Raw genomic sequence first — 115,343 nt, 5'->3', positions numbered from 1 at the left:
CTGCATTGGTGTTTTACACAATAGGAGTGTGGGGAGAGCGGTTGCAGAAGAAACTGAAATTTTGGCATCTGGTCTTTTTCTTATTGGGGCTGTTGGCTGATTCTGTGGGAACAGCTTTAATGGAGAATATTGCGCGACTCACACACCTGCATGATGAAATACATACTGTGACCGGCATTATCGCTATTTTGTTGATGTTTGTTCACGCTATGTGGGCTATCTGGACGTATGTAAAAGGGAGTGAAAAGGCTAAAGAACATTTCAATCGTTTCAGTATTGTGGTGTGGTGCATTTGGTTGATACCCTACTGTATAGGCGTATATCTTGGTATGTCGTTGCATCATTGAAAATAACCTTATTTGAGAAAGTAATAAAGCTTCATCTCAGCCGCTAAGATAAAGAATTATCCCGTAAGAGAACCATTGAAGAACTCAGGGGATATATCCCAAAGCGATTGGGGAATTTTTAATTATGGGCTTTAAAAATAGGACAGTTTCTAAAAAACTCTTCAAAAAGCCTTTCTGAACCATATATTTCCGTATTTTTGTTTCCTGATATTTATAAATGTAGAATTAACCTTATTATATATAATGGAAATGATAGAAGTTACGGATGCCTCCTTGCAAAAAGCTGCGGGCGAGGGAATGGATGAATTTATCCAGGTGTTTACAGATAAGTATAAAGAAGTGATTGGCGGGGAGCTTACTGCCGAAACAATGCCACTGTTGACAGGAGAGCAGCACTCTTTGTTGGCTTATCAGATTTTTCGGGATGAAGTCATGTTTGGTGGTTTTTGTCAATTGATTCAGAATGGGTATGGAGGTTATATCTTTGATAATCCTTTTGCAAAAGTGATGCGTTTGTGGGGAGCCGAGGATTTTTCGAAGTTGGTTTATAAAGCTAAGAAGATTTATGATGCGCACCGTGTCGATCTGGAAAAAGAGCGTACCGAGGATGAGTTTATGGCGATGTACGAGCAATATGAGGCCTTTGATGATCTTGAAGAAGAATATCTGGATATTGAGGAGGAGGTTACAGCACTGGTAGCAAGCTATGTAGACGATCATTTGGAGTTGTTTGCAAAAATAGTTAAGTGATGGATGCAGTATTTTTTAAGTCTCTGCATTTACTTATTGTGAATTAGAATTTATATCTTTGCAAACTCTAAAAAATAGATTTATGAAACAATTGAAATTAATGGTGTTGGCCTTAACCCTGTTGATGGGTACTATGTTTACTTCATGTATGGATTCCGGAGAAAATGGTCCTCAGCAATGGTCTGGTGTGGTGAAAGTTAATGATAGAATGGGTTATGTTACGTTTACAGATGCCGCCGGTACGGAACTCATCCCTACTAACACGATTCCTGTTACTTTAGATGCAAGAATGGCTTGGATTTATTGCCAGGTTGATGAAGGTCAGGATCTCTCGACAAATCCGAAGCAGATTAAGATTACACTTTTACAAGATCCGACAGGAATCGATGCTCCTGCAGTTACTACTACGGCTGTCGGTGGTTCGGGAGATGTGACTACTAATGCACCAATTGGTTCATTGAGTTTTGCATCAGGATATTCAACGGTAGCCCCATTCCAGTTTAGTGAAAATACAATTGTATTGCCGGTACTTTACCGTGTGAAAAATGTAAGTACTCCGGAAGATATTAAGAATGAACTCGCTAAACATTCTTTTACTCTGGTTTGCTATACAGATGATATTACTTCAGGTGCTACAGACTTGAAACTCTATTTGCGTTATGTTGTTAAAGATGAAGCTGCTGCGATAGTTGAGCGTGCGTCACGCACTTCCAGTTTTAAGGCTTATGATATTAGCGAAATTTTAAGAGAATATACTTCGAAGAGTGGACAAGCTAAACCTGCCAAAATTATTGTAGTGGCGCAGCAGAATGAATACAACAATAAAATAGAAGATTCATCTACTACAGAGAAGGCGTATGAAATAGAATATAAAACCGCTAAATAATTTGAATTACAAAGCATTATTTCAAATAGCAATGTCATTGATTTCCTCTCCGGCCAAGGCCTGGGAGGAAATTCGTTTAGAGGATAGACGGGCAGTTCTTACTGTTTTTGTCTATCCTATGATTGGTTTATGCGGTTTATCCGTATTCATTGGTGCTTTGTGGACCAATGGATGGGGAGGACCGCAAAGTTTCCAATTGGCCATGACGCAGTGTTGTGCAGTGGCGGTAGCTTTGTTCGGAGGCTATTTTCTGGCAGCTTATGCCATCAATCAGATGGGGATAAAAATGTTTGGCATGTCCAATGATATCCCTTTGGCACAGCAGTTTGCAGGCTATGCATTAGTTGTCACCTTTTTGTTGCATATAGTGACCGGATTGCTTCCGGATTTCAGTATTATCGGTTGGTTGCTCCAGTTTTATATCGTTTATGTGGTATGGGAAGGAGCAAGAGTCGTGATGCTGGTGGAAGAAAAGAATCGGTTGCGTTACACCATTTTCTCGTCGATTTTGTTAATACTATGCCCGGCGGTAATACAAGTTGTGTTCAACAAGCTAACAGCTATATTAAATTAAGAAAATAAAATGAAACTGGCTCCTATAAATATAAAGAATAAACGTGCTACTTTCGACTATGAGTTGATCGATACTTATACAGCAGGTATTGTGCTGACAGGAACGGAGATTAAGTCCATCCGTTTGGGGAAAGCAAGTCTTGTAGATACGTTTTGTTATTTTGTGAAAGGTGAATTGTGGGTGAAGAACATGCACATTGCCGAATATTTTTATGGTTCGTATAATAACCATGCGGCCCGACGTGACCGTAAATTGTTACTGAGCAAAAAGGAGCTGAATAAGTTGGAACGAGGGACGAAAGACGCCGGATTTACCATTGTTCCGGTTCGTTTGTTTATTAATGAAAGAGGTTTGGCCAAAGTGGTTGTAGCTTTGGCAAAAGGTAAAAAGCAATATGACAAGCGGGAGGCTTTGAAAGAAAAAGACGACCGCCGCGATATGGACAGGATGTTTAAACGATGATAGGTTTGTACCTTTAGCAATGAAAAGAACTATTCAACAGCTGGTACCCGAACGTATCCTTATATTGGATGGCGCTATGGGTACTATGATTCAACAATATAATCTTAGAGAAGAGGATTTCCGCAGTGAGCGCTTTGCGCATATTCCCGGTCAACTGAAAGGGAATAATGATTTACTTTGTCTCACACGCCCTGACGTGGTTCAGGATATACACCGTAAATATTTGGAAGCCGGTGCCGATATTATTGAGACGAATACATTTAGTTCCACCACAATTTCCATGGCCGATTATCATGTACAGGAGTATGTGCATGAAATCAATCAGACGGCCGTGAAGCTGGCACGAGAAGTTGCCGATGAATATACGGCACTCAATCCCGATAAACCTCGTTTTGTGGCCGGTTCGGTTGGTCCTACCAATAAAACATGTTCCATGTCTCCGGATGTGAATAATCCGGCCTATCGTGCCGTGACTTATGATGAAATGGCCGATGCTTATCAACAGCAAATGGAAGCGATGCTTGAAAGTGGGGTAGATGCTTTGTTGATAGAAACTATTTTTGATACGCTGAATGCAAAAGCCGCTATTCTGGCAGCGGAGCGTGCTATGCAGGCAACCGGGCTTAAAGTACCGGTTATGTTGTCGGTGACGGTTTCTGATACAGGGGGGCGTACCCTTTCCGGTCAGACACTGGAAGCTTTTTTGGCTTCGGTACAACATGCCGATATTTTTTCTGTCGGTCTGAACTGTTCATTTGGTGCAAGGCAACTGAAGCCGTTTTTGGAGCAACTGGCCGCACGTGCTCCTTACTATATCAGTGCATATCCGAATGCAGGTTTGCCTAACAGTCTGGGAAAATATGACCAGACCCCGGCGGATATGGCACATGAAGTAGAAGAATATATCCATGAAGGTTTGATTAATATCATCGGCGGATGCTGTGGTACTACCGATGCTTATATTGCCGAATATCCCGCGTTGATTGCCGGTGCCAAACCGCATGTTCCGGCTCGTAGGCCGGATTGTATGTGGCTTTCGGGATTGGAACTGCTGGAAGTAAAGCCTGAAATTAATTTTGTCAACGTTGGTGAACGTTGCAATGTAGCGGGTTCCCGTAAGTTCCTCCGTCTTATAAATGAAAAGAAATACGATGAAGCATTGTCTATAGCCCGGCAGCAGGTGGAAGACGGGGCGCTGATTATCGATGTCAATATGGATGACGGACTGCTGGATGCGAAAGAAGAGATGACAACTTTCCTGAATCTGGTGGCTTCGGAACCTGAAATAGCTCGTGTCCCTGTGATGATCGATTCTTCAAAATGGGAGGTTATCGAGGCCGGCTTGAAGTGTCTCCAGGGAAAATCAATTGTGAATTCCATTTCGTTGAAAGAAGGAGAGGAAAAATTCCTTGAACATGCTCAAACAGTTCGTCAGTATGGCGCGGCTGTAGTAGTGATGGCTTTTGACGAAAAAGGACAGGCTGATACGGCTGCCCGTAAAATAGAAGTTTGTGAACGTGCTTATCGTTTACTTGTAGATAAGATTGGGTTTAACCCGCACGATATCATTTTCGATCCGAACGTACTGGCTGTAGCAACAGGTATTGAGGAACATAATAATTATGCGGTAGACTTTATAGAAGCAACTGCCTGGATTAAAAAGAATCTTCCCGGAGCACATATCAGCGGAGGAGTAAGTAACTTATCGTTCTCATTCCGTGGAAATAATTATATTCGTGAAGCTATGCATGCCGTATTCCTTTACCATGCCATTCAGAAAGGTATGGATATGGGGATTGTAAACCCTGGTACTTCTGTGCTGTATACGGATATTCCGGCGGATGTGCTTGAGAGAATAGAGGATGTGGTATTGAACCGGTGTCCTGATGCTGCCGAACGATTGATTGAACTGGCTGATAAATTGAAGGAGGCTTCGGCAGGTAATGCTTCAGCAGGACAACCGGTGAAGCATGATGCCTGGCGGGACGGTACGGTAGAAGAACGGTTGCAATATGCTTTGGTAAAGGGGATCGGAGATTTTCTGGAAGAAGATCTTGCAGAAGCCTTGCCTCAATATGATAAGGCGGTAGATGTGATTGAGGGACCGTTGATGGATGGAATGAATCATGTAGGCGAGTTGTTCGGTGAAGGTAAAATGTTCCTTCCGCAAGTGGTGAAAACAGCCCGTACGATGAAGAAAGCCGTTGCAATCTTACAACCGGTCATAGAGTCGGAAAAGGTGGAAGGAACCTCTTCTGCCGGAAAGGTTCTGTTGGCTACAGTGAAGGGAGATGTGCATGATATCGGTAAAAATATTGTTTCGGTTGTGATGGCTTGTAACGGTTATGATATCATTGACCTGGGAGTGATGGTGCCGGCTGAATCGATTGTTCAAAAAGCCATAGAGGAAAAGGTAGATATGATAGGCCTTAGTGGATTGATTACTCCTTCGTTGGAGGAGATGGTGCATGTGGCTATGGAGTTGGAGAAAGCCGGACTGGATATTCCATTATTAATAGGTGGAGCAACCACATCCAAACTACATACTGCACTGAAAATTGCTCCGGTATATCATGCACCGGTGGTTCATCTGAAAGATGCTTCACAGAATGCCGGTGTCGCTGCCCGGTTGATGAGTCCGAAATTGAAAGAAGAACTGGCGCAGGAGCTGTCTGGTGAATATCAGGTACTCCGTGATAAGAGTGGTCTGATGAAGCGGGAAACTGTTTCATTGAAAGAAGCTCAAGAAAAAAGGTTGAAACTATTTTGATAAAAAAGAATCTATGGGAACAAAGAAAGTGATTTATGCATGGGCGATTGGATTGCTTTGGATGATTTCATTCACTGCTTGTTCATCTTCTTCCCCAAAAGAAGCCCCGTCAACATCCAATGCTGCTTTGGATAATATTTTTGCGCGTAAGAGTGTACGTGCTTATCTGGATAAGGAAGTAGAGAAAGAGAAAATAGACTTGATGTTACGTGCCGGTATGGCTGCTCCGTCAGGAAAAGACCTTCGTCCCTGGGAGTTTGTACTGGTCACTGATCGGGTTGCTCTCGATTCTATGGCTTCTGCATTGCCTTATGCAAAGATGTTGACTCAGGCTCGTTATGCCATTGTTGTATGTGGTGATGTAGCCCGTTCTTCTTATTGGTATCTGGATTGTTCGGCTGCTGCGCAGAATATTCTGTTAGCTGCTGAGGCTCAGGGATTGGGTGCAGTATGGACAGCTGCTTATCCTTATGAAGACCGCATCCGGGTTGTCCGCAAGTATACGGAGCTTCCGGGAAACATAGTGCCCTTATGTGTGATTCCTTTCGGGTATCCGGCTGCTCTGCAGGAACCTAAGCAGAAATACGATGAGAAGAAAGTTCATTACGAGAAATATTAAACCGTAAATTGATTTTTCTGAAAGCTGCCCTGATAAAAAGAGGCGGCTTTTTTATTTTTGTTCCTTTTCTTTTTTTATAAATTCTGCATTTTGTTTTTCCATTTCAATATATTCCTTACATTTGCACCAATATTAATCGAAATCTAATACAAGAATGTTTGGAATAAGCGACTCTCTTATCATTTTGCCATATCTGCTTTCGGTAGTATGTGTGCTTTTTGCTGCCTGGTTTGGTCTTAAATATTGGAATAAAGACGACGAAAAAGATAAAACACGATGAATACATTTACACTTGGACTGATTGTGATAGCTTATCTGCTATCATTGGCTTATCTTGGTTTTTTAGGTTATAAAAAGACAACTTCCGCCAGTGATTATCTGGTAGGGGGGCGACAGATGAATCCATTTGTCATGGCACTTTCTTATGGTGCTACTTTCATATCTGCTTCTGCCATTGTCGGTTTTGGTGGGGTGGCTGCTGCCTTCGGTATGGGTATTCAGTGGCTTTGTTTTCTGAATATGTTTATCGGGGTGGTGATTGCGTTTATCTTTTTCGGCCTCCGGACACGCAGGATGGGAGCCAGACTGAATGTCAGTACATTTCCACAATTGTTGGGCAGGCATTATCGTTCACGGGGGATACAGGTGTTTGTGGCGGCAGTTATTTTTCTTGGAATGCCTTTGTATGCGGCAGTGGTAATGAAGGGGGGAGCAGTTTTTATCGAACAGATTTTTCAGATTGATTTTAATGTCTCGCTTTTGATATTCACCCTGGTAATAGCGGCCTATGTGATAGCTGGAGGTATGAAGGGGGTGATGTATACGGATGCTTTGCAGGCGGTTATTATGTTTGGCTGTATGCTGTTCTTGCTTTTTTCATTGTATCGGGTACTGGATATGGGCTTTACGGAAGCTAATCAGGCGCTGACAGATATTGCCCCTTTGGTTCCGGAGAAATTCAAGGCGTTAGGACATCAGGGATGGACTGCCATGCCTGTTACCGGTTCACCTCAATGGTATACATTGGTCACTTCTTTGATTCTGGGAGTTGGGATCGGTTGTCTTGCTCAACCTCAACTGGTGGTTCGTTTTATGACTGTAGAGAGTAGTAAACAACTGAACCGGGGAGTCTTTATCGGATGTTTTTTCCTGATTATCACCGTAGGTGCTATTTATCATGCAGGGGCACTAAGTAATCTTTTCTTTCTTAAAACCGAAGGTGTAGTGGCTACAGAAGCAGTCAAAGATATGGATAAAATTATTCCATACTTTATAAATAAAGCAATGCCGGACTGGTTTGCCGCACTTTTCATGCTTTGCATTCTTTCTGCCAGTATGTCTACACTGAGTTCACAGTTCCATACGATGGGTGCCTCGGTCGGTTCTGATATTTATGGTACTTACAAGCCTCGTTCACGTGGCAAACTGACTAATGTAATTCGTCTGGGAGTGCTGTTCTCAATATTAGTGAGTTATATCATTTGTTATATGTTGCCCAATGATATTATTGCCCGTGGAACTTCTATTTTTATGGGTATCTGTGCAGCAGCTTTCCTTCCCGCATATTTTTGTGCCTTATATTGGAAACGCGCTACCCGGCAGGGAGTGATGGCAAGCCTTTGGATAGGAACTATAGGAAGCTTATTTGCTTTAGCCTTTCTTCATCAGAAAGAAGCGGCAGCTATGGGGGTATGCAGATGGCTTTTCGGTAAGGATGTGTTGATTGAAACCTATCCTTTTCCGATGATAGATCCTATATTGTTTGCATTACCATTGTCAGTGGCAGCTGTTATTATTATAAGTTTGCTGACAGGAAAAGGAAAAAAATAAAAATGCGTTGTCAAGAGTCTGCAATTTTTTTGATTGCAGACTTTAGAAGCATTTCAGCTTTTTATTTTTTTCTTGTACGATTCGTACCTCGAATTGATATCTCTCACAAAATTATATGTTTCTATTCCACGAAAATATCCGTTTTTACACACCGGATCGGTGAAGTACTCTTCATTGCTTTTCAGTAGGATGTAATTTTCTACATTATCAGTCCATACCGTTTTATTTTTGCCATATTTATCTGCCAGTGCAATAGCGTCAAAAATATGTCCCAATCCGGCATTATATGAAGCGAGGATAAATTTAATCCGCTCCTGTTTATCTGGAACCATACTCAGACTGCGATCTGTTGATGCAATATATTTTACGGCAGCTTTGATACTTTCTTCCGGATTTTGCTCTTTTCCCGGTGGGACTCCCATTGCACGTGCGGTAGCGGGCATTAATTGCATCAATCCCTTTGCTCCTGCCCATGATACGGCAGTTGTATCGAAGTTGGATTCTGTATAAGCTAAAGATGCCAGCAGGCGCCAGTCCCAGCCTATCTCTTTGGCGTATTTTTTGAATAAGTTATCGTAGTGAGAGATTTTGCCTTCTTTTAAGGATAAGATGGGAGAGTGGGGCATTGCCTTGCTGATTTCGAAATATCTTTTCATACTGGCTGTATACGCAGGTGAGGTCATATTTTCTTTATGCCATTTGTTTGCCGCTTCTGCCAGTTGCGGGCAATCTTTGCGTACTGCCCATGCAGCCCGTTGGTCAAAACTGATAGAAAGGCTGGTATTCAGATTGGGATAATAAGTGCCATTCAGTTTGGCTACGTCATTGTCTGCAACCGTATAGGGGATTTTACCTTGTGCAACCTGAGTTATCAGATCTTCAGCAGTAATGCTGTCATTAGTTACTTTATGAATATGAATACCTCCGCCAAGTTCTTTATCCAGATTGACCAACCGCTCGTAATATTTGCCCGGTTTTACGTATATATCTTTGCCGATCAATTCGGTTACATCCTTCAGTGGCTTTGTTTTTCCGGTGTTTCGCTGAACAATCACCTGGTGGGTGATTACTTCTTCACCGCAATAAATCAGACTGTCTTTTAATTCTTTGGTAATTGGAATATTATATGCGATAAGATCTCCTTCACCATTCAGCAATTTCCGAATTAATTCCGGTACATCCTTGGCAACCTCTATGCGCAATTTTACGCCTAAACTTTTAGCGAATTGTTCACTGAGTTCATACTGGAAACCCATGTCTTGCCCACGGTAAATGAAATAAGATGTCGAACTGTAAAGGGTGAGAACGACGAGCTCGCCACTATCTTTGATTTGCTCCAAGTCGTGTGCATAAGTATCTTCTGTAACGATTACCTGCTTATTACGGCAGGACAGTATACAGAAGAGCAGGAAAAAGAGAGAGTAAACTACGAGGTGCCGTTTCATGACTAACCGATGTGTTTTTTGATGTACATGGTCAATATATCGATGGCTACTTGATTGCTTCCCCCTTCAGGGACAATCAGGTCGGCATAACGTTTACAAGGTTCGATGAACTGCAAATGCATGGGTTTCAGAACGCGTGTGTATCGTTCCATTACAGCTTCTGCCGTACGGCCCCGTTCCACTACATCACGTTGGATGACGCGTATTAGCCGTTCATCAGGATCGGCATCGACGAATATTTTCAGATCCATCATATTACGCAGTTTTTTGTCGCATAGGGCCAGGATACCTTCGATAATGACAACTTCACGTGGCTCAATATGTATCGTTTCGGGCTGACGGGTACAGGTCAGATAGGAATAGGTGGGCTGCTCAATGCACTTGCCTTCTCTCAGCATGGAAACATGTTTAGACAAAAGGCTCCACTCAAAAGCGTCCGGATGATCAAAATTGATGTTCTGCCGTTCCTCCACCGGCACATGACTGCTGTCTTTATAGTATGAATCCTGTGGCAGTAATACTACTTCGCCAGCCGGCAGACTCTCAATGATTTTCCGTACGACGGTGGTCTTTCCTGAGCCTGTTCCGCCTGCTATTCCTATTATTAACATCCTTTTATAGTGTATATTTGAAACAAATAAAGTAATTTTGCAATTGTAAAAAACAACTTCGGCTGACAAATATAAAAACAAATAATTAAAATAACAACGTAATGGTAAAACACATTGTATTATTTAAGTTAAGAGACGATGTTTCTGTAGAAAAGAAACTCGTTGTGATGAATAGTTTTAAAGAAGCTATCGAAGCATTGCCTGCTAAAATCTCTGTGATCCGTAAGATTGAGGTCGGGCTGAATATGAATCCGGGGGAAACCTGGAATATTGCGTTGTATAGTGAATTTGATAATCTGGATGATGTAAAGTTCTACGCTACCCATCCCGAACATGTGGCTGCCGGTAAAATTCTGGCGGAAACGAAAGAGAGCCGGGCGTGTGTAGATTATGAATTTTAGTTATAAAAAATGATAGCTATTTAAGATTTGCCGAAAACTCAAACCTGGAAATTTCGATAGCTGTTATATTTTTAGAAACATCATAAAAAATTAAAGAATGAAGAAATTATCCTCTTTTCTGCTTTTACTGTTGGTTGTGTTTACGACACAGGCGCAGATACAAGAACCTGTAAAGTTTAAAACAGAGCTGAAAACCCGATCGGGTGCTGAAGCCGAAATCGTTTTTACTGGTACGATTGAAGCCGGTTGGCATGTATATTCTACCGATCTGGGTGATGGTGGTCCTATTTCTGCTACTTTTAATGTGGATAAGATATCAGGTGCCGAAGTGGTTGGTAAATTGACCCCGAGGGGAAAAGAAGTTTCGAGCTTTGATAAGCTATTCGAAATGAAGGTGCGTTATTTTGAAAAGACAGCCCAGTTCGTACAAAAGATAAAGTTTACCGGCAATGATTATTCAATTGAAGGTTATATGGAGTATGGAGCTTGTAACGATGAAAACTGTTTACCTCCTACACAAGTCCCTTTCAAGCTTTCGGGTAAGGCGGCTGTAACTGCTGCAACTTCGGTAAAAGAGACTCCTGCAGCATCGGTTGAAGAGCCTGTCGCATCAGTTTCTGATAGTATTATAGAACCGGCAGCTACTGCTGTTACTCCTGCTGTAGGCAGCATTGATTTATGGAAGCCGGTTATTAATGATTTGAAGAAGTTCGGAGAAGCAAATTCTCAGGAAGATATGTCCTGGATCTATATCTTTATTACAGGATTCCTGGGAGGTTTGCTGGCCTTGTTTACTCCTTGTGTATGGCCTATTATACCGATGACGGTAAGCTTCTTTTTAAAAAGGAGCAAAGATAAAAAGAAAGGTATCCGTGATGCATGGACTTATGGTGCATCTATCGTTGTGATCTATGTGGCATTGGGACTTGCCATTACTTTGATATTCGGTGCCAGTGCGCTAAATGCTCTTTCCACCAATGCGGTCTTCAATATTCTGTTCTGTCTGATGTTGATCGTATTTGCCGCCTCTTTCTTTGGAGCTTTCGAACTGACACTTCCTGCAAAATGGAGTACGGCTGTAGATAGTAAAGCAGAAGCTACCAGCGGATTACTGAGTATTTTCTTGATGGCATTTACATTATCGCTTGTATCTTTCTCTTGTACAGGCCCTATTATCGGATTCCTGTTAGTACAGGTTTCTACTACCGGCAGCGTAGTTGCTCCTGCGATTGGTATGCTCGGTTTTGCCATTGCGCTGGCTCTGCCGTTCACTTTATTCGCCTTATTCCCGTCTTGGCTGAAATCAATGCCTAAGTCAGGAGGCTGGATGAATGTGATTAAAGTAACATTGGGCTTTTTGGAATTGGCTTTTGCTCTAAAATTCCTGTCTGTTGCCGATTTGGCATATGGATGGAGAATTCTGGATCGTGAAACTTTCCTTGCTTTGTGGATTGTGATTTTTGCTTTGCTTGGTTTCTATCTGTTAGGCAAGATCAAGTTTCCACACGATGACGATGATACGAAAGTGAGCGTTCCTCGTTTTTTCATGGCACTGATCTCTTTGGCTTTTGCCATTTATATGATTCCGGGCCTGTGGGGAGCACCTTTGAAGGCTGTCAGTGCGTTTGCACCACCTATGAAGACTCAGGACTTTAATCTTTATACCAATGAGGTACATGCTAAGTTCGACGATTATGACTTGGGTATGGAATATGCCCGCCAGCATAACAAACCGGTGATGCTCGATTTTACAGGATATGGTTGTGTGAACTGTCGTAAGATGGAGCTTGCCGTATGGACTGATCCGAAGGTAAGTAGCATTATCAATAATGATTATGTATTGATTACCCTTTATGTTGATAACAAGACTCCACTTACCGAACCGGTGAAGATTACAGAGAATGGAACAGAACGTACTCTGCGTACGGTAGGTGATAAATGGAGTTATCTGCAGCGTGTGAAATTTGGTGCCAATGCCCAGCCTTTTTATGTTTTGATTGATAATGAAGGTAAGCCGCTGAACAAGTCATATGCTTATGATGAAGATATATCCAAGTATATAGACTTCTTGCAGACCGGACTTGAGAACTACCGGAAAGAAAAATAAATAGTGTGTTCAATAAATGAAAAGAAAGGCTGCCTTCGCATAAAGCGGGGCAGCCTTTCTTATGTTTTATTATTGCTTTATCGCATTGGTACTTCCATTAACAATAAAGTTGCTTCCTGGATTACCTCCACTTTAAAGTTCTTCGTATCCCAGAGTCCGATACCGTCACGCTTTGATAACAGATTATCTGCAACCTTCACATCCCCTTCGATGATGAAGATATAAACTCCGTTGCCTTCTTGGTGCAATTTGTATTCAAAGCTTTTTCCGGCATCAAATGTTCCCATGGAAAACCAGGCATCTTGTTTGATGGAAGCAGGTACCTTACCGTCAGGCGAGATAATCAAGATCGGTTCGTTTCTTTTCAGTAAGGGGCGGATATCGTAGTTGTTATATTCCGGTTCTGTATTCTCGATTCTCGGAAATATCCATATTTGTAGGAATTCTAACTGTTCTTTATCGCTGCCATTATATTCGCTGTGAAAGATACCTTTACCCGTACTCATTACTTGGATATCGCCGGGAGTGATGGTTTGGGTGTTTTTTACACTGTCACCATGTCTCAGATAACCTTTCAAGGGAATAGAAATCACTTCCATATTCTGGTGAGGATGTGTATCAAATCCCATTGATGGAGCTACACTGTCATCATTCAGCACCCTCAATGCGCCAAAATGCATTCTCGATGGGTTGTAATAGTTTGCAAAGCTAAATGTATGGTAGGTTTTAAGCCAGCCATGATTGAAATAACCTCTGGAGGAGGCTTTGTCTACTACTGTTTTCATATTTTTCCTTTCTTCAATAGAATATTCGTATAACAAATGAATGATAGATAAAGTTCTGGTAGCGAGAATTGTGCATTTTACAAAAAGATTTATATCTTTGAGCAATTTAAAATAGGAAAGTATGAAAAAGATTATTAATCCTTGGAAGGGAATGGAAGGATATAATTGCTTTGGTTGTGCTCCCAACAATGAAGCCGGTGTGAAAATGGAATTTTATGAAGAGGATGATGAAGTGATAAGTATCTGGCGTCCGCGTCCCGAATACCAAGGATGGATTGATACGTTGCATGGAGGCATTCAGGCGGTACTTCTCGATGAAATCTGTGCCTGGGTGGTTCTCCGGAAGTTACAGACGACAGGAGTGACATCGAAAATGGAAACTCGCTATCGTAAGTCGATCAATACTAATGATTCGCATGTAGTACTCAAGGCACATATTAAAGAGGTGAAACGCAATATTGTACTGATAGAGGCACGTCTTTATAACAAAAATGGAGAATTGTGTACGGAAGCGATCTGCACTTATTTCACTTTTCCAAAGGAAAAAGCTAAAGAAGAGATGCACTTTTTATCATGTGGAGTAGAAGATGAAGAGATACTCCCTTTGATTTGAAAGAAAAACGGAAGTTTTTCTGATAATTGTTTGGTGATTCGGAACTAATAGTTTATTTTTGTCGCATAAAGAATGAAGATATGAACATTACTATTACACATCGCCATCATCATTACTCGATCGAATAACTCGGTGGGCAGGATGATATTGTGTATATATATGATAGAATACGAGGCTTACCGATAAGGTGGGCCTTTTTTATTTTCCGGATATTGAATTTAAATTGTAAATTAAGATATTGTAATTATGTTAAGAATCGCAGTACAAGCCAAGGGGCGCCTTTTTGAAGAAACTATGGCCCTTCTTGAAGAATCAGACATCAAACTGAGCACAACTAAACGTACTTTACTCGTACAGTCGTCCAATTTTCCAATTGAGGTGCTTTTCCTCCGTGATGACGATATTCCACAATCTGTGGCTACGGGAGTTGCTGATCTTGGTATAGTGGGAGAAAATGAATTCGTAGAAAAACAAGAAGACGCAGAAATTATTAAGCGTCTTGGATTCAGCAAATGTCGTTTATCTCTGGCTATGCCCAAAGATATTGAATATCCCGGTCTAAGTTGGTTTAATGGAAAAAAAATTGCTACTTCATATCCGGGAATTCTGGATAATTTCATGAAAAGTAATGGAGTTAAAGCCGAGGTTCATGTCATTACCGGATCTGTAGAGGTTGCTCCAGGCATCGGACTGGCGGATGCCATTTTTGATATTGTCAGTTCCGGTTCTACGTTGGTCAGCAATCGTCTGAAAGAAGTGGAGGTCGTGATGAAGTCGGAAGCTCTGCTGATAGGCAATAAGAATATGAGTAAAGAGAAGAAAGAGGTATTGGACGAATTGCTTTTCCGTATGGATGCCGTGAAAACAGCCGAAGATAAAAAATATGTACTGATGAATGCACCTAAAGATAAGTTGGACGATATTATTGCCGTATTGCCGGGGATGAAGAGTCCTACCGTAATGCCGTTGGCACAGGAAGGTTGGTGCTCTGTGCATACAGTACTTGATGAAAAACGATTTTGGGAGATTATAGGTAAACTGAAAGCACTGGGAGCGGAGGGAATTTTAGTATTGCCTATTGAAAAGATGATTATTTAGGCGAGTCTGTTTGTTGAACTTTTAATTAAAAAAATAATGAAACTGATTAAATACCCCGATAGATCGCAGTGGGATGAAATTCTGAAGCGCCCCGTACTCAACACAGAAAGCCTTTTTGATACTGTACGTGATATTATTAATCGTGTAAGAGTTGGTGGAGACCGGACGGTGATGGAGTATGAAGCTATGTTTGATAAAGCCGAACTTACTTCACTGGGCGTTACACTCGAAGAGATTGAAGAAGCAGAAAAAGAGGTTCCTATAGAATTGAAAGCTGCCATTTATCTGGCTAAACGTAATATTGAAGCTTTCCATGCTGCACAGCGTTTTGAGGGGAAAAAGGTAGATACTATGGAAGGGGTTACTTGTTGGCAGAAGGCAGTAGCCATTGAAAAGGTCGGCTTATATATTCCCGGAGGAACGGCCCCTTTATTCTCTACCGTGCTTATGCTTGCAATTCCTGCCAAGATTGCCGGCTGCAAAGAGATTGTACTTTGCACACCACCTGACAAAAATGGGAAAGTGCACCCGGCAATCCTTTTTGCTGCCCATCTGGCCGGAGTCAGCAAAATATTTAAGGCGGGTGGAGTACAGGCCATTGCTTCCATGGCATACGGAACAGAGAGTATTCCTAAGGTTTATAAGATATTTGGTCCGGGAAACCAGTATGTTACAGCAGCCAAACAACTTGTTAGCTTGAGGGATGTAGCCATTGATATGCCGGCCGGACCTTCAGAAGTAGAAGTGCTGGCTGACGAATCTGCTAATCCAGTGTTTGTTGCCGCTGATCTTCTGTCTCAGGCGGAACATGGAGTGGATAGCCAGGCTGTGTTGATTACTACGTCTGAAAAATTGCAAACGGAAGTCGTATACGAAGTTGAGCGACAGTTGGGCTATCTAACCCGTCGCGATATTGCCGAAAAATCTTTGGCCAACAGTAAGTTGATATTGGTGAAGGATATGGAGGAAGCTTTGGAACTTACCAATGCTTACGCTCCTGAACACCTGATTATTGAGACGAAGGACTATATGGAAGTAGCCGGACAGATAGTCAATGCCGGTTCGGTCTTTTTGGGTGCCTTCTCTCCCGAAAGCGCAGGTGATTATGCTTCGGGAACTAACCATACTTTACCTACCAACGGCTATGCTAAAGCCTATAGCGGAGTGAGTCTGGACAGTTTCATCCGTAAGATCACTTTTCAAGAGATACTTCCCAATGGAATGTCGGCTATTGGCCCGGCTATTGAGGTGATGGCTGCCAATGAACACCTGGATGCGCACAAAAATGCGGTAACTGTTAGATTGGAGGAGATAAGAAAATGAAAACATTGCAAGAATTAACCCGTCCGAATATTTGGAGACTAAAACCCTATTCTTCGGCCCGTGATGAATATAGTGGGGCATCAGCATCTGTTTTTCTGGATGCTAACGAAAATCCGTATAACCTGCCGCACAATCGCTATCCGGATCCGATGCAACGGGATCTGAAGTTGGAATTGTCCAAGATAAAAAAAGTAACTCCTGCCCATATCTTTCTGGGAAATGGCAGTGATGAGGCTATTGATTTGGTGTTTCGTGCTTTCTGTGAGCCGGGCAGAGACAATGTGGTTGCTATCGATCCTACGTACGGCATGTATCAGGTTTGTGCCGATGTCAATGATGTGGAATACCGCAAAGTGCTGCTTCACGATGATTTTCAGTTTTCTGCCGATGAGTTGTTGGCAGTTGCGGATGAACGGACTAAGATGATTTTCCTTTGTTCACCCAATAATCCGACGGGAAATGATCTGCTTCGGTCTGAGATAATAAAGGTGATCAATGATTTCGAAGGATTGGTCATTCTGGACGAGGCTTATAATGATTTTTCCGATGAACCCTCATTTTTGTCAGAGTTGGGTAAGTATCCGAATCTGATTATCTTGCAGACTTTCTCAAAAGCGTTTGGTTGTGCGGCTATTCGTTTGGGTATGGCTTTTGCCTCCGAGGGGATTATCGGTGTTTTGAGTAAAATCAAGTATCCGTATAATGTGAATCAGTTGACTCAGCAACAAGCTATAGAAATGCTTCACAAATACTACGAGATAGAACGCTGGGTAAAAATATTGAAGGAGGAGAGGGGATATCTGGAAGAAGCTTTCGTTGAGTTGCCTTGCGTATTACAGGTATTTCCATCGAATGCCAATTTTTTTCTGGCACGTGTGACCGATGCCGTGAAGATTTATAATTATCTGGTGGGAGAGGGTATTATTGTACGTAATCGAAATTCCATATCATTGTGTGGCAACTGCCTTCGTGTGACTGTAGGTACACGGACGGAGAATGCCAAACTGATTGGAGCACTGAAAAAATATCAATAGGAAAAATGAAAAAGAAAGTACTGTTTATAGACCGTGATGGCACGCTTGTCATTGAGCCGCCTGTCGACTATCAGCTCGATTCACTGGAGAAGCTTGAATTCTATCCTAAAGTTTTCCGCAACTTGGGCTTTATTCGCAGTAAACTTGATTTTGAATTTGTCATGGTGACCAATCAGGATGGTTTGGGCACCTCTTCTTTCCTAGAAGAAACTTTTTGGCCGGCGCACAACCTGATGTTGAAAACTCTGGCCGGAGAAGGCATTACGTTCGATGATATCCTGATAGATCGCAGTATGCCCGAAGATTGTGCTCCTACGAGGAAGCCGCGTACAGGAATGTTGACTAAGTATATTTCCAATCCGGAATATGATCTGGAGGGCAGCTTTGTCATTGGAGATCGTCCGACAGATGTAGAATTGGCTAAAAATATAGGTTGCCGTGCCATTTACCTTCAGGAATCCATTGATTTGCTGAAAGAAAAGGGACTGGAAACTTATTGTGCTCTTGCCACTACTGATTGGGATCGGGTGGCTGAGTTCCTTTTTGCAGGAGAGCGGAAAGCAGAAATACGCAGGACAACGAAAGAAACCGATATCCTGGTAGCCCTCAATCTGGATGGTAAGGGTACTTGTGACATTTCTACCGGGTTAGGTTTCTTTGACCATATGCTTGAGCAGATTGGTAAACATTCCGGTATGGATTTAACGATCCGGGTGAAGGGGGACCTCGAGGTAGACGAACATCATACCATCGAAGATACGGCTATCGCATTGGGTGAGTGTATCTATCAGGCGCTGGGTAGTAAAAGAGGAATTGAACGTTACGGTTATGCTTTGCCCATGGATGATTGCCTTTGCCGGGTATGCCTGGATTTCGGAGGACGTCCGTGGTTGGTATGGGATGCCGAGTTTAAGCGTGAAAAGATAGGAGAGATGCCTACCGAGATGTTTTTACACTTTTTTAAGTCTCTGAGTGATGCAGCCAAGATGAACCTCAATATTAAGGCTGAGGGGCAGAATGAGCATCACAAGATAGAGGGAATATTCAAAGCGCTGGCCCGTGCGTTGAAGATGGCGTTGAAGAGGGATATCTATCATTTCGAATTGCCGTCCAGTAAAGGAGTTTTGTGACAATTAACTTTTTACCTTATAAATTTATCCCTCCAACTATAATTCGACAAACGTTTATTATAGGTTGGAGGGATAATCTGTAAATCACCTAAAAAGTTTTTATAGCCCTTTCTATTTGAATATTTATAAAAGTGATTTCTATTTCTCTTTTACAAAAGAGCCGGGATATGTACATACGTTCAGTTTTGCCGTATTTCCTTTTTCCCGAAGCCAAGTATCGAATTCACGTTTACCTTCTTTCAATACGATGATACGACTGCCTGGTGTTTTATCTCCGTAAGTGTTTTTTCCGCCCGAAGCTCGTCCATATCCTAAAGCGATGTTATAGAGAGTAGCGATGTAATCGTTTACGTGGTCGTGTCCGGCAAAAACACCCATAACATCACCGCATTCCAGCATATTGGCAAACATACCGCTGTTTATATTGGGACTGCATTCTTTTTCGTTACGGTCTCCGTAACGTTTGGTTTCGAACGATTCCCATGCTTGGGTGTACTCCGGTAGCGGAATATGGAGGAAGGTCAATGCAGGTAATGGTTGTCCCTCATTCCGTTCTGTGTACTTCCGGCTTTCGCGGGAGTACCAGTCTATTTGGGATCGTCCGATCCAGTCATATCCTTTTACAGCTTTTATCTTCGAATAAGCATTTGTGTCCAGGCAATAAAGCAATGCGGCTGTTTTATTTCCGTCTTTCGAACTGTAAATAGGGAGAATATGGTTACCTTCTCCTTTTATTCCTTCTGCCACTTGTTTCATCATACAATACGGTTGTTCTCGGATGATACGAATGATTTCATTACGCTTTACGGCATATTCGTCATCATGATTTCCCAATACGGCTGTCCAGGGGATCCGGCGGGCCGACAGTTCGGCAGATATGGCTTCCCAAGCTTGCCGGACTTCATCCATAGTAGTATTGTCTCCTGTAAATATCACGAGGTCAGGCTTTTCAGAATCAAGTACTTCTTTGATCATATCTCCCACTATTCGGTCTTTCTCCTGATCATGTCCCAAGTGCATATCGGTAAATTGCGCTATCTTAAATTCACCATTGGAATTAAAGCTGATTTTTTCGGGAGCTTGCTGCGCTTGGATAAAGAAGCCGGATAGCAATAATACGCTGCTTAAAATAATCTTTTTCATTATAAATATGGATTAAGAGTATATATTTTATTCTATGATTTTTTTTGCCACCAGGTAGCTTGGTTTATTTTGTCATTTCCTGCACCGAATTGGCGTGTAATAGCCGTTTCTACGTTAGTACCGTTGTTATCATATTCTCCTTGCGGATACATCCATCGTTTGGGGATTTCTGTTCCGGCTGGGCGACGGAAGTCCGGATAGCCGGTACGTAGTTGTTCGTAAAAGGAATCCCAGTTGCCTTGGTAGAATGTAACCAGGTATTTCTGCATGATAATGCGTTCTATCTGCTCTTCAGTACCGGATGCTTGGGTGAAGTCGACCAATGGTTCTTTCAGATATTGGGCCACTGCGTTCTCGTTCAGATAGTCGGCATAATCTTTTGCATGGGTTTCATAGAAAGAGAACGAGGCGCGGATACCTTTCTCGTAATACGTTTGTGCATTGCCACTGATCCATCCCCGTACAACAGCTTCAGCAAGAATTTGTTGTAATTCGGCATACCCCATCAGCATGGTGGGCTCTACAATCGGATCTGTACGGAAACGGTCGTTAATGGGAGATATGGTACCCTCACTAACTTTGATAATCGCATCGCTATAAGGAGCCGCAGGGTCTCCTCCTTCGTAAGAACTGAAGTCGTCGATAGGTTTTCCTTCAGTCTTTCCTTTGTTGGTCTGTGTGCTGAAGATGAACAGGCGTGGGTCCCGACGTTCGCGCATACGTTGGATAAATGTATCATCCATATAATAGCCGGACCATTGGGCATTGAATTGAGGATATCGGTTGCCCTGCTGATCCAGGTAAACCAACTGTCCATTGTCTGCCAGGCTATTCATCAACGGGCTGTTTGTCGCAATGTTTTTAAATTCAGAAGCGATGTTTATATTCCCGACTGTTGTATGATTGGAGAGGGTCATCAGAACTTTCAGACGAAAAGAGTTGATCAGTTTCCTCCACTGGGTGCTATTTCCGTTATAGATGATGTCTCCGTCAATGACAGATGCGTCATTTGCCAGTATTTCGTCTGCTTCTCTCAATTCTTGGAGGATCCCTGCAAAAACATCCTCTTGTGCATCATATTCGGGAGTGTATATTTCTTCTTTTTCTCCTTTCAAGGCCTGACTGTAGGGGATGTCTCCGAAACGGAGAGTCAGTTCATAGAAGTAGTAGGCGCGGAAGAATTTAGTGAGTGCCGTATACACCGGAGCATTTACACGTTCTGCCTCTTCACCCATCTTTTGTACATTGCGGAGATTGTCATAGTAGCCAAAACTTCCGCGGGTCCATTTGTAATATTGATCTGCACTCTCTCCGTCGGCTTGAATTACTTTTTTGGTAGCATACATTCCGTCAGTCCCTCTTTTAAAAGCATTCATGCAGATTTGGGTCAGCAGGAGTTTGGGGTGGGTCTGAGTGGCATTGTCCGGGTCAATGTTCATCTCTTCCAGGTTTCCACAGGAAACGCACATCCATACAGATACGATGAGTAATATTATCTTTTTCATTTTATAATTTCTTATTAGTTTCTTATTCGTTTAGAATTTTATGTTGACACCCATGCCGATATAGCGTGCGGTTGGATCGTTGGCACCTCCGTCGTTGCTGTCTCCGGTGTAGTCCGGATCGACAAAGGGGACTTTTTTCCAGACAGCTAGGTTGTTGCCAAAAACTGTAGCTGTAAGTCCTTTCACGGGGCTTTGTTTTGGAAGTAGTTTGGTGAAGTTGTAAGTCAGTGCCACTCGGCGGAGCTTAATGTAGCTACGGTCGAATACATTGGCAAATTTGGCATTTTCTTTCGAAGATACATAAGCTTGATAAGGATAGTTCTGGCACCATTGTTGCCAATCGACCGCTGTCGTGTTACGTTTGTAGGTGCGTGTGTCAGAGATTACATTACCGTCAATGTCACGTTTCAACTCTCCTCCGGTTACGACTACCCCATTGGGTACATATATCGGGTGTCCGACGGCATATTGTGCGTCCCTGTACTCCACTGATTCCGGATGCTTTCCTCCCCACCACAACTTTTCGCTTAATACAGAATAGATTACTCCTTTATAAGCGCCGTCCAGATCGACAGACAGTGTGAAGTCTTTGTAGCGGAAAGTATTTTGCATACCCATTCGGAAGTTCGGATCCAGATGTCCCAGATATTGTTTATATGCGTCTTTAGTAGGCATACCGTTTTCATCCAGGATCAATTCTCCATCAGCACTTTTCTGCCATTGTGAACCGTAAAATGCATCGGCACGGTCACCCACTTTCAGGTCACCGAACTTTTTCTGTCCGCCATATATTTCCGTCAGTTTTTTTACACTCTTACTCCAGTTCAAGGAGAAATCCCATTGAAAATCTTTATTTTTGATAGCCTGTACATTGGCCATGATTTCCCATCCGTTGGTGGTATATTGGTTACCGTTCACTTTACGGCTGGTGAAACCCGATGCATTCGAAATATTCAGGTCGATAATCTGGTTCTCATCGATCGTATGATAATAAGTCAGGTCGAAAGACAACCGGTTACGGAAGAATGCTGTTGACAATCCGGCTTCCCAGGATGTCGTTTTCTGGGGTTTAATGTAATAGTTGACCAGAGAAGAAGGGTAGGAAATAGATGGATTCGAACCGTAATTGGAATCTTTTGTATAAGTGGACATGATCTGGTAGGGAGACAGGTCGGTAGAGACAACCGCCCATGAACCATACATTTTGAGATAGTCCATAAATGTTGGCAATTTGATGTATTCGGATACCATAGTACTCAGTGCGACAGAAGGATAGAAGTAAGAGTTGCTGCCTTTTGCCAGAGTAGATGACCAGTCATTACGTCCGGTCAACGTCAGATAAGCATATTTGTAAAGATCAAGGTTGATTGATCCATAAATACTGCGGATTGATTTTTCATTTCGGTTGGCATCGGTAATGGAAGGACCTTGTGTGTTTTTGATGCTGTATACGAATGGAACAATCAAACCGTCGGTAGACTGGTATTCCTGACGGTAATTACGGTAGAATACCGAAGTTCCGGCATTCAGGGTGAAGAGGATATCCGGAGTCAGATCTTGAGTGTAGGTAGCCAGTACATCAGCGTCTACATTAGTTTGACGGTCATTCCATACTTTGTAGTCACCTTCCCGGGAGTCACCGTAGTTCATGTAAGTTTTGGGTACTTTCATTTCCTGAAGAATTGTTTTCTGGCGTAAGGCGGCACGTCCCTGTATGTTCAGATTGGGGAGGATTTGATAATTCAGGCGGAGTTGTCCGTTCACCACATCCCGACTTTCGGATTGCTGGAGTTCTTCGGCTGCAAAGTAAGGATTATTATACCATGCATAATTGTAACTTGCCTGACGATACCCTTCCTGCCCGGGAACGTATTTATGTTTTTGGAGTTCTTTACCGTTCACATCGTCTCCCATCCATACAACGATGGTGTACATGTGGTTTTTAGGTCCGTATCCGTAGCGCGGATAACTCGGGGCAACTATTTTGTTGTAGGCCAGATTGGCATCCAATTGCAAGTTTTTAGCCAGATCAAAGGTAGAGTTGAAGTTGATACCTCCACTGTGCATTTCAGTAGAAGGCACCTGTCCCTTCTGGTAAGCATATTGTCCGGTGACGAAGTAGCGTGCTTTCTCTCCTTTATAAGCTATCGAGATATTGTTGTTGGTTACCAGTCCGGTTTGCAGAAAGTCTTTCAGGTTGTCATGGGATACCCAGTCGATAGGTACACGTTCATAGCGCGATTTGTCATCATACTGAGTACCTTTTACATCTCCCCACCAGGGAATTTCTTTTCCAGTCACTTTATCCCGGATCGGGCTGTTCCACTGAGCTACTTTGGTTCCTACATTTAATTTGGGTCCCCAAGTCATGTCACCATCCGAAATGCCACCGTCGGCACCGTCCCAGAATTCATATTTACCATTTGATCCGCTACCGTACTGATGTTGTGTCTCGGGAAGCACTGCAAAGCCGGCTGTGATCATGTTGTTGGTAGAGAAGTTGATTTCCAACCCTTCTTTTTTAGCTGTTTTACTGGTGATCAGGATAGCACCGTTTTTCCCGCGTGAGCCATATAAGGCTGAGGCTGCCGTACCTTTTAGTACATTGACACTTTCAATATTCTCACTTGAGATATCGAAAAAGTCGGTTTCTACCGGAACTCCGTCCAGTACAACCAATGGTGCGTTGCCGCGAAGTTTGAAACTCGGTGCCTGAAAAATACCGGTAGGGTTGGCTACCAGCAGTCCGGCTACTTGTCCCGAAAGAGCTGAGCCCACATTCAGGCTGGGAGTGGCATTCAACACTTCACTGTTGATTTGTTGGGTTGTGTAACCGATCTTCTTCTTTTGCTGCTTGATACCGATTGCAGTGACCACTACCTCATCGATGGCCTGAATATCGTCAGACAGTTCGACATTGATTACAGTGTTGTTACCTACCTCTTTCTCTACTGTGCTGTAACCAACGAAAGAGAATAGTAGTGTTGCGCCTTTGGGAACTTCGATGCTGTAGCGACCGTCTATATCGGTGACAGTTCCGTTTGATGAGTTTTTCACCATAATAGTGGCACCGATTACTGCCCCTATTTTGTCTGTGACTGTACCTGTTACTTTGACCGATTGTGCGAATACAAGTGATGTGCACAATAACATACTACAGAGTAGCAGGAGAAATTTACTGTTCATAAGTACTAATCATTGAGTGTTTAGTCATGGCGAGTGCTTGGGCAAAAGTTTTCTTTTGCCCAAGACTTGCCATTAATATTAATTTACCTATTGAAAAAAAAGAATTTTAGATTTCTGTCAGTTTTACATTTTGAAATACGGAGAGAAGGTCGGTTGCATTTTTGCGATTTATCTGTAAAGCGTCTTCAAATGATTCGCTTTCGGAATCATAGGCGGAAATAGCTACTTTCAGTACATTTGTGAATTCTGCAGCTACTTGCTCTCTGGTCATTTTATTGCTTTTGAGCTCTTTATTCAGCTGTTTCTCGATGGAGCGTACTGCGTTGTAGATGGTGGGTTTGCGAATTACGGTACGGCGGGTAGGGTCTCCGGGAACCACTTCTTCCCTGACTACATAGATCTTCATGAATTGGTTATAGAGATAGCCGGCTTCTTGCCCGAATTTGTAGTTACCCGCATTAGTCAGCGCATCGGCAGAAGGTTGTTTGATGGCGGAGTAGAACTCCCATGTTTTTTTGACGACAGAATTGACTTCTGTTTTGTTCTTATTGTCGGATTTATCATCGTCCGGCAATGAATTGGCTGCATTTAAGGCAATACTGGATGCCAATAAAACAAATGCTAAAATAAAATGTCTTTTCATAACTTTACCTCTTTTTAATATGACGCTGCAAAGATCGCAGTGTTATGTTAAAAAGAGGTATCGTCTCTGTTACAATTCGGCTATTTCTTTCAGCCATGCAGCCGAACTGGCATCACTTGGCATGCGCCAGTCCCCTCTGGGGCTGATGGATATACTTCCTACTTTCGGTCCGTCCGGCAGGCAAGAGCGTTTAAACTGCTGGTTGAAGAAGCGGCGGAAGAAAGTTTGCAGCCATTTTTTGATTGTTTCATCATCATAAACTCCACTAAATGCAGTTTGTGCCAGGAAGTAGATTTTTGACGGGCGGAAGCCGAACCGTAAGAAATAATATAGGAAGAAGTCGTGTAGTTCGTAAGGACCAACGAGATCTTCCGTTTTTTGTTTGATTTCTCCGTTCTCGTCTGCCGGTATCAGTTCCGGACTGATAGGAGTGTCCACAATATCCAGCAGAGTTGCTTTGGATGCTTCATCCATACCGTTTTCGGCTACCCACTGTACTAAGTGTTTCACCAGTGTCTTGGGAATACCTGCGTTGACACCATACATCGACATATGATCTCCGTTGTACGTTGCCCATCCCAATGCGAGTTCCGACAGGTCTCCGGTTCCGATTACCATACCCCATGTTTGGTTGGCTATATCCATTAAGATTTGGGTACGTTCGCGTGCCTGTGAATTCTCGTATGTTACATCGTGTATATTGAGATCGTGTCCGATATCTTTAAAGTGTTGGATACATGCTTCCCTGATACTGATTTCCCGTATTGAAACTCCCAAGGAATTCATCAGGTCGATGGCATTGTGATAAGTACGGTCGGTTGTTCCGAATCCTGGCATGGTTATACCCAGAATATCTTTGCGAGATAATCCCAATTTATCAAAAGTCTTGACGCATACCAATAAGGCGAGTGTTGAGTCAAGCCCTCCGGAAATACCTATTACGGCTGTTTTGGCTCCGGTATGTAGCAGGCGTTGTGCCAGTCCGGCTATTTGAATCGAGAAGATCTCCTCACAGCGGCTGTTGAGTTCGGTTCCTTGCGGAACAAAAGGATGTGGATTGAATGTACGGGTCAGGTTCAGATCTTTGTTGTTGACAAACTCTGTAGAGATCCTGACAGCCTCTTTACCCGGACAATTAGCCTTATTGGCAGCAAAAGTTGTATTGACACGACGTTCCGCACGGATACATTCCACATCAATTTCATTGATAACCAACTGTTCCTCCATGCAAAAACGTTCACTCCGTGCCAGTAGATATCCGTTTTCATAAATAAGCCCGTTTCCGGCAAAAATAACATCCGTTGTCGATTCACCGAAGCCACTGGACGAAAAAACATAACCGGAAATGCAGCGTGCAGATTGCTGGCTGATTAGAGAGCAAAGATAATTGTGTTTACCAATACCTTCATCATCGGCGGAAAGGTTAAATATGATTTCCGCCCCTTGTAGCGCGAGTGAGGAACTGGGAGGAACAGTAGCCCAAAGGTCTTCACATATTTCTATGCCGAAAGTCGTTTCCGCTGTTTCAAACAACAGATTGTTACCCATCGGAACAGTTTGTCCGCAAAGCCGTATACTGTTTTCCGAAACTTGTAGGGCAGATGTAAACCAACGTTGCTCATAGAACTCTTTATAATTAGGCAGGTAGGTTTTGGGCACTACCCCCAGTATTTTACCTTTTTGTATGACCACTGCGGCATTAATTACTGTGGAGTTTACCACTATCGGCATGCCCAGTATAGAAATGATGTCCAGTTGGCGGGTACTGTTTAGAATCTGTATCAAAGCCATTTCTGCTTGTTCAAGCAAAAGTTGCTGGGCGAACAAGTCTCCACAAGTATATCCGGTAATGCACATTTCGGGGAAAGTGAGAATCTGTACTCCTTTACCTTCGGCTATGGTAATAAGACTCTCCAATCTTTCAGAGTTAAATTTGCAATCTGCTACTTTTACGCGGGGAACGGCCGCCGCAACTTTTACGAATCCGTAGTTCATTTTCTATTAGAGTTTATCATTTCTTGTTGCAAAAGTAGACATTTTAATCGAATCTTTGTATTTTTGTCAAAATTGAATTGATACATTATATTATTAAATCGCGCAAAAACATGAAGAAGATGCTTATGGCTGCCGGAGTGGCTGCCGTGATGACTGCTTGCGGCACAGCCGGACAGAAAGTAGCCACCGATGCCGGAAACCCTTTACTGACAGAGTATTCAACTCCTTTCGGTGTTCCACCGTTCGACCTGATTAAAGTAGAGCATTACAAAGAAGCTTTCCTGAAAGGAATGGAAGAACAGAAAAAAGAAATCGATGCCATTGTTAATCAACGTTCAGTTCCTGATTTCTATAATACCATCGCTGCATTCGATCAGAGCGGAGAGTTATTAAATAGGGTGAGTACTGTGTTTAGTGGTTTGAACAGTTGTAATACGAACGACGAAATGCAGGCCTTTAATAAAGAGATCACTCCGTTGCTTTCGGCACATCGGGATGATATTAGTTTGAATCCGACTCTTTTTGCCCGTGTGAAAGAAGTTTATGAACGTCGGGAGAAATTGGGACTGGATAAGGAACAGAATAAATTATTGGAAGAAACTTACAAGAAATTTGTTCGTGGAGGTGCCAATTTGGATTCTGTGGATCAGGCAAAGTTGCGTCAACTCAACAGTGAGATTTCGATGTTGCAGTTGACTTTTGGGCAGAACCTGCTGAAAGAAACCAACGCTTTTGAGTTGGTGATAGATAAGAAGGAAGATCTGGCCGGATTACCCGAAGGTCTTGTAGCGTCCGCAGCCGAAGCGGCTAAAGGGGCAGGTATGCAAGAAAAGTGGCTTTTTACTTTGCACAATCCGAGCGTAATGCCCTTCCTGCAATATGCCGATAATCGCGAGTTGCGTGAGAAAATCTTTAAAGGATACATCAATCGTGGCAATAATGGCAATGAGACCGATAATAATGAAATCGTGAAGAAATTGGTTGCTCTGCGTTTGGAGAAAGCTAAATTGATGGGATATGCCGATTATGCTTCTTACGTTTTGGAAGACCGTATGGCGAAGAACGAAGAAAATGTATATCGTTTGCTGAACCAGATCTGGACTCCGGCTGTTGCAAAAGCAAAGGAAGAGCTGGCCGACATTCAGGCTGAAATAAAGAAGGAGGGCGGTAACTTTACTCCTGAGGGATGGGACTGGCGCTATTATTTTGAGAAAGCTAAGAAAGCAAAGTTCAGTTTAGACGAAAATGAAGTGCGTCCTTATCTTGAATTAAATAATGTGCGTGAAGGTGCCTTCTATGTAGCCAACAGGCTTTACGGCATTACTTTCACCGAAATCAAAGATATTCCGAAACCGCATGAAGAAGCACAGGCTTTTGAGTGCAAAGATAAAGACGGAACCCATCTTGGCGTATTGTATATGGATTTTTTCCCTCGTAATAGTAAGCGGGGAGGCGCATGGTGCGGAACCTATCGTTCTCAAACCTATCGTGACGGTAAACGTCTGGCGCCGGTAGTTACGATTGTGTGTAACTTTACTAAGCCTTCTTCAGGACAGCCTGCTCTGCTTAGTGCTGATGAAGCCGGCACTTTATTCCATGAGTTTGGTCATGCGCTGCACAACCTGTTTAAAGATGTACACTTTCATGCCGTATCCGGTGTGCCGCGTGATTTTGTGGAATTACCTTCTCAGGTTATGGAGCATTGGGTATTCGAACCGGAGGTGCTGAAAATATATGCCAAACATTATCGGACCGGTGAAGTGATTCCTGCTGCATTGATTGAGAAACTTGATAAGAGTGGAAAGTATGGTCAGGGGTTTGCTACAACCGAATATCTTGCCGCTTCTCTGCTTGATATGGATTATCATGTACTGAAAGAGATTCCCCGGAATATGGATGTCACTGAATTTGAGGCTGCCGTGCTGAAAGAGCGTGGCTTGTTGAGTCAAATACCTCCTCGTTATCGCACTACATACTTCAATCACATCATGAACAGCGGCTATACGGCTGGTTATTACAGTTATATTTGGGCTGAAGTGTTAGATAGCGATGCTTTTGAAGCATATAAGGAAACCGGTGATCTGTTTAATCAGGAAGTGGCTTCCCGTTTCCGTCGTTATATTCTCACTCCTGGAGGCATTGACGATGCGATGGATATGTATAAGAACTTTCGGGGTAAAGAACCCGGCATAGCACCTTTGTTGCGTAACAGGGGACTGTAGGTAGGCTCGTATAGGGCTTTTACGGTGTGGTGCTGAGTAAGAGGTTATCTCCCTTTTTGACTTTTGCTAAAAATAAACGCAGAAAATATAAAAAATACAAATATTAATTGTTATATTTGCAGCAGTTTATTGAAATAAACACAAAATACCAACAATTATTAACTATTAAAAGAATTAAAGATGAAAGAGTACATTGATGTTTTAAAGAAGTGGAAAGATTTCGACGGTAGAGCCAGAAGACGTGAATACTGGATGTTTGTTTTGTTCATGGCTATTTTTGCTATTGTCGCAAGTATTATTGATGCTATTTTGGGTACGATTTGCGTATTTGTAGGTATTTATTATTTGGCTATGCTTCTGCCTATGATTGCTGTCAGTATACGTCGTATGCATGATATCGGCAAAAGCGGATGGTGGCTATTTATCACTTTCGTGCCGGTGATTGGTAGTCTTTGGTATCTTTTCCTGACTATTCAGGACGGACAGCCGGGTAGCAATCAATATGGTGAAAACCCTAAAGGAATTTAATACGTACATATTATAGTCATAAAAAACGGCATACAAAAGCAATTTTGTATGCCGTTTTTCTGTTTAATCAAAAAAAAAATCGTATTTTGTTTGCGAAAATAAAAGAACTCTTTATCTTTGCATCAGATTTAAAATTGTAATGAATACAATTTGGGAAAGGAGGAAGAAAATGGAATCATACAACCGATTATTAGAGCACAACATCAAACCGTCCATGCAGCGAATTGCTATCATGAACTATTTGATGGAACATAAGACACATCCATCGGCTGATGAAATATATACGGAGTTATCTCCCTCTATGCCAACACTTTCAAAGACTACAGTCTATAATACCTTGAGGCTGTTTTCTGAACAGGGGGCGGCACAAATGCTTACTATTGACGAGCGGAACACGAATTTTGATGCGGACACTTCACAACATGCTCATTTTCTGTGCAAGCGTTGCGGGCGTATTTATGATTTGAAATATCAGGTTGAAATGAAACAAGTGGAAGGCCTTCAAATGGATGGACATGAAGTAAGCGAAGTGCACTACTATTATAAAGGTGTTTGTAAGAAATGTTTAAATGATATACGTATTGACTAATTAATTAAAAATTAAGACGAAATGAAAAAGTTTAGATGTACTGTCTGCGGTTATGTTTATGAAGGTGACGCAGCGCCAGAGAAATGTCCTTTGTGTAAAGCTCCTGCAAGCAAATTCGTAGAAGTTGTTGAAGAAGAAGGTGGTGCACTCACTTTTGTTGACGAACACGTAATTGGTGTAGCTAAAGGTTGTGACGAAGAAATGATTAAAGACCTGAACAATCACTTCATGGGCGAATGTACTGAAGTTGGTATGTATTTGGCTATGAGCCGTCAGGCCGATCGAGAAGGCTATCCTGAAGTAGCTGAGGCTTTCAAACGTTATGCTTGGGAAGAAGCAGAACATGCTTCTAAGTTTGCTGAACTGTTGGGCGATTGCGTATGGGATACTAAAACAAACCTTGAAAAGAGAATGAATGCTGAAGCCGGTGCTTGCGAAGATAAAAAACGTATCGCTACACGTGCTAAAGCTTTGAATCTGGATGCTATCCACGATACCGTACACGAGATGTGTAAAGATGAAGCTCGTCACGGTAAAGGTTTCGAAGGACTTTATAACCGCTATTTCGGTAAGAAATAATCTACATAAATGATTTATAGAGAAAGGCTTGTGCCCGGTTTGGGATACAGGCCTTTTTTGTTAAATTTTCTTTTGAAATAAAGATGTTGACTGATGATTCTTTTATATTTGTGCTTTACTTAAAAAGATACATGATTATGAAAAAGTTACAGTTTTTAGTGTGTTTCCTGCTTTTGTCGGTGGCAACCTATGCTGCCGACCGGACGATTCAGTTGCCCAAGCCCGACATGAATCGTACCGGACTGCTGATGAAGGCGTTATCCGAACGCCATTCTACTCGTGAATATGCTTCGAAGGCTTTGAGTAATGCCGATTTATCCGATTTACTTTGGGCCGCCAATGGTATTAATCGGTCATCTGAAGGCAAACGTACAGCTCCGTCAGCCATGAATCGTCAGGATATCGACATATATGTGGTGCTTCCGCAAGGAACTTACCTGTATGATGCTAAAGGGCATAAGCTAAATTTGATTTCTGAGGGAGATCATCGTTCTGCGGTTGCCGGCGGTCAGGCCTTTGTCAACAATGCGCCGGTATCGTTGGTGCTGGTCAGTGATCTGTCTAAGCTGGGTGATGCGAAGAGTAATCATGTTCAATTGATGGGAGCTATGGATGCAGGGATTGTTTCGCAAAACATCTCGTTGTTCTGTTCGGCTGCACGTTTGGCCACAGTCCCGCGTGCATCGATGGATCTGGCACGGCTCAAAATTGCTTTGAAATTAAAGGATACTCAAATGCCGATGATGAATCATCCGGTTGGATATTTTAAATAATGTGTTTTTGACAGATGTTTTGCCAATCTCGTTAACAGTGTTAATTTATCAGGAGATACTTTATTTTCTTAGTGCCAAAAGGCTTGTTCTTTGCTATCAAATAACTAATGTTTTGCAGTTAAAAGACTAACTTTAACACTGTGTTAATTCCAGGCTTTTAATAGCAAAATATAAAAGAAACAAACTGTTGAATATTAGATGGTTGGGTAGACACATCAGATAAGTAGGGCTTTTATGTCCTGATCTTAGGTGTAGGGAATAATTGTTTCCTTGATAACTCGATATTCGTTTTTGGGGAAGATAGTAAAGACGGCAGTATATAAAAAAGGCATGGTTTTCTCAACGGAACCATGCCTTTTTTATTATTGAATTTATTCAGTCCTATTTCTGTTTCAACAAGAACTCGTCAATTGCTTTTTTATAAGTGGCTTTATCTGCTGCTCCACGGAACAATTGAGGTTCGCCTTCCATGGGGATAAATACAAAGAGGGGAATACTTGTTGCATTGAATAGTGCAGCCAGTTCCTTTTCTTTATCCACGTTCACCTTATATATTACGATTTTTCCGTCATATTCTTTAGCAAGCGCTTTCATAATCGGGGCTGTCATGCGGCAGGGACCACACCAATCTGCATACAGGTCGATAATGGCAGGTTTATCACCTTTATATTTCCACTCTTTTGAATTCTGGTAATCAAAGACATCGTTGATAAACATCTCTTTATTCATCACGATAACCTCACCGCTCTTTGCCTCTTTTTTGTTTTGATCTGCTTTGGCTCCATCGTTTACAGCAAACATAATGGTGCTGATCATGGCCAAAGCTACTAATGATAATACTTTCTTCATTCTTTGTTTTTATGTGTATTGTTCAATAACTCCTTTCAGTTCGCTGGCTTGAATCATACCGGAATGGCGCCAGACAGCTGCTCCCTCTTTGAAAAGGATAAAAGTCGGCACAGCCTGAATTCTGTATTTTACAGCTAGCTCTTCGTGTGTGTCCACATCGATTTTTACAATACGGGCTTTCTCGCCTACCTGCTGTTTCAGATCTTCAAGAATCGGCTTCATTGCTTTGCAAGGTCCACACCATTCTGCAAAAAAATCTACTAAAACGGGACTTTGTGACTGTATTAAATCTTCGAATTTTTCCATAATTTTTTCCTTTCTTTTGATAAATATAGAGCCCTCGTTTACAGGGGGCAAATATAGTTATTTGTTTTATTATAATAACAGAGAAGTCCCGATTTTGTTCATCATATAGTAACCTTGCATTCATCCTCCTGTAATCCGGAAACGGGATCTTTGCGTAACGAAAAAAACAAAAGTTATGCATTTACGGACGTATTATCCCACAGTAGTTCTCTCGGATATTCATCTGGGAACTCAACACTCCAAGACAGAGGAAGTCACTCACTTCCTGAAATCAATAAATTGTGATCGCTTAATCCTGAATGGTGATATCATTGACGGATGGCATTTGCAGAAAAGTGGTTTGGGTAAATGGAAAGCTAAACATACGGATTTCTTCAAAGTAATAATGAAGATGATGGAGAATTTCGGGACACAAGTGATTTATGTTCGTGGTAATCATGATGATTTTCTGGATAATCTGGCACCTCTGAATTTTTATAATATCCGGATTGTGAAAGACTGTATCTACGAAAGCCACGGCAGACGTTATTATGTGACGCATGGAGATATTTTTGATACGGTGACTACTCAAATGAAATGGCTGGCTAAGTTGGGCGACACAGGATATACTTTTCTGTTATGGCTGAATAAGGTATACAATGTCCGCAGAATGAAGCAGGGAAAACCTTATTATTCCCTTTCCCAGTCCATTAAGAATAGGGTAAAGACCGCCGTTTCTTATATTTCTGATTTTGAAAAAGAGCTTGTTGGCCTGGCAAGGGCTAAAAAGTGTGATGGCGTGATATGCGGTCATATTCACCATCCTGCCAATACTTTTTATGAAGATATCCATTATCTGAATTCAGGCGACTGGGTAGAAACACTTTCGGCTCTTACTGAAGATGAAGATGGTAACTGGACTATCCGCTATTTTGATAGTGGATTACTGAAGGAAGATAATCATAAGGAAAAACAAACTATATCCATAACAATAGCATCATGAAATTTCTGTTTATTGTGCAAGGAGAGGGGAGAGGGCATTTCACTCAGGCCATTACCCTTGAAGACATATTATTACGTAACGGGCACCAGGTAGTGGAAGTTCTTGTCGGTAAAAGTTCGTCACGCACCTTGCCCGGCTTTTTCAACCGGAGTATCCAGGCACCGGTAAGGCGTTTCACCAGTCCGAATTTTTTGCCTACAGCCGAAAATAAACGGGCTGATCTGAAAAAGAGTTTTGCATACAATCTGATACATGTACCGGAATATTTTCGCAGTATGTGTTATATCAATCAGCGCATTAAGGAAACAGGGGCGGAAGTTGTGATCAACTTCTACGAACTTCTGACCGGACTTACCTACGCACTCTTCCGTCCCTCTGTTCCTTATGTTTGCATCGGACACCAATATCTGTTTTTGCACAACCACTTTGAGTTTCCTCGAAAAAGTGTGATTCAACTCTCCATGTTGCGCTTTTTTACACGGATGACGAGTCTGCGCGCCAGCAGGCGGTTGGCGCTCTCTTTTCGTAAAATGGAATCGGACCGGACTGAAGGGATAACCGTTGTTCCTCCTCTGCTTCGCAGGGAAGTGACCGCTACTCAGCCGGAACAGGGTAACTACATCCACGGATATATGGTTAACTCAGGTTTTGCAGATAGTGTAGAGACTTTCCATGCCTTGCATCCTGAAATTCCTATGCACTTTTTCTGGGATAAACAGGATGCTGACGAGGTGACCAAAGTGGATGCTACACTGAGTTTTCATCAGATTGATGATGTGAAATTCCTTAATAGAATGGCCGGTTGCAGAGCATATGCCAGTACGGCCGGTTTTGAGTCTATTTGTGAGGCGATGTATCTGGGCAAACCTGTACTGATGGTTCCTGCTCATATTGAGCAGGATTGCAATGCTTATGACGCCTGCCAGGCCGGTGCCGGAATTATTGGCGAATCTTTCGATTTGGAGTCGTTGCTTCGTTTTGCCGGAACGTATGTTCCCAACCGGGAATTTATTCGTTGGGTTCGTAGCAGCGAACGTCAGATTATTGGAGAACTTGAACGACTTGCTGATCAGCACTCGGCTGTCACTGTACCTACATTAACTAATTATTTTCCGATATGAAATTGAATAAGACTGATTATATGCTTGAGCGCACATCCGATGGCGGTTATTATGCTTGGCTTACTGTGAATATGCAGTGTAATGCGTATGGGGATTCACCCGAAGAAGCGGTAATAAACCTGGAACAGACCATGGAAGACCTAATTGAAGAAATGTATTTGGTAGAAGATTTTATATAGAACAAGAGTTTGTATGAGGTTTTAGCATGTCAGATGCTGAAACTGAGAAAAAACTTCATTGATAATAAAAAAGACAGGGTACACCGTTTGAAAATAAGTGTACCCTGTCTTTTTATTATTCTTCTACAATATCCAGCTCCTTGATGATGTGTGAGGCACCTGCATACTTATCAATAATAAATAGAGTATAGCGGATGTCTACTACTGCGGCACGTTGTGAAGAAGGCCGGAAAGCAATGTCTCCTGTCAGACCTTCATAGTTACGATCGAATCCGGTCCCGATCAATTGCCCTTTTCCATTGAATACCGGGCTTCCGGAATTTCCTCCTGTATTGTCTGTATTGACAATGAAACAAACAGGCATTTCTCCGTTTTTCATCGCGTAATGTCCGAAGTCTTTTGCATGATACAGTTGTTTTAGCTTTTGAGGTACTACGAACTCCCAATTATCCGGATCTTCTTTTTGCATTACCCCTTTCAGCGTTGTATAGTAGTTGTATACTGTCCCGTCGGCGGGCTCGTAGGGCAATACCTGTCCATAAGTTAACCTCAGGGTTGAATTTGCATCCGGGTAGATGGGCGTACCAGCAGCTTGACGCATATCCATCATACCCTTCACCCATACTTTATGAGCTGCATCATAGTTCTTATTGGCATCCTTCATGGCGAGTGCCGTTTTCAACAGTCCGTCTGTGATGGAATATTTAAAGAGAACCATCCAGTCTTTATCCAGTTTGTTAAGAGTGGGGTGAGCGATAAACTTGTTGAAGTTCTCTTTCGAACCGAAGATCGAGTACTTGAAGCAAGCATTGATAAAGGCATCCTTGTTTCCTTTAAAACGGCTGTCTATTACTTTGAAAATACCGATTTGCTGATCTTTCGGAATATATCCGGCATAGGTTTCCAGCATTTTCTTTCCTACGAGTCGTTCTACTTCCGGAAATGGAACAGATGCGAAATATTTATCCGCTTCTGCTTTCAGCTTATCGGTTTCTTCTTTAATCTTTGTTGCATTTTTGCTCTCAAGTGCTTTTTTCAATCCGTCAGTTGAAGGGATTTTCATGAAATCGAGTGCCGTTACCAATGCTTCGCTGATGGCTTGCTGATGATACATGGCATCATGACGGTGCGCTACAATCGAGCGTATCTCATCGAAAGCCTTTTGATATGAGTCATCGCCTTTCTCACGTCCCATTGTCAACAATTGTTCTTGTTGCTTTTCTTTGGTATCCAATACTTTCAGCCGGATCAGACCTTCGTTCATGCCGATGGCATTTTTCCAGTAATTAGCGGAGGAAGCATATTTGCTTGCATAATGTATGCGTACTGCCGGATCTTTCAGCATTTGTTCCATCAGTACAGCCTGCCGTGCTTCACGTACGTGGTGGCGCATGAAGTTGGTTGTTTGCATTCGTTCTTTTACTTCGTCGGCAATCATGTAGCGCCAGTTGCGTCCGGGAAATCCCATAACGAATGTAAAATCACCCTCTTTAACTCCTGCCAGGCTGATTGTCAAATGTTTTTTTACTTGCAAAGGAACATTGTCTTTAGAATATTCAGCCGGCTGACCGTTCTTGTCTGCATAAATACGGAACAAAGAAAAGTCTCCTGTGTGGCGTGGCCACATCCAGTTGTCGGTATCAGCTCCAAATTTGCCGATCGAAGAAGGAGGGGCACCTACCATGCGAATGTCACTGTAGACTGTCTTTACAAATAGATAGTATTTGTTACCTCCGTAAAATGGTTTCAGTTCCAGACGCGTTGCCGGAGTGATTTGGATATTTTCTGCTTTTGCAAACCGGTCGGCAACTGTTGCCAGATATTTGGGAGACAAATAATTGATGCCGTTGGGATCGTCATCCTTTTTAAGTTGTTCGTTTACATAAGTTGTCACGTCCAAGATACGGTCGATGAAGGTTACTGTCAGCCCTTTGCAGGGTAACTCTTCGTTTCGGTTCATTGCCCAGAATCCGTTTGTCAGATAGTCGTGATCTACACTACTATGCTGTTGAATTGCTCCGTATCCACAGTGGTGATTGGTCAGTACCAATCCTTCCGCCGAGATGATTTCACCGGTGCATCCGCCTCCAAAATGTACAACAGCATCTTTTAAAGCTATTCCATCAGGATTGTAGACTTCCTCTATGGGGATTTGTAACCCAAGATCCATCATGGCAGCTTCATTCTGCGCTTTCAGGTCAGTCAGCATCCACATTCCCTCGTCAGCACTGACGGCCAATGCCATCAGTGCAAACGCAGTAGATAATAAGTTTCTTTTCATCATTATTCAACAATCGTCATTTCGTTAATCAAATGTCCGCATCCTCCCAGCTTCTCAAGAATAAAGAGTACATAACGGATGTCCAGGTTGATACAACGTTGCAGGTTATTATCGAAATTGATGTCACCGCTCAGTGATTCCCAGTTACCATCGAATGCACAACCGATCAATTCGCCGTTCTCGTTCAGTACCGGACTTCCGGAGTTACCGCCTGTGATGTCATTGGTAGACAGGAAGCAAACCGGCATTTCACCATTGGGGAGTGCATAGCGTCCGAAGTCTTTTTTCTCAATCAATTCTTTCAGTTTGGCGGGTACTACGAATTCACGGTCTTCCGGATTCTCTTTTTCAAGGATTCCGTCGGTTGTTGTGTAGTATTTATAATATACACCGTCTTTCGGGCTATATGGCTTCACGTTGCCATAAGTCAGGCGGATAGTGAAATTGGCATCCGGATAAGATGGTACAGGCAATTTCATTTCACCCAGTCCGCGGATATATGTTTTGTGCAATAAAGCCAGTTCTTCCGGCAATTTTCCCATTTGTTCGGCCAGATTGGTGTATTTGTCATACTTGGCACGTGAATATTGAGTGGCTATATCTTTTTCGATTGCTTTTACAGTCGGTTTTTTGATGAATTTATCAAAGTTTGTCTGATTGGCCAAAATTGAAGTATCGTACATTGCATCTACGTATGCATTGTAGTCGCCTTTATACTCTTTCTCAATCACATCGTAGATGGCAGGGCGCTGTTCGGCAGGAATCATTTCTGCGTATAGTGGCAACAGGGCTTTGGCTACTTTACGGTCTACTTCGTGATCATAGTCTTTATTATGGATGTCGTTGAATACCTCTTTCAGCACTTTGATGTTAGCTTCAATACTTGAATCGTTTTTCTGTTCCAATGCTTCTTTCAGTTTGTCCATTACCATAAATGGGCTACCGAATTCAATACCGCCGAAAAATGTTTCCGTCAGACAGGTCTGTTGATATTTGATTGGAGAAGTTTTAGCTACAGCCTCGTCGATCTTTGCCACTACATTCATGTAGTCGGTATTATTTTTTTCTTTGGCAAACTTAGCGAATTTAGCTTCCTGTTCTGCTTTTGTTCCCAAAACATTGTTATCGATGATAGCTTTGTTCATGCCGATGGAGTTCTTCCAATAGTTGCTTGAACCTGCATATTTATTGGCATATTGAATACGTACTTTATCGCTGGCGTTCATCGCTTCTTTCAACACGTCCTGACGGGTTCCGCGGATACGGATACGGGGGGCATTGCTTGCCTCCATGCGTTCTTTCACTTCCGAAACGGTGAGATAACGGCTGGTGCTTCCCGGGAATCCCATGATCATGGCATAATCTCCCTCTTTCAGCCCTTTGATAGAGATGTTCAGGTGTTTCTTGGTTTTCAGGGGGACATTGGAAGCATTGTATTCTGCAGGTTCTCCATTAGCGTCAGCATAGATACGGAACATTGAAAAGTCACCGGTATGGCGTGGCCACATCCAGTTGTCGGTTTCACCACCGAACTTACCGATTGATGAAGGGGGAGCGGCTACCATACGTACGTCCGGATATACCTTCTTATAGAACATATAGAATTTATTTCCGGCGTAAAAAGGCAAAGCTTGCGGAACGATTCCTTTTTTCTCTTTCAAGTCGCTCTTTTCAAACAACTCCTTAGCCAGTTTATTAAGAAATGTACTGCTGAATGATTCTGATTCAGTGATTTCTTTAGCAGCTATTTTAGCATTTACGATATCTGTAATGTCTTCTATACGTTCGATAAATGTAAATTTCAGCCCTGGAGTCGGCAATTCTTTGTCTCTTGAGGTTGCCCAAAAACCATCTGTCAGATAATCATGTTCTACAGAACTATGTTGTTGGATGGAAGCGTATCCACAGTGGTGGTTTGTTAATATTAACCCCTCCGGTGAAATAATTTCGCCTGTACATCCTCCGCCGAAAATGCCTACGGCATCTTTCAGTGAGACTCCGTTGGGATTATACAAGTCTTGTGCTTCAAGTTTCAGTCCTTGTTTTTTCATCATATCAATAGAGTGTTGTTGCTGCATCAATTGCAGTAACCACATACCCTCGTCCGCCTTTGCGGAACAAACGGCCAGCGCAGTCAGCGCCAGTAAGTAAAGTTTGAGTCTGTTCATTAGTTTATAAAAAAATTAGAATGATTCGTTGTTTTACTATTTTAATCTATGATCAATTTGTTTTCTTTGATAGCGTCCATCACATTGGCCGGCGGCCGTTGGTTCATCAATTCGTTTTTCATGAAATCCATATAAGGAGCCACATGCCTGAAGAATTGATGATATCCTTTGCACAGATAGTTTAGCCCCGGTTCACCATTTGCTGTGCGACAAAAACGATTTTTGGGGCATTCACCATTGCAGGCAAATAGAAATTCGCACTCTTTACACTGGGTGGGAAGTGACTTTTGTTTCATTTGTCCGAAAGAGGTCTGGCGTTCACTATACATCATCTCTACCAGAGTTTGATTGTAGATGTTGCCCAGTTTGAATTCCGGAAACACGAAATGGTCACATGAGTAGACATCTCCGTTGAATTCCATTACGCCGGCGTGTCCGCATGTTTTTGCCATGGAGCATACTCCCGGTTGTTCACCTACCCAGTTGGCAAGGGTAGAATCGAAAAGTTGGATATAATAATTGCCTACATCTTTCTTTACCCATTCATCAAAAAGTGTACAGAGGAAGGTTCCCCATTGTTCCGGTGTGACGGAAAATTCGGCCAATTTTCCCCCTTCGCGTTGTGCCAGTGAGGCCAGATGACGTCCATCCTGATGTGGCAAAATGCGTTCCACAATGGGAGCGAACTGAATATAATGGCAACCTAATTCTTTGAAAAAGTGATAAAAGTCCAACGGATAGTCTGCATTAAAATCATTCACTACCGCCATGGCATTCCATTCTACTCCATGCTTTTTTAAAAGGTTGATGCCATTCATGACTTTTACAAACGAGGGTTTGCCAAGTTTGTTTTTTCGGTATTCATCATGAAACTCTTGAGGACCGTCTATCGAAACTCCTACCAGCCAGTTGTTTTCACGAAAAAACTCACACCACTCGTCGGTCAGCATGGTTCCGTTGGTCTGTATGCAGTTGTCTATGCTTCTTCCGCGAGCATATTTTTTTTGCAGTTCCATCGCTTTCTTATAGAAAGAGAGTGGACGCATCAATGTCTCTCCTCCGTGCCAGGTGAAGAGTACTTGTGGCATAGTTTGCGAGTTGATGTATTGTTCGATGAATTTTTCAAGCAGTTCGTCACTCATCACATGTTTGGGATTTTCTTGATAAAGCCGGGACTTTTCCAGATAATAACAATAATCACATGCAAGGTTGCATATAGCCCCTACGGGCTTGAGCATTACGTATAGCGGCTTGGCAAAGGGTGCGTAGGTAGTAGACATTTTCTATATTATACGATTACAATTTTACGAGTTAGCGGGCTGACCAATTCAATAACTCATTGACTATTTGTCAACTCTGAAAGTGCAAATTTAGATAAAGTAAATGAAAAATCCGTCCTTATATAGATGTTTATAAGGATTATTAAAGAAAAGAGTCTTACAAGTTTTAAATATTGATAAAATGTTTCATTTGCTTACGAATCCGTTGTACCTTTGTCACCGAAAAAGTTGTGTATCCTATGAATAAAGTATTGCCTTTTTTACTTTTGCTTTTTGTTTTCACTTCTTGTAGTCGTAAGTATAAGATTGAGGGCGCCTCTTCTGTAACCAGTCTGGATGGTAAGATGCTTTTTATTAAAGTGCTTCAGAACGGAGAGTGGCTCAATATTGATTCTGCAGAAGTGGTGCATGGATTGTTTTCAATGAAAGGCAAAGTGGATTCGGTAGTAATGGCCACACTTTATATTGGTGACGAAAGCATCATGCCTTTGGTGATTGAAAAAGGTAATATTCAGGTTTCAATTACAAATACTGAATTGGTTGCGAAAGGTACCTCTTTGAACAATGCCCTCTACGCTTTTATTGATAAAAAGAATTCATTGGATGTTCAGATAGAAGAATTGCAACGTAAAGAAGCCCGCATGGTGATGGATGGTGCCGACTTGGCTGATATTCATGAGCAATTGACTCACGAGGGCGATTCGTTAATGCAAGATATGAATGGCTTTATCAAAAAATTTATCTCAGATAATTACGAAACGGTTTTAGGTCCGAGTGTATTTATGATGCTTTGCAGCACACTACCTTATCCTGTTATGACTCCCCAAATAGAGGACATCATGAAAGATGCCCCTTATTCTTTTAAAAATAATAAATTAGTAAAAGATTTTATTACAAAAGCGAAATCAAACATGGAGCTGATTGAAGAGCATCAGCGCATGGAACAAAATGCAACTTTAAATCGTTAAACTTTAAGTTTTTTCCGTATTTTTGCGAAAAACTTAATGAAAATGAACACGCACTTACGATTTGGTTATCTTTTTGTTGTTTTATTTGGTCTTTTGGTTGTATCATGTCATTCGACACCGGATACAGTTGTATTATCATTGTCTCAAGCTGAGAGAATAATGGAATCTGATCCGGATAGTGCTATGACTATTTTAAAGCACATTCCAACTCCTGAAAGCCTTCATGGCAAAGCTCAAGCAGATTATAGCCTGCTAATGACTCAGGCTATGGACAAGAATTACATGAAATTTACTTCGGATTCCCTCATTAAATTTGCGGTTGGTTATTATGGATCTTATACTGAAGATATTGTATCCAAAGGAAAAGCTTTCTATTATTATGGAAGAGTGATGGAAAGTCTTGATAAAGTGGAAGACGCTATGAAATTTTATTTAAAGGCGAAAGATGTACTTCAAAATACTAAGCAGTTTAAATTGTTAGGGTTAGTGTCAGAAGGAATAGGAGATTTGAACAGAAGGCAAAAATTATTTGATGCAGCATTGAATGACTATAGATTATCTTTGGTTTACTATTCTGGTATTTCAGATTCACTTTGTATGACATATGCTAATAGAAATATAGGAAGGGCGTTTTTATATAAGAATCAAATAGATAGTGCATATTATTATTATGATAAGGCTTTGTATATTTCTAGTCAGAAAGAATATTCGGCTGTGGGATCTATACTTTTAGAATTGGGGGTTATTCATCGTTCTCAAGGGGATTATGTTGGGGCTGAATATTATTTTTTGTCTTTCTTGAAGAAAGAAAAGGATCAGGAGAAATTATATTCTGGATATTTAGCTTTAGGTAATTTATATTTATATATTGGCAGGTTGAAGGATGCAGAAATGTATCTTGCATTGTGTCTTGAGAATGCGAATTTAATAGTAAAGAGAGATGCTTGTGAGTGCCTATATGATCTGAAAAAAGAATTGAATGATTTTAAGAGTGCTGTTGGATATAAGGATATAGCAGATTCTTTACAAATAATAACTCGAGATATTGAAATTCGGAATAACATAGCGGACTTGCAGGGTAAGTATGATAGTGAAAAATGGCAGAAAGAAAGTTTGCAAGCCAGTATTGAGAAAAAGAACATTCTCTTGATCGGTTCGTTTATAGGCTTTATTGCTATATTGGTTATTGTATACATTTATTATAAATATCGAACCAATCAGAAGTTGATCAGAGATATTAGCCAAAGAATTCGTCAGAACGTTACCGAGATAGAAATGTATCAAGAGCAAATACTCAATTATAGAAACTTACAAAAAGAGACATTACGAGATTATCGAAATCAGATAGGAGAATTACAAGGAAAGGTGTCCGTTCTTGAAGATCAGAATAGAACATTATCTGTTCATTTAGTTGAGAAGAAGGGGAATATACCAGATAGTGATGATGGTGATCTTTATGCTATCTACATGCAAGGACTTCGTATACTACTAATGTTGAGAAAGAAAGAGGACATGGAAAATGCCTCTGATAAAAAACAACTTTTGGATGGTGATTGGGATAAGTTATTTCATCTATCCAATGCTTTACACAATGATTTCATTATACGTATTAAAAAGGAATTTCCTAATTTGACTAAGCATGATATCGAAATTTGTTGCTTGTTGAAATTTGGCATTACACATGAAGTTTTGGGACTCGCTTTTCTAACGACTTCTGAGTCGGTGACAAAGGCTAAAGGACGTTTGAAAAAACGATTAAATTTATCAGTATCCGATGATTTGGATAATTTCTTGCAGAAATATTAGTTCAATTTTATGCTGGTTGTCCGGGTATATGCTTCTGCTTGTTTGTGTAAATTGCTTATATATAGTAATTTATGTGATATTAACCCTTGCTGTATTTGTCCGGGTGATTTGTTTTGCTATCTTAGCCAAATGCGCTATATTTGACGAAACCAAAACAAATAAAATATGAAATTGCGTGTTATTTTATCATTGATTGTGGCATTGTTCATTGGACAATCCATGTATGCTATGTCAAATGAAGTTCTTCGTAGACCTATTATCTTGGATGGAGAGATTATAGAGGAAGGTAGCCGTTCTATCAACCCGCTTATTCCTATTTCTGCGGATATCGATGGTTCTACCTTATTTATTAAGTTCTCAAAGGCTATAGGTAATGTAGATATTGCAGTGAAAGAAATTACTGATGCTAAAAAAGAAGTTTATTCGTCTTCTATGGATGTAACAGCTGCCGGTCAGGTTACTTCGTTCTCTATTGCTGATTTAACTCCGGGAACTTATGTGCTTGAATTTACCAATGCAGCTGGTGGGTATGTATACGGACAGTTTACTGTAGAATAGTTATTGTAATGAAAAAATGCTATCGAACGCATATGCGGTTGGATAATCAAGAGGCTTTGTACTCTTACTCCTTACTGAAGGGGGATATAAGGTAAACCATACTTTCGAAATAAGAAGAATAGGAAAGTTATTCCTTGTTTATCACCTTTAATAAGCGTATGCATAATAAGATTCTAAGAGTAGTTTCACTTCTATGTTAGCATTGATGCAGCATTGGATTTGGACTTGTTTTTTTATATAGTACTATCATATGTTTTTAGTTTAATTGTTTAATACTTAAATGGTTGTTGTGTGCGGGGTGCGAGATGTATCCCGCACATTTTTTATCTATACTATACATTCTATATTTTTTATTCTGCCGATTTGTTACTGATTAGTATATAGTACTCCTCGTTTTCTTTTTCAGTGATAATTGTATACTTACTGTTTATTTCTTCTAAGATTCTTTTTAATTTGTTGATTGCGCTTGTCATATTGTTGGTTGGATCACTGTTTTTAGGCCAAAACTCTTTCTTTAATTCGTGTTTATTCACTCTGTAATTGGGGCTATTTAAGAAAAAAATTAATATCTTTTGTTGCTGATTAGGCATTTTGATCGGGTGGTTATTAAATAGGACAAAATCTTTTTCAAAAACAAATTGATCCTTGAATGATAACTCTTCTTTTATGGTAGAATTAGTTTGCTTTTCTGTTTCTACACTACTGCCGACTGGTATGGTTTCGATGATATGAGGTGCAGGCTCTGCTGTATCGGCTGCTGGTACTGATGTCTTTTTTCGATACTTTCTATGATACCGTATAAACAGAATGATGATGTAGATGAGAATCAGTTCCACTATTAAATTGATGTAGATATTGGTTTTAGGCATTCGCTTCCACAAAGTTGAGAAACTATAGTCGATATACATAATGTAATCTACATTGACAATTTCATTTTCTAAACGATAGATAATCATTTCTGCATTGTGGGGGATACTACTTAGGGGCTGACTCCATATTTCTCTCTGTAAATGTTTGGAGACAATAATACCGGTATTGATATATCCTTTTATCCCATTTTTGTCTAAATTTTCAACTATTAAGTTCTGTATGTCAGTACTCTGTAAACTGTCCATCATAAGTAAGCCTAATTGGCGTGCGAAGAATATTTCAGTATCCATGTCCTGTATTTTATGTTGATAGGTAAACAGGGTATCTTTTGAACAGAAAGTACGAGTTTCGTACATGCCTATCTTGTTGGGTGAGTTATTAAAACCGTTTAAAGGTAAATATTTGCTCTTCTGAATTGTATTGTTAATAACTGCTTCTTTCAGAACATTTTCGACTTGTGGCCTGAAAGTTTCTTTTTCTTTTTGAATAAGAGAGTGGATGATTGTATAGGTTGAAACACCTATAGCAATCATGATAAAAAGTATGATGGCCCCGATTACTAAAAATATTCTTTTATTCATATTGTCAGATCTTGTGTTGGTGCTGCAAAGTTACTTTAAAAGTTTTAATTTACCACCTTATTTGTTGTATTAATAATAAAACCAACTGCTATTTTATTGGAACTTAATATATTGATATTTAGACGTCATTAAATAAAATGACGTTATCAATAAAAGTGTTGACGTAGAATATTTGTGCGCTTCTATTCGCTAGCTTATCTTTGCTGATATTTATTAAATTATTGGCGAAATGAAAATAAAGATTTTAGCAGTATTAGTTGTTATTACAGTAGTTGTAGTCTCTATATTTATGAGAGAAAAGAGAGAAGATCCTTCATCATTGGTAATGATGAATATAGAGGCATTGGCGACAGGAGAAGGTACTTCACCTGCTATGTGTGTCGGATATGGTTCAGTGGTTTGTCCCAATGACGGATCCAAAGTACTATATTATTATTAATTAAGACCTATGAAATACTATCTGACATTTCTCGTTTTTCTATTGGCGTTTACTGCGTGCACTTCAGATTCTCCAAAAGATAGGATGTTATATGCTTCTTTTCCGAAAGAAGAAACATTGCATTCCAAGGTAATTCAGCTTGATTCAGTTTATATGCGTTATCCGTTTCGGATTCATGTATCCGGTGATCAGGCGGTCGTCTTGGATTTACATGGTAGTGATGTGTATTGTCATCTTTTTCATTACCCTGATTTCCACTATCTGTCTTCGTTTGGCAGGCGGGGAGACTCACCGGAAGAGATGCTTTCAGTAGAAACAGTGAAATGTATAGATGGTTCGTATTGGACTTTAGATGCCAACAAAGGCGAGTTAACTAGGTTTGAGTTTGTTTCGGATAGAGATTCGCTTCTGCGTGCAGAAGCGATCTCTTTCGATAAAGACAGCATTCTGCGTGCTCTTGATTTTGTTGCATTCAATGATACTACTTTTCTAATTCCCGACTATTCGGGAGATAGTCGTTTTTGCTGGGTGAACCGGCAGGGGAAGTTCTTGAAGAAAAGTGGGACAATTCCTTCTTCCAATGAAGAAGCCTTGAAGGAAGCTCGTCCGGCTTTGGCACAAGCTTGGCGTAGTTTTATCGACTACAATCCTCACAATGGTGTGTTGATTGCCGCTACTCAATTAGGAGAGATTCTTGAAATTTATAATCTTCAAAATGGTTCTCATAAAGTCTGTCAAGGTCCAAAAGGGGAGCCGGAATTTAAGTTGGCAGGTGGCTATGCAATTCCTGACGGGATCATGGGATTCTCGGATGTACAGGTTACAGATGATGCTATTTACGCTATTTTTCATGGACGCACATTTAAAGAGATCATGGCGCAACACCAGAAGGAAGGAAGAGCTACAGATGGTGGACAGTATATTTATGTATTTAATCTTGAGGGTGAACCTTTGTGTAAATACACCTTAGATCGTTATATCACAGGTTTCCATGTAGATGAAAAAAATAAGACTATTACAGCGACAGATGTTAATAATGACCAGCCCATTGTGGAGTTCCGCTTTAGTTAAGGTCAAGTGTAACAGGTTCGAAAAGGAGCGGGTAAAGCCGACTTGTCGATAGGGAAGCTATTTCCCCGCTCCTGACAACCTTTAGAAAAGGAGGTTTAACAGGCACAAATATAATAAAAAACTGATGGAAAACATAAATGAAGCATTTAGATTTTCTGCTGGAGGGAGCTGGCTCTTCCAAGAAAGGAGACAGAAATATACAAAACTACGTTAGTAAAAATGAATATATATATGAAAAAGAGAGTTTATGTGGCATTGAGTATTGCTATTGTTATTATGTCTGCTGGTTATAACATTTATCAGAACCAAAAAGCTGAAACAACCTTGTCTGATTTGACTTTAGCTAATGTAGAGGCTTTGGCCGATACAGGTGAAGGAGGTGGTGAAACCGTTAAATGTTATTGTAGGGCTTCAGATGGCAGATATGTTTGCTCCGCTCTTGGGAACCTGGCTTATTGTGGAGCTGATCCTTGTTCTAATCATGATGGAAATTGTCGTTAAACAAGTAGGTTAATAATGAACTAAGATTCATATGTGATAGTAAAAACATATGAATCTTAGTCTTTGAAATAAAGTTATTGGTTTATATTATGAAAAAAATAGCATTCTTGTTGCTTATTTGTTTTTTGTTTGCATGTAGTCGTCAAGCAAAGAATATTCCTCATTCTGGAGAGAGCCTGTTAAATAAGAAAATATATTTGGATTCGGTAATTGTTGATGCCAGTTATACCAGTGGTTGGGGAAATTTTTATTTAGTTGACTCTATTATTACGTTTGCTGATACATATTATTCTAAATTTTATGATTATAAGGCTAATTCTGGTGATTTTGTTGCTGAACATTTTAGAAAAGGCAATGGCCCTGGAGAATTAAATGAATTTATGTTTGCTTATCCTATTCGAAATAAAAAGGATCAGTGTTTAATTGTTGATAATTCAATAATGCTTCATTCCTTTAAACAACAGGATTATGAATTATTTCATCATGGACGAATTAATTTCGGTTGGAATGGAGTATGTAAAGATTATGACTCTCCGAGAGCTTATAATATGATGTATTTAACTGACTATGGAGTTGATTTCTACTATCTAAATGACTCTATTATAATTTTTCCTGTAAACTTAATAGATCGTTTCGTTTCGGAGAAAGAGATAGAATCAGATCGTTATGATAAATTGCACATTTTTGGGGAATTGAACGTAAATACTATGATGGTTGAACGTGTCACGGGAAAAATGCCGGAAATTTATCACGAAAAACCTATTCCGAATTTTGAATCTTTTCGTTTTGCAATGAGAGGAGATACTGTATATGTAAATCATTATGTGGATTCGTTGATTTATGTTTATTTGTATCCGGATGAACTTATTTATACTATGGGGTTTGAAGGTAGAGATGTTGATCGTAATTATACGCAAGCAACAGAACTTGACGAGGGGAAGACATTTATGAAAGATTATAAGACTGTTGGTTCAAGTGCTGGATTAGATTATGTACCTGAAACTAATATATTGATTCGAACTTATGTGAAAGAGAGAATTATAAGAAAAACAGGAGTGCAGTTGTATCAAAACTCAAATATGTTGGCTGATATAGATGTACCCAATTACTTTATGTTTCTTGGATACAATAACGGCTGGTACTATGGAGTACGTAAATTACCTTTAGAAACAGAGAATGATATACGTTTTGTTTTTTATAAATTCCGAATAGAATGAAAACTTTTTCATGTTTTATCACTTTTTTATTTGTGAATATCTGTATATGTTTTGGTCAGAAAAGTAAAGATGAGGTTATTTTTAATAAAAGAAGAGTTGACGTTGGCACTATTATGAATGACACATTACTGAAATGTTCTTTCAAATTTACCAATGTTAGTTCTCATGATATAAAAGTAAATAAAATCTATCGGTCTTGTAATTGCACTAAAGTTTTTGTTACAGATTCTTTACTGAGAACAGGAGAGTCATCTTATATATATATGATTGTAGATACATCTAGTAAAAATGGATATTTTGAGGTTGCTTCTGTGGTTCAGTTGAATACTTTACAAGAAAATTATGCATTAAAGGTGGTAGGGAATAAAAAAGATTAGAAATGAAATATTATAGCATATTGTTGTTGATTTCGCTTGTATTAGGGGTATGTTCATGTAAAAATCAAAATGTAGAAAGAAATCTTTTTATAGTTAAGGATTTGGTGGGCCAAAATCTTATGCTTCCCGATAGTTTAGTGTTTTTTAATATGGATGGTCAAAATATAGATGTTACAATTCCAAAAACTAAATATAGGATTGTAATGTATGTGGATTCTATTGGTTGTATTAGCTGTAAATTAAAGTTGGCTAAATGGAAACAATTTATTGTCGATGTTGATAGCCTGTCCGAAAAAAACACTTCTTTTCTTTTTATTTTTTATCCTAAAATGAAGAAAGATATTTTTTATGCACTTAAAAATGATAATTTTACTTATCCAATCTGTTTGGATTTGGAAAATACATTTTATGATACCAATAAAATTCCTGGTGATATGATGCTTCAGACATTTCTACTTGATGAAGATAATAAAATTGTAGCAATAGGTAACCCCATTCATAATTCTAAAATTAAAGATTTATTTTTGAATATAATTTCCGGCGGCCAATTTCATCCAGATGAAAAATGTCCTCAAACAGAGGTGAAGATAGATGCTTTGTCTATGGATTTGGGTATGTTTGATTGGAAGAAAGAACAAAAATGTATTTTTACTATACAGAATACCGGTAAGAATCTATTAGTGATTGATGATATCAACACTTCGTGCGGATGTACTACCGTAGAGTATTCAAAAGAACCGGTTCAATCAGGAAAATCGATAGATATAGTGGTAACTTATAAAGCTGAGCATCCGGAGCATTTTAACAAAACAATCACGGTTTATTGCAATTCGGAATCTTCGCCTTTGCAACTGAAGATAAAAGGAGACGCTAAATAAAGGTAAAAATATTGCCGGCTGACGATCGGGTTGTGGTGGACAAATAACCAAGGGGGGCGATTTTGTTCAATGGTTTATTTCTAGGAGTAGTTGGTAAACTTGCTGCAATTCATTGTAAGCCGGCTTTTTATGAAACATAGTATGATTGGGGTATCAGGAAAGAAGAAAATTATGATGAAGACCTATTTGCTTTGCGGATTATTGGGTGCTGTTGTCTGCTGTTCTTGTACGGAGAACAAGCGGCTGAAGTATGCTTTGGAGTTTGCCGGAGAGAATAGGGGAGAACTTGAGAAAGTTTTGGAACACTATAAGGATAGCGGGCTGAAACAGGATGCCGCACGATTTCTGATTGAAAATATGCCTCGTTATTTTAGTTATGAAGGGTGGCAGTTGGATACTTTAAAAGCAATTCATGCGGCTACAGTACATACGGATGGTTGGGTAAATAAGGAAGCTCGTAAAAAGTGGGAGCATTTCTCTTATCGGACTTTAAAAAGGGTATATGATGCTAAGGTAATTAGAGCTGAGTTCCTGATTCATCACATTGATCAAGCATTTGAGGTTTGGGAAAAACGACCTTGGAATAAATATTTGCCGTTTGATGATTTTTGCGAGTTGATTTTACCGTATCGGGTCGGGGATGAACCTTTAGAGGAGTGGCGTAGTTGGTATAAAGAGCGTTATGAATCTATATTGGATTCGCTCTACCAAGGGACAGATGTTGTGGAAGCTACTGATTGTTTGGGAGCCTATTTGCGTCAGGAAAAAGATTTCAGGTATAGTGTCGAGCTGGAACTACCGCATCTGGGTGCAGGATTTTTGCTGGCCAATAGGGTTGGAAGTTGTGAGGCTTCTTGTGATTTTACGGTTTATGTCTTACGTGCTCTGGGTATTCCCGCCGCTACAGACATTTATCATTATGGTCCCGGGAAAGGGGCCGGACATGTCTGGAATGTATTGAGGGATACAACAGGGGGATATGTACCTTTCTGGTTTATTCAGACTAAAGTGGAACGGGGAGGAAATGATAAACGTGAAAAAGGGAAGGTGTACAGGCACTGCTTTGGAGCGCAGCAGGAGAAGATATCGGGCATCCGGAGTGACCGGTCGGTTCCGTTCCCACTGAAAGATCCATATCTGAAAGATGTGACTGATGATTATTTTCCGGCAAACCAGGTTGAAATCGAAATTGATTCTCAGGTTAACAAGAAATACATTTGTTTAGGCGTGTTTACGTTGGAAGGGTGTATGCCAATAGATATTACATCGCAGAAAGGAAACAAAGCTACATTTACAAATGTGGAACCGGGCATTTTGTTTCAACCACTTTATTTTAATGGCCTTAAGTGGGTAGCGGCCGGATACCCTTTTCTTGTGGATGAAAAGGGAGAGGTGAAGTATCATAAGCCTGATTTTTCCAAAAAAGAAAGTATGGATCTGAATCGTAAATTCTTGTTACGGCAATATCTGAAAGATTATCTCAGTGCTGTGGTGGGAAGTAAGATAGAAGGGGCTAATCATTTGAACTTCTCGGATGCTTGCCTGCTGTATCAGATAGTAGATACTCCTAAGGTAAGCTATCAGGCAGCTTATCCGCCATCGGAAAAGAAGTATCGGTATATTCGTTACACATCACCTCCCGATAAGCCACTTCAACTGGCTGAACTACAGTTGTTCCGAAATTCAGATGATCAAGAGAAGCTTTCTGCGAAAGTTGTTGGTGGCAGTAATACTTTTATTGCGGATGACCGGTTCGATAGTTTAAAAGTGAATGATGGCGATGGGCTAACTTTTTTTCTCACCAAAGAAAAAGGAGCTTTTGTGACACTTGATTTAGGGAAAGCGGAAAAGATCGGAAAGATTGTCTATATGCCTCGTAACGATGATAACTTTATTCGGTTAGGAGATCAGTATGAGTTGTATTATCAGGATGGATTTAATGGTTGGATCTCGTTGGGTAAGCAAGTGGCTACAGAATTAACATTGCATTATGATAATATTCCCCAAAATGCAGTGCTTTGGCTCCGAAATTTATCAAGAGGAAAAGAGGAAACTGTATTTCGGAACGAGGCAGGCCGGCAGGTTTTCTTTGTGAAGTGGTAGAAAGATGAAAATATCAGACCATAAAAAGAAAGCTATGTTGATTTTCTTTGTCGGATATGATACAAATGCTCAAATGACCTGAATTTACTGCTTTTTGACCTGTAATTGTCCCTTAAAGCCCTTTTTTTTCTCAAACTTTGTGGCGTAAAGCTGACATAAAAGTTTGATTATCATGAAAAAAAGATTGAGAGTTCGTGGAATTTTATGGGGGATTTTATTGATAGCTGTATCAAGTTGTATAGAATCTGATAGGATTATGCATTATGCTCAATTTGAGCATACCATAAATTTGAAATCCGATAGAATACAGGTTCCTTCGGTGTTATTGTATCCACGGAGTTTAGTTTTATGTGATAGTAATCTGATAGTATTCAATGAAAAAATGGATACTATGTTTCAATGCTTCCATTTGCCGGATTTGACTTTTCAATATAGTTTTGGAACACAGGGGCAGGGACCGAATGATTTCGTTCTCCCTTCTATTACCCCTGTGAAATATCAAAAGAATGGATTTGTCATGTTAGACGGAATTAACCTGAAACATATTAGTGTTGAGAAAGATAAAGCTACCGTACAGACTTCGACTTTAAATTATGGATTTAATTGTTTTAATGACTTGATAAGTATTTCCGATAGCAGCTACTGTTGTAATGGCGGCTTTGAGAATGAAAAAGAATTTAGGTTTCTTTATCCTGACGGAAATCATGAATCATGGGGAGAATATCCCGAAACAGAGGAACGTTTCGGATCTGTTTTGGGCAGGAATCAAGCGTATATAAAGATGACCGTCGCCAAGCCTGATAAGAGTTGTTTCGTTTCGTTCTACCAACATATACGCCGTTTCAGAATTTATGGCCAGGATGGAAAACTAAAAAGAGATGTAATTTTAGATCTTTTCCCAGGACAGGAATGTCCGGAGGTAGATGATAATATGAGGCTTATACATCCTATATGTGTGTACACGACGGATAATTACATTTATTCGTTAAATCTGGATATGACAACAGAGGAAATAGGGAACCGGAAAACTACTCCTAATATCCAAGTATTTAATTGGGAAGGGAAACCACTCATACAATATAAACTCGACTGTTTTATTAACACTTTTGCTGTTGATGAAGTTGCACATAAGATTTATGGAGCTTTTGTGGAGGACGAAGATCATATTTATGTATTCAATTTACCCCAGTTATGAAATTGACAGCTTTGCTTCTTTTAAGTTTTTTATTTTGTGCTCAGGTTGTTGCGCAAGTTTCTCAACCCCACGGAGATCTTTTGCGTGGTGAGACGTATGTGATTGAAGTGCCTAAAGGATGGAATCGCCCTTCTGCTGTGCGTTCCTGTGGTGAACCTTTGAGGCGTACAAGAGAAGGGTATGAAACGACAAAGTTTATGAGGGTATATTCTAAGCGTAAAGATCGTTGTGGTTCTGTTTTGACTATTATAGAAGTACAAAACTGTAAATGTTATCAGGAAATATTTGAGAGGGACAGTGTTTCGGCATTAGCAGATGTTACTCGGGTAAAGGTTATATATAGATCGATTAATGATAGAAAAAAGATGATTATCTCTTCTTATAAAGCCGATCGCCATCCGGAAACTAATGAATTATCAGCGCTACAGAAAGTCGAATGGTATTTGCAAGGGAATAAATGCGTGTATTATATTAGTTTCTCATCCTGTTCTATGTTTCTGGAGTTACTTCCACAGGTCAAAGGGATTGTAGCATCGTTAAAGGAAATCTGAGCGGAATTGAAAATTTAGTATAGTATAAATATAGCATTTTATGGGTATTATGATAATGATTAGGAGTTTTGTATTTGTAGTTTTATTGGGGATAGTTGTAGGTTCTTGTCAGCAGGATAAGAAAACTGTAATTCATAGAACTGATGATTATACATTAGTAGCGAAGGAAGATAAATGTTTTCCGTTGGACAGTGAAACGGTTCAATTATCAGATTATTTACAATTGATCTATATGGATGGAAAACTGTTTTTTTCGTTTATAAATAACTATGATAACTCGATTGTACTGTATGATTACGGGACTGTGAAAAATATGGGTAAGATTAAGTTTGAGCAGGAGGGCTCGAATGGAGTTGGCAGTATTACTTCATACTTGTTTTTGAATAAAGATTCGATTTATTTGTATGATAGGATGACACGTTATCTGTACCTGACGAATGATAGTAGTCATGTGAAAGATAAGAAACGAATAGACATTGTCAGACGTTTGAAAGGAGATTCCATTTTTGCACCTTCTGAATTGTTTCCGCGTACAAATTCTCCTATTTTAAAAATAGGTGATGAATTATTGTTGTCCGGAACTCTTTTTTATGAATTTGAGGGTGAGAATGATTCAAATCGTCCTGTGATGGCTTTCTATAATTTGCAGAAGAACACTATTAGGTATTCTGATAGTTATCCATCTATGTATCATTCTGGAAATTGGGGGGGGAGTTTTACATATCGTTTCCCTTATTATACCTTGTCTCCTAATAATGAACTGGTTATTAGTTTTGCTGCCGATCATAATATAAGAGTACATCATGTAGACTCACTGCAATATCATGAGTTTTATGCCGGAACCAAAGAAGATATCGTTATTGAACCAGTTGAGAAAAGTCTTGATTTCGAACATTTTTCCCCAGAAGCCGATAGAGATCACTATGTCCATAGTTTGAATTATGGATGCATTCACTATGACTCATATAGAGAGGTTTACTATCGTTTGGCAGGACATCCAGACAGTAGTATTGATCCTAAAGAGGGGGTGCTGCGCAAACCAATGTCAGTGACTATTTTAGATAAGAACTTTCAAATTGTGGGAGAAACAATGTTACCCCAAGAACTTTATTTATTAAATCAATGTTTTGTCGGTCCGGATGGATTTCACATTCAAGTGGAGTCAGAGGATGATGATATAATGCGTTTTAAAACATTTGAACTATTAAAATTATGAGGAAACTGGATATAGTATGGAAATATTGTGATTATATCTAATGTGGGCTGTGGTGGATGTATTTCGGAGTCAGAGGCTTTTTTGAAAAGGAATACAAATGATAGTATCTTTTTTGTTTTTACGAATATTTCATCTTTGAAAGCATGGCGTTTAAGAATGGGGGATAAGCTTCAGCAGAAAAATGTATATGTGGACGAAAATAATGATTTCTTGTTTAACGATGAGCGGATTGATAGTCATCCTGTAGTATTGCAGGTTAGCAATCCTAAAAAAGTAGAGTGGGATTTTGGGGATCCAGGGAACAGTTTTGAACAAACTATCCATATCCACAACGAAGATTATTCTAAAATGATATCGAAAATATTCCTTTATTAACACGCTTATAATAAGTGTATTACGTCTTTATTCTGCACCGTTATCTAAGCCCGTGTACCCGGGCTTGTGGGCCTGTGTACCCGGGCTTATGGGCCCGCATACCTGGGCTCATGGGCACAGGTATGCGGGACGGGATAAAGAAAAGACCATTTTCACTAAAGATAGCAAGAAAAACAAAATACAATAATAGACATAAATAGATAAAAAACCAACTATATGTATGTGCATATCAGATATTTATAGCTTATTTATCCCTTAAAAACGGAGGTGGAAGATGGAAGATGGAGGTGGAAGATAAATGGCTTAAAAACACGATCTTCCACTATGCTATTGTATTGATTATTAATAAATTAAACTTAAAAAGGTGGAAGATGGAAGATCGAAATGCGTTTTTTGTAGGAAAGTGTCTTTTCACCACAGGATTGCACAATACGGAAACCTTCTTAATCTTTTGTTTCAATCATTTTTAAACAGGATCTAAAACATTTGGTAATGTTTTTACGAATAAGATGTGTTTATAATTTAAAATGTATTATTTTTGCGAGTATAGAAAAAATATCATAATATGTAGCCTTGACTAATATATGTGGAAGAAGTTGTTATTGTGTGTTTGTTTAATAACTATTTTGTGTTCTTGTCAGAAACAACATAGTGCTTATGCACCTCCTACGTTTCCGGAAGTAAAGAACATACATGCTCATCGTTTGTCGGACGAACTGCTGATCAGCTATCCTTTGGATATGGCTGTTAGTGAGGACTATATCTTTATATTGGCTTTGGTTGATAATACATGGTTGCAAGTATATGATAAGAGCACAGGCCAATTGCTTGGAAGTTTTGTAAGAAGGGGACAGGGACCGGGTGAAGTGACTACTGCAAACATGTGCTATTATGATGCACGTGAAAAGAACATTTCGGTGTATGATGAATCTTCTATGAAGTTATTGACTTATCAGTTTGATAAAGAGGATGATAATTGGGGAACATTGATAGAAGAACAGCCTTTTTATAATTTAGGAGCTACAGTACGCCGGGTGTGGGGACTTCGGGATGATAAATTTCTGGTGGATGGTCAGTTGGGAACAAAGTCGGATCAGCAAAAACGTTTTCAGATGCTGGCAGATGCCGAAGTGGTGGCTGATTACAGTGATTTTCCTATAGATACTCCGGAAGAACGTGCCGTTTGGTCATCGCCTGCAATTGCGGTATCTCCGGATTGTAAAAAAATGGTTGTGGGAACTTTATATGGAGGAGTCCTTGAATTATTTGATTTATCAAAAGGCATAGAATTAAAAGCAATCCGAAAATTTTATCCTCCGGTTGTGCAATATTTATCCGGAACTATCCAAAGCACAGGGGAGACTGTTTGGGGCTTCTCTGCGTTATGTGCCACGGATGAAAAGATTTATAGTGTATTTATAGGTGACAAGAATCCCAATTTATTCAATAACTTATCTGTTTTTGATTGGGACGGCCGGGAATTAATCAAATATAATACTGATTGCCTCATTCTGAGAATTTGTGCTTCAATCCGGGAACCTAATAAACTTTATGGGATTGCTTTTTCTAAAACCCGGGAATTTTATTTGGTCTCTTTTACTTTCGATTCTTGACGGGAGATCGTATTAAAATATATATGTAGATATGAAGAAAGAAGTTTGGATGAAAACGATGAAACGAATCGGAAACTGGATTGTGAATATCTGTTTCTATTCTTGTGTGGCATTTGTAGCCTGGATGGTATTACAGGTATTTTGCTTGACTTCTTTCAAGATCCCTTCAAACTCGATGGAACCGGCCTTACTTTCGGGAGATAAGATATTGGTGGATAAATGGACCGGCGGGGCACGACTGTTCAATATCTTTGCATCGTTACGGGGTGAGGACGTTCCTATCTATCGTCTGCCGGGCTTTGGCTCGTTTAAAAGGAACGATGTGCTTGTATTTAATTTCCCTTATCAGGATGGGAGTGATAGTATCGGATTCGATATAATGAAGTATTATGTGAAGCGGTGCATTGCTCTTCCGGGAGATACGTTGGAAATACGCAGGGGATATTATCATATCAAGGGGATAAAAGACAGTTTGGGGAATGTGAAGGCACAACATCGGATTTCTCGGGTCAGAAGAGAGGATTCGCGAGGGATTGTGATAGATGCTTTTCCGTGGGACGGACGTTTGGGATGGACCATTCAGGAGTTCGGTCCTCTTCCGGTGCCGGCAAAGGGGCAGGTAGTGAAGATTGATACGTTGTCCCGTTTACTTTATGGAAGATTGATTCATTGGGAACAGAAAAAGAGATTGCAACAAAAGGGGAATTCAGTTTGTCTGGGCGATAGTGTGATAAGAGAATATAAGTTTATGGAGAATTATTATTTCGTATCGGGGGATAATATGGAAAACTCAAAAGATTCCCGCTACTGGGGCATGCTGCCCGAATCATATATTGTGGGAAGAGCATTTACGATATGGCGTTCGGATGATCCTTTGCGTGAAAAAATTCGTTGGGATAGGGTATTTAAAAAAATAAAATGACGGAGATGAAGGTAGATTATATACATATTATACTCCGTGGGGGACTTTTGGCGATAGTGTGCACATTGCTGTCTGTGGTATGGGTAAATGATCCGATGCTTCCGGCAGGTGAACTGTCCGGACAATGGGCTTATCTGGCAAAGGCCGCTATGGGGGCTGCTACAGGACTTTTATTGTTGGCTTTTGTCTATTATAAAAAGAGGTATGATATGGGGAGGGATTTTTATCAGGTAGTTGTCTGGAGTCTTATAGCGTTGGCCGCTTCCGAGGCTGTTTATGGATTAAGACAACTTTATGGTTTTACTTCTTCCCATCATTCTCTATACTCCCTGACCGGGTCTTTTTTTAATCCGGGGCCTTATTCCGGTTATCTGGCCATGGTCTTTCCGCTTTGTCTGGATCAATGGCTAAAATTGCGAAAAAGGATAAATAAAAACTGGATCGAGTGGACCGGATATTATGGGACATTGGCAGTATTGTTTCTTATACTTTGTGTGCTTCCGGCAGGTATGAGCCGTTCGGCATGGTTGGCTGCCATTGTTTCCGGTATTTGGGTATATGGTGTACACAAGTCTTGGCCGGTACATCTGAAGAGGATATGGATGCGTAAAAAGGCAAAGATGATAGCAATTGCTTCGGCTCTGTGCATAGTCGTGCTGGTGGGGGGAGTTTGTTTGTTTTATCTGAAAAAAGATTCGGCCAGTGGGCGATTGTTCATGTGGAAAATCAGTACGCAGGCTGTTATGGAGAAACCATTTACAGGTTATGGTCAAGGAAATTTTGCATTGGCATATGGGACAGCTCAGGAAACTTATTTTGCGAAAGGAGATTATTCTCCACGTGAAGAATTGGTGGCAGGAAGTCCGGAGTATGCTTTTAATGAATATTTGCAGATTGCAGTAGAACAGGGAATTCCGATATTATCCTGTTTCTTGGCTTTTGTTGGCTTTTGCCTGTGGCGAGGTGTCGGATTGAAACGTATAGGTACATGTGGTGGAGTGATTTCATTGTTGGTATTTGCTTTTTCTTCTTACCCGATGCAATTGCCTGCTTTTGTTATTGCGTTTCTGATTTTATTGATGGCTTGTATTGCAGGACGCTTTCTTGCTTGGCAACTGGCTTTTGCTTGTGTATTGGGATTTTCCGGATATCATTGGAAGAGGGCAGATGTACATCAAGAATGCAGGAGTTGGGCTAACTGCCGCATGTTGTATCAGGCAGGTGCTTATCAAAGTGCAAAAGAAGGATACGAACGCTTGTATCCGAAATTAAAGGGAAGAGGGGCATTTTTATTTGAATATGGGCATTGTTTGCATAAATTAAAGGAGGCGGATGCTTCAATCTTATTATTAAAAGAGGCTTCTACCCGAAGTTGCGATCCGATGATACTAAATATTATTGGTAAAAATTTTCAGGAAAAGGGGGAATATGCTGAAGCCGAAAAATGGTTATTACGTTCCACTCATTTATTGCCGGGCCGGATTTATCCATATTACTTGCTGGCAAAACTGTATGCTGTTCCTGAGTATTTACAACGGGATAAATTACAGAAAATGGCGGAATTGGTCTTGACTAAAGAACCTAAAGTGCAGTCGACTGCCGTAAGAGAGATGAGAGAAGAAATTAGGAAGCTACTTGTAAATGTAAGTAACGAAAAAATCGTAAAAGGAAGAAATGTAAATGATTAATATGTTTTAAATGCAAAAAAAAGTCTGCTTTTTCTTTTGGCATTTTAAATATTAGCAATTATATTTAGGGTCTCGATTGAGGTTATTCCGGCTTTGGTTTCAATGCCGACTATATTTGTTCTCTGGGAAATAGGATATCAGATAAGCAGGTTTCTACCGTGAAGAGGAATGAGCATAATAGTGAGAATGGAGGATGAAATGCGATAGGATTATCTGATTTTTTACGGATTAATTGGGGTGAAATGTTTTTTGTCCACCTCTGTTAGTAACGTAAAAATCGTAAATGGCAAATAACCAGTGCCTTAATGGAATTGTGGCAGTGGAATTTAGTCCGCCATTTATTTTGTGTGTTAGAAAATAACCAACTATATTTGCAACCATAATTAATAGAGAAAAGTTTAATAACATTATGAAAAACCAATATCCCTTCTATACGCTTTGCCTGGCATTGGCAATGCTGACAGCTTGTTCCGGTGAGAAGAAAGAAAGTACTTCTGAAAAAGGAGTGGAAACTGTGTTGCCCGACACGAAAAATGAAGTGTCCGTTATGACCTTGAAGAAGCAGGTATTCAACCATGAATTGGTGAGTAATGGAAAAGTATCTGCCAAGGGAATGGCTGATCTGAGATTTGAAAGTGGTGAGGTGATAGCTCATATTTGGGTGAAGAACGGAGACCGGGTACGAAAGGGACAGAAGTTAGCGGAGTTGGATAAATTCAAACTTGACAACCAGTTGTCGCAATCGGAAGACGCTTTAAAAAAATCGGAACTGGAATTGAGGGATGTACTTATCAGTCAGGGCTATCCGGCAGATGACATTAGTCAGGTGCCCGAAGAGACAATGAAGCTGGCAAAAGTGAAGAGTGGTTATGACCAGAGCAAATCACAATATGAAATGTCGAAATACAATGCAGAACATGCTACTTTGACCGCACCTTTTGACGGAGTAGTTGCCAACCTGTTTTCGAAACCTTATAATTTGGCCAGTACTTCGGATGTATTCTGTACGGTGATCGATATGCAGGGTATGGAAGTAGATTTTACTGTACTTGAAAGTGAGTTGCCATTAATAAAGAATGGAGATAAGGTCGTGATCAAACCCTATTCGGATGCTGCGACAGTACATGAAGGAAATATATCGGAAATCAATCCATTGGTGGATGATAAAGGAATGGTGAAGGTGAAAGCCCGGGTGAACGGGGCAGGCAGACTGTTTAGTGGAATGAATGTGCGTGTCAGTGTGCACCGTTCGTTGGGAGAGCAGTTGGTGATTCCTAAAAGTGCAGTGGTGCTTCGGTCGGGCAAACAGGTTGTGTTTACTTTGAAAGATGGAAAGATGGCTCAGTGGAACTATATTCATACCGCTCTGGAAAATGCTGACAGTTATAGTGTTGCCGATGGACTGACAGAAGGAGATACTGTAATTGTAACCGGAAACATCAATCTGGCACACGAAGCTCCGGTCACTATCATTGAATAAGGATGAATCACTAACACAGAACAATTATGATTAAATTCCTGATACAACGTCCCATTGCCGTATTGATGGCTTTTACGGCTTGCTTCATAGTGGGGTTGGTGACGTATTTCACGTTGCCGGTATCGTTGCTGCCGGATATCTCTATCCCGGAGATTACCGTACAGGTAGCAGCGAAGAATACTTCGGCACGTGAATTGGAAAACACAGTAGTGAAGCCTATCCGCCAGCAATTGATTCAAGTGGCTGCTTTGAAAGACATGTCCAGCGAAACACGTGATGGTACAGGTATTATCCGGCTTAATTTTGATTTTGGTACCAATACGGATCTTGCATTCATAGAGGTTAACGAAAAGATTGACGCAGCTATGAATTACTTGCCCAAAGATACGGACCGTCCGAAGGTAATCAAGGCAAGTGCAACCGACATTCCGGTATTCTATCTGAATCTGACTTTAAAGACAGACAGTGCTTATGAAGAGACGGATCAGCAGGCTTTCCTGAACTTATGTGAGTTTTCCGAATCGGTCATCAAGCGCCGTATCGAACAATTGCCCGAAGTGGCAATGGTAGACGTTACCGGATTATTGGAAAGACAGTTGCAGATTGTGCCTGATATGGACAAACTGGCTATGCTCGAATTGTCTATTGAAGATATTGAAACGGCTTTGGCACAAAATAATGTGGAGCCGGGGAGTATGACTGTGCGGGATGGATACTATGAATACAACATTAAATTTTCTACTTTACTTCGTACTTCGGAAGATGTGGAGAACATTTATATCCGAAAGGGAGACCGTATCATACAGTTGAAAGAATTCTGTCGCATAGCGGTGGTGCCGGTTAAAGAAAAAGGAGTATCCGTTTCGAACGGAAAGAGAGCGGTGACTCTTGCCATCATTAAGCAAGCTGACGAAAACATGGATAAAATGAAGGAGGCACTGTCGGAAACGATGGACTATTTCAAAAAGATCTATCCGGATATCGAGTTTAGTGTGAGCCGAAATCAAACTGAACTGTTGGACTATACGATATCCAATCTCCAGCAAAATCTTTCACTTGGTTTCTTCTTTATTTGTATCGTTGCCGTACTGTTCTTGGGCGATGTCAAATCTCCTTTTATTATTGGACTGAGTATGGTGGTATCCATTGTCATCAGTTTTTTGTTTTTCTACTTGTGTAAGATGTCTCTTAACATCATCTCCCTGTCCGGCTTGATCCTCGCATTGGGTATGATGATCGACAGTTCGATTATAGTGACAGAGAATATATCGCAATATCGGGAAAAGGGCTATTCGTTACGGAGAGCTTGCGTGGCAGGAACGAGCGAGGTGGTAACTCCTATGCTTAGTTCTTCTTTTACAACAATTGCCGTATTTGTGCCTTTGGTATTTATGAGCGGTATCGCAGGTGCTATTTTTTACGATCAGGCCTTTGCCGTAACGGTAGGACTGATGGTTTCATACTTTACAGGTATCATGCTGCTTCCTGTTTTGTATATGTTGGTCTATCGTACCGGAATAAAAGGAGGCCCGAAATGGCTGAGGCTGAAGATTAATAATCCGTTGAAAGAACATACCTTGGATCGTTTCTATGATAAAGGAGTCGATTGGGTATTTAGCCATAAAACGCTGAGTGTACTGTTCTGCGTTATTTCTTTCCCGCTATGTATTTTCTTTTTCTTTTTTATCGATAAGGAAAGAATGCCGGACATCGATGAGAATGAATTGATCACCCGTATCGAATGGAACGAGAACATCCATGTGGACGAAAATCAGCGTCGTGTAGACGAGTTGTTCCGTGAGTTGCAGGGGCAATCTGTAGAGCAGACGGCCTCCATCGGGCTGCAGGATTACATCTTAAATCGTGAGCAGGAGTTGTCGTCATCAGAGGCAGAACTGTATTTTAAGACAGAAACTTCGAAGGAGATTGCTCCGTTGCAGTCAGAGATTTATAAAAGGCTGAAAGAGCGCTATCCCTTGGCGGTGATTTCGTTTTCTCCACCGGAAACCGTCTTTGAGAAACTATTTGTGACAGGGGAGGCTGATATTGTAGCCGAATTGTATGCCCGTAATAAGGACAGGGCACCCGAACCCGGTACCTTACGCGGACTGGAACAGGCATTCGGTCAAAAAACGGGAATACCTCCGACGGGTATTGCTTTCGAAAATCAGTTGAACCTTAGCATTAACCAGGAAAAGCTATTGTTGTATCAAATCTCTTATAATGAGCTGTACCGGGTGCTGAAAACTGCTTTCAAAGAGAACAGTGTAGCTATGTTGCACTCTTATCAGCAATATCTGCCTATCAACATTGCGGGAGACGAAAAGACGGTTAATCAGGTTTTGCAGGAAACATTGATTCAGACACAACCGGATAGCAAGACGGGAAGGGTGAATTTTATTCCCTTGCGGGAACTAATAAAAGTGACTCCCGCAGAAGATTTGAAGAGTATTACAGCCGGAAGAAATGGGGAATATATTCCTTATAAATTCTATGGAGTGGAGAATGCGGAAAAATTGATGGTCGACGTTAAAGAAACATCCAATGAAACAGGAGATTGGGATATTGCCTTTTCCGGAAGTTTCTTTTCTAATCAGAAGATGTTGGACGAGTTAGTGGTCATTCTGTTCATTTCCCTTTTGCTGATGTATTTCATTCTGGCGGCGCAGTTCGAGAGCTTCATGCAGCCTTTGCTGGTGTTGATGGAGATTCCGATTGACGTGGCATTTGCATTGGTATTGCTTTGGATATGCGGACATACGTTGAACTTGATGTCGGCTATCGGATTGATTGTGACTTGCGGTATCGTGATCAATGACTCCATCCTGAAGCTCGATGCCATCAACGAATTGCGTAAGGAGGGAGTGCCGTTATTGGAGGCCATTCATGAAGCCGGACGAAGAAGATTGCGTCCGATTATCATGACATCATTGACCACCATCTTCGCAATGGTTCCGTTGCTGTTTTCGTATGACCTCGGGTCTGAACTTCAGAAGCCGCTATCCATAGCCATGATAGGTACCATGACAGTCGGTACCTTAGTGAGTTTGTTCATCATCCCTTTGCTGTACTGGTTTATTTATAGAAATAAAGTAAAACGATAGATATGAAGAAAAGATATTATATAGTAATAGCAGCCTTGCTGTTTGGGGCTTCTGCAGTGAAAGCTCAGGATCATATAAAACTCGATTTGCAGAAGACGATACAATTGGCCAATGATAGTTCACTGGAAGCATTCCGTACACAGAATATGTATCTTTCCGGTTACTGGGAGTATCGGACTTTCAAGGCCAACCGCCTGCCGAGCCTTACTTTGAATATGACTCCTGCCGAGTATAACCGGGATATCACCAAGCGATACGATTCGGAAAAGGACTTGGATGTCTATCGTAGCCAACAGTCGTTTTATGCATCGGGTAATCTGGCTATCCAGCAGAATTTCGATTTGACCGGCGGTACTTTCTACCTACAATCGCAATTGGGATATATGCGTAGTTTTGGTGGAAACAAGACAACGCAGTTTACCAGTGTACCTATCCGTTTGGGATATTCACAAAGTTTGGTAGGATATAATTCGTTCAAGTGGGAGAGAAAGATCGAACCCCTTAAATACGAAAAAGTAAAGAAGGAGTTTGTGTATAATGTGGAAGCTGTATCCGTGCAGGCCACTACGTATTTCTTTAACTTGGCTATGGCGCAGGCCGAGTATAACCTGGCCAAGGAGAATATGGTCTCTTCGGATACGCTTTATAGTATCGGAGTACAACGCCAGAAGATAGCAGCCATTTCGAAAGCAGACCTGTTGACACTGAAGTTGGATGTGGTGAATGCACGCAATACATTGCAGAATAAGGCCAGTGCCCTGAAACGTGCTATGTTTTCACTGGTTTCGTTTCTGAATCTGGATAAGAATACGATTATCGATATTGACTTACCTGTCCGGCCCCAGGAATTGGTGATACCGGTGGACAAGGCATTACAGATGGCACATGAAAACAATCCTCAGTTACTGGGATTGAAGCAGAACGTACTGGAAGCCGAACGCAATGTGGATAAAACGAAAAAGGAGTCGCGTTTCAATGCGAGCGTGAATGCCAGTATCGGTTTCAACCAGGTGGCCGATAACTTTGGAGATGTGTACCGTAAGCCCATGCAGCAGGATTTGGTATCGGTCAGTGTCAGCATTCCGTTGGTTGACTGGGGAGTAAGGAAAGGCAAATATAACATGGCCCGCAATAATCTGAATGTGGTGAAAACTTCTGCCCGTCAGGACGAAATCAGCCTGGACGAAGAGGTAATCATGACTGTAAACGATTTCAATATCCAGCAAAACCTGATAACCAGTGCCGAAGAAGCACTTGATCTTTCCATTCTGGCTTATAACGAAACCCGCCAGCGGTTTATCATCGGGAAAGCGGACATCAACAGTCTGACTCTGTCCCTGAACCGTCAGCAGGAGGCACAGCAAAACTACATTTCAGCCTTGCAAAACTATTGGCTGAACTATTATAAGATACGTAAACTGACATTACATGACTTTGCAACCGGAATCTCGCTGACTGACAAGTTTGACTATGCGGGAGGGCAATTGGTGAGATAGTGCTAACTAATATTGAAACGATGGATAATCCTTCTAAAATAAAAACGCAGACGAAAGCCTCTTCTTTTACGCTGATTGTCGCCTTTATATGCGTGGCGTTGATTGGTCTGGCCTTAATTCCGCTGCTTCCTGTAAAGCTGAATCCTTCGAGGACCCTGCCCGGCTTCACGGTGCAGTTCAGTATGCCCGGCACTTCGTCGAGGGTAGTGGAAATAGAGGCTACCAGTAAGCTGGAGGCCATGTTGGCACGTATTAAAGGTATAAAGAATATCTATTCTACCTCTGATAATGGCTCAGGGAGCATCACTATTGAGTTGGATAAGTATGCGGATATAGATGCGGTACGTTTTGAGGCTTCTACCATTATCCGGCAGACTTGGCCACAGCTTCCCGATGGAGTGAGTTATCCTTATATCAGGATGAAGCGTCCGGACGAAAATGCTTCCCGTCCCTTTATGTCGTTTACACTCAATGCCCCTTCTACTCCTATCTTAATTCAACAATACGCCGATGAACATATCAAAACAAGACTGGCACAGATTCAGGGCATCTATAAGATAGACCTGAGCGGAGCTACCCCCATGGAGTGGGTATTGGAGTATGATAGCGAACAACTCAGGCGATTGGGGATTACTTTGAGCGATATCCAGCAGGCTGTCAGCCGCTATTATCAAAAAGAGTTTCTGGGTACCTATAATGTAGAATCATCTACAGGAGGGAAAGAGTGGATCCGGCTGGCGCTGATGCCTGAAACAAAAGAGGTGGGCTTTGACGCATCCCGTATCCGGGTGAAGAGTACCGAAGGTAAATTGATCAGTCTGAATGAGCTTGTAACAGTGTCGCACATGGAAGAGGCCCCCCAAAGCTATTATCGCATCAACGGGCTTAACTCCATTTACTTGTCGATAACGGCTGAAGAAACTGCCAACCAATTGCAACTGAGTAAGCAGGTGAAAGAAGAGATGGAGGCCATACAGAAAGTGTTGCCTGCCGGATATGAAATCCACACCAGTTATGACGCGACTGAATTTATTCATGAAGAATTGAATAAGATTTATCTGCGTACCGGCCTTACGGTTTTGATCTTGCTGTTCTTTGTGCTGATTATCACTCTGAATCCGCGTTATTTATTCTTGATTGTGGTCAGCCTGAGCATCAATATTGCGGTAGCAGTCATTTTCTATTACCTTTTCGGATTGGAGATGCAGCTCTATTCATTGGCTGGTATTACGGTTTCGCTCAATCTGGTGATAGACAATACGATTGTGATGACCGACCATATCCTGCACCGGCGTAACCTGAAAGCCTTTATATCTATCTTGGCTGCTACTCTGACTACAATGGGAGCTTTGGTGATTATTTTCTTCCTTGACGAGAAGATACGGTTGAACTTGCAGGATTTTGCAGCCGTGGTGATTATCAACCTTGCCGTATCTTTATTTGTCGCTCTGTTCTTCGTACCTGCCCTGATCGAAAAGATCGGGTTGAAAAAGAGGAAACGTCGTCGGACTAAATCCCACTTCTTCCTTCTTCGGGCCTCTCTTCCGCGAAGAATAACGGTTTACTTTACCCGCTTCTATGGCTGGATGATACGTAAATTGTGTCGTTGGCGTGTGGCTGTCTGCATCTTGTTGGTACTATTGTTCGGACTTCCGGTGTTTATGCTTCCGGATAAAGTGGAGGGTGAAGGACGCACCACGGAGTGGTACAACAAAACCTTGGGATCGTCTACCTACAAAGAGAAGATCAAGCCGATAGTCGACAAAGCACTGGGAGGTAGTTTGCGCCTGTTTATCCAGAAGGTATACAACGGCAGCTATTTTACCCGGAACGAAGAAGTCGTGTTGTATGTATATGCCAATCTTCCGAACGGCAGTACGTTGGAGCAGATGAACGAACTGATCAAGAAGATGGAAATTTATCTGAGCCAGTTTAAAGAAATCAAGCAGTTCCAGACCTCGGTATACAATGCCCGTCGGGGTAATATCAATATCTATTTTACCAAGGAGCATCAGAATAGCGGTTTCCCCTACACATTGAAAGCCAACATTATCAGTAAGGCCCTGCAACTGGGTGGAGGCAGCTGGGGTGTATACGGATTGCAGGATCAGGGGTTCAGTAATGATGTTCGTGAGGGAGCCGGTTCGTTTCAGGTAAAGATGTACGGATACAATTACGATGAACTGTACGAGTGGGCTGAAAAGCTGAAAGCCAAATTATTGACCCATCGACGGATCAAGGAAGTCATCATCAATTCGTATTTCTCTTATTGGAAAGACGATTATCAGGAGTTCTATTTTAACCTGAACCGTGAACGTATGGCACAGGAGAATATCAATGCCACCATCCTGTTCTCCACCATCCGCCCGATTTATGGTAAGAATATGGAGATCGGTTCGGTAGTGGCAGAGAATGGTTCGGAAAAGATAAAGCTTTCATCCAAGCAGTCTCAGGAATACGATATCTGGGCCATGCAATATTTTCCGTATGGAACAGATAATAAACAATATAAGCTGTCTGAGCTGGCTACTATGGAAAAAGGGCAGATGCCTCAACAAGTTGCCAAGGAGAACCAGCAGTACAGATTATGCCTGCAATATGAATATATCGGTTCGGGCGAGCAGGGAAACAAAATCCTGAAGCGGGATCTGGAAGAGTTTAATAAAGAGTTGCCGATGGGGTATACGGCTCAGTCGGAGAGAGAGAGTTGGGGCTGGGGGAAAAAGGATAACAAACAATACTTGCTCTTGCTGGTGGTGATTGCCATTATCTTTTTTACTACCAGTATCCTGTTCAACTCGCTGAAGCAACCTTTGGCTATTATATTTATTATTCCGGTGTCGTATATCGGGGTATTCCTGACGTTCTATTGGTTTAAACTGAACTTCGATCAGGGTGGCTTTGCTTCGTTTGTTTTGTTATGTGGTATTACGGTAAATGCCAGTATCTATATTCTCAACGAATATAATGCTATCCGGAGGTGTCGTCCCCGAATGTCGGCTTTGAGAGCTTATACCAAAGCTTGGAATGCGAAGATACTTCCTATCTTTCTGACAGTGGTTTCCACTATTCTGGGTTTTATTCCCTTTATGGTCGGTACGGATAAGGAGGCATTCTGGTTTCCATTGGCGGCAGGAACTATCGGAGGGTTGGTGATGTCTATCATCGGAATCTTTTTCTTCCTTCCGGTATTTGTGCTGAAGAAGAGAGTGGGGAAACGGTGAACAAATACTTTTTCCACCACAGAGGGCACAGAGTAACACAGAGAAGAAATGAAGTTATTGATTGGGGATATTCCTAAAATAAGAAAATTAAAGGCAACTGATTCATTGCGAGTTAGTTGCCTTTTTTGTATCTTTAAGCAGGGATATTTACTGAATATCCCTGCTTAAAGATACAAAAACTCTGTGTTACTCTGTGCCCTCTGTGGTGAATCCTGTTCATCGTTCAAAACCGTTTATAAGTCCTGGTCTTCATTCTTCACCATCCCTTTGAATTTATCGGGAAGTGCACTTTCTACAGCAGTATAGGCTTCTGCCATGGTGGCTTTAATGTTATCCGCTCCCTGACCTTTTGGGGGGATAGGGTCATGTATGGTCAGAATCATGCGGTGGCGGTGAATCCATTTGCCGGTTCGTGGCAGGATTTCAAAAGATCCGTCTATGGTCACAGGAACTACGGCAAGTTGGAGGTCGTCCGCCAGTTGAAAAGCTCCTTTCTTAAAATACCCCATATGGCCGGTGAAAGATCGTGCCCCTTCCGGGAAGACCACTAATGATATACCATCTTTCAAAGAGTCTTTGGCCTGGCGAATGGTTTCAAGTACCTTCTTCGGACCCGAGCGGTCTACGAAAATATGTCCGGCACTTTCGCATGCTTTTCCTACAAAAGGTATTTTACGGAGACTTTTCTTCATCATCCATTTAAAGTTACGTCCTAAAAAACCGTAAATGAGGAAGATGTCGAACGAGCCTTGATGATTGGGTACGAAGATGTAAGAGGTTCTTCCATGTAGCTTTTCGCGTCCACGCACTTTTACCGGAATCAACAGGAAAAGGCAGATCAACTGTGACCAGATTTTCCCCGGATAATATCCCCAGATGTGGGCACCTCCCAATAATGAACCAATGATGGTGACAATCGCCGTGAGGATAGTCAATACTAACAAAATGGGCAATGCAATGCAGATTTGATAAATATAGTATAGTATCTTCATAATGATTTTGGTTTTAGCTTGTGCAAAAATAAACAAAATAATATTGCTGTCCTGAATAATTGCTAACTTTGTTTCAAATTTCAATAGCATGATACGTATACTACATACAGCCGATTGGCATTTGGGACAAACCTTTTTCGGATATGACCGGACACAGGAACATGAACACTTTCTGGACTGGCTGGCCGGTGTCCTGACTAAGAACAAAATTGATGTACTGATTGTTGCCGGAGACGTTTTCGATGTTTCCAATCCGTCTGCCGCCTCGCAGCGAATGTTCTATCGTTTCATTCACCGGGTGACAACCGAGAACCCGGGATTGCAGTTGGTCATTGTAGCCGGAAACCATGATTCGGCTGCCCGGTTGGAGTCACCTCTGCCGTTGTTGCAGGAGATGAGGACAGAGATTAAGGGGATTGTCCGTAAGCAGGACGGAGAGATAGATTACAGTCATTTACTGGTAGAACTGAAGAATGAATCGGGGAGGGTAGAAGCTCTTTGCCTGGCAGTACCTTTCTTGCGGCAGGGAGATTATCCGGTGGTGGAGACTGAAGGCAATCCGTATGCGGAAGGAGTAAAGGAACTGTATGCCCGTTTGGTGGAATATGCTTTGAAGAAGCGGACGGACGGGCAGGCATTGGTGGCTGTCGGACACCTGCTGGCAACCGGTTCGGAGATTGCCGAGAAAGATCATAGTGAGCGCATCATCATCGGTGGTCTGGAGAGTGTATCGCCCGAGTCTTTTCCCGAACAGATTGTTTATACGGCTTTAGGGCATATCCATAAGGCTCAGCGCGTATCGGGAAGGGAGAATATCCGTTATGCCGGCAGTCCCTTACCTATGTCGTTTGCCGAGAAGCATTATCACCACGGAGTGGTAAAAGTGATTCTGGATGAAGGTTGGGCAGTCGAAATAGAGAAACTTGAATATACACCTTTGGTACGTTTGCTGAGTATACCCGCCAAAGAGCCAGCGGCTCCGGACGAGGTACTGGATGAGTTGTGCAGACTGGAACTTCCGGAGAATGGACCGAAGCCCTATCTGGAAGTCAAGGTGAAACTAAGTGAACCGGAGCCGATGTTGCGGCAGCAAATAGAAGAAATACTGGAAGGCAAGCCAGTCCGGCTGGCCCGTATTGTTTCTTCTTACAGGCAGGCGGCAGAGGGGAGCGTGGAAGAAGAAGTACTGGCTGCCGGATTGCAGGAGATGAATCCCTTACAGATTGTGAAAGCAACCTTTGAGAACAGTTACCAGACGGAGATGCCGGAAGAACTGGTAAAACTGTTTCAGGAGGCTTGCCGGACAATCAATTTAGAATGAATCAAATAAGAACTCGAGGCTGTGTCGAAACTCTTTTTACTACAGAGTAGCACAGAGTATCACAGAGTTTTTTACTAATAATCAGTAACTTAAAAATACCTCTGTGTTACTCTGTGTCCTCTGTGGTGAGTTATGATACACCTTCTAAAGCAAACCGAATAACCATGAAGATACTAACCATACGATTAAAGAACCTGGCTTCCATAGAAGGAACCTTTGAAATTGATTTCCAAGCCGAGCCTTTACGTTCTGCCGGGATTTTTGCGATATCCGGTCCTACGGGAGCCGGAAAATCGACAATACTGGATGCACTCTGTCTGGCACTGTATGATAAGACACCTCGCTTTTCCGCTTCGGTCGAGAGTCTTTATATGTCAGATATCGGTGAAAGTCGGGTGAATCAGGCCGATGTGAAGAATATCCTTCGCAGAGGGACGGGAGAGGGATTTGCCGAAGTTGATTTTTTAGGAGCGTCCGGACACTGTTATCGTTCTCGTTGGTCGGTACGCCGGACAGGAAGCCGGGCTAACGGTTCTTTGCGGTCGCAGACGATACAAGTGACCGATCTGACTGCCAATCAGGAACTACAGGGAACAAGGAAAGAGTTGTTGGCACAATTGGTGACTTTGGTCGGTTTGACTTACGAACAGTTTACCCGTACGGTGCTGCTTGCCCAGAATGACTTTGCTACTTTCTTGAAATCGCGTGAGTCTGCCAAAGCCGAGTTGCTCGAGAAGCTGACCGGAACGGAGATATACTCCCGCATTTCCAGTGAAATCTTTCTGCGTAGCAAAACAGCTGATGCAGAACTGAATCTGTTGAAAAGCAATGCCACCCTGATCGAACTGCTTTCCGAAGAGGAAATCAGTCTTCTTCAGACAGAAAAAGGGAGTCTGGTCAGCCTTCGTGAACAGGGAAGCAAAGCATTGATAGACCTGAATGCACAGCTATCGGTGCTGCATACTTTGAAGTTGCAGCAGGAGCAGCGTGATAAGAAAGTGCAGGATATGCGGCTGGATGAAGAAAAAAGTAAGAAGCTCCGGGAAGAATATACACGCCAGTCCGACTATCTTATTCACTTCAGGGAACAGTGCGAAGCCGTGCAACCCGATCTTAGCCGGGCACGTGAACTGGATGTTCAGATCCAATCACTGGTCAGCCAATCTAAGCAGGCGGAGGAGATACTGCAAGGTGCTGAAAAGGCAGCGACTGCACAAGCCAATAAATTGCAATCTGTGCAGGGAACTCTGCATACTTCCTGCCATGCGTTGAAGAACCTGACGGGAGAGATCGATCTACCGGTTACGGAAGAGACGGGGCTGTTTCTTGAATCTGTCCGGAACAGGCTGAAAGAGCAGGAAGACCACCTTGCCATTCTTCAGAAAGAGAACGAAGAGCGTGTGAACCGTCTGAACGCTTTTGGGGTTGAAGCGGTGACTGACGAGCAAGCCCGATGGATGCAGGAACAAACCCGTTTGCAGAATGCCCGCCAGCAAATGTTGGAATGGGGAAAGGCGAGGACAGAAGCCCAACGTCTGAAAGTACAGCAGGAAGAGGTGGTGCACAAACAAGAACAGATGCGGAAAGAAATGGCCGCTCTGACCACCCGGTTGGCGGAGAAGGAGACTGAACTGAAAGTGCTGCAACGCCTTTTTGAGAATGCCCGTATCGCGATGGGAAAGGACGTTAGGACATTGCGGCAGAATTTGCGTGAGAATGAACCGTGTCCGGTATGTGGGAGCACTGATCATCCTTATAGAAACGAGGAGCAGGTAGTCCATACCCTGTATCACAACATCGAATTGGAGTATCAAACCGCATCTGGTGAGTATCAGCAACTAAATAACCGGAATATTGCCTTGAAACAGGATTTGTTCCATCAGACGGAACTGTCCGGACAGATCACCGTACAGTTGCAGGCGTTGCTCCAGGAGGTTGAGCAGAAACGTCCTTCATCGGAAGAGGAGCAAAATCCGGACTATTTTGAGAAACAACTGCATACCGTACAAGGGAAGCTAAATCTGCTCGCAGAGAAAATGCGCCAATACCAGCAACTCCATAAGGAATGGCAACAGCACGAGGAGCGGATCAGGACACTTCGCTCGGCTTGTGAGGCTTTGCGTGAAGGTGTAGCCCGCTGCCATCTGTTGATGCAGCAGGTTCTGGCTGCTAAAGAGCAATTTACGTTACTGAAAACGGCGGAGATGACTGCTCGGGAACAGTTCCGGGTGGTCAGTGAGCGGTTGATAACTCTCCGTCAGGAACGGGCTCCTCTGTTGAAAGGCAAATCTGTCGAGGATGCGGAAGCCGCTATTCGGAAAAAAGAGAAACAATTAAACGACTCCCTGGAACAGGTGCGCAAGGAGGGAGAAGAAGTCCAGTCGCGTATTTCCGGCATACAGGGAGAGATCAGGCAACTGAACAGTTCCATCGACGAACTGATGCTTCGGAAAGAACAGATAGCCGATCCGGAACATCTGCCGGAGACGATCGCCCGCCAGCAAGCAACCAATCAGGAGACGGAACGTCGTCTGTCCACCGTAGAGGCACGTCTTTTGCAACAGGAGCAAAACCAGAAGAAGCTGAAGCAACTGGAACAGGAACTGACCGAAAAACAGGAGACGGCCAACCGATGGGGAAAACTCAATAAACTGATTGGCAGTGCGGACGGGACAAAATTTAAGGTGATTGCGCAAAGCTATACGTTGAATCTGTTACTGATGCATGCCAACAAACATCTGTCTTATCTTTCGAAACGTTACCGTTTGCAGCAGGTGCCGGGAACGCTCGCCCTGCAAGTGATCGACTGCGATATGTGTGACGAGGTGCGTACCGTCTACTCTCTTTCCGGCGGAGAATCTTTTCTTATCTCCCTGGCGCTGGCTCTCGGGCTGTCGTCTCTTTCGAGCAATAACCTGAGAGTGGAGTCACTTTTCATCGACGAAGGATTCGGTTCGCTCGATGCCGATAGTTTACGCACTGTGATGGAAGCTCTCGAGCAGTTGCAGATGCAAGGACGGAAGATCGGAGTTATCTCGCATGTGCAGGAGATGAGTGAGCGCATTGCCGTACAGGTACAACTCCATCGTGCGGCGAATGGGAAGAGTGCTATCACTTTGACAAATTGATAATCGGAAATCGTTTGGCTGCGTTTTTTCAGGGCGGACGGCGGGCTGAACGGAAAAAACGCCTTATTTTAGCTTCTCTGATTACCGGATGGAAAGAAAATTTTCGTGTTTGCCGGTAGAATGTAAGTGAGGCTCCGCAATCTCTTCCGTAACGTACGTAAGAAAGGAAGAACCGTGTCTTTTTATTGTTCGGGTAAACTCTTGTAAGGACTCACAACTGGAGAAAAAACAGGTCCGATAAGCTAAAAAAACGCTAACAACAGATGTAATGAATAAGAACAATAGGAGATATTTGAAAAAGAAGTAAGCATATTCCGAAAATGCTTACTTCTTTCGGACCGAATGCTTACTTCTTTTCCGGGAAATGCTTACTGCTTTTGCCGAAAATCCCGGCTCTTCACCTCTTCAACCCCGGCTCTTCATCTCCGTAAGACCGGCTTTCCGGCTTTTCTTCCTCTGGTTTGCCGTTTTTTAAAAGAGAGTCTGTTTGCAAAACAGCTTATTTCCTTTCTTAATGTATTCCTATCTGTCGTGATTCCTTTCTTTATGATATTTCCCCTGTTCCCGGATATCGAACCCGGTTCTCCTCCGTATCCTCCTTTGTGGCGGATACTTTACTTGAACTGCTCTTCGTTCAGCGAGTAGTATTTTCCTTTCAGTGCGAGTAACTCCTGATGGCTGCCTTGCTCGATAATCTCCCCGTGTTCCAGCACCAGAATCGTATCAGCATTGCGGATGGTAGACAGGCGGTGAGCAATAATCAGGCTGGTGCGTCCTTGCATCAATTGGTCCAGTCCTTTTTGAATCAGTATTTCACTGCGTGTATCGATGTTGCTTGTCGCCTCGTCCAGCAGCAGGATAGCCGGATCGGCCACTGCCGCGCGGGCGATGTTCAGTAGCTGCCGTTGTCCCTGACTCAGGTTTGCCCCGTCATTTTCGAGTAGCGTGTCGTAGCCCTGTGGCAAACGTTTGATGAATGAATGGGCCGCTGTCAGCCGTGCAGCCGCCACTACCTCTTCATCGGTCGCGTTGAGGCGGCCGAAACGGATGTTCTCCCGTACCGTACCCGTGAAAAGATGTGTATCCTGCAGTACGATGGCCATCGATCGGCGAAGGCTGTCACGCCTGATACGGTCGATGGGATGATTGTCGATGGTGATCTCTCCGGACTGAATGTCAAAGAAGCGCGGCAGCAGGTTCAGTATGGTTGTCTTTCCTGCTCCGGTAGCGCCCACCAAAGCTATCTTCTTTCCGGCAGCCGCATGCAGGGATACTCCTTTCAGGATGGTTTTTTCCGGACGGTAGCCGAAATATACATTCTTCAAGGCTACATCTCCTTTTGTTTTTTCGAGTGTGATGGCATCCGGCGCATCCTTCTGCTCCGGTGCTTCGTCTATGATCTCGAAGATGCGTTCGGCTCCGGCAATGGCTGCCTGTATGCTGTTGTAGAGGCTCGCCAGTTCATTGATGGGGCGTCCGAATTGCCGGGAATATTGCAGGAAAGCTGCCAGTCCGCCCACGTCGAACCCGCGGAAGATGGCCAGTAAGGCTCCCACGATGGTGATGATCACATAGTTCAGCGTATTCAGGTTTTGCATGACCGGCATCATCAGACCCGAGTAGAATTGTGCCTTCAGCGATTTCTCCTTCAGGCTTTGGTTCAGTATCCCGAAGTCCGTTTCCACTTTTTGTTCGTGTCCGAAGACCTTCACCACTTTCTGTCCGCTGATCATTTCTTCCACATAGCCGTTCATCATCCCCAATGACTCCTGTTGTGCTTTGAAGTATTTCCGGCTTCGTTTTACGATTCCTTTGGCGCTGAGGAACATCAGGGGGACGGTAATCAGTGTTACCGCTGTCAGTATCGGACTGATGAAGAGCATCAGACAGAAAATGCCCGCAACTGTCAGTGCGCTCGACAACATGTCGGACAGGCTGTCGGTCAGTGCGTCGCTGATACGGTCTATATCATTGGTGTACCGGCTCATGACATCTCCGTGCTGATGGGTATCGAAGTATTTGACAGGCAAGCGTTCCATCTTTCCGAACAGTTCTTCGCGCATCCGGGTTACGGTGCGTTGCCCGATCTTATTCAGCAGAATATATTCGATGTAAGTAGCCGCTACCCCTGTCAGGTAAATACCTGCCAGTATCAGCAGGATGCGTACCAATCCGTGGAAGTCTCCCGGAAGGATGTAGTTATTGATAATCGGCCGGAGCATGTACGATCCGGTGAGATTGGCTGCGATGCTCACAACGATCAGTACACCGATTACGATCAGCAACCGTCGGTCGCAGGCCACGTACGATACCAGGCGGAGGAAAGTTTTCTTTCCCGCCTTAGGCTTTCCGCTGTATTTCAGATGATCTCCGTGTGCCATGGTCAGATAACGATTTGTTGTGAGTGATAGATTTCCCGGTACATCTCCGAGCATTCCAGCAATTCTTCCGGTGTTCCGATGGATTCTACCTCTCCGTCGTCCAGCAGAATGACCCGGTTGGCCGATTGCATGGTATATATGCGTTGCGTGATGATAAGCACCGTGGTATCGTGCAGCCATGCATTCAGGTTGTTCCGGATGCGGAGTTCTGTTTCAGAGTCTACGGCACTGGTGCTGTCATCCAGTATCAATATCTTGGGTTTACGCAGCAAAGCCCTGGCGATGCAGATGCGTTGCTTCTGTCCGCCGGAAAGGTTTACTCCGCCCCGTCCTAACTGGGTGTCATATCCGGCAGGCAGCGAGCAGATGAACTCATGGGCTTCGGCGGCACGTGCGGCCTCTTCGAGTTCTTCCTGTGTGGCATCAGGTTTTCCCCACCGCAGGTTTTCCGCAATGGTTCCCGTAAAGAGCTCGTTTTTCTGCAACACCATGCCGATGCGGGCATGAAGTTCGTGCAGGTTGTAGTCTTGTACGGGGATGCCGTCAATCCGTATTTCACCGGAACTGACATCATACAGGCGGGGGATCAGTTGTACGAGCGAACTTTTAGCCGATCCGGTAGCACCTGCCACGGCCACTGTCTCGCCCGGACGGACGTGGAAACTTATGTTCCGCAGCACATCCGTCTCGCCTCCGCCATAACGGAAGCTGACCTTCTCAAAGCGAATCTCTCCCTTTTCGATCTGCCGGGTGCTCCGTATTCCTTCGGGCGTATCGGTCAGCGAAGGCTGTGTATCCAATACCTCCAGGATACGTTTCGATGAGGCTGAGGCACGGGCATAAGTCATGATAATCATGGACAGCATCATCAACGACATCAGCACTTGTGCCAGATAGTTGACAAATGATATCAGTTCGCCCACTTTTAACTCTCCTGCCATCACCTTCTGCCCACCCATCCAAAGGATAGCGATGATCGACAGGTTCATCACCAGTTGCATCACCGGAAAGATGGCGACAATGATGTTGGAAGCGTGAATCACCGTGTCGCGCAGGCTTTCGCTCTTGTCCTTGAACTTGCGTGCTTCGAAGTCCTCCCGCACAAATGATTTCACTACCCGGATGTTGATCAGGTTTTCGCGTACCACCTCGTTCAGTTGGTCTACTTTCTGTTGCACTTTCAAGAAGAAGGGGAACCCTTTCCGCAGGATGAAGAATACACTGAAACCCAACACCGGGATGGCAGCCAGCAGGACGCCTGCCAGTTCCGGGTTGATACGTACCACGAAGAATACTGCCATGACGAGCATCAGCGGAGAGCGCAGCATCAGACGCATCGATACCTGGATAACTTGCTGAATGCGGCTGATGTCACTTGTCAGCCGGGTGATCAGTGAAGCCGTACTGAACCGGTCTATATCGAAAAAAGAGAGTTGTTGTATCTTACCGAACAGCTTGGTGCGCAGATCGGTTCCGAAACCGATGGAGGCTTGCGAAGAGACATATACATTGGCAATACTGAATATCAGTCCGACAATGGAGATAAGTACCATCTTTCCGCCTACGGCAGTAATGACGGAGAGATCCCGCTGCATCACTCCGTTGTCTATAATATCCGCCATGTACATCGGCTGAATGGTTTCGCACATTACAGACACGAGTACCAGTAGCGGACATGCCAGCAGACTTGCTTTGTAGCCTTTCAGTATTTGCCAGTATTTTTTCATTTATCCAGTGTAATCACGGTAATCTCCGGCCATGCCCCGAAACGGAAAGGTAGTCCGACGAATCCCATCCCTACGTTTACGTATAGTCCCCGGTTGCCTTCTTTGTACATGCCTCCCCATTCCGGATAGATCCAGGAAGCAGGTGAATGATGTCCGATGGCCAGCTGCATGGCATGCGTGTGTCCCGCCAGCATCAGGTCGATGTCCGATTCGGGCAACACTTCACGTCTCCAGTGTGTAGGATTATGACTTAATAACAGCTTGAACAGGCCGTTTGTTCCTGCCTGTGCCTTGGGCAAGTCACCGTGCTGTGAGAAAGGAGGTTCTCCTTCGTTTTCTACCCCGATCAGGGCGATGCTGTCGTTTCCGCGGTGCAGTAGAGTGTGCTCGTTGTTCAGTAATACCCAGCCCATGTCGGCTTGCCGTTTCTTCAGGTCGTTCAGGTTGTTTACCTGGTCGCGTTTACTTTTCCATCGATAGTAGGGGCCGTAGTCATGGTTTCCCAGGATGGAGTATACGCCGTCCCGGGCATGTAGTTGCGAGAGTATCTCTTCAAATCCGTCCAATTCTATGGCCCGGTTGTTTATCAGGTCACCGGTGAATACGATCAAGTCCGGCTTTTGCGCGTTAACCAGGTCCACCATCTGTTGCAGGCTCTTGGCATTTCCTTGCCAGCTCCCGATGTGTATGTCCGACAACTGGACAATGCGGTATCCGTTGAAAGCTTCGGGCAGGCGGGAAGAACGGAAGGTGACCTCCTTTACTTCAAAACGGTCTTTGCCCACCATCGAACCATAAAGTATCAGGACTGCGTTGAGCACGGCCAGTACCAGTCCGGTTGCTATAAAAGGAGTCCGGGGCCAGTGCAGCCATCGGTTGAACGGGTGTCCGATGATGGAACAAATCGTAAAGAGCAGTTTCGGAGAGGCAAACAAGAAGAAGACAACGGCGAAGCGTCCTATCCATAACGTATGTTGTTCGGCGTATTCATAGTTGGCAAAGAAAGCTAACGATACTACTCCCGCCATCAGGAAAAGAGTGGGGAAGAAGTAAAGGATTCGCCAAAAAAGACTTAGAGTCATTTGTTTGATAAATGTCCGGTAAATGTAAATGTCCGGCAATACAAGGATTACGATCAGAAAGCCTAAAACTCGTTGCAGCATATTTTCTTAGCTATGGGTTGAATAAATAAAAAGAGGCGTAGGGTATGTCTCGGGGGGGACTTGCGAACGCCTCTTCAAAGTTAGAGAGAATTTGTAAAGTACGGTTTAAGTTAAGCTGTATGATTTAATTCTTTTAACTCGTTTAGGTTCTTCTTTATTTCTTTTATATGTCTGAGGTTCCGGCGATACACCCACAGGCAGATTCCAAGTCCGACGGTCCACACGATCAGACTGCTGATGATTCCTGCAGCACCGTATTGCCAGACCTGTTTGTAGAAAGAGAAAAAGGTAGCCATCACAAGCAGGTAGAGTATGCCTATGATCCATTCGCGAACCATCCATCTGTGATATCGGTTGATACGGGAGATTACTGTGACCAGAGGCATTTCATCTATCCGGGTCTGCCCCAGGTAATGGGCGGAATACAAATCCCAGCAAAGGGCCGGGATGCACAGGAAGAGGGCGATCCAATAATAAAAGTCCGTAAGTGCATCATCACATATCCACAAGATCACTGCCAATGCCAGTATGCCGATTGCGGCAAAACGCAGCTTTCTGTTGAACCGTTCTATGCTGTTAATGTTGTTCCGGGTGCGTCCCAACAATTGTTTCATTTCTTCTTCCTTGATGAACTCCTTGCCTTTGAGGTGTTCATCAAGTGCGTTCCACGATTTCTTCAGATCATCCAGTTCCATATCTTATTCCTCCTTTTTCATCTTTTTTAGTTTGTCTTTAATCCGGCTCAGCTTGGTTGCTACATTGGTCACTGTCAGTCCGGTAATTTCCGAGATTTCCTCGTAACTTTTCTCTTCCAGATAAAGCAATATAATCGACTTATCCAGTTGTCCCAGTTGATTGATCATCCGGTACAGTTGCCGGAGCATTTCCGTCAGTTCGTCTTTCTCTTCCGTCAGCCAGTCGGCTTCGCGGGTGAGTGCCACGATTTCCGGAATGTTTTTCTCTTTGCGGATAAAGCTGATGCAAGTGTTCAGTGCGATCCGGTAAATCCAGGTCGAGACTTTGCACTCTTTCCGGAATCTGGGGTAAGCCTTCCACAGATTGAGAATCACTTCCTGATAAAGATCACCGAGCGTGACGTGCTGGGTGGTATAAAGATAGCACACCTTGTAAATCACCCGCTCGTACTCCCTGACTACGGAGAGGAACTCTTGTTCTACAGGTTCGTTGACCTGCGGCGGACTGGTGGGGTTCATTGTCTTCTTTTCGGGATTACTTTTGTATGGTTAGTCGCAAAGGAAAGGAAATAATCACAAAATGAAAGCGGAAATTAGTTGGAATTTGGACTATTTCCGGATATTTATTATATTTGGAAACGATAAGAATCTGTGAGTGACGGAGTTTGTCAAGTATGAAACGTTTTAAATAAATCCGTATTTTTATGACTGGATGTACAAGTATGGCTTCAAATAGCAAGGACCTGAAGGCCTTTATTTTATCTTTGGAAGAACAAGCTCTGAAGTTATGGAATAGTGGAAACCCGGATGGGTTTATAGAACTGTCATCTGATGATGTTGTCTATATTGACCCCGCTTTCAAGAATAAACTGGAAGGTAAAAAGGCTCTGGAAGAGTATTATAACAGCATTCGGGGAAAAGTCGCGATCGACAGGTATAAAATGATAGAACCCACTGTATTGCTGTCATCAGATGTCGCTGTTCTGGCATATGATTATGAAGCTTATAGAGATGATCGGACATTCAGGATGCACTGTACGGAAGTATATAAACTGGATTCGTCTGAACAGTGGAAAATCATACATACCCATTGGTCTTTTTGTTCTGCCTGATAATGGCGGACAACATGGGAATGGCCGGATCTTTTCCCTACAGGAGGATGCCGGAATATTGCGTTCCATAATATCCCATCCATACCTGAATCATGCTTTCTTCACAACTGTTTGTCTTTGTATCTTTGTAATACTTCTTTCGGATATGTGGTTTTGTCACGTCTTCTTGTATGTCACTGGAAGAGAGGACAGAGGTACTTCGGATTTGTTTGGAATCAAACTGTTTTCTTTTGTTATATTTATAATAAATATTGTAACTTTGCCGGCAATTAACACTATAAATAGACAAAGATGAACAAGAGAAGATTACTGGGCTTGCTCTGCCTGATGGCATTGCTGGCCACCTCCTGTGACAATAAGGGGGATTATTGGGGAGCCATGGAAACTTCCAAGACAACATTGACGCTGGAGCGCATTTGTGATATGGCTACGCTTTCACAAGATTCCGTAAATCTGCTATCTGATATTATGGGAGTGAATACAGAAGAACTGTATCGGGCAGACGCTGTCATGATAGGAAAAGTGACAGGTGGGGAAGCAGGTCATTATTACTATCCCAGGTTTCTGATTGCTAAAGATAAAGAAATGAAGGAAGTGATTATGGAAGCCTATATCCGTCATAATACAGAAAATACCTTTTATGCTTTTCTGGATCCGGATATGCTGACTTTGGGCGAAACTTATTATTGTGCAATGAACGATTATCAGTATGGCTATAGCGGACGTCCGGGGTTGCTGGATCATGTATTGGGCGAAAATTCAAACAAAGAACGTTTTAGTGAAGTAAAAGCATTCCGCCTTTCTGGTCTGCCAAAACTGATTGTACACGATACCCAGTTCACAGGATACAGTTATTATTTATCTGCGGAAGTACGTTTTAAAACCGATGCCGGAATTATAGAGCAAGGTGCTTGTTATAGTTCAGTCAAAGAATTGCCGGAAATTACCGATCAGAAGGCATTGGCACGGGGAACCCGGATGTATAATTACTCGAATTTTGAGGTGGAGGTGATGGATCTGCTACCTGCTACCCACTATTATATACGCCCCTATGTGACTACTGAGGAGGGGACAGGCTATGGGCCGGTGGCTGAGTTCACGACCGAACGGGGTACAGAGCCGGTTATCAATAATTTTTCGTTGTATCAATATAATGGTACGGCGGTAGAGTTGTATGCTTCTTTCTATACAAATGATTTCCTTATTACAAATTATGGTTATAGTTATGGCGTTTATTCACAGGAAACGGGAGTGGTGACGAATGAACAGATGATAGAAGTACCTTTTACTGATGATTATAGACAGACGTTTGATGAAATCGTTACCGGATTGCGTCCCGGGACGCTTTATGCTTTCCGTGTTTATGCGAAAAATGGAGTAGGGATTAGTTACAGTAATTACCGGACCATTGAGATCCCTGCAGAATAAAATATAGATTTAAAGAACGAAAACAAATGAAAAGAATAATAATAGGAGTGATTGCCTGTATTTGTGCAATCACCGTGATGGCTCAGGTACAGACACACGATGTAAAAGGAGTAGTATTTGACAGAAAGCAGCAACCCATTGTGGGTGCATTAGTCACAGCCAAAGGGACCAATATCAGCACAATAACCGATGTCGACGGTAAGTTCTTCTTGCAGGAAGTTCCTCTTTCGGTCAAAAAGGTGATTGTTACTTCCATCGGTATGGAGACCCGGGAAGTGGACCTGAATGTACCGGTACAGCTCACCGGAAAGCGTAAGAAGCTTTCGTTTGTGGCACATGCCGGGATCAGCATGAGTAAGTACACTACATATGGTTCCGATTTTAAGGTGGGATATGAGTTTGGTTTGGGTATTGAAGTGCGCATGTCAAAACGATGGGCTTTCCAGCCTACTCTGCAAATTTGTAACCGTGGAGCAGAGTTCAATGCCGAAAGAAACGGTGTGAAATATCAGGAAACTTGGAATCCGGTTTCATTGGATTTGCCGATGTTGTTCATTCTTCGTTATCCGGTAGCCCGTAAAATGAATCTGGCCTTTTCTGTGGGACCTGTGTTTTCGTATGGCTTTGCAGGAAAAGTAAAAGCTACGGAAACAGGTAAACCCGATGAAGAGTATGACATTTATAGCAAAGAGTATGAATATGATTATTATGGCGGGAAACATTCTTTGTTACATCCTTTCAGCTTTGGTGTTGCCTATGGCATAGGTGTGGAATACAAGAAGTGGTTGGTAGGTGTTTCTGGAAAGAGTATGTGTTTGGGACAGGATGATGAAGGTTTTGAAGCGAAGGAACATAACCTGGCACTTACTTTGGGAGTTACTTACCGTTTCTGATCAAGCGGATATGGATAATCGGATGTTGAATGTAAAAAATAAAAAGATATGAAAAGATATATAGCATTGGCATTGGTCTGCCTGGCACTGACAGACGTTATGGCCCAAAAACAAAAAGTGGTAGAGAAGATCGTGGATGAAGATTACTATCCGGTAGACGGGGTGGTAGTTACCTTGAAACGTACGAACCAACAGGCTGTCACCGATAAAAATGGAGTTTTTGTACTGGAGGAAGTACCTGTCTATTTTGACTCACTACAGGTGACAAAAGGTAAACGCAGCGGATATGTAGATCTCCCGATGCGTATACAAATGCGTACACAAGTGATGCAACGCTTCTCGTTGATCGTGAAGGCAGGAATTGGAGCAGGTAAGTTTATGCAAGGACCCGAATCGAAACTGAAAGACGGTCTTAGTATCTATGGAGGGGTAGGGGCCGATATCCGGATGTCGAAACACTGGGCTTTCCAACCCTCACTTTTGTTGGTTTCCCGTAAAATGAAAGGGTATGATTTCTATGATTATTATACGGAAAATAACGGTGATGGCTCTTCATCCGTTTCTTATGATCAGGTGAGTGGTACTTACAATCCGTTCTATCTGGAGATTCCTTTACTGTTTGCACTGAAGTATAGAATAGGAAATGATCTGAATCTGGTATTCAGTTTCGGTCCTTATATCGATTGGGGTATTAGTGGAGACGATAAAAAAGAATTTCGTAAGTATTCTTATAATAGTGGAGATTATAATGGGATAGAGTACATATCCGAAAGTCAACCCTTGTTCGGCAAACGGTTTACCGGAGGATTTGCCTATGGAATCGGAGTGGAATACGGACACTTCCTGATAGGGGGAACCGGAAGAGTGGGGTGTACTTCATGGAATCACTCGGAAGGTTTTCTGGATGTAGCTTTTGAAATAGGATATCGTTTTTGAGATAGCAGACCGAAGAGTAATGAAAAGGGGAAGGTCATACAAACAGCTTCCCCCTTTTCGTTTCAGTCTTTTGTGTGTTTTTAAACAAAGTATTCATTTAGAATCTGTAGCCCACTGTCAGGATTCCACCGACCGGATAGTGCTTTTCAGTATCACCGGTATACAATGTTCCTCCTTTGATCGGATCCATGAATCCGTGCTGGAAAGAGGCATTGATCAGATAATGCTTCCATATTTCAAATCCGATGCCTCCCTGCACTCCGATGTCGAAGCGCTTCAACAAGGCGTCCTTATCCTTCATTTCGGCTGTGGAAGAGTAGGATTTAAAAGGATTGTGTGATTCATCTTTATGTCCGCCTGTATTGGTCAGTTCGTACTTTCCACCCATGCCTACAGCTAAATAGGGACCTATATTGATCGCGAATTTAACATGATTCGATATATCTATTTTGAAAGCTGCCAGGATGGGGATATCCAGATAAATCGGAGATATCTTGGCTTTGTAGGAGATAGGATCGGTAGACGAAGATAGTGGAGAGTAGCCTTCGTATTCGGCAATCGCCCCTTTGCTGGTGATCATCAGTCCCGACTGTATGGCCCAGTGCCTGCTGAAATTATATTCCACACCGGCACCGACACTGAATCCGGTCCGTTCGTCCAGTCCGTCCGGGCGGCGATAACTGAACAGGCTGACCCCTGCTTTCACATTCCACGAAAAGCCTTGTTCTACGGGTTGAAGCTGAATGTATACGTTGGGAGCAACATCTACCTCTTTGCGTTCCATACCGACATGATAAACTATGAGTCGTTGTGCCGAAGCGGGTGCTTCTGCTATTACGAACTTGCCGTCTACATTCGTCACGGCACCGATATTGGTTCCTTTGACAACGATGGCAGCACCGACGGCAGGCTGGCCGTCACCAACTACGACAGTACCCGCTATGCGCTGAGTCTGTGCAAAGATCACTACACTGCATGAGGGCAGTAACCATAATAACAGAATGAGAACCTTTTTCATAACTTCTTCTATTTATAAAGAATAGGATCAGTTACAAATATATCGAAAGAAAACTTTTATTGCAAGTTTGCTGCCAGAAATTTACGCATCTCTTCCACGGTTTTTCCTCTTCGGCCGGCGTAGTCTGCCAGTTGATCTTCACCGATCTTCCCTACGGAGAAATATTGGGATGCGGGATGGGCAAACATTAATCCGCAGACGGAAGCATGAGGATACATGGCACCATTCTCGGTCAGGTGGATGCCTATTTGTTTCATATCAAGAATCTCGTCCAGGATAAAGTTCACGGATTGGTCGGGCAGAGAAGGGTATCCCACAGCAGGACGGATGCCTTGATACTTTTCGACAAGAAGATCGGGTATGGAAAGATTTTCATCCTTGGCATATCCCCAGGCTTCTTTGCGGACGTATTCGTGCATCTTTTCGGTAGCGGCCTCGGCCAGGCGGTCGGATAGCGTTTGTACCAAAAGATGCTTATAGGGATCTTTCTCATAAAGTCCTTCCATGTCCGCATCGATGGAGGAGGCAAAAGCTCCTACAATATCGGTGATGCCCGAAGATAGCGGGCGTACGAAGTCACTGAGACATAAGAACGGTTCGTTCTCTTTCTTCTTGACTTGTTGCCGGAGCAATGGGAAGGTGATACCGTCTATAATCAGATTATCTCCATCCGCATTGGCAGGGCAGAGTTTAAAAATAGTTTTTACCTTAAAATCTCTGTCCAGTTCGTCCAACATCCGGTTAGCTTCTTTATAAAGTTGCATCGCTTCTGAAGCCTTGCCCCGTTCTTCCTCCGGGAAAGTGGTCAGCCAGATAGCACGGCAAGAATCACATCCATGAATATTGGCAATGGCAGCATAACGCGGTTGGAATCCCCAGGCGTGGAAGAAGTAAATCCAGTTGATATAAGGGGCTAAATCATGAACGGTGAATGATGAACGATGAGCGGGGGAGGAGCGATCAACGGTGAATGATGATAGGTTAGGCTTTTCCATATTTGACTGTTTTAATGCTGTGATAATAAGTTTCATTAATTCATTTGCGTCTGCAAACATGCTTGAATATTCTATTTCAGATAAATATTCTGTTTTAAATAACAATTCAAGCCAGAAAAGGATTTCGTTACATTCTTTTTGGGCGATGCTATATTATGAATAAAGTCGGCTTTGCTTTTGGCGCATTCCGCTTTTCTTTGCAGAACTCCGATGGCTGTACCGGACCTTAGAATCTGGTCGGATAGAGAGTAAGCTTTTTTTTCGTTCAGATATTTATGCAGGTTTACGATTCGTATCGCGAAAGCCATGCTTTTATCTTTCAATATATTTCCCATTCCCCTCGCATTTATTGTTCCCCGTTCATCGTTTATTGTTCATCGTTCAAAACAGATCTCTTGTCCGCGATAGATTTCGTCTACCTGTCCGTCAGTATACAATAGATGTCCGTTGGCAAATGTCTTTTCTACTTTCCACTCGAACGTACGTCCTTCAAGCGGACTCCATCCGCATTTGCTTAAAATCTGATCCGCGTTTACCGTCCATAACGCATCCGGACGAACCAATACGAGATCGGCCTGATAACCGGTGCGGATAAAGCCGCGGTTGTGAATATTGTATATTTGTGCAGGGGCGTGACACATCTTTTCGACAACCTTTTCTATCGTAAAGATACCTTCGTTCACCAGTTCGAGCATGCTGACCAGAGAGAACTGGATCATAGGCATACCGGACATTGCTTTCAACGGTCCTCCTTCCTTTTCTTTGAGAAGGTGTGGAGCGTGATCTGTTGCGATTACATCGATCAGGTTGGAGTTGACTGCCTGACGGAGTGCATCCCGGTTAGTTTTTGTTTTGATGGAAGGATTACACTTAATGCGTGCACCGAGTTCCAGATAATCGGAAGAGTCGAATAACAGATGCGAAACACAAGCTTCTGCCGTGATTCTCTTTTCCTCCAACGGGATATCATTGTCAAAAAGTGAAAGTTCTCTGGCAGTAGAGATGTGCAGGATATGCAGGCGTGCATCTGCAATCCGTGCCAGGCGCACAGCCAGTTCGGACGATTCGTAACAAGCCGCAATCGAACGTATTTTAGCATGATAACCCATCGGAAGGGTCTCATGGTGAACATGGTAATATTGATGAGGATATTTCTCAATATACTCTTTTACATATTTCTCTGTATTCTTTTTAATCGTTTCGTGATTTTCGCAGTGAGCGGCAATCAGCAAATCAGTTCCATTGAAAATATTCAGTAGACTGTTCATTTTGTCTACCAGCATATTTCCGGTACTCGATCCCATGAAGAGCTTAATTCCGCATACACGTTTCTTGTCCAGTTTTTCAAACTCGGTATAATTATTATTGGTTGCCCCGAAATAGCACGAATAGTTGACGCTGCACTTTTCGGCAAGCAGATCGAACTTGGCATTGAGTGCATCCAGTGTGGTCGTTTGCGGATTTGTATTGGGCATGTCCATGATAGAGGTTACACCTCCTGCTGCGGCAGCCCGGCTTTCGGTAGAGATGTCGGCTTTGTGGGTTAGTCCCGGATCACGGAAATGTACATGATCGTCAATGACACCCGGAATCAGATAGCATCCGTTGGCATGGATTGTTTCTTCGCAAGGGATAGCAGGTTTCTGTCCTTTTTCAAGTACTTCGGCTATTTTCTCCCCTTCGATAACTACCGAACCGCGCGCAGAACGTCCTTCGTTTACTATGGTGGCGTTTTGTATTAATGTTCTTTTCATATCTTAATTCATTTTTGTTTTCTGGGGGAATGTGTGAAACCAGCTGTTCACCTTCAGTTTGATGACACCGAATACCGCTTCACCAAAGATACTGCTGTTCATTTTTGAAGTGCCCAGTTCGCGGTTGATAAAGATAACCGGTACCTCGATAATCTTGAATCCACATTTGTAGGCCGTAAATTTCATTTCTATCTGAAAAGCGTAACCTTTGAAACGTATGTGGTCAAGGTCGATGGTTTCGAGCACTTGGCGACGGTAACATTTAAATCCGGCAGTTGTATCGTGTATCGGTAGTCCGGTAACGATTCGCACATATTTAGATGCAAAATAAGACATCAGCACACGTCCCATCGGCCAATTCACTACATTCACTCCGCTTACGTATCGTGAGCCTATAGCTACATCGCCTCCCTGAACGGCACAAGCCTCATAGAGCCGTGGCAGATCATTGGGATTATGACTGAAATCGGCATCCATCTCAAAGATATATTCGTATGAATGTTCGAGTGCCCACTTGAATCCGGTGATGTAGGCTGTTCCCAATCCCAGTTTACCTTTACGTTCTATCATGAAAAGGCGGTTGGGAAACTCCTGCTGCAAGGTCTTTACAATGGCGGCGGTTCCGTCAGGAGAACCGTCCTCAATGATCAGAATATGAAAGGTCTTTTCCAGTCCGAAAACGGCGCGGATGATGTTCTCTATGTTTTCCCGTTCGTTGTAGGTAGGGATGATTACGATGCTGTCCGATGTCTGCATATTGTGTCTAAATTTGAAGACAAATGTAACGCTTTTCCGCTACTAACCAAAGATAGCGCATTAAAACTAAGGATAATTTAGTACTTTTGCGGTGAATTTGCATCACAGATTACAGGGATTTGCATAGATGGTTCGGAAACATATTTCATCTGTGTAAATTCATGCGATCGGTGATGGGTTAAAATTGTATTTATGACAATTACTGAACTGCAACATCAATATGCGGGGCATCCGAATGTAGAGGTCCTGAATAAACTGTTGGGAGAGCCCGCAGTCAGACATATCTATTGCGGCGGCTTATATGCTTCCGCTGCTTCCTTGTTCGCTTCGGCGCTGGTTGAAAAGAGTTTTTGCCCGTTTGTTTTTATATTAAGTGACCTGGAAGAAGCCGGTTATTTCTATCACGATCTTACTCAGGTGCTGGGTACGGAGCGCATTTTGTTTTTTCCTTCTTCGTTTCGTCGTTCTGTGAAGTACGGACAGAAAGATGCCGCTAACGAGATTTTGCGTACGGAAGTGCTCAGTCGCCTGCAGAAAGGTGAGGAGGGATTGTGTATCGTCACTTATCCTGATGCATTGGCCGAAAAGGTCGTATCACGGCAGGAGTTGAGTGAGAATACCCTGAAACTGCATGTGGGTGAGCGGGTGGATACGGGTTTCATCACGGATGTATTGCATAGTTACGGGTTTGAATACGTGGATTATGTATACGAACCGGGGCAGTATGCTGTTCGTGGAAGTATTATCGATGTGTTTTCATTTTCGTCCGAATATCCTTATCGCATTGATTTTTTCGGTGATGATGTGGAGAGTATCCGTACATTTGAGGTCGATTCACAGTTGTCGAAAGAGAAGAAAGAAAGTATTGTAATTGTGCCCGATCTTGCCGTAACCGGAAAGGTCACAACTTCTTTTCTTGATTTTATCCCGAAAGATACCACTTTGGCGATGCGTGATTTTCTTTGGTTGCGGGAGCGTATCCAGGCTGTTCACGACGAATCGCTCACGCCGCAGGCTCTTGCTTCTCAGGAGGTTGAAGAGAATGGAGGCATTACCCTGGAAGGTAAATTGATCGATGGGAGTGAGTTCACTGTTCGTGCACTCGATTTCCGGCGGATGGAGTTTGGTAACAAGCCGACCGGAACGCCGGATGCTACCTTGACATTTCATACTACGGCACAACCTATTTTTCATAAGAATTTCGATTTGGTGGCGGAGTCTTTCAAAGAGTATCTGAACCGGGGATATGCACTTTATATCTGTAGTGACAGTACGAAACAGACGGATCGCATCAAAGCCATTTTTGAGGACCGGGGAGATCGGATTCAGTTTACGGCTGTGGAGCGGACTCTGCATGAAGGGTTTGCAGACGATACCTTGAAACTTTGTTTGTTTACCGATCACCAGTTGTTCGACCGTTTCCATAAATATAACCTGAAGAGTGATAAAGCCCGTTCGGGAAAGGTTGCTCTCTCGTTGAAAGAGCTGAATCAGTTTACTCCCGGTGATTATGTGGTACATACCGATCATGGTGTGGGACGTTTCTCCGGTCTGGTACGTATCCCTAACGGAGATACGACACAGGAGGTAATGAAACTGGTCTATCAGAATGAAGATGTGGTATTTGTTTCTATCCACTCGTTGCATAAAGTTTCAAAATATAAAGGTAAAGAAGGAGAAGCCCCCCGACTGAACAAATTGGGTACGGGCGCTTGGGAGAAACTGAAGGAGCGTACAAAGACAAAGATTAAAGATATAGCTCGTGACTTGATAAAACTTTATTCACAACGTCGTGAAGAGAAAGGGTTTGCATACAGTCCCGATAGTTTTTTGCAACGGGAATTGGAGGCTTCGTTCATCTATGAAGATACCCCCGATCAGAGTAAGGCTACGGCGGATGTGAAACAGGATATGGAACGGGATATGCCTATGGATCGCCTGGTATGTGGAGACGTTGGCTTCGGTAAGACTGAAGTGGCCATCCGTGCCGCATTTAAAGCCGTAGCAGACAATAAGCAGATAGCCGTACTGGTGCCTACAACGGTTTTGGCATACCAACACTTCCAGACTTTTCGTGATCGCCTGAAAGGACTTCCCTGCCGGGTAGAATATCTCAGCCGTGCCCGTACGGCGGCACAGGCAAAGGCGGTAATCAAAGGATTGGAAGCTGGAGACGTGAATATTCTGATCGGTACGCACCGTATCTTGGGAAAAGATGTCAAGTTCAAAGACCTCGGACTGCTGATTATTGACGAAGAGCAGAAATTCGGTGTGTCGGTCAAGGAGAAGCTGCGGCAGATGAAGGTGAATGTGGATACATTGACAATGACGGCAACTCCTATTCCGCGTACTTTACAATTCTCGCTGATGGGAGCGCGTGACTTGAGTGTGATTTCAACTCCCCCCCCAAACCGTTATCCGATACAGACGGAGGTACATACGTTCAGTGAAGAGGTGATAGCTGATGCCATTAACTTTGAGATGAGTCGTAATGGGCAGGTTTTTCTGGTAAACAACCGTATAGCCAATCTTCCGGAACTGAAAGCAATGATTCTTCGTCACATTCCGGATTGCCGGATAGCCATCGGACACGGACAGATGGAGCCGGCGGAATTGGAACAGATCATTTTCGGCTTTGTCAATTATGACTACGATGTACTGATTGCAACCACTATTATCGAGAGTGGAATCGATATACCAAATGCGAACACGATTATTATCAACCAGGCACAAAACTTCGGATTGAGCGATCTACACCAGATGCGCGGACGTGTAGGACGTAGCAATAAAAAAGCGTTCTGCTACTTGCTGGCTCCTCCGTTGTCTTCGTTAACTCCCGAAGCCAAACGCCGCCTGCAGGCGATCGAAAATTTCAGTGATCTGGGTAGCGGTATTCATATTGCCATGCAGGATCTGGACATTCGCGGTGCGGGTAATATGCTGGGAGCCGAACAGAGCGGATTTATCGCCGATCTGGGTTATGAAACTTATCAGAAGATATTGTCGGAAGCTGTGCATGAACTGAAAACGGATGAATTTGCGGAACTTTATGCCGACGAATTAAAAGGAGAAGGTGTCATTAGTGGTGAAGAGTTTGTTGAAGAATGTCAGGTGGAAAGCGATCTGGAATTACTGTTACCGGCTAATTATGTGACGGGCAGCAGCGAACGCATGTTGCTGTATCGGGAACTGGACGGACTGACTCTTGATAGAGATGTAGATGCTTTCCGTTCACGATTGGAAGACCGTTTCGGCCCTATTCCGCCTGAGACTGAAGAATTGTTGCGTATAGTACCGTTAAGGCGCCTGGCTGCCCGATTGGGAGTGGAGAAAGTGTTCTTGAAAGGAGGACGTATGACACTGTTCTTTGTCAACAATGCAGAAAGCCCGTATTATCAGAGTGCTGCTTTCGGCAAGATGATCGACTATATGATGAAGTATACCCGAAGATGTGATTTGAGAGAGCAGAACGGACGTCGGTCTATGTTGGTAAAAGATATTCCGAATGTGGAAACGGCTGTCAGTGTACTACTGGAAATTGTGGCATTACCGGTGAAAGAGAAAGAGTAAGTGAAGTGTGGAAAGAGGAAGTTGTCATTTCCTCTTTCCATATAGCTTGTCTATCAGGTCCGCCCGTCCGATGCGGCGCAATTCATTGATGATGTTCCGTCGTTCTTCCGGTTTATACCAAAAGAAAAACTGTCTTTGCGCCAACTTTTCCCGTTGAGTCTTGGCACTGAATACCGGTTCGAGTGTATACGGATGAAAGCCTGTATACCAAGCTTCGGTGGCTACGGTCATGGGAGTAGGGGTGAAATCCTGCACTTGTTCCAGATGGAAGTCGAGTTGTTTGGTGATGACTGCCAGTTCCGCCATATCTTCTTCTTTACAGCCCGGATGGCTGGAGATGAAGTAGGGGATCAATTGTTGGCGCAGGCCAAGTTCCCGGTTGATTCTGTCGAATATCTTTTTAAATTCTCCGAATTGGCTGAAAGCGGGTTTACGCATGATACTCAGTACCCGATCACTGGTATGTTCCGGCGCTACTTTCAGGCGTCCGCTGACGTGGCGGGCTATTAATTCGCGGGTATATTCTGCCGTGATTTTGTTGACGGCAGCATCTTTGCTTTGATGGAGCAATAAGTCGTATCGCACTCCGCTTCCGATGAAACTTCGTTTGATTTCGGGTAAAGAGTCCACTGCATAGTAAATATCCAATAGCGGTCGGTGATCCGTATTCAGGTTCGGACACACCTTGGGATGAATGCAAGAGGGGCGTTTGCAACGTTTGCACAGGGAGAGATCTTTACCGCCCATTTTATACATATTGGCAGACGGACCTCCTAAATCGCTCAGATTTCCTTTGAAATCGGGCAATTGCACTACCTCTTTTACTTCTTTCAGAATGCTTTCTTTGCTTCGGCTGACTATGAATTTTCCCTGATGGGCGGAGATGGTACAAAAAGCGCATCCGCCAAAACATCCCCGGTGGATATTTACGGAAAATTTAATCATATCATAAGCCGGAATGCGTTTGCCTTTGTATTTGGGATGAGGCAAACGAGTGTAAGGAAGATCGAACGAACGGTCCAGTTCTTTCTCTGTCATAGGAGGGTAGGGTGGATTTACAACCACTGTTTTACTATCGACAGCCTGTACGATTCGGGCTGCCGCGTATTTATTGCTTTCCTCTTCTATATGACGGAAGTTGGTTGCCTGTTTCTTTTTGTCAGCCAGACATTCTTCATGCGAATAGAGGGTGATATCATTCTCGTCGGATTCATATTTCCTGGTCAGATAAGCCGTCTGCGGGATAGAGGATAATGCCGGAGAATGAATGTCGGATGATGAAATCATTCCACCCTGACTATTATACAGGGCTGTCAATCTGCGGACCAACTCACAAATAGGCTTTTCTCCCATACCGTAAATCAGCATGTCGGCACCGCTGTCACAAAGTATACTTTTCTTTAAGCGATCCTCCCAATAGTCATAATGGCTGAGGCGACGCATACTTGCTTCGATACCTCCCAAAACGACGGGAACGTCGGGATAGAGTTTTTTCAAAATTTGGGTGTATACAATCGACGGATATTCCGGTCGCATATCGGGACGTCCGTCCGGGGTGTAAGCGTCATCGCTGCGTAAGCGTTTGTTAGCTGTATATTTGTTCACCATGGAGTCCATGCAACCTGCACTGATGCCGAAAAAGAGTCGAGGACGTCCCAGCTTGCGAAAGTCACGCAAGTCGTCACGCCAATTGGGCTGAGGTACAATGGCCACCCGCAGGCCTTCGGCTTCAAGGATACGACCGATAACGGCGGCTCCGAATGAAGGATGGTCCACATAAGCATCGCCGCTAAAGAGGATAACATCCAGTTCGCCCCAGCCGCGAAGCTCTACTTCTTTCTTGGTAGTGGGTAACCAATCGGTAAGTCGATATTCTTTCATGGGGACAAAGATACGGATAATTTCGCTATACGAGAGCACGGATAAAGCAGAAGATGAACCAACTGCATACGGCTACCTTCAGCACGGTGCCCAACAGAAACCCTGCAAATGCTCCAAATCCTGCTTTCAGTGCGTACTTCGTTTCTTTCCCACCCAATAATTCGCCTACAACTGCGCCCACAAACGGACCGATAAATACGCCCCAGGGTGCGAACAAAAAAATGCCGGCAAAGGTACCGATGATGCAACCCCATTTACCCCATGGGGTACCTCCGAGCCTTTTGACACCGAACATCGGAATGAAATAGTCGAGTATTTGTATCAGTACCACAATGAACAACCAGAAGAATAGTTGTGGAATGGTAAAAGAAACCTTATCAGTGAAATGCAGAAATACCAGTGCCAGATAGGCGACAGGAGGTCCCGGAAGCATAGGGATAATACATCCGGCTAATCCGATAAGCAGGCAGATGCTACCCAGAATAATCAGGAATATATCCATGCGTTCAACCTATTCTTTTTATAATGGCAATAAATTCTTCATTGGTCATTCCGAAGTCTTGTTCGCGATAGTTCACAAAGTCCTCCAGATAGTCTCCGGCTATTGTGTCCAGGATTTCCTTACCATTGAGTCCTTCTTCATCGAGCATAAAGCGGATCATACCCTGGTAGGCATGAATCGTCTTCAAGCGTTGTTCCGCTCCGGCCACTCCCATCATCTGGCAATGATGTTCATTGCGAGCTATAAGATAAACGGTAGCGTAGAACTTTTCTGCGCTACCGAATGTACTTTTGATTTTTTTGATTGCCGTTACCGGCCATTTTTTTATTTGATTTTGTATTTCGCTCATAAAATAGTAAACTGTAAAGTCATCCGTTCTCCATCATATATTTCACGGAATCCGATACCTTGTTCTGATAAATATTCCTTAAGATCCTGGAATGCAGCCACCTGATCCGTTACAATCTCCATCTTGTCACCGGAATTGGCATTACACATCGCTTTTATGGCCGGAATCAACGGGCTATAGTTCGTCAATCCACAGGTATCGACGGTAATCATGCCTCCTCCTCTTCTTCTGCTTCCTGCTTTGACAGCCAGGTGAGATAGAGTTTGATGAGTTGTTGCAACCCGAATGCTTTCATATTGTTGTGATAAATCACATCTATACAAAGGTCGAGCAGGTCTTTACTGTCTTCTTCCTGACTTGCGATCAGAGAACGTATATTGAGTTTCAGCTTTTCCAGAACAGCCTCATCTACAATTCCATTGCTGTCTATCAGATGCTGGAATAAAGAGTATTTTTCAATGGTTACCAAATTCTCTTCAGATATTTCCATGCTACGTGTGCCACTTGGATTTGCTTGTATTGTATACATAGTGTTTTTATTTTAATAGTTATTACTAGGAGCAAAGATAGAATTTAAAATGAAGAATGGAGTAAGTGGCGGGGATTTTTTTTTGATGAACATATATTTCCAATGGTTTCTCTTCCTTTCTCTGTTTTTTAGTTTTCTCCCGAATAGCTTTTAAATGGTCGTTTATGTCCGGTTTGTATTTGTCTTTATTTTCCCTCCGAATGCAGGTGCGCATCGCGGAGGGAGTTCTATGACAATTTATTTGTCACTTGTTAAGGCCACGGCTGAACGATGACCTCAATGGTTTGTCTTCCTAATGGAGGCTGACCCGGATTGAGCGGATTGTACCATTTCATATCCACTTGATATCTTCCCGCTGCAACTCCTTTTATACGTAGAATAATCATAGTTCCAAGTATATATGATTCTTCCTGTTCTATACCTTCCGGTGGATTATCACATTCCCATACCATTGCCCCGATCATGGGATATGGAGTTTCGGAAATTTCACCGACATGAAGAAATATCTGACTCGGCAACGGAGGCGGTGGAATATGGATAGGTGGAATGTCTTGCTCAATTCCTCCCGACTTTGAAATCGGATCGTTCGCCGAAGGGCTGTATGCATAGGCTACACTTCTGCAAAGTAGCATGGCTACTACTAAAAAAAACATTTTTGCTTTCATAATTATATAAAATTGGTTCATGTAGTATGCTACAAATGATCATCCGGGCACAAATAATCAGATTAGAAGACTCTATTATGAAATTAGAAAAGTATTATATAACGAAAACAGTAGAATTCGCGGGCTAACCAAATAATAACAAGAATAAAATGGTGACAGACATTGTGGCAGTTAATGTTAAATACACTTTGTTTAGATAGCAGACATTATGGCAGTATAAGCTTTAAGAGTGTCAGATATAACCGTAGAGCCGAGGGGAGGCTGCCGAAAGTAATGTTCAAAATGTAAATGTATTGGTGAGTGAAAGAAAACACAATGTATTTTTCCCTATTGATATTTTGCTTGGAAGAGTTATCCATGTAGTCTTTTGTCTGCAAGAAACTTGTTTCTTGCAGACAAAAGACTGACATCACTTATCAGGTTTCGGCAAAGTGGATTGGGATATTTATTTTTCTTCGAAGAATTTTAGTATTGCCGCCATTACTATGGCACGGTCTGTTTCGCTTTCGATGCTTTCGAATGGAAATCCCATTGCGAATATCCGGTAATTTCCTTTATAAGCGATTCCGGCACTGTATTGTCCGGGTTGATAGACAAATACCGGAAAAGCGGAATCTACGGGAACGATACAATCAGGAGCTGTAACTGCATAAGCCTTTTCGTTGGGCAAACGGGGGATTTGCAGGGTGCGTCCCAATCCGGTGATCTGTCCCGAACGAGTGTCTTTGAGTGAACCTTGGAAGCCGTATTTCAGAATTTTTTCCGTAAACTCCCGGTTACCCTGCGAATTACTCATGTCGCTGCCAATGTAAGACCCGCTGACGAGAAGGTTTCCTCCTGACTGACAGTAAGCGGTTAATATCCGTTGCATGGGTGAAGAGAATGTCTTATAATACGTTTTGCGTGCCGGATTACTTAGAATATCATCTTTCTCCAGTCCCAGGATGAAATCCACAATGGGATAATGTTCCGGTTGTATGCGCCCGTTTTCGACAGCTTCATCGCTGCATGATACGAAACTGTAGTTTCCGGCAGCTTGGATTGCCTTGCCGTGTACAAAAGGATAGTCGAAAGTGTTTCCGGCAATTTTCATTCCTTCCAGTTCGCTTCCGCTATAGCCCAGACTTCCTTTTCCTTCTTTTCCTGCCTGAGAGCGATCAAAGCCGGTCTGTGCCCCGCAGAGTGAAATATTGTATTGATAAGCGACACCGGGGTCTTGTTCCAGGTCAAATCCGGCTTCGTCCGGTGTGTCGATTACTGCCGGTCCGCTCAATCGGTTAAAACCATTGATGATCAGCACTCGTGCATGTTCTTGTTTGGCTTTATAGGCAGATAAGATTTCGGATGGAAAACTTTCGCCTCCGTGGTTGATAGCTGTAACTTTAAATGAATAGACCAATCCGGGTTCTATTTTCAGGGTGTACGAAGGTTTATTCACACGTACTCCATTGTCGAAACCACCGTATCCGATACGGGTGTATACCATGTATTCGCGGGGACGGGCGGTGGGTTCCGACGGATCGTCTTCACCCTGCCATGAGAGTTCCAGGGTGTTTCTCTTTTTGCCAAATTCGATGGCGAAGTTGCTGACGGGGAGTGGTTGCACTACATACTCCTTGTTGTGCTGACTGCTGATGAACTGTAATACGGCTTTGTAAATGGCACGTCCTACGGTAAATTTGAAATTCGGGTCGTGACCGAGTTTCATATCTGCGAAATTTTGGTGTGAAAGCAACTCGACGATAGTGGATGGAGTGGCAGGCAGGCGTGTTTCGCTATAATTGCGATCCCACATACTACGGCGTGTCCACTGTATATTGAATTTGGCACGAATGTCTTTTTGTATTTGGGTGAGAAGGAGATCTGCCAGGTCGCGTGAAGCATACCGGCTGTTTCCCGAGTTAAGAAGTCCGTTATTGAAATCGGTGGTATAGATACTGAGTGATCCCACTATATCGTTCGTTTTACTGTATCCGGCATCACTATGTAGCGCCACGTTCATTTCAAAGGGGACACCCAGTCCTTTTTGTCCGGGATTGAATACAGAACCACCGGACAGGTAGTTGATGGTGTTGGAGCGTGCATTGATGTCGTCAGCATAGTCGTTTGTTCCTTGTTTGCCTCCGTAGACATCATAGGGCATGCCTGCCCATTGGGCAGAATAACGGGCTCCCTCCAGATAGCGGGGCAGTCCGCTTACTGTGCCGCGGGATATATTTCCCATTCCTCCGCCGAAACGAACGGCATCGGCACAGATAACCCCATTTTCGCTGCTCTCATTGCTCAGTACCACCATGCCATAATCATTGCTGCCTTTGTCAAACTCAAAGGTTCCGAGATATACCCATGTACCACCGCCAATCCTTTGATTGACTTTAAATTCTGTTACACCACCTTTGTGAAATACCAGGTATTTGGCATCACTGACGCTGTTTGGAAGTGTCTGATAGGATACATATACTGCGTAACTCCCTGTTTCGGGGATAGTAGGAATCCATTCGGCAAATGCCTTATTTTTTTTCTTTTCAGTCCGGGTGAAGCGTGCGCTACCTGTCAGGAAAGGGTTTTCTCCATCTTCATATACAAGTTTTTTTTGTGCGAACCCGTAACCGTCAGTTTTCTCCCAACGGGCTTTGCGGCTTTTCATCTCCAGATAGATGGAACCGTTTCGCGTATCGTTGTCCACAATCACTTCATTCTTTTGAGTATCCCGCTCCCGGGGGGTATAGACATTGGCTCCGGCGTTCTCGAGCATAGGAATGACATAAGGCAGAATGAAGGATTGCGTGAACAGGTCTTCGGTAGTGCAGAACAGGCGTGGACGTTGCCATTCCCATTCGCCTTTATCGTTCTTGTAATATTTGCCATGGCTTTGCCACAAAAAGATGTGCCGGTTCTGCAATCCTTTGGTTATTTCGTAAGGACGGGAAGTGTTTATCACCCAAGGTGCTCCTTTATATTCTGCGTTTGAAAGTCGCGATTTATCTTTTTTCTTTTTCTCGCGAAAGAAGTTGGGAACCAACTCCTCGATAGGCCGGTTGTTGGCATAAATTGTAGTTCGGAAAAAACGTACCGGGCCGGGCAGCAATTCTTCTATCTGATGATAGATTTCGTCTACTGTTTCCGGTATAAATGGCTGATAAGCAAAACTTTCGGAAGCATAGATAGATAGTTTTCTGCCTTCGAAGTCTATGTCTACGCTTTTTAACTTACAGCTTCCGGTATTGGCAGATGCCGGGGTGTAAGTCTCAAAGTAATTACTGAGCCGCTCTTTCACGCTTTTTTCTATTTCTTGTGCAAACAAGATTCCTGTCGTAGCAAAAAGCAGCAGGAGAAATATACATAGTTTTTTCATATGCTCGGTTGAATGATTATCGGGTGCAAAAGTAGAAGAAATAAATGAAAAACCGGCAATTGCCGATAAGTCATTGGCTGAGGAAGTTGCTAACTGTCCATTTATTCGGTATACAGCATTCTCAATCTGTGGGTATCTACTCCCAATTGATTTTTCAGGTAGTTATCCATACCCTGATAGTCAGTGTCAATGGCTTGGAAAGCAGCTTCCAGATATTCTTTCTGTACTGTGGTGAGAGGGGCAAATTCGGGATGAGCTTGTACGATTGCATCATATTTCCCTTTTATATATTTGGCAGACAGCATGTAATCTTCCATTATCACTTCTCTGTCGACACCCAATGCTCCCAGTAGTAAGGCTGCGGCAATTCCGGTACGGTCTTTTCCCGCTGAACAGTGAAATAAAAGAGGAGTATTCCGTTCTTCCGAAACAATCCGGAAGAATTCCCGATAAGTTTCCTGAGCATTTTGGATGATATAAACGTATGCCTGTTCGAGTATTCCCGGTATATTGTTCAGGTTGAAGTGTGCCATATCGGTCATGTCGCCTGCTTCGATAGATAAGGGAATATATTGTGTAACTGTTGAGGGAATTTTGTCTGCCGCCGCTTTTTTTTCCTGCATGCTCCTGAAGTCTATGTCGGTCCGGATGTGCAAAGAGGTAAGATAGTCCAGATCGGATTCTGTCAGTTTGTCAAGATCGCCCGAACGGATGAATGTTTTCCATTTTACATATTTATGGTCTGATGTCGGATAACCTCCCAGATCACGAATATTATAGGCTCCCTCTATAGGGAGAAGACGGAAGAATTTTTCTTGTTTCATATATAATTTGTATCTTTTCTGTTTAAACAAAAGAAGAGTGAAGAGTTCCAAACTCCTCACTCTTCTTTATTTTTATTTCACTAATTGGCTTGGGTTATAGTGGAATGTATTCTACGAATGCTTCCATTGCTTCGTAAGAAGCCAGTCCCAAGCTGTCGTAAAGAGCGGCAGTACCTCGGTTACGGTCCTCGCTACGCTGCCAGAACAAGCGTTCGTCGTTGCCCAGGAATGGAGCACTTTCCATCTGTGACTGATGCTTCAGGATAGAGTTACGTTTTGCACGTAATTCTTCAGGACTGATAGGTACAGCCATTTCGATGTTTTCAATTTCCCATTCGGCCCATGCGCCACGATACATCCAGATACGGCAGTCTTTCAACCATTCGGCTCCTTCTTCCTTTTCAAGGTCTACGGCAGCAAATACGGCATCTGTACATACACGGTGTGTTCCGTGCGGGTCGGCAAGGTCACCGGCTACAAAGATCTGATGAGGTTTCACTTCACGGAGCAGGTTGCGGACAATTTCTACATCGGCTTCACTGATCGGATTCTTCTGGATTTTACCGGTTTCGTAGAAGGGGAGGTCCAGGAAGTGACAGCGTTCCAGCGGAATGTTGTTGTAAGTACAAGCTGTGCGTGCTTCGCCACGGCGGATCAAACCTTTGATGGTCAGGATATCGCGTGTATCCATATCGCCGTCTTTTTTGTCTTTCAGGAATTTACGGATTTCGGCGTATTTTTCACTGATCACCTGATCTTCACTGTTTATAAAGATCTGGTTGAATCCGTTGATGAAATGCATGAAGCGAACTACTTCTTCATCGCCTACGGCAATGTTTCCCGAAGTTTGGTAAGCTACATGAACTTCATGTTTCTGTTCTACCAGACGGCGGATCGTACCACCCATAGAGATCACATCGTCATCGGGGTGCGGAGAAAATACGACTACTCGTTTCGGATATGGTTTTGCACGTTCCGGACGATATGTGTCGTCTGCTTTCGGTTTACCACCCGGCCATCCGGTAATGGTGTGCTGCAGGTCGTTGAATATCTTGATATTTACGTTATAAGCAGATCCGAAGAGGGCAAGCAGCTCGCTCAAGCCATTTTCGTTGTAATCTTTATTAGTCAGTTTCAGGATTGGTTTGCCGGTCAATTGGCACAGCCACACGATTGCGCTACGGATCAGTTTGTCATTCCATTCGCAGGAAGTGACCAACCATGGACGTTGAATGCGTGTCAGGTTGGAAGCTGCTGACAGGTCGATAGCTACATGTGCATTGTTATGGGTCTGTAAGTAAGATGCCGGAATGGTATCTGTTACATTACCTTCTACACACTCTTTCACCATGTGGGCTTTTTCTTCACCCCATGCCAACAGATAGATTTTCTTTGCAGCAAGAATTGTGGCTACACCCATTGTAATAGAACTGATGGGAGTGTTGTCGATGGTGCCGAAGATCTTGGATGCTTCGTTGCGTGAACCGCTATCCAGCAAAATCAGTCGGGTGGTGGAATTCAGGCGTGAACCCGGTTCGTTGAAAGCTATATTACCTACACGGCCGATGCCTAACAGGGCGATATCGATACCGCCGAAGCTTTCGATGCGCTGTTCGTACAGGCGGCAGTATTCAAAGATGGTATCTTTGGCAATCGTACCGTCCGGAGTAAAGATATTTTGTTTATCGATATCTACATGATCAAGAAACATCTCTTTCAACGCATTGAAATTGCTGTTGATTGCATCTTGAGACAACGGATAGTATTCGTACATGTTGAATACAATTACGTTACGGAAACTGAGTCCCTCTTCTTTGTGCATGCGAATTAATTCGGCATATACGCTGCGCGGAGAATTTCCACCCGGCAATGCCAGTACGCAGAAACGTCCTGCTTTCTGTTTATCACGAATAACCTGTGCTATTTCGCAAGCGATATGGTTTGCACCTTCTTCTACAGATTCATAGATGTCTGTAGGAATTTTCTCTAATCGGGTCAATACCGATCTCTCGAATGCATTCTCTGGTCTGTAATACCTGGGGGAGACCCTGTTGAGAGTAATCTGAGAACTAAGATTTGTCTTCATAAGTTTGTTATTAATTAAGTTTGACTGAGTCTTTGTCGTTATTGGAAACTCTGAACAAATATATATAAAAACAATCAACTATACGATAAGGTTGACGGGGAAATTAAATTAAAATCTTTTTTTACCTATAAATAGGGAGGAGGGAGCGATAAACGATGAACGGTTTCGAACAATGGGCGATAAGTAATAGGCGATAAATAATAAACGATTAACGGACTGCGCCAGCACAGCCTGTTAATCGTTTATCGCTCAAAAACGTTTATCGTTTAAAACAGGGTATTTGTTTCAGGTACCAACTTACCCATGGCCCATACGGCTCTTACGTTGAGGTCTTCGTCCAGTACCAGAATATCGGCATCCTTACCTTTTTGCAAGGAACCTTTGCGATCATATACACCCATGATGCGTGCCGGAGTTTCGGAAGCCATGCGAACTGCATCTTCCAGTGGGATCTCTGCTTTCTGCACAACGGTACGGATCAGGCGGTCCATGGTGGCGACACTTCCTGCCAAAGCAGAATGGTCGGCCAGTTTGCAGACTCCGTCTTCGATAATTACGCGCGGGTCGAAAGCCTCTTTGCTGTCACTATCGGCACATGCAAGAGCATCGGTGATCAGACAGGTTCTTTCCACACCTTTTATTTTATATACGAGTCTTAGGATCGTAGGGGGGACGTGAATGCCGTCGGCTACTACTTCTACTGTCATGTCATCCAACAGATAAATGCTTTCGACTGTGCCTTCGTATTTATACTCTCTCCGTTTGTGGAAGCCGGGCATTGCATTGTAGAAGTGGGTTGCATGAGTGTATCCGGCTTCATAAGCTGTACGGATATCTTCAAATTCGGCTTGTGTATGTGCTACGGAAGGCAGTATGCCTTTGGCAGCAATGTATTTACCGAATTGCATGGCTCCCGGAAGTTCCGGAGCAGCATCCCAACGCTTGATGCAATGATACTGTTCTACGATCGGAATGTATTCATTCGGATCAGGATTTTTAATGTTTTCCGGAATTTGTCCTCCTGCCATTTTCATGTTCAGGTAATGACCCTCGAGGTGCAGTCCCAGGATAGGGCTGTTTTTTTCTTCCATCAACTTGGTGCAGGTTTCTGCAGCTTGTTGAATCATGGGGACTGTAGATGATGACAATGTGGGGAAGATGCTTGTTGTGCCATGTTTCATGTGAGTATGGACCGCTGCCCGGAAAGCATCTTCCGTACATTCCATAAAGTCGCGGCCTCCACCACCATGCACGTGGATTTCTACTCCACCTGGGACTACATACATACCTTTGACATCAATAAGTTCGGCTCCGATAACGGCCAGATCGCAGTTTGTGACTTCTAAAATCTTATTGTCTCTGATAAGCACGGAACCGTCTTTCATCCATCCTTGGGGGGTGAGTATACGTGCATTAATTAATTGGGTTAACATTCGTGTTATGAGTTAAATTAGGGTTTGTTTTTTGGTACAATAAATTGATTGTCTGGCAAAATTAGATACTTTTTTGCATTTATATACTATAATTCAAGATATATTTTTAGTAAATACGGAAAATTAGCCTTGGATATTTAGTAAAGGAGAAAGGGGTCTGCATCTTTCCAACTTGGGAATTTATGACGAAAAGTAGTGAGAGCTTCCAAGCTAAGTTCAATGGTTTGTATTTTTTCTTCCGAATCGGGAGTTCCTGTCAGGTTTTCTCCTTTAGGTCCATATAATGCGGAATACCCCGGATAGCAGAGTCCGTTGCCATCCTGTCCTATACGGTTCACACCGCATACATAACATTGATTTTCAATGGCACGTGCGCATAATAATGTATTCCATGCCTGAATACGTGGAGTCGGCCAACTGGCTACATATATAAGGAGGTCATATCCATTGTTCACATTTCTGCTCCAGACAGGAAAGCGGAGGTCGTAACAAACCTGCAGGCAGATGTTCCAACCGTTGTAGGGAATGATTACTTTCCGGTTGCCTGCCGAAAAATGTTCCGCTTCGTGTCCCATGCGGAAGAGGTGGCGTTTGTCATAGTAAAATTCCTGTCCATCGGGAGTGATCAGGAAAGCCCGGTTATAATAAGAGCCTTGTTCTTCGCAAATGAAACTCCCGGCCAATGACAAATGAAATTCTATAGCATAATTTTTGAGACTCCGGAGCGTGGTACCGGAAACCGGTTCGGCTAATAGCCGGCTGTTCATGCTGAATCCTGTTGTAAACATCTCCGGTAAAACAACAATCTCCGTTGTTCCGCGAAGAGGTAATAGCTTTTCGCGGAGTAAACGGAGATTTTCCTGTTTATTTTCCCAAATAATATCTGTCTGTACAATCGAGATCTTCATGAATCATTCAACGTCTCCAATGGAGAAGTTCTCGGGATGCTTTCCCTTGAAATCTTTGAAATAAAGTTTTATTTCACGCATATCCTTGTCAATATCTCCACTTGGCATGACTGCTTTAGTCGACGTAATGGTCTTGGTTGTATAGTCGATGCCGACCAGGACAATGGGTACTTGTGCTTTGAGCGCAATGTAATAGAAACCTTTTTTCCAGTTAGGGTTGCGTTTACGTGTTCCTTCTGGAGTGATAGCAAGGTGAAACTTTTTGCTGGTATTGAAGTGATGAACCATTTGCTCTACCAATGAGGTTTTGCGACTACGATCTACAGGAATACCTCCTACAGCTCTGAAAAGTAGCCCTAAAGGAAAAAAGAACCATTCTTTTTTCATCATGAAACTAGTTTTCCCCCCCATGGCACCGTAAAATAGTTTACCGATAAACAAATCTAAATTAGTGGTATGGGGAGCTGCGCAAACTACACATTTATCATATTGGGGTACTGTTACGTTCATCTTCCACCCCAGCAGGCGATAGTAAATAAAGCTATATATTGCTTTTTTCATTCTTAGTTCAGTTTCGCGATGGCATCAATGATTTCGTTTACTTTTGCATTGAAGTCTACACGGAATTTTTTGTAGAATCCTTTCACATTACCTGGTTCGGTGTGGCTGATGCGGCTGATAAATTCATCCTGCATTTTCAGGATTTCCGCCATCAGTTCGTCAGCTTTTGCTTTATCTGTACCCGGTACGAACATGCTGTTGATCAGACACTCTGAAAATAATTCACCTGCGATATAATTTACGTTTTTTTTAAGTTCTCTTCTCTTTGCCATAATTCCAAATGTTTTATGTGAGTATATAGAAAATATTTTCGGTAAAGATAATGACTTTCTTTGGTTCTGAGTAATAAATTTGAAATAATTAAATAAATCCGTGCTCTGCCTGTCCGGTTGTCCGGCTGTCTGAGCAGGGCCCGCAATAAGGTGTAGTCATCCGCACGGCAGGGCTACACCCTATTGCCCGGATGGCTACACCCTTTGCTTCATAGAGCTACACCCTATCGGAATACGGGTTGAGTTTATTAAAAAGAGAATCCTAAATTTACGTAGAATCCCACGTCTTTGGATTGATTGGAATATCCTAATGAAGCTTCCAACGGACCGAACATACTGTCCAGGCCGTATCCGATACTGCAACCATAGATCCGGTTACCTTTTAGGATTTTGAGAAAATTGTCATCACTCAAGGCGAAATTTCCGGCCAACGTGATATAATGTTTGCTACCCATGCGTTGGCGTAGTTTCAAGGAAGCCACGGCGACGGAATTGTGAGTTAGTTCTATATTGTAAATTCCTGCAAACGGGAGTTGTTGAGGAAGGTAACGGCCGAATACATCGCCTCCTAACGCATTTTCATAAGCATAAGGGATCTCTTGGCCGATCAATACCCTGCCGTAAAGTGCCGGGATCAATGTCAGGCGGTTACTTATGGAGAATACACTTTCCCAGGAAGCGCTGAGTGCAGAGAAAGGGGCATGTCCGTTATATCGGGCAAAGTTGTCTGTGTACAGCGAATAAGCTCCGGAAAAGTTGCTTCCCTTAGATGGAAAATACCCTTTGTCGAAAGTGTTATAACGCAGCTGTGCAAAATAGCTGATGAAATATTCGGAATTGACATCCATCGTAAATTCCGGTTTCTTGAAGAGGAAATCTTTGTATTTGAAATACTCGATTCGTGCTCCGAACCCAAACCGAAGATTTTTATACCATACATCCGAAAATCCAAACTCACCGGAATGATATTTGTAAGTAGTGTTATAGGCACGGTCACCATGGTCGTAAATGTTGATGTCATTGTATTGGAACATGTACGAGAAGTTGACGTTTCTTTGTTGCATCGGTTCCAATGTATAGTCTACCCGTGCCATGTATCGTTTGCCCAATCTCCCGGTGAGGGAGACTTTGGAGGGAATATGAGTCTTTAACTGGGCCGTAGCGTTTATTAATAATGAAGCTATCTCTTCCGAGTCGAACCGGATGCCTACATTAATCGTTTTCTCGTATTTTTTCTCTAACAGGAAGTTTAGTTTGTAACCTTCGGGAGTATTGGTCAGTGTGTAACTGGCGTTTGAGTAAGACTGGTTTCCACGCAGGATGAACAGTGCCTGCTCGATCTGACGCATACTGATTCTGCTGTTTTCTTGCAGTTTACATTTCTTCATTAACCATTTCTTATCGTTTTCTTCTACATCGGAGAAGGTGATTTCCTCCACATGCAGGGTCCGGTCCTTTGAGAACATGGTATAAGGGCCGTGCGATTGAGGTACGAACGTGTCTGCAATGCCGATTTTCTTTTTGAGAGCGAGCAGAGAAGACCATTGCTTGCGGGCTGCTACTTCTCCCCGGTGCATCAGGGAGTCAATGGCTGCGGGAGTAAAACTGGCCGAGGAATATCCTTCTACATTTACCTTTATATAAGTATCGGTCAGGCCGACATTGCTTTGATGGTTGTTTTTAGTTGTCAGGTCGATGATTTGAGAGAGTATGTCCGGAGCGCTGTTTAGTTTGTCGATTCCTTTCAGATTGTTTTGCACGTCTACCCCGATGATGATATCCGCACCCATCGATCTGGCCACGTCTACAGGGTAGTTGTTGATCATGCCGCCGTCAATGAGGATCATACTATCCTTCCGTACCGGGGTGAATACTCCCGGAATAGCCATACTGGCTCGCATGGCTGTGGCAAGTATTCCATTGTGGAACACAACCTGTTCGCCATTCACGATATTTTGTGAAACGCAGGCAAAGGGGATGGGAAGTTTGTTGAAATCTACGGAATCGTGATATCCCACTGTCAGTTCCGTAAATAGATTGGCCAGATTTTGTCCTTTTATGATGCCACCTGAAACTGCATCTTTGGGACTTTTGGTAAACGGAAAAGAGAAAACATATTTTTCTGACTTTTCACGTTCATTGAGTGACATGGCGCTACGTTTCACCCGGTCGCTCAGCAGGAACATCCAGTCTTGTTTGCGCACCATGCTGTCCAATTGCTGAGGAGTATATCCGATAGAATATAATCCGCCGATGATGGATCCCATACTGGTACCTACTATATAATCAATCGGAATGCCGGCTTCTTCTATGACTTTCAGTGCTTGGATATGTGCTACTCCTTTTGCACCTCCTCCACTGAGTACCACTCCGACTTTTTTACGTTCTTGTGCCATAGCGGGGAGTGCCAGAAAAAGTACCGGTAACAGAACTAATATCAATGACAAATGTTTTTTCATTATAGTGTTATTATGAATGTTACTACAAATTTATACTATTATTTGATAAATAAGTAGCGAATGCCATTAAAAGTGAAAGTTATGAAACTTATGCAGAAAAGAATTATCTTTGCGGCCCTTTTGGGGAATTATTCTACATGAATGGACATAATTCTACACTTTTGACGGATGGCAACTAAGTTCGGCAAATCGTTAAAATCGTTTTTGTGGAGCGTATGGAGGTGCTTTTGGTTAAAAAGATCGGTTTGGGTATAATTTGGTATCTGATTTGTAAAGTAGCTAATAAAGGATAAGTTAATTTTAATAATACAAACAAGCATGAGACTGTTTTTTACGAGAAAAGAGCTAAAACTGAGGAGAAAAAGAACAATTGCAGGCATCGTCTGTTTGGCCTTGGTGGCAGGCATTTACTGGATTCTGACACGACCACATAAAGTAGAGCCGGAAGTGCCGACTGTGATTGTAGAACCAGCAGAAAGAGATAATGTGGAGATTTTCGGTGAGTATGTGGGGCGTATACGTGCACAACAATTTGTGGAAGTACGGGCCCGTGTGGAGGGGTATCTGGAGAGTATGCTCTTTGCCGAGGGAACATATGTGAATAAAAATCAGGTGCTTTTTGTGATCAATCAGGATCAATATCGTGCAAAGGCAGATAAAGCACGGGCACAACTGAAGAAAGATGAAGCACAGGCATTGAAAGCAAAGCGGGATCTGGAACGTATCAAGCCTTTGTATGCCCAGAATGCGGCCAGCCAGTTAGATCTGGACAATGCGGAGGCGGCCTATGAAAGTGCGGTGGCAACCGTTGCCATGAGTGAGGCGGACCTGGCGCAGGCAGAGTTGGAGTTGGGTTATACATTGGTCCGTTCGCCGTTGTCCGGACACATCAGCGAACGTAATGTGGATTTGGGGACACTGGTGGGACCGGGTGGAAAATCGCTTCTGGCTACAGTTGTGAAGAGTGATACGGTGCTGGTGGACTTCAGCATGACTGCTCTGGATTACCTGAAGAGTAAAGAACGTAATATCAATATCGGTCAGCAGGACTCTTCCCGTTCCTGGCAGCCGAACATCACCATTACATTAGCGGATAATACGGTATATCCCTATAAAGGATATGTGGATTTTGCCGAACCTCAGGTAGATCCGCAGACCGGTACTTTTTCGGTAAGAGCAGAGATGCCGAACCCGAAACAGGTGTTGCTTCCGGGACAGTTTACGAAGGTAAAGCTGCTCTTGGATGTACGTGAAGGAGCCATTGTTGTACCGCATAAAGCGGTGACTATTGAGAAAGGCGGAGCATATATTTATGTGATGCGCAAAGATTCTACGGCAGAGAAACGGTTCATTGAGTTGGGACCTGAATTTGGTAATAAACTCGTTGTGGAGAGAGGTCTGGGGGCAGGTGAAGAAGTGGTGGTCGAAGGGTATCACAAGTTGACACCGGGAATGAAAGTGAGAGCTACCTTACCCCAGCCGTTAGCTGAGAAGAAAGAGACCGAATAACGCCCTTTTCCTGAGATAGATAAAAACGTATAATTTAAAAGAAACTCTTCCTCCCTCTCATTGGGAGAGGGGTGGGGTGAGACCTTATTGAATATGAAAGTTAGTTTTTTTATAGATAGACCTGTTTTCTCGATCGTTATCTCGATACTGATAGTCATCATCGGCATCATCGGGCTGACCATGTTGCCTGTCGACCAGTATCCGCAGATCACTCCTCCGGTAGTGAAGATCAGTGCCTCTTATCCGGGGGCCAGCGCGCTTACGGTTTCGCAGGCTGTAGCAACCCCCATCGAACAGGAGATTAACGGAACACCGGGTATGCTTTATATGGAGTCGAACAGTTCCAATTCCGGAGGTTTTTCGGCAACGGTTACTTTTGATGTTTCTGCCGATCCGGACCTGGCCGCTGTAGAAATTCAGAACCGGGTGAAGCTGGCGGAAAACCGCTTGCCGGCCGAAGTCATTCAGAACGGAATTTCCGTCGAAAAGCAGGCCCCCAGCCAGTTGATGACCCTTACATTGATGTCGTCCGATCCGAAGTTTGATGAAATTTATTTGAGTAATTTTGCGACAATTAATGTACTTGATGTAATCCGCCGTATTCCGGGAGTAGGACGTGTGTCGAATATAGGTAGCCGTTATTATGCCATGCAAATCTGGGCAGAGCCGGATAAATTGGCCAATTTCGGGCTGACTGTGCAGGATTTACAGAATGCTTTGAAAGATCAGAACCGTGAATCGGCTGCCGGTGTACTTGGACAGCAACCGGTGAAGGGACTCGATGTGACAATTCCTATCACTACACAGGGGCGTCTTTCTACTGTAGAACAATTCGAAAATATCGTGATTCGTGCCAATACAAATGGCTCTATCATTCGTCTGCGCGACGTGGCACGAGTTTCACTGGAAGCCTCTTCATACAGTACGGAGAGCGGTATCAATGGCAAGAATGCTGCCGTTTTGGGCATTTATATGCTTCCGGGTGCCAACGCAATGGAAGTAGCGAAAAGTGTTAAAGAGGCGATGGACGAAATTAGCAAAAACTTCCCTGAAGGGTTGAGCTACGAGGTTCCGTTCGATATGACGACTTATATTTCCGAGTCTATCCATGAAGTTTATAAGACTTTGTTTGAAGCATTGATCCTGGTAGTGCTCGTCGTTTATCTTTCTTTGCAGAGTTGGCGGGCTACGTTGATTCCGATTGTTGCCGTTCCTATTTCACTGATCGGTACATTTGGTTTTATGCTGATTTTCGGTTTCTCGCTGAACATACTGACATTGCTCGGGTTGATTCTTGCCATCGGTATTGTGGTGGATGATGCTATTGTAGTGGTGGAAAATGTAGAGCGTATTATGGAGGAGGAGAAGTTGCCGCCGTACGAAGCTACAAAGAAAGCCATGAACGGATTGGCAGGTGCGCTGATTGCCACTTCGCTGGTACTTTGTGCCGTATTTGTGCCGGTGAGCTTCCTCAGCGGAATTACGGGCCAACTTTACCGCCAGTTTACTATTACCATCGCTGTATCCGTACTGATTTCGACTGTTGTGGCACTGACTCTGAGTCCGGTTATGTGTTCGCTGATTCTGAAACCGGACAATGGCAAAAAGAAGAACATTGTTTTCCGTAAAATCAACCACTGGTTGAACGTGGGCAATCATAAGTATGTAATCGCTATCCGTAGGGTGATCGGCAATCCGCGTCGTGTATTGGCAGGTTTCGGAGTGGTGCTTATTGGTATTTTGTTGATTCACCGGCTGATTCCGACAAGTTTCCTTCCGGTGGAAGACCAGGGATACTTCAAGATAGAGTTGGAATTGCCTGAAGGTGCTACGCTGGAACGTACCCGGGAGGTGACGGATCGTGCTATCACTTATCTGGAAAAGAATCCCTATATAGCATATGTGCAGAATGTGACCGGAAGCAGTCCCCGTGTGGGCAGCAATCAGGCACGGAGTGAATTGACAGTTATTTTGAAGCCGTGGGAAGACCGTAAGAGTACGTCGATAGACGAGATCATGACGAGCATTCGTCGCGACCTGAGTGAGTATCCGGAATGTAAAGTTTATCTTTCTACTCCCCCTGTCATTCCTGGTTTGGGAACCTCAGGCGGTTTTGAAATGCAACTGGAAGCGCATGGGGAAGCTACTTTCGATAATTTGGTGCAGGCAGCGGATACTTTGATGTATTATGCCTCCCAACGTAAGGAGCTGACAGGGCTTTCCTCCTCACTTCAGTCGGATATCCCACAGCTCTACTTCGATGTAGACCGCGACAAAGTGAAGATGCTTGGTGTGCCTTTGGCGGATGTTTTCTCAACCATGAAAGCCTATACAGGATCCGTCTATGTGAATGACTTCAATATGTTCAACCGTATTTATAAGGTGTACATTCAGGCTGAAGCGCCTTATAGGGAACACAAGGACAATATTAACCTGTTTTTCGTGAAGGCTTCTAATGGAGCGATGATCCCGTTGACTTCGTTGGGTAATGCATCGTATACCACCGGTCCTGGTAGTATTAAACGTTTCAATATGTTCACCACTGCTGTTTTCCGAGGTGAGGCGGCGCAAGGCTACAGTTCCGGTCAGGCCATGGAGATTATGGAGCAGATTGCCCGTGACCATCTGCCTGATAACATCGGCCTGGAATGGAGTGGTCTCTCTTATCAGGAGAAAAAGGCGGGTGGGCAGACCGGATTGGTACTGGCATTAGTGTTCCTTTTTGTATTTCTCTTCCTGGCTGCACAGTATGAAAGCTGGACAGTGCCCATTGCCGTATTGCTTTCGCTGCCGGTAGCCGCTCTGGGGGCTTATCTGGGGGTATGGATTTGTGGACTGGAAAATGACGTCTATTTCCAGATAGGATTGGTGATGCTTGTCGGATTGGCGGCAAAAAATGCCATTCTGATTGTAGAGTTTGCCAAAGTGCAGGTGGATCAGGGAGGTGATTTGGTACAATCCGCCATTCACGCAGCCCAATTGCGCTTTCGTCCCATTTTGATGACCTCACTCGCATTTGTGCTGGGTATGCTTCCGATGGTATTGGCAACCGGTCCCGGTTCGGCAAGCCGTGCGGCCATCGGTACGGGAGTATTTTTTGGAATGATTTTTGCCATTGTAGTGGGTATTATCCTTGTTCCGTTCTTCTTCGTATTGGTTTATAAAACAAAAGCGAAACTGAGAAATGTGCCGAATGTGAACGTGAAGTTACCGTTCAAGTCTAAAAAGAAAATTGATTGAATTATGAAAAGAAGCTATTTATATATTACCCTCTTACTAACTGCATGGGTCTTGGGGTCTTGCAAGATAGGAAAAAGTTATGTTCGTCCCGACCTGAACTTACCCGACAGTCTGGCACAGTATCAGGATACCCTGAGCTTCGGTGACAGGGAATGGTGGCAGATTTACACAGACAGTACTCTCCGAAGCCTGATAGACCGGGCACTGGAACATAATAAAGATATGTTGATAGCCGCTGCCCGCGTCAAGGAGATGGCAGCTCAGAAACGTATCTCGACAGCAAACCTGTTGCCCGACATTAAAGGTACATTGACTGCTGAACGGGAAAACGAGAACCATGGTGGAGATGCCTTCAAGCGTAGCGATACGTTCGAAGCGCAGGTTCTTTTCTCTTGGGAACTCGACCTTTGGGGAAATCTTCGTTGGGCACGTTCAGCCAGCATTGCAGAGTATCTTCAGTCTGTTGAGGCACAACGTGCTCTTCGGATGACTATCATTGCTGAAGTAGCGCAGGCATACTATGAACTGGTAGCTCTCGATACGGAATTGGATATTGTTCGCCAAACATTGAAAGCTCGTGAAGAAGGGATGCGCCTTGCACGCATCCGTTTTGAGGGAGGGCTGACATCTGAGACTTCGTATCGTCAGTCTCAGGTCGAGTTGGCACGTACTGCAACATTGGTGCCCGATCTGGAGCGTAAAATATCCCTGAAAGAGAACGATATAGCTTTTCTTGCTGGTGAATATCCTAACAAAATTACCCGTAGCCGTTTGTTGCAGGAATTTAATTTTCCACAAGAGTTACCTGTTGGGTTACCTTCCGGACTATTGGAGCGTCGTCCTGATATCCGCCAGGCTGAACAGAAATTGATTGCTGCCAATGCCAGGGTAGGAGTGGCTTACACGAATATGTTTCCACGTATCTCACTTACCGGTGGGGTAGGGTCAGAAAGTACTGCTCTTTCCGAATTGTTGAAATCGCCTTATAGCATTATGGAAGGTGCTTTGCTTACACCTATCTTTGGTTGGGGTAAAAATCGCGCTGCCCTTAAAGCTAAGAAAGCTGCTTACGAGGCTGAAGTTCACAACTATGAAAAATCTGTCTTGACAGCTTTCAAAGAGACTCGGAATGCAATTGTGAACTTCAATAAAATCAAGGAAGTATATGATCTTCGTGCTAAATTGGAACGTTCGGCTAAGAGTTACGTGGATCTGGCACAATTACAGTATATCAATGGAGTGACGAACTATCTTGATGTGCTTGATGCCCAGCGTGGATATTTCGATGCCCAGATAGGACTTAGCAATGCGATGCGGGATGAATTGATAGCTGTAGTACAAGTGTATAAGGCTCTGGGGGGCGGATGGCAGGTACAATGACAGAATTTGGGTTTGGGGTGTTAAGCTGCCATGAACAACATAAATAAATTGAGGTTCTTTTTGAGAAATTTCAGGGCCAGATTGATATGGCGCTCTATTGCTTTTTCAGTAATAGAGAAGTGTTCTGCTATTTCTCTGTTACTCATGTGTAATTCCCTGCTCATACGAAATACT

Annotated in this window: 94 protein-coding genes and 1 pseudogene (2 of these 95 only partly in view); 55 read left to right on the top strand and 40 right to left on the bottom strand. The window is 42.9% G+C overall.

Translation table 11 applies throughout. From position 1 onward, the window contains the following. From FDF36_RS05510 to FDF36_RS05475, 9 genes are all read left to right on the top strand, one after another. Positions 1–347: the 3' portion of an HsmA family protein gene (locus FDF36_RS05510; RefSeq protein ID WP_005780362.1), read on the top strand. The gene continues 58 nt to the left of window position 1, outside the view; 347 of the gene's 405 nt are visible here — the last part of the coding sequence; its start codon lies beyond the left edge, outside the window; it ends in the stop codon at positions 345–347. Positions 348–596: 249 nt separating this feature from the next. Then, entirely contained in the window at positions 597–1,097 is a 501-nt protein-coding gene (locus FDF36_RS05505; RefSeq protein ID WP_220390882.1) for a DMP19 family protein, read from the top strand. 82 nt (positions 1,098–1,179) lie between these two features. Beyond that, entirely contained in the window at positions 1,180–1,983 is an 804-nt protein-coding gene (locus tag FDF36_RS05500; protein WP_220390642.1) for a hypothetical protein, read from the top strand. Positions 1,984–2,014: 31 nt separating this feature from the next. Continuing rightward, the gene (locus tag FDF36_RS05495) at positions 2,015–2,557 is read left to right on the top strand and encodes a Yip1 family protein (RefSeq protein WP_005780359.1); all 543 of its coding nucleotides are present in this window, start codon (positions 2,015–2,017) and stop codon (positions 2,555–2,557) included. A gap of 9 nt (positions 2,558–2,566) precedes the next feature. Beyond that, positions 2,567–3,019, top strand: coding sequence for an SsrA-binding protein (gene smpB, locus FDF36_RS05490; RefSeq protein ID WP_220390641.1), 453 nt, complete (start codon positions 2,567–2,569; stop codon positions 3,017–3,019). A gap of 19 nt (positions 3,020–3,038) precedes the next feature. Beyond that, the gene (metH, locus tag FDF36_RS05485) at positions 3,039–5,789 is read left to right on the top strand and encodes a methionine synthase (protein ID WP_220390640.1); all 2,751 of its coding nucleotides are present in this window, start codon (positions 3,039–3,041) and stop codon (positions 5,787–5,789) included. Between the two features lie 13 nt (positions 5,790–5,802). Continuing rightward, the gene (locus FDF36_RS05480) at positions 5,803–6,408 is read left to right on the top strand and encodes a nitroreductase family protein (protein ID WP_005821043.1); all 606 of its coding nucleotides are present in this window, start codon (positions 5,803–5,805) and stop codon (positions 6,406–6,408) included. Between the two features lie 154 nt (positions 6,409–6,562). Further along, positions 6,563–6,688, top strand: a complete 126-nt coding sequence (locus tag FDF36_RS21510; protein ID WP_005780350.1) for a symporter small accessory protein — start codon at positions 6,563–6,565, stop codon at positions 6,686–6,688. Beyond that, complete coding sequence (locus tag FDF36_RS05475; protein WP_005780348.1) at positions 6,685–8,238, top strand: sodium:solute symporter family protein; 1,554 nt, start codon at positions 6,685–6,687, stop codon at positions 8,236–8,238. Before FDF36_RS21510 ends, FDF36_RS05475 begins: the two co-directional genes overlap by 4 nt. Before the next feature lie 53 nt (positions 8,239–8,291). Here the strand turns inward: FDF36_RS05475 and FDF36_RS05470 are convergent, their stop codons facing one another. Both FDF36_RS05470 and udk read right to left on the bottom strand, forming a co-directional pair. Next, positions 8,292–9,683, bottom strand: coding sequence for an MltF family protein (locus tag FDF36_RS05470; RefSeq protein ID WP_220390639.1), 1,392 nt, complete (start codon positions 9,681–9,683; stop codon positions 8,292–8,294). A gap of 2 nt (positions 9,684–9,685) precedes the next feature. Next, positions 9,686–10,294 carry a uridine kinase gene (udk, locus tag FDF36_RS05465; protein WP_005780344.1) on the bottom strand — a complete coding sequence of 203 codons (609 nt, stop codon included), beginning with the start codon at positions 10,292–10,294 and terminating at the stop codon, positions 9,686–9,688. Positions 10,295–10,395: 101 nt separating this feature from the next. Between udk and FDF36_RS05460 the strand changes: the two genes are divergently transcribed. Together FDF36_RS05460 and FDF36_RS05455 are read left to right on the top strand one after the other, a co-directional pair. Further along, on the top strand, positions 10,396–10,695 hold the full coding sequence (locus tag FDF36_RS05460; RefSeq protein WP_005780342.1) for a Dabb family protein: 300 nt from the start codon (positions 10,396–10,398) through the stop codon (positions 10,693–10,695). A gap of 97 nt (positions 10,696–10,792) precedes the next feature. Continuing rightward, positions 10,793–12,802: a protein-disulfide reductase DsbD family protein gene (locus FDF36_RS05455; protein ID WP_220390638.1), complete on the top strand. Its 2,010-nt coding sequence runs from the start codon at positions 10,793–10,795 to the stop codon at positions 12,800–12,802. A gap of 77 nt (positions 12,803–12,879) precedes the next feature. Here the strand turns inward: FDF36_RS05455 and FDF36_RS05450 are convergent, their stop codons facing one another. Beyond that, positions 12,880–13,587, bottom strand: a complete 708-nt coding sequence (locus FDF36_RS05450; protein ID WP_005821036.1) for a pirin family protein — start codon at positions 13,585–13,587, stop codon at positions 12,880–12,882. Positions 13,588–13,708: 121 nt separating this feature from the next. Here FDF36_RS05450 and FDF36_RS05445 point away from each other — a divergent pair, with 121 nt between their 5' ends. The 5 genes from FDF36_RS05445 to hisB all read left to right on the top strand — a co-directional run bounded on the left by FDF36_RS05445 (position 13,709) and on the right by hisB (position 18,785). Further along, a complete protein-coding gene (locus FDF36_RS05445; RefSeq protein ID WP_005780335.1) occupies positions 13,709–14,200 on the top strand; it encodes a PaaI family thioesterase in 492 nt (163 codons plus the stop codon). Positions 14,201–14,446: 246 nt separating this feature from the next. Then, complete coding sequence (gene hisG, locus FDF36_RS05440; RefSeq protein ID WP_005807457.1) at positions 14,447–15,298, top strand: ATP phosphoribosyltransferase; 852 nt, start codon at positions 14,447–14,449, stop codon at positions 15,296–15,298. Between the two features lie 36 nt (positions 15,299–15,334). Further along, positions 15,335–16,621 carry a histidinol dehydrogenase gene (gene hisD / locus FDF36_RS05435; RefSeq protein WP_220390637.1) on the top strand — a complete coding sequence of 429 codons (1,287 nt, stop codon included), beginning with the start codon at positions 15,335–15,337 and terminating at the stop codon, positions 16,619–16,621. Then, complete coding sequence (hisC, locus tag FDF36_RS05430) at positions 16,618–17,655, top strand: histidinol-phosphate transaminase (RefSeq protein ID WP_220390636.1); 1,038 nt, start codon at positions 16,618–16,620, stop codon at positions 17,653–17,655. The genes hisD and hisC overlap by 4 nt, the downstream gene beginning before the upstream one ends. A 5-nt stretch (positions 17,656–17,660) precedes the next feature. Continuing rightward, the gene (gene hisB, locus FDF36_RS05425) at positions 17,661–18,785 is read left to right on the top strand and encodes a bifunctional histidinol-phosphatase/imidazoleglycerol-phosphate dehydratase HisB (protein WP_220390635.1); all 1,125 of its coding nucleotides are present in this window, start codon (positions 17,661–17,663) and stop codon (positions 18,783–18,785) included. Between the two features lie 138 nt (positions 18,786–18,923). On the opposite strand, the gene FDF36_RS05420 is transcribed toward hisB, so the two are convergent. The 5 genes from FDF36_RS05420 to FDF36_RS05400 all read right to left on the bottom strand — a co-directional run bounded on the left by FDF36_RS05420 (position 18,924) and on the right by FDF36_RS05400 (position 27,257). Continuing rightward, on the bottom strand, positions 18,924–19,928 hold the full coding sequence (locus FDF36_RS05420; protein ID WP_220390634.1) for a metallophosphoesterase family protein: 1,005 nt from the start codon (positions 19,926–19,928) through the stop codon (positions 18,924–18,926). Positions 19,929–19,960: 32 nt separating this feature from the next. Beyond that, positions 19,961–21,433, bottom strand: coding sequence for a SusD/RagB family nutrient-binding outer membrane lipoprotein (locus FDF36_RS05415; protein ID WP_220390633.1), 1,473 nt, complete (start codon positions 21,431–21,433; stop codon positions 19,961–19,963). Positions 21,434–21,463: 30 nt separating this feature from the next. After that, positions 21,464–24,619, bottom strand: a complete 3,156-nt coding sequence (locus tag FDF36_RS05410) for a SusC/RagA family TonB-linked outer membrane protein (RefSeq protein WP_220390632.1) — start codon at positions 24,617–24,619, stop codon at positions 21,464–21,466. Between the two features lie 106 nt (positions 24,620–24,725). Continuing rightward, positions 24,726–25,262 carry a hypothetical protein gene (locus FDF36_RS05405; RefSeq protein WP_220390631.1) on the bottom strand — a complete coding sequence of 179 codons (537 nt, stop codon included), beginning with the start codon at positions 25,260–25,262 and terminating at the stop codon, positions 24,726–24,728. Positions 25,263–25,331: 69 nt separating this feature from the next. Then, positions 25,332–27,257, bottom strand: a complete 1,926-nt coding sequence (locus FDF36_RS05400; RefSeq protein ID WP_220390630.1) for an NAD(+) synthase — start codon at positions 27,255–27,257, stop codon at positions 25,332–25,334. A 110-nt stretch (positions 27,258–27,367) separates the two neighbouring features. On the opposite strand from FDF36_RS05400, the gene FDF36_RS05395 reads away from it, so the two are divergent. From FDF36_RS05395 to FDF36_RS05375, 5 genes are all read left to right on the top strand, one after another. Continuing rightward, positions 27,368–29,479, top strand: coding sequence for a M3 family metallopeptidase (locus FDF36_RS05395; RefSeq protein ID WP_220390629.1), 2,112 nt, complete (start codon positions 27,368–27,370; stop codon positions 29,477–29,479). 180 nt (positions 29,480–29,659) lie between these two features. After that, on the top strand, positions 29,660–30,007 hold the full coding sequence (locus FDF36_RS05390) for a DUF805 domain-containing protein (protein ID WP_005789114.1): 348 nt from the start codon (positions 29,660–29,662) through the stop codon (positions 30,005–30,007). Between the two features lie 169 nt (positions 30,008–30,176). Continuing rightward, complete coding sequence (locus tag FDF36_RS05385) at positions 30,177–30,596, top strand: Fur family transcriptional regulator (RefSeq protein WP_220390628.1); 420 nt, start codon at positions 30,177–30,179, stop codon at positions 30,594–30,596. Between the two features lie 21 nt (positions 30,597–30,617). Next, positions 30,618–31,175, top strand: coding sequence for an NADH peroxidase (locus FDF36_RS05380; RefSeq protein ID WP_005780311.1), 558 nt, complete (start codon positions 30,618–30,620; stop codon positions 31,173–31,175). A 137-nt stretch (positions 31,176–31,312) separates the two neighbouring features. After that, on the top strand, positions 31,313–31,948 hold the full coding sequence (locus FDF36_RS05375; protein ID WP_220390627.1) for a SagB/ThcOx family dehydrogenase: 636 nt from the start codon (positions 31,313–31,315) through the stop codon (positions 31,946–31,948). Positions 31,949–32,329: 381 nt separating this feature from the next. Here FDF36_RS05375 and FDF36_RS05370 read toward each other — a convergent pair whose 3' ends face one another. Further along, positions 32,330–32,797 (bottom strand): thioredoxin family protein, encoded by a 468-nt coding sequence (locus tag FDF36_RS05370; RefSeq protein ID WP_220390626.1) that lies wholly within the window; start codon positions 32,795–32,797, stop codon positions 32,330–32,332. Positions 32,798–32,806: 9 nt separating this feature from the next. Then, positions 32,807–33,103 carry a thioredoxin gene (trxA, locus tag FDF36_RS05365; protein ID WP_220390625.1) on the bottom strand — a complete coding sequence of 99 codons (297 nt, stop codon included), beginning with the start codon at positions 33,101–33,103 and terminating at the stop codon, positions 32,807–32,809. 175 nt (positions 33,104–33,278) lie between these two features. On the opposite strand from trxA, the gene FDF36_RS05360 reads away from it, so the two are divergent. The 3 genes from FDF36_RS05360 to FDF36_RS05350 are packed head-to-tail and all read left to right on the top strand — an operon-like array spanning position 33,279 to position 35,385. Then, complete coding sequence (locus FDF36_RS05360; RefSeq protein ID WP_220390624.1) at positions 33,279–34,085, top strand: UDP-2,3-diacylglucosamine diphosphatase; 807 nt, start codon at positions 33,279–33,281, stop codon at positions 34,083–34,085. Continuing rightward, positions 34,082–35,206 carry a glycosyltransferase family protein gene (locus FDF36_RS05355; protein ID WP_220390623.1) on the top strand — a complete coding sequence of 375 codons (1,125 nt, stop codon included), beginning with the start codon at positions 34,082–34,084 and terminating at the stop codon, positions 35,204–35,206. Before FDF36_RS05360 ends, FDF36_RS05355 begins: the two co-directional genes overlap by 4 nt. Continuing rightward, positions 35,203–35,385, top strand: a complete 183-nt coding sequence (locus FDF36_RS05350) for a type II toxin-antitoxin system HicB family antitoxin (RefSeq protein ID WP_220390622.1) — start codon at positions 35,203–35,205, stop codon at positions 35,383–35,385. The genes FDF36_RS05355 and FDF36_RS05350 overlap by 4 nt, the downstream gene beginning before the upstream one ends. 115 nt (positions 35,386–35,500) lie before the next feature. Here FDF36_RS05350 and FDF36_RS05345 read toward each other — a convergent pair whose 3' ends face one another. Genes FDF36_RS05345 through FDF36_RS05335 form a run of 3 tightly spaced genes read right to left on the bottom strand, consistent with a single transcriptional unit; the run spans position 35,501 to position 41,114 of the window. Further along, positions 35,501–37,666 (bottom strand): S46 family peptidase, encoded by a 2,166-nt coding sequence (locus FDF36_RS05345; RefSeq protein WP_220390881.1) that lies wholly within the window; start codon positions 37,664–37,666, stop codon positions 35,501–35,503. Positions 37,667–37,668: 2 nt separating this feature from the next. Further along, positions 37,669–39,834 carry a S46 family peptidase gene (locus FDF36_RS05340; RefSeq protein WP_220390621.1) on the bottom strand — a complete coding sequence of 722 codons (2,166 nt, stop codon included), beginning with the start codon at positions 39,832–39,834 and terminating at the stop codon, positions 37,669–37,671. A 41-nt stretch (positions 39,835–39,875) separates the two neighbouring features. Next, a complete protein-coding gene (locus FDF36_RS05335; protein WP_220390620.1) occupies positions 39,876–41,114 on the bottom strand; it encodes an anaerobic sulfatase-maturation protein in 1,239 nt (412 codons plus the stop codon). Between the two features lie 239 nt (positions 41,115–41,353). On the opposite strand from FDF36_RS05335, the gene FDF36_RS05330 reads away from it, so the two are divergent. The 3 genes from FDF36_RS05330 to FDF36_RS05320 all read left to right on the top strand — a co-directional run bounded on the left by FDF36_RS05330 (position 41,354) and on the right by FDF36_RS05320 (position 44,446). Then, positions 41,354–42,082 (top strand): DUF4369 domain-containing protein, encoded by a 729-nt coding sequence (locus FDF36_RS05330; RefSeq protein WP_220390619.1) that lies wholly within the window; start codon positions 41,354–41,356, stop codon positions 42,080–42,082. A gap of 42 nt (positions 42,083–42,124) precedes the next feature. Next, positions 42,125–43,888, top strand: a complete 1,764-nt coding sequence (locus tag FDF36_RS05325) for a tetratricopeptide repeat protein (protein WP_220390880.1) — start codon at positions 42,125–42,127, stop codon at positions 43,886–43,888. A 165-nt stretch (positions 43,889–44,053) separates the two neighbouring features. After that, positions 44,054–44,446 (top strand): DUF3244 domain-containing protein, encoded by a 393-nt coding sequence (locus FDF36_RS05320; RefSeq protein WP_220390618.1) that lies wholly within the window; start codon positions 44,054–44,056, stop codon positions 44,444–44,446. A gap of 350 nt (positions 44,447–44,796) precedes the next feature. Here FDF36_RS05320 and FDF36_RS05315 read toward each other — a convergent pair whose 3' ends face one another. Then, positions 44,797–45,897, bottom strand: a complete 1,101-nt coding sequence (locus FDF36_RS05315) for a helix-turn-helix domain-containing protein (protein ID WP_220390617.1) — start codon at positions 45,895–45,897, stop codon at positions 44,797–44,799. A 229-nt stretch (positions 45,898–46,126) separates the two neighbouring features. Here FDF36_RS05315 and FDF36_RS05310 point away from each other — a divergent pair, with 229 nt between their 5' ends. The 18 genes from FDF36_RS05310 to FDF36_RS05225 all read left to right on the top strand — a co-directional run bounded on the left by FDF36_RS05310 (position 46,127) and on the right by FDF36_RS05225 (position 69,347). Further along, positions 46,127–46,336, top strand: coding sequence for an NVEALA domain-containing protein (locus FDF36_RS05310; protein WP_220390616.1), 210 nt, complete (start codon positions 46,127–46,129; stop codon positions 46,334–46,336). Between the two features lie 9 nt (positions 46,337–46,345). After that, positions 46,346–47,407, top strand: coding sequence for a TolB-like 6-bladed beta-propeller domain-containing protein (locus FDF36_RS05305; RefSeq protein WP_220390615.1), 1,062 nt, complete (start codon positions 46,346–46,348; stop codon positions 47,405–47,407). Between the two features lie 231 nt (positions 47,408–47,638). Continuing rightward, positions 47,639–47,908, top strand: a complete 270-nt coding sequence (locus tag FDF36_RS05300; RefSeq protein ID WP_032529686.1) for an NVEALA domain-containing protein — start codon at positions 47,639–47,641, stop codon at positions 47,906–47,908. 89 nt (positions 47,909–47,997) lie between these two features. Beyond that, positions 47,998–49,125: a hypothetical protein gene (locus tag FDF36_RS05295; protein WP_234168622.1), complete on the top strand. Its 1,128-nt coding sequence runs from the start codon at positions 47,998–48,000 to the stop codon at positions 49,123–49,125. Next, the gene (locus tag FDF36_RS05290) at positions 49,122–49,502 is read left to right on the top strand and encodes a DUF1573 domain-containing protein (protein WP_080714500.1); all 381 of its coding nucleotides are present in this window, start codon (positions 49,122–49,124) and stop codon (positions 49,500–49,502) included. Before FDF36_RS05295 ends, FDF36_RS05290 begins: the two co-directional genes overlap by 4 nt. Before the next feature lie 2 nt (positions 49,503–49,504). Beyond that, positions 49,505–50,380, top strand: coding sequence for a DUF1573 domain-containing protein (locus FDF36_RS05285; protein WP_220390614.1), 876 nt, complete (start codon positions 49,505–49,507; stop codon positions 50,378–50,380). Between the two features lie 141 nt (positions 50,381–50,521). Next, positions 50,522–52,483 (top strand): transglutaminase domain-containing protein, encoded by a 1,962-nt coding sequence (locus tag FDF36_RS05280; protein WP_220390879.1) that lies wholly within the window; start codon positions 50,522–50,524, stop codon positions 52,481–52,483. Positions 52,484–52,667: 184 nt separating this feature from the next. Then, entirely contained in the window at positions 52,668–53,678 is a 1,011-nt protein-coding gene (locus FDF36_RS05275) for a BF3164 family lipoprotein (RefSeq protein ID WP_220390878.1), read from the top strand. Beyond that, the gene (locus FDF36_RS05270) at positions 53,675–54,229 is read left to right on the top strand and encodes a hypothetical protein (protein ID WP_005780249.1); all 555 of its coding nucleotides are present in this window, start codon (positions 53,675–53,677) and stop codon (positions 54,227–54,229) included. Before FDF36_RS05275 ends, FDF36_RS05270 begins: the two co-directional genes overlap by 4 nt. Positions 54,230–54,269: 40 nt before the next feature. Beyond that, positions 54,270–55,445 carry a DUF4221 domain-containing protein gene (locus FDF36_RS05265; RefSeq protein WP_259281369.1) on the top strand — a complete coding sequence of 392 codons (1,176 nt, stop codon included), beginning with the start codon at positions 54,270–54,272 and terminating at the stop codon, positions 55,443–55,445. A gap of 27 nt (positions 55,446–55,472) precedes the next feature. Then, positions 55,473–55,820, top strand: a complete 348-nt coding sequence (locus FDF36_RS05260) for a hypothetical protein (RefSeq protein WP_234059052.1) — start codon at positions 55,473–55,475, stop codon at positions 55,818–55,820. Positions 55,821–56,404: 584 nt separating this feature from the next. Continuing rightward, on the top strand, positions 56,405–57,433 hold the full coding sequence (locus FDF36_RS05255; protein ID WP_220390613.1) for a BF3164 family lipoprotein: 1,029 nt from the start codon (positions 56,405–56,407) through the stop codon (positions 57,431–57,433). 31 nt (positions 57,434–57,464) lie between these two features. After that, entirely contained in the window at positions 57,465–58,355 is an 891-nt protein-coding gene (gene lepB / locus FDF36_RS05250; RefSeq protein ID WP_044301888.1) for a signal peptidase I, read from the top strand. Next, on the top strand, positions 58,352–60,043 hold the full coding sequence (locus tag FDF36_RS05245) for an O-antigen ligase family protein (protein ID WP_220390612.1): 1,692 nt from the start codon (positions 58,352–58,354) through the stop codon (positions 60,041–60,043). Before lepB ends, FDF36_RS05245 begins: the two co-directional genes overlap by 4 nt. Before the next feature lie 409 nt (positions 60,044–60,452). After that, entirely contained in the window at positions 60,453–61,523 is a 1,071-nt protein-coding gene (locus FDF36_RS05240) for an efflux RND transporter periplasmic adaptor subunit (protein ID WP_220390611.1), read from the top strand. Positions 61,524–61,549: 26 nt separating this feature from the next. Further along, complete coding sequence (locus FDF36_RS05235; protein ID WP_220390610.1) at positions 61,550–64,627, top strand: efflux RND transporter permease subunit; 3,078 nt, start codon at positions 61,550–61,552, stop codon at positions 64,625–64,627. Between the two features lie 2 nt (positions 64,628–64,629). Next, positions 64,630–66,123 (top strand): TolC family protein, encoded by a 1,494-nt coding sequence (locus FDF36_RS05230; protein WP_220390609.1) that lies wholly within the window; start codon positions 64,630–64,632, stop codon positions 66,121–66,123. A 20-nt stretch (positions 66,124–66,143) separates the two neighbouring features. Further along, positions 66,144–69,347: an efflux RND transporter permease subunit gene (locus tag FDF36_RS05225; RefSeq protein WP_220390608.1), complete on the top strand. Its 3,204-nt coding sequence runs from the start codon at positions 66,144–66,146 to the stop codon at positions 69,345–69,347. Between the two features lie 233 nt (positions 69,348–69,580). Here the strand turns inward: FDF36_RS05225 and FDF36_RS05220 are convergent, their stop codons facing one another. Next, on the bottom strand, positions 69,581–70,339 hold the full coding sequence (locus tag FDF36_RS05220; RefSeq protein WP_032535824.1) for a lysophospholipid acyltransferase family protein: 759 nt from the start codon (positions 70,337–70,339) through the stop codon (positions 69,581–69,583). 88 nt (positions 70,340–70,427) lie between these two features. On the opposite strand from FDF36_RS05220, the gene FDF36_RS05215 reads away from it, so the two are divergent. Continuing rightward, complete coding sequence (locus tag FDF36_RS05215; RefSeq protein WP_220390607.1) at positions 70,428–71,660, top strand: exonuclease SbcCD subunit D C-terminal domain-containing protein; 1,233 nt, start codon at positions 70,428–70,430, stop codon at positions 71,658–71,660. 164 nt (positions 71,661–71,824) lie between these two features. Further along, a complete protein-coding gene (locus FDF36_RS05210) occupies positions 71,825–74,788 on the top strand; it encodes an AAA family ATPase (protein WP_220390606.1) in 2,964 nt (987 codons plus the stop codon). Between the two features lie 614 nt (positions 74,789–75,402). Here the strand turns inward: FDF36_RS05210 and FDF36_RS05205 are convergent. The 5 genes from FDF36_RS05205 to FDF36_RS05185 all read right to left on the bottom strand — a co-directional run bounded on the left by FDF36_RS05205 (position 75,403) and on the right by FDF36_RS05185 (position 81,273). Then, the gene (locus FDF36_RS05205; protein ID WP_005807393.1) at positions 75,403–77,169 is read right to left on the bottom strand and encodes an ABC transporter ATP-binding protein; all 1,767 of its coding nucleotides are present in this window, start codon (positions 77,167–77,169) and stop codon (positions 75,403–75,405) included. 2 nt (positions 77,170–77,171) lie between these two features. Then, the gene (locus FDF36_RS05200; RefSeq protein ID WP_220390605.1) at positions 77,172–78,896 is read right to left on the bottom strand and encodes an ABC transporter ATP-binding protein; all 1,725 of its coding nucleotides are present in this window, start codon (positions 78,894–78,896) and stop codon (positions 77,172–77,174) included. Then, complete coding sequence (locus FDF36_RS05195) at positions 78,893–80,059, bottom strand: metallophosphoesterase (protein ID WP_220390604.1); 1,167 nt, start codon at positions 80,057–80,059, stop codon at positions 78,893–78,895. Before FDF36_RS05195 ends, FDF36_RS05200 begins: the two co-directional genes overlap by 4 nt. Positions 80,060–80,169: 110 nt before the next feature. Beyond that, a complete protein-coding gene (locus tag FDF36_RS05190) occupies positions 80,170–80,754 on the bottom strand; it encodes a hypothetical protein (RefSeq protein WP_220390603.1) in 585 nt (194 codons plus the stop codon). Between the two features lie 3 nt (positions 80,755–80,757). Next, complete coding sequence (locus FDF36_RS05185; protein ID WP_220390602.1) at positions 80,758–81,273, bottom strand: RNA polymerase sigma factor; 516 nt, start codon at positions 81,271–81,273, stop codon at positions 80,758–80,760. A 185-nt stretch (positions 81,274–81,458) separates the two neighbouring features. Here FDF36_RS05185 and FDF36_RS05180 point away from each other — a divergent pair, with 185 nt between their 5' ends. From FDF36_RS05180 to FDF36_RS05165, 4 genes are all read left to right on the top strand, one after another. Continuing rightward, entirely contained in the window at positions 81,459–81,866 is a 408-nt protein-coding gene (locus tag FDF36_RS05180; protein WP_022012446.1) for a YybH family protein, read from the top strand. A gap of 291 nt (positions 81,867–82,157) precedes the next feature. Next, positions 82,158–83,294 carry a fibronectin type III domain-containing protein gene (locus FDF36_RS05175; protein WP_220390601.1) on the top strand — a complete coding sequence of 379 codons (1,137 nt, stop codon included), beginning with the start codon at positions 82,158–82,160 and terminating at the stop codon, positions 83,292–83,294. A gap of 26 nt (positions 83,295–83,320) precedes the next feature. Further along, positions 83,321–84,187, top strand: a complete 867-nt coding sequence (locus FDF36_RS05170; protein ID WP_022012444.1) for a porin family protein — start codon at positions 83,321–83,323, stop codon at positions 84,185–84,187. Positions 84,188–84,235: 48 nt separating this feature from the next. Then, positions 84,236–85,123: a porin family protein gene (locus FDF36_RS05165; protein ID WP_220390600.1), complete on the top strand. Its 888-nt coding sequence runs from the start codon at positions 84,236–84,238 to the stop codon at positions 85,121–85,123. A 97-nt stretch (positions 85,124–85,220) separates the two neighbouring features. Here FDF36_RS05165 and FDF36_RS05160 read toward each other — a convergent pair whose 3' ends face one another. The 5 genes and pseudogenes from FDF36_RS05160 to FDF36_RS05140 all read right to left on the bottom strand — a co-directional run bounded on the left by FDF36_RS05160 (position 85,221) and on the right by FDF36_RS05140 (position 89,646). After that, positions 85,221–86,141: a porin family protein gene (locus FDF36_RS05160; protein WP_220390599.1), complete on the bottom strand. Its 921-nt coding sequence runs from the start codon at positions 86,139–86,141 to the stop codon at positions 85,221–85,223. 56 nt (positions 86,142–86,197) lie between these two features. Further along, the gene (locus FDF36_RS05155) at positions 86,198–87,136 is read right to left on the bottom strand and encodes a vitamin B12 dependent-methionine synthase activation domain-containing protein (protein WP_220390598.1); all 939 of its coding nucleotides are present in this window, start codon (positions 87,134–87,136) and stop codon (positions 86,198–86,200) included. 66 nt (positions 87,137–87,202) lie between these two features. After that, positions 87,203–87,444: pseudogene (locus FDF36_RS05150) on the bottom strand (four helix bundle protein); the annotation flags it as partial. Positions 87,445–87,510: 66 nt separating this feature from the next. Further along, on the bottom strand, positions 87,511–88,890 hold the full coding sequence (locus FDF36_RS05145) for a dihydroorotase (RefSeq protein WP_220390596.1): 1,380 nt from the start codon (positions 88,888–88,890) through the stop codon (positions 87,511–87,513). Between the two features lie 3 nt (positions 88,891–88,893). Then, positions 88,894–89,646, bottom strand: coding sequence for a polyprenol monophosphomannose synthase (locus tag FDF36_RS05140; protein ID WP_220390595.1), 753 nt, complete (start codon positions 89,644–89,646; stop codon positions 88,894–88,896). Positions 89,647–89,838: 192 nt separating this feature from the next. On the opposite strand from FDF36_RS05140, the gene mfd reads away from it, so the two are divergent. After that, positions 89,839–93,216, top strand: a complete 3,378-nt coding sequence (mfd, locus tag FDF36_RS05135; protein ID WP_220390594.1) for a transcription-repair coupling factor — start codon at positions 89,839–89,841, stop codon at positions 93,214–93,216. 24 nt (positions 93,217–93,240) lie between these two features. Here mfd and FDF36_RS05130 read toward each other — a convergent pair whose 3' ends face one another. From FDF36_RS05130 to FDF36_RS05065, 14 genes are all read right to left on the bottom strand, one after another. Next, positions 93,241–95,097: a YgiQ family radical SAM protein gene (locus FDF36_RS05130; protein WP_220390593.1), complete on the bottom strand. Its 1,857-nt coding sequence runs from the start codon at positions 95,095–95,097 to the stop codon at positions 93,241–93,243. Positions 95,098–95,122: 25 nt separating this feature from the next. After that, entirely contained in the window at positions 95,123–95,599 is a 477-nt protein-coding gene (locus FDF36_RS05125; protein ID WP_220390592.1) for a DUF456 domain-containing protein, read from the bottom strand. A 4-nt stretch (positions 95,600–95,603) separates the two neighbouring features. Then, on the bottom strand, positions 95,604–95,948 hold the full coding sequence (locus FDF36_RS05120; RefSeq protein WP_220390591.1) for a hypothetical protein: 345 nt from the start codon (positions 95,946–95,948) through the stop codon (positions 95,604–95,606). Beyond that, the gene (locus FDF36_RS05115; protein WP_220390590.1) at positions 95,945–96,160 is read right to left on the bottom strand and encodes a sulfurtransferase TusA family protein; all 216 of its coding nucleotides are present in this window, start codon (positions 96,158–96,160) and stop codon (positions 95,945–95,947) included. The genes FDF36_RS05120 and FDF36_RS05115 overlap by 4 nt, the downstream gene beginning before the upstream one ends. Continuing rightward, a complete protein-coding gene (locus tag FDF36_RS05110; RefSeq protein ID WP_005798707.1) occupies positions 96,157–96,477 on the bottom strand; it encodes a hypothetical protein in 321 nt (106 codons plus the stop codon). Before FDF36_RS05110 ends, FDF36_RS05115 begins: the two co-directional genes overlap by 4 nt. Before the next feature lie 251 nt (positions 96,478–96,728). Further along, positions 96,729–97,130 carry a hypothetical protein gene (locus FDF36_RS05105; RefSeq protein WP_220390876.1) on the bottom strand — a complete coding sequence of 134 codons (402 nt, stop codon included), beginning with the start codon at positions 97,128–97,130 and terminating at the stop codon, positions 96,729–96,731. A gap of 457 nt (positions 97,131–97,587) precedes the next feature. Further along, a complete protein-coding gene (locus FDF36_RS05100) occupies positions 97,588–100,497 on the bottom strand; it encodes a golvesin C-terminal-like domain-containing protein (protein WP_220390589.1) in 2,910 nt (969 codons plus the stop codon). 101 nt (positions 100,498–100,598) lie between these two features. Next, positions 100,599–101,321: a tyrosine-protein phosphatase gene (locus FDF36_RS05095; RefSeq protein WP_220390588.1), complete on the bottom strand. Its 723-nt coding sequence runs from the start codon at positions 101,319–101,321 to the stop codon at positions 100,599–100,601. A 94-nt stretch (positions 101,322–101,415) separates the two neighbouring features. Next, on the bottom strand, positions 101,416–103,407 hold the full coding sequence (locus FDF36_RS05090; RefSeq protein WP_005788942.1) for a glucosamine-6-phosphate deaminase: 1,992 nt from the start codon (positions 103,405–103,407) through the stop codon (positions 101,416–101,418). Positions 103,408–103,673: 266 nt separating this feature from the next. Next, on the bottom strand, positions 103,674–104,840 hold the full coding sequence (gene nagA, locus FDF36_RS05085; protein ID WP_005788940.1) for an N-acetylglucosamine-6-phosphate deacetylase: 1,167 nt from the start codon (positions 104,838–104,840) through the stop codon (positions 103,674–103,676). A gap of 137 nt (positions 104,841–104,977) precedes the next feature. Beyond that, positions 104,978–105,748, bottom strand: a complete 771-nt coding sequence (locus FDF36_RS05080) for an amidohydrolase (RefSeq protein WP_220390587.1) — start codon at positions 105,746–105,748, stop codon at positions 104,978–104,980. Positions 105,749–105,751: 3 nt separating this feature from the next. Continuing rightward, positions 105,752–106,309, bottom strand: coding sequence for a 1-acyl-sn-glycerol-3-phosphate acyltransferase (locus tag FDF36_RS05075; protein WP_220390586.1), 558 nt, complete (start codon positions 106,307–106,309; stop codon positions 105,752–105,754). A 2-nt stretch (positions 106,310–106,311) separates the two neighbouring features. After that, the gene (locus FDF36_RS05070; protein ID WP_005780168.1) at positions 106,312–106,581 is read right to left on the bottom strand and encodes a hypothetical protein; all 270 of its coding nucleotides are present in this window, start codon (positions 106,579–106,581) and stop codon (positions 106,312–106,314) included. A 248-nt stretch (positions 106,582–106,829) separates the two neighbouring features. After that, positions 106,830–109,040 carry a patatin-like phospholipase family protein gene (locus FDF36_RS05065; RefSeq protein ID WP_220390585.1) on the bottom strand — a complete coding sequence of 737 codons (2,211 nt, stop codon included), beginning with the start codon at positions 109,038–109,040 and terminating at the stop codon, positions 106,830–106,832. Positions 109,041–109,358: 318 nt separating this feature from the next. Here FDF36_RS05065 and FDF36_RS05060 point away from each other — a divergent pair, with 318 nt between their 5' ends. The 3 genes from FDF36_RS05060 (at position 109,359) to FDF36_RS05050 (ending at position 115,169) form a co-directional block, all read left to right on the top strand. After that, positions 109,359–110,549, top strand: a complete 1,191-nt coding sequence (locus tag FDF36_RS05060) for an efflux RND transporter periplasmic adaptor subunit (protein ID WP_220390584.1) — start codon at positions 109,359–109,361, stop codon at positions 110,547–110,549. A gap of 93 nt (positions 110,550–110,642) precedes the next feature. Then, positions 110,643–113,789, top strand: a complete 3,147-nt coding sequence (locus FDF36_RS05055; protein WP_220390583.1) for an efflux RND transporter permease subunit — start codon at positions 110,643–110,645, stop codon at positions 113,787–113,789. Between the two features lie 3 nt (positions 113,790–113,792). Then, on the top strand, positions 113,793–115,169 hold the full coding sequence (locus tag FDF36_RS05050; protein WP_220390582.1) for an efflux transporter outer membrane subunit: 1,377 nt from the start codon (positions 113,793–113,795) through the stop codon (positions 115,167–115,169). 20 nt (positions 115,170–115,189) lie between these two features. Here FDF36_RS05050 and FDF36_RS05045 read toward each other — a convergent pair whose 3' ends face one another. After that, positions 115,190–115,343, bottom strand: partial view of an RNA polymerase sigma-70 factor gene (locus FDF36_RS05045; RefSeq protein ID WP_220390581.1) — the end only. Its footprint extends 395 nt past the window's final position; the window shows 154 of its 549 coding nt (coding positions 396–549); its start codon lies beyond the right edge, outside the window — the gene reads right to left on this strand; its stop codon occupies positions 115,190–115,192.

The organism is Bacteroides fragilis (assembly GCF_019583405.1).
Lineage (GTDB): Bacteria > Bacteroidota > Bacteroidia > Bacteroidales > Bacteroidaceae > Bacteroides > Bacteroides fragilis_B.
This window is presented reverse-complemented; position numbering and strand designations above follow the sequence as displayed.

What these genes read in the sequence shown, in the direction of transcription:
- FDF36_RS05505 (WP_220390882.1), top strand. Translation starts at nt 597, where the DNA reads ATGATAGAAGTTACGGATGCCTCCTTGCAAAAAGCTGCGGGCGAGGGA.
- FDF36_RS05500 (WP_220390642.1), top strand. Translation starts at nt 1,180, where the DNA reads ATGAAACAATTGAAATTAATGGTGTTGGCCTTAACCCTGTTGATGGGT.
- FDF36_RS05495 (WP_005780359.1), top strand. Translation starts at nt 2,015, where the DNA reads ATGTCATTGATTTCCTCTCCGGCCAAGGCCTGGGAGGAAATTCGTTTA.
- smpB (WP_220390641.1), top strand. Translation starts at nt 2,567, where the DNA reads ATGAAACTGGCTCCTATAAATATAAAGAATAAACGTGCTACTTTCGAC.
- metH (WP_220390640.1), top strand. Translation starts at nt 3,039, where the DNA reads ATGAAAAGAACTATTCAACAGCTGGTACCCGAACGTATCCTTATATTG.
- FDF36_RS05480 (WP_005821043.1), top strand. Translation starts at nt 5,803, where the DNA reads ATGGGAACAAAGAAAGTGATTTATGCATGGGCGATTGGATTGCTTTGG.
- FDF36_RS21510 (WP_005780350.1), top strand. Translation starts at nt 6,563, where the DNA reads ATGTTTGGAATAAGCGACTCTCTTATCATTTTGCCATATCTGCTTTCG.
- FDF36_RS05475 (WP_005780348.1), top strand. Translation starts at nt 6,685, where the DNA reads ATGAATACATTTACACTTGGACTGATTGTGATAGCTTATCTGCTATCA.
- FDF36_RS05470 (WP_220390639.1), bottom strand. Translation starts at nt 9,683, where the DNA reads ATGAAACGGCACCTCGTAGTTTACTCTCTCTTTTTCCTGCTCTTCTGT.
- udk (WP_005780344.1), bottom strand. Translation starts at nt 10,294, where the DNA reads ATGTTAATAATAGGAATAGCAGGCGGAACAGGCTCAGGAAAGACCACC.
- FDF36_RS05460 (WP_005780342.1), top strand. Translation starts at nt 10,396, where the DNA reads ATGGTAAAACACATTGTATTATTTAAGTTAAGAGACGATGTTTCTGTA.
- FDF36_RS05455 (WP_220390638.1), top strand. Translation starts at nt 10,793, where the DNA reads ATGAAGAAATTATCCTCTTTTCTGCTTTTACTGTTGGTTGTGTTTACG.
- FDF36_RS05450 (WP_005821036.1), bottom strand. Translation starts at nt 13,587, where the DNA reads ATGAAAACAGTAGTAGACAAAGCCTCCTCCAGAGGTTATTTCAATCAT.
- FDF36_RS05445 (WP_005780335.1), top strand. Translation starts at nt 13,709, where the DNA reads ATGAAAAAGATTATTAATCCTTGGAAGGGAATGGAAGGATATAATTGC.
- hisG (WP_005807457.1), top strand. Translation starts at nt 14,447, where the DNA reads ATGTTAAGAATCGCAGTACAAGCCAAGGGGCGCCTTTTTGAAGAAACT.
- hisD (WP_220390637.1), top strand. Translation starts at nt 15,335, where the DNA reads ATGAAACTGATTAAATACCCCGATAGATCGCAGTGGGATGAAATTCTG.
- hisC (WP_220390636.1), top strand. Translation starts at nt 16,618, where the DNA reads ATGAAAACATTGCAAGAATTAACCCGTCCGAATATTTGGAGACTAAAA.
- hisB (WP_220390635.1), top strand. Translation starts at nt 17,661, where the DNA reads ATGAAAAAGAAAGTACTGTTTATAGACCGTGATGGCACGCTTGTCATT.
- FDF36_RS05420 (WP_220390634.1), bottom strand. Translation starts at nt 19,928, where the DNA reads ATGAAAAAGATTATTTTAAGCAGCGTATTATTGCTATCCGGCTTCTTT.
- FDF36_RS05415 (WP_220390633.1), bottom strand. Translation starts at nt 21,433, where the DNA reads ATGAAAAAGATAATATTACTCATCGTATCTGTATGGATGTGCGTTTCC.
- FDF36_RS05410 (WP_220390632.1), bottom strand. Translation starts at nt 24,619, where the DNA reads ATGAACAGTAAATTTCTCCTGCTACTCTGTAGTATGTTATTGTGCACA.
- FDF36_RS05405 (WP_220390631.1), bottom strand. Translation starts at nt 25,262, where the DNA reads ATGAAAAGACATTTTATTTTAGCATTTGTTTTATTGGCATCCAGTATT.
- FDF36_RS05400 (WP_220390630.1), bottom strand. Translation starts at nt 27,257, where the DNA reads ATGAACTACGGATTCGTAAAAGTTGCGGCGGCCGTTCCCCGCGTAAAA.
- FDF36_RS05395 (WP_220390629.1), top strand. Translation starts at nt 27,368, where the DNA reads ATGAAGAAGATGCTTATGGCTGCCGGAGTGGCTGCCGTGATGACTGCT.
- FDF36_RS05390 (WP_005789114.1), top strand. Translation starts at nt 29,660, where the DNA reads ATGAAAGAGTACATTGATGTTTTAAAGAAGTGGAAAGATTTCGACGGT.
- FDF36_RS05385 (WP_220390628.1), top strand. Translation starts at nt 30,177, where the DNA reads ATGGAATCATACAACCGATTATTAGAGCACAACATCAAACCGTCCATG.
- FDF36_RS05380 (WP_005780311.1), top strand. Translation starts at nt 30,618, where the DNA reads ATGAAAAAGTTTAGATGTACTGTCTGCGGTTATGTTTATGAAGGTGAC.
- FDF36_RS05375 (WP_220390627.1), top strand. Translation starts at nt 31,313, where the DNA reads ATGAAAAAGTTACAGTTTTTAGTGTGTTTCCTGCTTTTGTCGGTGGCA.
- FDF36_RS05370 (WP_220390626.1), bottom strand. Translation starts at nt 32,797, where the DNA reads ATGAAGAAAGTATTATCATTAGTAGCTTTGGCCATGATCAGCACCATT.
- trxA (WP_220390625.1), bottom strand. Translation starts at nt 33,103, where the DNA reads ATGGAAAAATTCGAAGATTTAATACAGTCACAAAGTCCCGTTTTAGTA.
- FDF36_RS05360 (WP_220390624.1), top strand. Translation starts at nt 33,279, where the DNA reads ATGCATTTACGGACGTATTATCCCACAGTAGTTCTCTCGGATATTCAT.
- FDF36_RS05355 (WP_220390623.1), top strand. Translation starts at nt 34,082, where the DNA reads ATGAAATTTCTGTTTATTGTGCAAGGAGAGGGGAGAGGGCATTTCACT.
- FDF36_RS05350 (WP_220390622.1), top strand. Translation starts at nt 35,203, where the DNA reads ATGAAATTGAATAAGACTGATTATATGCTTGAGCGCACATCCGATGGC.
- FDF36_RS05345 (WP_220390881.1), bottom strand. Translation starts at nt 37,666, where the DNA reads ATGAAAAGAAACTTATTATCTACTGCGTTTGCACTGATGGCATTGGCC.
- FDF36_RS05340 (WP_220390621.1), bottom strand. Translation starts at nt 39,834, where the DNA reads ATGAACAGACTCAAACTTTACTTACTGGCGCTGACTGCGCTGGCCGTT.
- FDF36_RS05335 (WP_220390620.1), bottom strand. Translation starts at nt 41,114, where the DNA reads ATGTCTACTACCTACGCACCCTTTGCCAAGCCGCTATACGTAATGCTC.
- FDF36_RS05330 (WP_220390619.1), top strand. Translation starts at nt 41,354, where the DNA reads ATGAATAAAGTATTGCCTTTTTTACTTTTGCTTTTTGTTTTCACTTCT.
- FDF36_RS05325 (WP_220390880.1), top strand. Translation starts at nt 42,125, where the DNA reads ATGAACACGCACTTACGATTTGGTTATCTTTTTGTTGTTTTATTTGGT.
- FDF36_RS05320 (WP_220390618.1), top strand. Translation starts at nt 44,054, where the DNA reads ATGAAATTGCGTGTTATTTTATCATTGATTGTGGCATTGTTCATTGGA.
- FDF36_RS05315 (WP_220390617.1), bottom strand. Translation starts at nt 45,897, where the DNA reads ATGAATAAAAGAATATTTTTAGTAATCGGGGCCATCATACTTTTTATC.
- FDF36_RS05310 (WP_220390616.1), top strand. Translation starts at nt 46,127, where the DNA reads ATGAAAATAAAGATTTTAGCAGTATTAGTTGTTATTACAGTAGTTGTA.
- FDF36_RS05305 (WP_220390615.1), top strand. Translation starts at nt 46,346, where the DNA reads ATGAAATACTATCTGACATTTCTCGTTTTTCTATTGGCGTTTACTGCG.
- FDF36_RS05300 (WP_032529686.1), top strand. Translation starts at nt 47,639, where the DNA reads ATGAAAAAGAGAGTTTATGTGGCATTGAGTATTGCTATTGTTATTATG.
- FDF36_RS05295 (WP_234168622.1), top strand. Translation starts at nt 47,998, where the DNA reads ATGAAAAAAATAGCATTCTTGTTGCTTATTTGTTTTTTGTTTGCATGT.
- FDF36_RS05290 (WP_080714500.1), top strand. Translation starts at nt 49,122, where the DNA reads ATGAAAACTTTTTCATGTTTTATCACTTTTTTATTTGTGAATATCTGT.
- FDF36_RS05285 (WP_220390614.1), top strand. Translation starts at nt 49,505, where the DNA reads ATGAAATATTATAGCATATTGTTGTTGATTTCGCTTGTATTAGGGGTA.
- FDF36_RS05280 (WP_220390879.1), top strand. Translation starts at nt 50,522, where the DNA reads ATGATTGGGGTATCAGGAAAGAAGAAAATTATGATGAAGACCTATTTG.
- FDF36_RS05270 (WP_005780249.1), top strand. Translation starts at nt 53,675, where the DNA reads ATGAAATTGACAGCTTTGCTTCTTTTAAGTTTTTTATTTTGTGCTCAG.
- FDF36_RS05265 (WP_259281369.1), top strand. Translation starts at nt 54,270, where the DNA reads ATGGGTATTATGATAATGATTAGGAGTTTTGTATTTGTAGTTTTATTG.
- FDF36_RS05255 (WP_220390613.1), top strand. Translation starts at nt 56,405, where the DNA reads ATGTGGAAGAAGTTGTTATTGTGTGTTTGTTTAATAACTATTTTGTGT.
- lepB (WP_044301888.1), top strand. Translation starts at nt 57,465, where the DNA reads ATGAAGAAAGAAGTTTGGATGAAAACGATGAAACGAATCGGAAACTGG.
- FDF36_RS05245 (WP_220390612.1), top strand. Translation starts at nt 58,352, where the DNA reads ATGACGGAGATGAAGGTAGATTATATACATATTATACTCCGTGGGGGA.
- FDF36_RS05240 (WP_220390611.1), top strand. Translation starts at nt 60,453, where the DNA reads ATGAAAAACCAATATCCCTTCTATACGCTTTGCCTGGCATTGGCAATG.
- FDF36_RS05235 (WP_220390610.1), top strand. Translation starts at nt 61,550, where the DNA reads ATGATTAAATTCCTGATACAACGTCCCATTGCCGTATTGATGGCTTTT.
- FDF36_RS05230 (WP_220390609.1), top strand. Translation starts at nt 64,630, where the DNA reads ATGAAGAAAAGATATTATATAGTAATAGCAGCCTTGCTGTTTGGGGCT.
- FDF36_RS05225 (WP_220390608.1), top strand. Translation starts at nt 66,144, where the DNA reads ATGGATAATCCTTCTAAAATAAAAACGCAGACGAAAGCCTCTTCTTTT.
- FDF36_RS05220 (WP_032535824.1), bottom strand. Translation starts at nt 70,339, where the DNA reads ATGAAGATACTATACTATATTTATCAAATCTGCATTGCATTGCCCATT.
- FDF36_RS05215 (WP_220390607.1), top strand. Translation starts at nt 70,428, where the DNA reads ATGATACGTATACTACATACAGCCGATTGGCATTTGGGACAAACCTTT.
- FDF36_RS05210 (WP_220390606.1), top strand. Translation starts at nt 71,825, where the DNA reads ATGAAGATACTAACCATACGATTAAAGAACCTGGCTTCCATAGAAGGA.
- FDF36_RS05205 (WP_005807393.1), bottom strand. Translation starts at nt 77,169, where the DNA reads ATGGCACACGGAGATCATCTGAAATACAGCGGAAAGCCTAAGGCGGGA.
- FDF36_RS05200 (WP_220390605.1), bottom strand. Translation starts at nt 78,896, where the DNA reads ATGAAAAAATACTGGCAAATACTGAAAGGCTACAAAGCAAGTCTGCTG.
- FDF36_RS05195 (WP_220390604.1), bottom strand. Translation starts at nt 80,059, where the DNA reads ATGCTGCAACGAGTTTTAGGCTTTCTGATCGTAATCCTTGTATTGCCG.
- FDF36_RS05190 (WP_220390603.1), bottom strand. Translation starts at nt 80,754, where the DNA reads ATGGAACTGGATGATCTGAAGAAATCGTGGAACGCACTTGATGAACAC.
- FDF36_RS05185 (WP_220390602.1), bottom strand. Translation starts at nt 81,273, where the DNA reads ATGAACCCCACCAGTCCGCCGCAGGTCAACGAACCTGTAGAACAAGAG.
- FDF36_RS05180 (WP_022012446.1), top strand. Translation starts at nt 81,459, where the DNA reads ATGACTGGATGTACAAGTATGGCTTCAAATAGCAAGGACCTGAAGGCC.
- FDF36_RS05175 (WP_220390601.1), top strand. Translation starts at nt 82,158, where the DNA reads ATGAACAAGAGAAGATTACTGGGCTTGCTCTGCCTGATGGCATTGCTG.
- FDF36_RS05170 (WP_022012444.1), top strand. Translation starts at nt 83,321, where the DNA reads ATGAAAAGAATAATAATAGGAGTGATTGCCTGTATTTGTGCAATCACC.
- FDF36_RS05165 (WP_220390600.1), top strand. Translation starts at nt 84,236, where the DNA reads ATGAAAAGATATATAGCATTGGCATTGGTCTGCCTGGCACTGACAGAC.
- FDF36_RS05160 (WP_220390599.1), bottom strand. Translation starts at nt 86,141, where the DNA reads ATGAAAAAGGTTCTCATTCTGTTATTATGGTTACTGCCCTCATGCAGT.
- FDF36_RS05155 (WP_220390598.1), bottom strand. Translation starts at nt 87,136, where the DNA reads ATGGAAAAGCCTAACCTATCATCATTCACCGTTGATCGCTCCTCCCCC.
- FDF36_RS05145 (WP_220390596.1), bottom strand. Translation starts at nt 88,890, where the DNA reads ATGAAAAGAACATTAATACAAAACGCCACCATAGTAAACGAAGGACGT.
- FDF36_RS05140 (WP_220390595.1), bottom strand. Translation starts at nt 89,646, where the DNA reads ATGCAGACATCGGACAGCATCGTAATCATCCCTACCTACAACGAACGG.
- mfd (WP_220390594.1), top strand. Translation starts at nt 89,839, where the DNA reads ATGACAATTACTGAACTGCAACATCAATATGCGGGGCATCCGAATGTA.
- FDF36_RS05130 (WP_220390593.1), bottom strand. Translation starts at nt 95,097, where the DNA reads ATGAAAGAATATCGACTTACCGATTGGTTACCCACTACCAAGAAAGAA.
- FDF36_RS05125 (WP_220390592.1), bottom strand. Translation starts at nt 95,599, where the DNA reads ATGGATATATTCCTGATTATTCTGGGTAGCATCTGCCTGCTTATCGGA.
- FDF36_RS05120 (WP_220390591.1), bottom strand. Translation starts at nt 95,948, where the DNA reads ATGAGCGAAATACAAAATCAAATAAAAAAATGGCCGGTAACGGCAATC.
- FDF36_RS05115 (WP_220390590.1), bottom strand. Translation starts at nt 96,160, where the DNA reads ATGATTACCGTCGATACCTGTGGATTGACGAACTATAGCCCGTTGATT.
- FDF36_RS05110 (WP_005798707.1), bottom strand. Translation starts at nt 96,477, where the DNA reads ATGTATACAATACAAGCAAATCCAAGTGGCACACGTAGCATGGAAATA.
- FDF36_RS05105 (WP_220390876.1), bottom strand. Translation starts at nt 97,130, where the DNA reads ATGTTTTTTTTAGTAGTAGCCATGCTACTTTGCAGAAGTGTAGCCTAT.
- FDF36_RS05100 (WP_220390589.1), bottom strand. Translation starts at nt 100,497, where the DNA reads ATGAAAAAACTATGTATATTTCTCCTGCTGCTTTTTGCTACGACAGGA.
- FDF36_RS05095 (WP_220390588.1), bottom strand. Translation starts at nt 101,321, where the DNA reads ATGAAACAAGAAAAATTCTTCCGTCTTCTCCCTATAGAGGGAGCCTAT.
- FDF36_RS05090 (WP_005788942.1), bottom strand. Translation starts at nt 103,407, where the DNA reads ATGAAGACAAATCTTAGTTCTCAGATTACTCTCAACAGGGTCTCCCCC.
- nagA (WP_005788940.1), bottom strand. Translation starts at nt 104,840, where the DNA reads ATGTTAACCCAATTAATTAATGCACGTATACTCACCCCCCAAGGATGG.
- FDF36_RS05080 (WP_220390587.1), bottom strand. Translation starts at nt 105,748, where the DNA reads ATGAAGATCTCGATTGTACAGACAGATATTATTTGGGAAAATAAACAG.
- FDF36_RS05075 (WP_220390586.1), bottom strand. Translation starts at nt 106,309, where the DNA reads ATGAAAAAAGCAATATATAGCTTTATTTACTATCGCCTGCTGGGGTGG.
- FDF36_RS05070 (WP_005780168.1), bottom strand. Translation starts at nt 106,581, where the DNA reads ATGGCAAAGAGAAGAGAACTTAAAAAAAACGTAAATTATATCGCAGGT.
- FDF36_RS05065 (WP_220390585.1), bottom strand. Translation starts at nt 109,040, where the DNA reads ATGAAAAAACATTTGTCATTGATATTAGTTCTGTTACCGGTACTTTTT.
- FDF36_RS05060 (WP_220390584.1), top strand. Translation starts at nt 109,359, where the DNA reads ATGAGACTGTTTTTTACGAGAAAAGAGCTAAAACTGAGGAGAAAAAGA.
- FDF36_RS05055 (WP_220390583.1), top strand. Translation starts at nt 110,643, where the DNA reads ATGAAAGTTAGTTTTTTTATAGATAGACCTGTTTTCTCGATCGTTATC.
- FDF36_RS05050 (WP_220390582.1), top strand. Translation starts at nt 113,793, where the DNA reads ATGAAAAGAAGCTATTTATATATTACCCTCTTACTAACTGCATGGGTC.